The sequence below is a fragment of the Aequorivita capsosiphonis DSM 23843 genome, assembly GCF_000429125.1.
GTDB lineage: Bacteria > Bacteroidota > Bacteroidia > Flavobacteriales > Flavobacteriaceae > Aequorivita > Aequorivita capsosiphonis.
In genome coordinates, this window is sequence record NZ_AUBG01000002.1 from 1 (window position 1) to 115,343 (window position 115,343).

The window sequence follows — 115,343 nt, forward strand, 5'->3', positions numbered from 1 at the left end:
TTCGATACAATCCCGATGAAAAATCGGGATCACTCAGCCACCTTTGATTGGTCTGAGTACTTTAACAACCAAACAAAGGTTCCTGAGTAGCTCGACGAAGGAGAGCGTATCGAAGGGTCGGTTATTTCTCCTTATTTTTAAAGATTTTTTTGGCCAATTGAGGTATCAAATGGCTTTCCCCAGAAATTAATGCTTCTTTCTTTTTTCGCGACCATTTCTGTACTTGTTTTTCTCTATTAAAAGCAAAATCAATTCTGTCATATTCCTCGAAATATGCCAGTTTAACAGGTAATCGGTTTTTGGTATAGTTTGAACCTTCGCCTGCTTGGTGTTGATTAAATCTAAACTCCAAGTCTTTCGTACTTCCAGTATAATAGGAATTATCACAGCACAATAATATGTACATAAAGCCTTTAGCCATATTTTAAAGATAGTTAATAATAGTTTTATGGAAAAGGACCCTGACCAACTTCAATGCAAATTCTAAACCTTCTTCCCAGTTTAGAATTTACTCGGCCACCTTAGATCCATCTTAATATTAAAAGAAACAATCAAAGGTCCCTGAGTAGCCCGGGCTTCGATACAAATTTCAAACTGCTTCGCATTTTGAAATTCACTCAGCCACCTTAGATTGGTCTTAATATTTAAAAAATAGGAATACGCAAAGGCTCCTGAGTAGCCCGACAAAGGAGGGCGTATCGAAGGGCCAACTATAAAAACAAATCCCCATATCCCCAAATAATCGTCCCAACAAGACCTGTAATGGTGGAGGCCGCCGACATAAAATCGTGAATAGGATCTTTCTCACGTGCCACCTTAAATTTTTGTTTTAGTCCAATATTCGCATTAAATAAATTTTCAATCTCAGCTTTTTTCATATCAGATAAAATAAACTGAATCGCTACCGAAACAAAACTCAAGACAGCGCCAGACCTTCCAAACCAATCTTCAGTTGCATCAATTGAAAAGTAGCCGGAGATAATGCAAAATGCTATACCGAATATTAGTAGAAGGAAAGGGGTTCTATACTTTTTTCTGTTTATTACCATGGTGTTTTGGTTTTTAGCTAAAATTAAATAAAAAATTCGGCTTCGATACAAATTCCAAACCAGCTTCGCGGTTTGGAATTCACTCAGCCACCTTTGATTGGTCTTAAATATTAAACAAAAAATACTAAGCAAAGGTTCCTGAGTAGTCCGACGAAGGAGAGTGTATCGAAGGGGGAGGGCGTATCGAAGGGGAGCAGAGAGAACTAATTTATATATATTAGCTAAATGAAAAATCTATTTCTTAATATTTGTTTAATCTTGGCAGGAAGTGTATTTGCACAATCTGTTTCCGAAGAAGATGTTGTTGGAGTTTATAGAGAAAAAAGTAATGATCCTGTAGGAGGAAGTACATTAATATTTCTTCCAGATTGTACTTTTGTAATTGCTTATTTTGGAGGGGTTCAAAAAGGAACTTGGGAACGTAAAGGAGAAATGGTTCTTCTTAATGTAAGCACAGAACCCCAGTTCGCTTTATATGGCAGAAAGCTAAACAGCTTAGGAAATAAAACGAAGATTGATTTTTCAATGGATGCCGATAACGGCGCAATGGTGGGACTAGATTCAAATAAAAAAACAACATTAAATCCTGTTTTTAACCGGGATGCCAATTGCTTTAGTCACCCTTATGTATTTACTCAAGAAGAGAAATTGATTCAATTACACGCCGCGCAAGCTTCAAGAGAATGGGAAGGTTCGAATTCAGAAGAAAAACCCTATACTCAAGTTTATCACTTTAATATTTTCGGAGCTTACAATGATTTGATTTTAATAAACCTACCACCAGAATACACTACGAAATCCACCGGTCAGGCAATGTATTAAGACGGCAAATTATATATGGGACCTGAAGATGATGAAGGGATGGCAAAAAGACCTTTAGAAAGCTTAAGTGACGAAGACTCCACTTTTATAAAACAATTCTCAAACAAGAGCCTCCTTCCAGATCAAATTCAAAATGGAGATGAGTTTTTTCCATATACTGAAAATCCTACGGAAGAAGAATTGCAAGCCTATAATCGTATCGATGTTTTAGAAATTTCTCAGGAAGTTATTACGATTGAAGATGAACCCTTTTTTACAGCTACTTGTGCTGAGGATTGATGGTCTTAAATCTTAAATCTGCTAAAATTGAATGGACTTGGGATGTCTAACCCATACTAATTTTGCACAAGCCACAATTAACGTCACCTTAATATAAAACGAATATTGCGTTTGCTATATTTAGAAAAAACAAAAAGATGGCAAAAAAAGTAGCAGATTTATTAGTAGAAAATTTAGTAAACGCAGGTGTTAAAAGGTTATACGCCGTTACCGGAGATAGTTTAAACCCCATCAACGATGCGGTAAGACGAGATGGAAGGTTGGAGTGGATTCATGTAAGCCATGAAGAAGCTGGAGCCTATGCCGCCTCTATGGATGCCGAACTTGACGGTATAGGTTGCTGTATGGGCAGTAGTGGACCAGGCCACGTACACTTGGTTAATGGTCTATACGATGCCAACCGAGCAGGAAATCCCGTAATTGCCATTGCCACCACCATAAACACCGACAAAGCGGGGATGGATAATTTTCAGGAGACCAATGTCGTCAAACTTTTTGACGATTGCAGTAAATACTGTGTTATGGCCAACACTCCACAACAGGCTGCTACAGCATTTCAATCCGCAATTCAGCACGCCATCCAAGACAGGGGAGTGGCTGTAGTGGGCTTACCAGGTGATGTTTCAGAAGCAGATGTTGAGAATATTCCCACCGCTCATAAAAATTTCTACACCAACTCCAGACTTATTCCGGGAAAGAAAGAAATGGCACAATTGGCAGAAGTGATCAACTCCAATAAAAAAGTGATGCTATTCTGTGGGTATGGTTGTAAAGACGCTCAAGAAGAGGCTATGCAACTTTCAGAAAAACTAAATGCTCCTATGGGCTTTAGTTTCCGTGGTAAAATATTTTTTGATAAAACAAGTAATCCCTATGCTGTAGGCTTAAATGGTTTGTTAGGTAACAAATCAGGATTTAAATCTATGCACGAAGCTGATCTCCTTATCTTATTAGGAACGGATTTTCCTTACACCGACTTTTTACCTGAGGAAAACACCATTATCCAAATAGATCATAAACCCGAACGCATTGGTCGCCGTGCCAAAGTAGATTACGGATATGCAGGTGATATAAAAGACACCTTGGAGGCCTTGCTCCCGAAGCTAGATAAAAAGACTGATGATGCGTTTTTAAAAGACATGAGGAAATTACATGCCGAACAAGAAGATAAATATGCTTCTTATGTAGAAGCCAAATCCAAAGAAAATAATATTCATCCAGAGTTTGTGGCGTCTGTAATTGATGACCTCGCTGCAGATGATGCTATTTTTACTGTTGATACCGGTATGTCTGCTGTTTGGGCTGCTAGATACATTAAGGGGAAACGCAATCGTTACCTCACAGGTTCTTTTAACCACGGTTCCATGGCAAATGCTATGCCCATGGCCATTGGGGCAGGACTATCCAGGCCAGAGCGCCAAGTTATTGCTTTATGTGGTGACGGAGGAATTAGCATGCTCTTGGGTGACTTGATGACGATTAGCCAATACAATATTCCCGTAAAAATTATAATCTTCAACAACCGTACTTTGGGAATGGTTAAACTGGAAATGCAGGTGGCGGGATATCCTGAATGGCAGACCGACATGAAAAACCCGGATTTTGCCAAAGTTGCAGAAGCTATGGATATAAAAGCTTGGAATGTGGATGAATGCCAAGATGTTAAAAGTGTCTTGCAAGAGGCAATGGCACATGATGGCCCTGCTCTTGTAAATATTTTTACCGATCCTGACGCTTTGGCTATGCCTCCAAAAGTAGAATTTAGTCAAATGAAGGGATTCGCAACAAGTATGGGCAAATTAATGCTGAATGGACAAGCCGCCGATGTGATTGATACTGCAAAATCTAATATGAAATATTTGAAGGAATTATTTTAGGGTATGCAATCCTTTATATATAATTTGTAATTATCCAGATCCTCGATACAATTCCATCCCGATATGAGTCGGAACGGAATCACTCGGATACCTTTGATTCTTCATGAAATAATATATGGAGTTTTAGCTAAGGGATTGACGGAATGAAATTAAGAATAATAGTTTATTTCTCTTTAAACACAGGATCTTTGGAAAGTGATGGTTTTTCTTTTTGAATACTTTTAAATTTAAACCATTCGTCTCCGATAAAAAAATATAACTCGCCATTATCCTTCCTATCAATCAATACTTGCAGTTTTTCATTTTCAATTAAATAGTTTAGAAAGCGGCCAATTTGCTCTTCCTCAATATTCAAATTGTTGAGCATATATTCCGTAAAATGATCTTCTAAAAAAATCAGATTACGCTCCTTTTTTTCAAATTGAATATATTTTTTCAGTCTTTTCGTTCGTCCGCTGATTGCATTTATAATAGGATCTACCTGCAATGAACCACCTAAAAGAGACAAGAGATGAATAGGTTTAAAATTTCCTGCGGTATAGAGCTGCCTTTCATATTGAGTGAGCGGTTTTATTTCTTTTTGAATAATTCCGAGGGAAACAGCATCGAATTTAGATTTTGATTTAACAATTACTTCATCCAACTTATTTACTTGCTCAAATAATGAAGGTTTTAGGGTGTCTGAGAGCTGAGGTTTTATAGATTCTTGAAGATTTTCTTTTGAAAGAACTGTAGCTGCTTTTTGGATATCCAAAATTGTGTCATTTGCGGAAGAAGTAGTCTTCGTTTCCTTATTTTGAGAAAACGAATAAAGGGAGTATAAAATTAACAAGCTTGTAAATATTAACTTCATTCGCTTTTAAAGTTAGAGTAGAACTTCAAAAATAGAAATGTTTAGATATTCTTCTGTTAAAAATTATATAAGAGATTGACCAACTAAAACTACACCAATCACAATCAACCCCCAGTAAACAAATTTTAAAAAGCTATTATTATTTAATTGAAGGTTGAGGTATCTTCCGAGGAAAATTGCAGGTAATACCACAGGAAGCGAAATAAGGAAGTAATAAGTTACCGTCCAAGTCCACAAACCTTTGTACCAAAAGCCAAACATTCCGATAATGCCGGCAGGTAGAAAATAGGCCTGTAAAGTAGCCCGAAAGTGTTTTGCGCTCCATTTGCGAAGATTGCCATAGATAACCAACGGCGGACCATTCAATCCATAAGCCCCACCGAGAATACCCGACAAAAATCCGCAGATAAAAAGCAAAAGTTTATTATCAGTTTTCAGTTGGAATTCACTTTTTGAGAAAATAGAATATACCGAATACAAAATGATTAAAATTCCCAGAATGGTTTTTACTATATTTTCATTGCCGTAAATCAGCAGTAACAATCCAATGGGAATTCCTAAGACAGCAAAGAGAAGCAACCACTTTGCACTGTGAAAATGAATTTGTTTCCTGTCCTGAACAACTACAATCGTCGCGATAAAAATAGAAATAAGCACCGCAAGCGGAACAGCGGTTTCAATAGGAATAAAAAATATCAATAATGGTACTGCGACTAAAGATTCTCCAAAACCAAAAGTGGAGCGAACCAAAGTAGCTATAAAGACTATTATTAAAATGTAGAAGGTTATTGATTCCATTAAAAGACCAGGGCTTTAAGCTAAAATAATTTCAGAAATGTAAATTTTTTTGAATACCTATACCCATAGCCTAACTGAAAAAGAATTTAATTTTTCACCAAAACATAAGCATTCAAAGAAGTGGCGACCAATAACCAAAGAAAGTAGGCCGCCACTAATAGTGATTTTAACCCCATCTTCGGCCAATAATAAAAAAGAAAAAATCCAACTACTGCGGTAAGTGCAGCAATGACAAATAAGCCTCCTAGAACTTGTTGATAATTGAAGAAAATAGGATTCCACGCAATTGCCAATATATAAAGTAAGACCAATGCGCCTATAAAAAGGTTTCTGTTCTCTACTAGGGGCCATAAATACGCCAAATAGATACTAAAACAAATTAACGTTACGGTCCAAGAAAGGCCAACAATCAAGCCAGAAGGAGTCCAGGGTGCTGTGTGCATACTGGCATACCACTCAGATTTTGGACCTTCTCCGCCTAGAAAACGGCCAAGGCCTATAGAAGCAAAATTCAGTATTAAGAATATGATGAGTCTGTAAACCATTTTAATTTTATTTTAATTTCGGATAAAAAGAAAGATTTTCAAAACTTAAGAATCAATAATTGTACAAGGCAAAAATAGAGCAAAATCCCCTCAATTCTTAATGTTACAATGGAAGACTTATATTCTTGTTGCGTTTGAGCTATAATCGTCTAGAACTAAGTATTAAAAATTCTAGCTAATTAGTTCTAAGTCAAGTCTGTATTTCAATAATTTAAAAAAATAACGTACATTACATTTAAAACTAAGCAGATGCCCTTATTTATGGACTTCCACGACCTTCCTGAGGGTCTTACAGCAAAGCATGTTGCAGAGATGCATCAAGCCGACTTAGATATTGAGCACAAATATAATTGTCGTGGGTTGACCTACTGGTGTGATGAAAAAAGACAAACAGCTTTTTGTTTAATAGATGCGCCAGATAAACAAGCGGTTATAGACTTGCATAAAAATTCCCATGGTGCTATTCCACAGCGCATTATTGAAGTTAATGACACCATAGTAGAATCCTTTTTAGGCCGTATTGAAGATCCGGAAAAATCAAAAAATACAAAGCTGAACATAGTTAATGATCCTGCTTTTAGAACCCTTATGATTGTTAAGCTAAAGCATAAAATCTTAAGAACTCAAGAGATAAATACTTTAAAAGCCGCAATTAGAGGCTATAGCTCTTCAATAGAAACATTAACGTCTAATTATAATGGTCGTTTAGTACGACACGAAGCAAACACCTTTTTAATGTCTTTTAAATCTGTTACAGATGCTATTAATTGTGCGATAAAAATTCAAGAATCTTACAATTGTGTTATTACTCCAGATTTAGAGTTTAGAATAGGAATAAGCGCTGGAATTCCAGTTACTGACAAGGAAGGCATTTTTGAGGACACCATAAAAACCTCCGATTATTTATGCGATATAGCCAAGGCAGATATTGCTATAACAACTGCTGTTAAAGATCTCTATGAAGGGGAAAACCAAAATAAGCCAATAGCTGAAAGTAAAATCATTCGTGCTTTGAGTAGTACGGAGGAAGAATTTATAACTCAACTGATGGATTATACCGAAAAAATATGGTCGAATCCAGAAACAGGCGTCAATAATTTTGAAGCGAATTTAGGTTATAGCAAATCTAAATTATACCGCACCATGATGAATTTGGTCAGTAAATCTCCGAATACGTTTCTAAGAGATTATCGTTTAAACAAAGCATTAGAATTATTGGAAAAACAGAATTCTAATATTTCTGAAATTGCTTATCAAACAGGCTTTAGCAGCCCTGCCTACTTTTCAAAATGTTTCTATAAAAAATATGGAATTCTACCTTCAAATTTTTATAGCTAATAAATATATCTCTGTACTACAAATAGTTAGACACCTATTTCTTCTTGGTCTAAAATTACATTTATTTGGTCTAAACGTAGAATGATTGAAAATCAATCTGTTCTACTTTTGATTAGAATCAATTTTTAACCAAATAAATAAAAGATGAAAATGTCAGTCAAAAACATCGCTCCTAACATAATTCAAGCCTTTAAATCACAATTAAAGGGGAGCCTTATTGTACCGTCAGACGCAAACTATAACGAAACCCGTGAAGTATATAATGCAATGATTGACAAACGTCCAGGCATTATTGCCACTTGTGAAAATGTGGACGATGTTATAGCTGCTGTAAACTTTGGGAGAGACAACAATCTGTTGGTGGCCATACGAGGAGGCGGCCATAATGGTGCAGGTTTAGGTTTGTGTAATGATGGTTTGGTAATAGATTTATCAGGCATTAAGTATGTGGACGTAGATACCTCGAACAATACAGTAAAAGTTGGAGGGGGAAATATTTGGAACGAAGTAGATAAAGCCACACATGAATTTGGTTTAGCAATACCTTCAGGAATGATTTCAACAACAGGCGTTGCTGGATTAACACTTGGTGGTGGCGTTGGTTATTTAACACGGAAATACGGCCTTACCATAGATAATTTATTAGAAGCAGAAATGGTTCTGGCAGACGGTAGTTTTGTTACTGTAAACGCTATAAAAAACACCGACTTGTTTTGGGCCATTCGCGGTGGAGGTGGGAATTTTGGCGTGGTCATCTCTTTTAAATTTCAAGCACATCCTGTAAAAATGCTAATGGGCGGACCTACTTTATGGCCAATTGAAAGAGTGGAAGAAATAATGGCTTGGTATGATAAATTTATCAACGAGGCTCCAGAAGATTTAAACGGGTTTATAACGACCATGGTCATTCCCGAATCCCCATTTCCAGAGCATTTACATGACAAAAAGTTTTGTGGTATCGTTTGGTGCTATCTTGGAGATGCAGAAAAATTTGAAGCGATCTTTAAACCTGTATTAGACCTCAACCCTGTTTTTGCTCATGTTGGCGAGATGCCTTACACAGCCTTACAAACCATGTTTGATGGATTCTTCCCAAAAGGTTTGCAATGGTATTGGAGAGCTGACTTTTTTAACGAGTTAGGCCCAGAAGTAAGGGCTCAGCATTTAAAATTTGGTTCAGTAATACCTACAGCACTTTCCCAAATGCATTTATATCCTATTTCCGGAGCGGCGAGCAGAGTAGGGGCTGAAGAAACACCTTGGGCGTATAGAGATGCTAAATATGCAGGTGTGTATTTAGGCGTAGATCCAGATCCTGCAAATGCGACCAAAATCACCAATTGGTGTAAATCTTATTATGAGGCCTTGCATCCATATTCGGCAGGCGGTGCGTATTCAAATTTTATGATGGAAGAAGGTCAAGATCGAATTAAAGCGAGTTATAAGCATAACTATGATAGATTAGTCAAAATTAAAAAAGCGTACGATCCAGAAAATTTGTTTCGAGTGAATCAGAATATTAAAGCATAATACAAGGCTTTTTAAATTTAAGACTTTACTAACATTAAATCAAATATCATGAAAACAGAAAGGAAACTAAAGTTAGAAAATATTGTACGGATATTGGTTTTGATGATTTTAGCTGCTGTGTTAGTTATACCATTGCAAGCTCGAGTAAAAAATGTGGATATACCAACTAAAGAGAATATCAAAACGAATAAGTTCAATGATTATAATCCTGCACAAATCAGTTATAGACCTTTGGATCATTTTTGGAGTAGTTCGCGGACAGATAATTATTCCACTGCCAATTCAGAAGCTAAAATTGGTGCCTTAAGAACAAACTACCGCTTTGTAAGAACTGATGGATATATCCTAGATGAGCCTTCAAATGTTGAAGGGGAAGCTGTTCCCCTGTATTTGTACTATAGTGATACAAGGAAAGACAATTTTATAACTTCCACAGCTGAAGGGATTAGAGCGGCAGAAAATGATGGGTATAGAAAGGTTCGTATTGAAGGCTATGTTTTGAAAACTGTCAAACCTGAATATCAACATTTATACAAACCTCTCTGGTTGTTTTATCACGATACTAGAAAAGACAATTTTACCATTGCCACACCAGCGGGAATTAGAGTCGCGGAAGCAGGAGGATATCGAAAGGTACGAGTTGAAGGTTATGTATCGATCACTAGCAGAAATAATGCAATTATACACGATGTAGCTTTGGATAATTCTTGGAATGATTTTTTAATAACAAATCCACCTAATAGCACCCAAGAAGATTTAGATAAATGGATAAGGATTGTAACTAAAATGCAGGGAATTGAAGGCTTTGATCCTGTTCGGAACCTTATTGGCGTTAGACCTGCAGAAAAAAGAATAAAAGATTTACCAGGCACTGGTTATAAGAATAATTGGTTGCCTGTAGGTGCACAGAAACAAGTTTGCTGCGGAAAATTAGAAAATTTCACAACTTATGATGGAACGGGTGACGAGATGGACTGGAATTTTAAAGTATTGCCCAATGACGAATTTTCATTTTTAATTACAATGGTCCAACAATATAAAAATGAATCCTTTCTTATGAGTCCTGATGGTTGGCATAAAAATAAAAGAGGCCAATTTCTATTGGAAGCAGAAGTTACCCCAGATCAGAGTTTATATAACAATGTATTTTTTCCCAAACGGACTACTATCATTGTTGATACAATAATAGAACTTGGTGTTCAAAAGGTAAGGAGGAAAAAAAAGGATAGTAATGATCCCGACATAGCACTTGAAGGAAAAGAAATGTGTTTCTATGGTCCTTGGGTCAGAGAATGGTTTCATCATCATCGACCAGAGATACATCCTTCGGAAATGATATGGTGGAGAGAGAACAATGGATATTATATGATGTTGATACAAGACGACTCCAATAGATTTGATGACGAAGATGATTTTGATTTGGATGGTATTGGTAACAACAGTTGGAAACCTTGGGCGGAACCCCCATTAACAGCTCAATTCAAAATTGCTTTTGAAGTTAACCCTACAGAACCAATTCTTCCTCTTAAAATGGATATTAGAGAAGTCTATAAAAGATTTGTAGTTACAAAAGATGATGCAGACGCCTCAGCCGATTCCGACAATGGCGCCGCTCATACATTAGTAGTAGATAACAAAAAACTTTTAATTGTAAATGAAGAGCAAGAAAATGACAATGACCTTGGGGTAAAGTTTGTGGAGATTACTAAAAGAGTAGATGGAACTATACAAGGATACTTGCAGATAACCACGAAAATAGGCGGTCCGGATTTAGGAGGTGATGAAGGCTATCACATATTATATGTTACAAGTTCTAAGATGCCAATAGTAAAAACCATTCGAGATCATCGAACAGATTAGCAGCTATTTGTAAATATTATTATATGATTAAGATACTATCAAATAGCTAAAAAAACTACATGACAACTAAAAAACACAGTATTATGAAAACAATTATAAAGTATAAAATTAATGGAATACTATATGGATTTACCTTAGCGATTTTCGTTTTAACATTCGGAGCATCTGCAGAGGCGCAAGTAATACGTGATCACCGCACTAAAACTAAAACCATTACGCGAGACCATAGAACCAATACGCCTAATAGTTCCCAAAATGCATTAGATAAGAATAAAGAATTTTCTGAAAATGCAGCGAATCAACAATTTAATAAAGCTAAATTTTTAGGAGATGTACCAAGTTTTACCCGTATTAATTACACTTCTAAAATTCAAGGTATATCTAACAATAAAGATTATTGGTTTTTTACACAATTAACTAAAATCAAAAAGATTCCTGTAGGATATGATTTAACAAAAGACGCCAATAATAGTTCGGATTCTAGAATTAAAACTGCTTGGATGCCTCAATTTCTCTCTAATTTGGGTTATGATCATTTTGGTGATCCAGACAATTTTAACGGGTATTTATTTGTACCGGTTCAAACCCCTGAAGAATTTCGTGATGAAAACGATAACCCTCATTATGCTTCAAGTGCAACAGCTGATATCATTCTTCTAAATCGATATGGTAAAAAAAGGCGAAGATATCCTGTAATTGCTGTTTTTGATGAAAATACCTTAGTATTTATAGATTGTTTTAAATTAAATAATAGAGGTGAAGGTGGTTGGGTTACTATAAATCCAATAACCAACGAACTTTATACATCTGTATCTACTATAACAAAAGACAAACCAATAGTTAGATATTCTATAAACTGGGATAAATTACGACGTAATAGAAAGTTAGAATTAAAAAAAGAAGGTCCTTTTCATATAAATTATGATGATCTCCCAAATGAATGGCCAAAGCGAGGGTTTGACAGCTATATGCAAGGTGGCGATTTTTCGGATGATGGCGTGTTTCTATATCTTACTAATGGTATAACAAAGTTTCCGAATGGGGGCTGGACAAAAAGTAGAGGGCTACATATTATTAAAAATATAGATCATAAAAACGGTATATGGGAAAAATCCTCTACACAATCAGGCTCTAATGGCTTAAAATATAAATATAGTAGTACTAGGCAAGAACCCGAAGGACTAACCTATTTTGATTTAACAAATGACAATAGAATTACAGATAGTAAATTAAAAGGTCAAGTACATGCCATATTGTATACCCATTTGCCACCATCACAACATTTAATAAAACATTTCAAAGTTTTTATAACAAATATAAAATAATAGGTAATTAGTGATTGCAATTAATAAAAGAACGTCGGCTTTCAGGGTAGACTTAATATAAATGAAGTATCAATAAGCCAGAAAGAAGTATTTATTCTCAAGTCTAGGTCATAAATATGCTAAATAAAACATGAAAGAAATCAAATTTTCGGTCCAGATGTTCCAAATCACTAGGCTCGAAGGGTTCAAAGGAGCCATGTCAATTATAACTTACCATTTAGAATTTGAATCTTCGCCCTCTAGTAATCGTCCAAATCCTGATATATAATCATTATTATAAACTAGGAAATTAAGGCGCATGGATTTAAATATTCTTAGTTTTGAATCCGTTACATCCAAATAGAAAATTTCAATCACATAGGATCAATAAAAGGCTAGAAAAGCTACGCAAACAACTAATTAAACATAATTTAGATGCAGTTATTATCCCATCAACAGATCCGCATCAATCAGAATATGTTGCCAAGCATTGGAAAGTAAGGGAATACTTTTCAGGATTTACCGGTTCAGCTGGGGTTTTGGTTTTAAACCAAGATGAAGCAGCACTTTGGACAGATTCCCGTTATTTTTTACAATTTGAAGACGAATGTAAGGACTATAATATCAAATTGCACAAACAATCCATTCCGCATGCGCCGGAACACGTACAATGGTTGTGCGATACTTTAGGAGAAAACGCTGCTATAGGTCTGGATTTTTTACAGTTTTCCAAAGCTCAAATAGATTATATATGGGAGATTTCAGCATCTAAAAAAATTCAACTTAAAAACACGCCAAAGTTAGTAGACGAAATTTGGACTGACAGACCTGCTTTGCCATCCTTCCCAATAGAAATTCAACCCTTAGATTACAGCGGGGAAACAACAGCTTCTAAATTACTAAAGGTTCAAAATAAAACTGCAAACGCGAAAGCTGACTATTATTTATTTTCAAGTTTGGATGAAATTGCTTGGTTGTTTAATATCCGTTCCGAAGATGTCGATTTTACACCATTGGTCACGGCTTATGCGCTGGTAGGACTTGAAAAGACGCTATTATTCTGTGATCGAGATAGATTTTCATCTACGGCTATTGCTGCATTTTCAAAATTGAATATTGAAATTGTCAACTATGATTTAGCAATTGTTGAATTACAGAAAATAGATGCCAATAAAAAGATAATCACAGATGTTTCATCGCTAAACTATGCGGTTTTTAACGGGGTGAAGAGTATGTTTTTATTTCAAAACTCAATAGCAAAAGAATTAAAAGCTATTAAAAATGAAACTGAGATTAAGGGTGCCAAAAGCTGTATGGTAAAGGATGGGGTCGCACTTACCAAGTTTTTTATATGGTTGGAAAATGAACTCGCAAGAAGAGCCATTTCAGAATTTGAAATTGGCAAAAAAATGGAAAGCTTTAGAAAACAACAAGATTTGTATATGGGCGAGTCTTTTGCGGCAATTGTAGGTTATAAAGGCAATGGCGCTATCATTCACTATACAGCAGCAGCAGAAAATTCAGCTATGGTGAAAAATGAGGATGTTCTGTTAATTGATAGTGGCGCACAATATATAGATGGAACTACAGATATTACCCGTACCGTTTGGTTGGGAGGGATTCCTTCAAATGAATTGAAAATTGCATATACTTCAGTTTTAAAGGGATATATAGCACTTGAGCAATTACAATTCCCAAAAGGAACCGTTGGAATGCAAATAGATGCTTTTGCCAGATTTCATTTATGGCAGCAAGGCTTAAACTATCCGCACGGCACGGGGCATGGGATAGGAAGTTTTGGAATGGTACACGAACCAGCGCAAGGTTTTGCATCAAGTATGACAACCGGTTACGGGAGCACAGAACATTTATCCAATCAGTTGACAACAATTGAACCAGGTTGCTATAAAAAGGACTTTTTCGGGATTCGTATTGAAAACGTAGTACTTTCTTCAATTAAAGAAAAAACCGAATTTGGTGAATTTCTAGGTTTTACGCCAATCACGCTATTTCCTATAGATAGACAGCTTATTGATAAATCATTATTAACAGAATCAGAAACAGAGTGGTTTAATTATTACCATAAAGTGGTTTTTGAAAAACTATCTCCAGTATTGGATAACACCGAAAAAAAGTGGTTACAAAGGATGTGTGAAGAGTTATAAGAATTCATTTTCAACTTATTAATCAATAGACAACAAATAAGCATTCTAAAAGTCGAGCTGTTATCCTTGCTTTCTCTGAAGTCAATCCCGTAGGGGTTACATATTTATAGAAAATTATAATATCCAAAATTCGACCCGCAAGGGATCGCATCTTCTCTCTGGACGATATATCTATAAATATTTGAATCCTCCGGATTCGTTTCCAATATAAATAATTAAAACAAATTTAAGTTGAACCACACTATTTCCCATTGATAGACAGCTAATTGATAGATCGCTCTTGATGGATTCAGAAATGGAATGGTTTAATTCTTATCATAAATCGGCTTCACACCATCCCGAAGGGATTGAATATTTATAGAGAAAATATAATGTTCTCAATTCGACCCCATCGGGGTCGCATCTTCTCTGTGGATAATATATCTATAAATATATGAATCCTACGGATTCAGTTCCAATAAAAACAATTTTAATACCTCGGGGCAGAGCCCACGAGGTATTAATCCCGATAGCTAAAAAACAAACTCCAAACCCGCCTGCCCTCCTACGGCGGGTGAACCGGACGGGCAGGTTCCAAAAGAAAACAATGCGAGGCAGAGCCTCGGGGAATTAACTCGGAAAAGATTAAAGCAAATTTTAGGTGAATCATACTATTTTTAATTGATAATACAGCTTATAGACAAATCGCTGCTGATGGATTCAGAAAAAGAATATTAAAAAACCAAGCTGGATACGTTGCTTTCTTTGGAGTTAATCCCAAAGGGATTATATATTTATAGAAATATTGTTCCAACCAGAATTCGACCCCAGAGGGGTCGCACCTTCTTTCTGGCGATGTTGTATCTATAAATATTTGAACCCTACGGATTCGTCTCCAAGAAAAACAATTTTAATACCTCGGGACAGAGCCCACGAGGTATTAATCCCGATAGCTACCGGGGCCAAAAAACGAACTCCAAACCCGCCTGCCCTCCTACGGCGGGTGAACCGGACAGGCAGGTTCCAAAAGAAAACAATGCGAGGCAGAGCCTCTGGGAATTAACTCGGAAAAGATTAAAGCAAATTTTAGGTGAATCATATTATTTTTAATTGATAATACAGCTTATAGACAAATCGCTCCTGATGGATTCAGAAAAAGAATATTAAAAAACCAAGCTGGATACGTTGCTTTCTTTGGAGTTAATCCCAAAGGGATTATATATTTATAGAAATATTGTTCCAACCAGAATTCGACCCCAGAGGGGTCGCACCTTCTTTTAGCCGATCTTCTTGATTACAATATCCGGTGGCCCTAAGTAAAGCACTTAAATTTCTTAATTCTGTAATGTCTCCTTTTTTGCACCATTAGGAAGTTAAGGCGCATTAAGTTACACGTAAATTGTGACGAACTTAGACCTTATAGGCTATTACTGTTTATTCTATAATTTCGTAATCGATGGATAGCTTTCGCAATGCTCTTAATGCAGAACCACTGTCTTTATCGTCCACATCAATTTCTACAGCGTCACCTTCCAAAAGGATTTCTGTAAGTTCATTAGCCAAGGATTGATCTAGATTTGAAAGCCCAATAATACATTGCGCTATCGCTCTTCTATCTGGTCGTTGTGCATCACAAGACAATAAGTTTAATTTCATCTGTATAAAATATTTGAGAAATGGGAAGATGCCCGCCTGCCGGATGGGCAGGGAATGCCCCTCCCGATAGCTATCGGAACATCTTCGGTTGGTTTACAATTTGTTAATGGGCATTTCATAATAATTATTTATAAAAGGTTAAAAACCAATTGATAAAGGTATTATTCTACCGTCTACCGACCAAAGACTACCATCTCACTCAAACGTATGCCGTTGCTCTGCGGTTGAAGACGCGTTAAGCAGTTGGTGAAAGATTCTTATAGTATTAAAATCTCGCGTAATTTCTTCGGATACAGCAATTCCAGAAATACCTGTTTCCAAAATAGCTGTAACGTCCTTTGTTGTGATACCGCCGAAGCCAATAATAGGCGTGCCGGTTTTCAATACATCTGTAATGGCTGAATATCCCTTTAACCCTAAAACTGAAGTTATATTCTCTTTATTTTCGGTTTCTCTAAAAGGCCCTAAGCTAATATAATTCACTTGTTTATCAAGTAGTGTTTCGCAATCTTGGAAGGTGTTTGCTGTGCCGCCGATAATTTGCCAAGAGTATAAATGCTTTTTCGCAACACTAGGGCAGGGGCCGGTTTTTCCTATATGTAAACCATCAGCTTTAATAGCTTTTGCAACTTTATAATTATCGTGAATGAGCAGTCTGGTCTGAAAATGCGCGGTGATTTCTCTAGCTTCTTCAGCCAATTTCAAAAACTTTTTCTCAGACATACCATTTAATCCCAATTGCACCAATTCCACCCCTGAAGTACAAGCATTCTGAATATTTTCCAAATGCTCCTCCGGCGAGTTCCCCTGAGATATATAATGTAGTTTAGGTATCATCTGCACTAGTCGTTTTTCTCATTATTTTTAAATTCACTCATAACTCATAACTGTCACCTGTCTCAACTCTTCACCACCTTAGAATACTCCATAAAATGCGACTCAAACCGTTTTAACATGGGGTGCATTTTTTCAGAATACAACACATACTGGCATTTCGGAATACTTTGAGTAATAGACATAATGGCCGCATAGGAAGATTTTTGAGTTAGAAATTCTGAATCATCAATACTAAAGATCTTTAAATCGGCTACACTTACTCCATTTGTTAAAAACAACTTGTTCATTGATTTTGGTGTGGAGATAAGAATGTCAACTCCCATAGCGATTTCAGATTTTTGCACATCATTATGAAGCTCTTCATAACCTACATACACTCGCAAGGAATTGTTTTTGGTATATGCTAGAAAAGTATCGTATAACTCCATGGCTATTTCCTTATTTTCTACAAGAACTACCGCTCTTGGAGCGTTGCCAATGGCTCTGTATTTTAATTTCTGCAATGTGGTTAGGATAAGCGTAGTAGTTTTTCCGCTATCTTTTGGGCCGATGCAATACACATTGGCGCCACTTTTTATAACCGGAATACTCTTGGTTTGAAATGCAGTAGGGGTTGTTATTTCAAATTGGGCTAGTTTCTCTTGTATTTCGGGATGAAGTTTTTTAAAAGGCATAGGAACTATTAAAATTGGATTTTTGAGCTAAGGTAATAATTGAACAAATATACTATCTAAAGTCCATTTAAACGGATGGAGGTTCATTTTCTATTGATATGTGCTAAACACAAGCGAAAAGCTTTAAATCAAACATGCAATCGATTAGCCATTAATCATAATTCAAGTATATTTAAGTAATATAAGATCGTCGTATTTAATAATTTTTATATTGAAGCGAGTAAATTTTATAAGGCATATTAAAGAGTTAAATTTTTCTAGCTGAAATGTTAGATTAATAAGAATATTTCATAGGGATTACTAATCTAAAGAAACGATATTGTAGTCTTCCGCTATTATGGTTGAGTCGGATATGAACGCGATGCTACCGAAGTTTCGGGAGCGCACAAGCGGGGGAGGATAATCAACTTCGAAAATTATTGTAGTTATTAATGATGCCTAATTGGCAAATGGGGAGCGGTGATTTTTTAGTTTTTTCCAATTTAAATTACTTCGTGGTTGATTTTTTATTGCTCCGTTTGTATGGCTTTAAGGAGTTTTTTCATACTTGAATTAAATTCGTTGGGACCTACATCTATACAAAGACTGTTTTGCAGCCTTGCAATAATGCCGTCCATATTATTTTTCAGGTTTCGCGTACGTATTAGTTTACTATCCAAATCTCTTGTATTTATATCTTTTTGGTGAGATTGAAGTATTAAGAGTTCAAGTTCTTTAATTTTTATTTCAATTTTAGTTACCTTTTTTATAGTATAATCATTCTGAAAAAAATCATTATCTAGATAACACGCAATAAACTTTTTGTGATCTAGATAAGCCTGAAGGAATAAGGTGTCTACAGTTTCCATACCTACCCAAGCAGATTCCAAACTTGAATTAGATATCAAAGAGACCGTTACTGTAGCAACCTTTAGCGACGTCTGTATAAAGGTCTTTATGTCTGTACCAGCTTCCATATTCTCCGTGTCAATAATTACATCAATTTTGGCCGCTTCTATAGCTTCTTTTATTTTTAAGGCAACATCGACGTCATTATGATTATAGGATATAAAAACGCAGGGGGGAAGTGGAGGTAGATCGCCCTTTTTATACCAAATTAAATAAACTAAAAGAATTTCTAATGGAATTAAGAAATAGGTAGATGTCTTTATAACCTGAATATCTTCTAATCCTATCAATGCATCCAATATAATTACGCCTACGATAGCACTAACAAATAAAGCCGATAAAATTTTAAGTCCTCGTATGTTTGTTTCAAAACTTTTATTTTTTGTTAGAAATAATAATAAAATAGGTGGTAAATAAAGGATTAAAAACCATAGCCAAACATAAACCTTAAAATCGCCTAAGAATCCTGTAGCTGTTTGTATTACTAGAAAAAGAAATGAAATTGCAAATCCAATTAATATCAGGTTCAATAGGCTTTCTCTTGCTGTTTTAACTTTAGCCATTAGTCTTTAATTAGTTCTTGTCCTAATTTTGATTGTTCAATATGCTTAATACCTGTATTAGAACTTGGAAGCTCAAGTTCAGCGCTGATGGTGTTTTGCGATAATTTGTATTCATAAATAAATGCTCTTACCTGGTAATTACTCGCATCTTTAATCTTAATTTCCGGGGGTAGTGGGTTTGAAGGACCTGCAACCCAAGATAAGGCTTCCTGCCTACTTACTTTAGCTTCAAAATCTTGATCCAAGCCAATGTCTGTAACAGAGAAAACAAAGACCCTAAAATAACCTTCGTTTGGCATGAATACTGATTTTAAAATTCTTATAAAGAAATTTTCAGTATCCGCTTCAGTATCTTTCAAAAGTTCCTCTTTCCAGCGATAGGGATGTTTTTTTGATGTTGCATCTACATTAATTTGTTCTAGTTGGGTGGCAATTGCATACCCATGATTTAGTCCATCCTTACTAATACCATAATAGCGTATTTCTGAATAACCATGCTTTCGTAATGCAGAAACCAGCAGGTTATTTACATCTTGAAGGGTTTCACAATTCTCAAATGCAGTTGCAAAAACATCTTGATCCACCATTCGTGAAGGTGTAGGAGGTGGCCAAGGAAAGTTTAATCGCTTCACGATATTTAAATTTGGTTCAACTTTACCAACCCATGTAAGACCTTCTGTTAAATCACCAAAAACAGTAATATCTGCTTTTCCGCCTGATATTTCTTTCATCGCTATTTTTGTACCTAGGTAAGTATTTTTTACGGAAGAATAAGGTTGTAATCTTTCTGAAAAAGTATCGGCAAACAAGCTATTTTTTTCATCAGTACCTAATCCAATTAACCTTTTAGCCGACCGAAAGGAAATAAAAGTATGTTCCGGCATATCTGTTGGATTCATAAAACATGGTTCATCGTTTTCTTCTCTAGTTTTAAAAGGAAAATTATTAGCATAGCAACCATCAATAGAAATAAGGTTTTGTTTGGTTGTATCTACATTTTCTAAATAGAAATCTAAATTTAAAGTTTCTAGTGCTATTGCATTCTCATCCTCAAGTTTTGCATCAATAGGAACCAGGTAGTTTTTTCCATTGATTTGAACTGTATGACCTGCGTAATAAAAAAATGAAATTTTCGCTTCTTTACTAGTTAGAATAAAACGACGTATCGCTGATTGCATTTCTATTTTTGTAGCATTCTCAACTTTAGTTACATTAAAACCTAGATTAGATAAATTTTTGCCAATTAAATTTATATCCTTAATTGGTGTGTTTAATGCATTAAAACCTTGATAAGAAGCGTTCCCAATTAAAAGCACCATAAGTTTAGTGCTGTCTTGTTGTCCCTTTTTAGCAATAACTTTTTCAGTTTTATTAACATCTCCATTATTATATTTTTTAGTTTTAAATTTATTACGATCAATCTGAGAAAAACCCATACTGAAACTAAGGGCAATAAGAAGCACTATAGACGATCTTATGATTTTGATTAATGTTTTCATTTGATTCTGTCTTAGAGTTTATTGTAATAGATGTTTTTAAGTAGAGAACGATAACGTCCTTAAAGATAAGTACTTTGGATGAATAATTATATAAATTTTTTTAGATATAGTATATCTAAAATTCCTCAGTAATTTTTACAGCCCACTAAAATTCAAACAGAATATAGTAAGGTATAAGTTTTGTTCAGCAGTTTATTCAATAGTTATATTTTCGAAATGTTTCTTTAAAAAATTTTCTTTCCTAAAGCTTTTTTTAAAATATTATATTCTTTGGCTAAGCGACGATAGAAGTGAAGTGAAAATTCCAACCTAAGATATTCGCAACTTCCATATTTAAGAGTTGGAAGAATCAGTATATTTATAAGAAGAATTCAAAAACTCAATTCCTATGCTCCAAAACGTCCTATTAACTCGAGAAATATATGCATCAGAAGAACATATGATGATGCGTGAAATGATTCAGGATTTTATCAATAATGAAATTATTGATCATACCGATGAATGGGAGAAAAATGGGATGGTTAGCAGAGAAATATGGGAACGCGCCGGAGAATTAGGTTTGCTGTGCATTGATATGCCAGAACAATATGGCGGCAGTGGTTTGGATTTCAGCTTTAACGCGTTGTTTATTGAAGAAATGGGGAAAAGAGGTGTCAGTGGTCCAGGGTTTTCATTACACACAGATATAGTTGCACCCTATCTCTTAAAATATGGCACCGAAGCCCAAAAGCAGGAATATCTCCCTAAAATGGCTGCCGGGCAATTAATTACATCCATTGGGATGACCGAGCCAAACTGCGGTAGCGATCTTCAGGCCATTACTACAAATGCCGTAGACAAAGGGGATTATTATTTGGTAAATGGACAAAAAACCTTTATAACCAATGGGTATATGTGTGATATGTCCATTGTAGCGGTGAAAACCAATGTAGGCACGGAAAAAGAAGGCGTGTCTTTATTGATCATGGAAAGCGATTTCGAAGGTTTTGATAAGGGAGTTCCTTTTAAGAAAATAGGAATGAAAGCCCAAGATACCTGTGAATTGTTTTTTGCCGATGTAAAAGTGCCCAAAGAAAATTTATTGGGAGAAGAAGGAATGGGTTTTAAAATTATGATGACAGAATTGGCCAGAGAGCGTTTAACTGTAGGACTTAATGCTATAGGTGGTGCGGAAGGAGCCATAGAAAACACAGTTGAATATACATCAACAAGAACTGCTTTTAAACAACCCATTGCCGGATTTCAAAATACACAATTTAAACTAGCTGAATGTGCCACTCAATTACAACTTCATCAAGCTTTTTTAGATCGCTGTACCCTATTATTATCAGCTCATAAGCTAACTGCTGAAAGTGCTTCCATGGCGAAGTATTCAGCAACCGAAATGCACAGTAAAGTAGTTGATGAATGCTTACAGCTATTTGGAGGTTATGGTTATATCTGGGATTACCCAATTGCGCGTATGTATGCCGATAACAGAGTAGCCAGAATTTATGCCGGCACCAATGAGATAATGAAAGTATTGATCGCTCGCGGTTTGTTTAAAGAATTGTTTCAGGAAATGAAGGCACAAGAAAAAAAGAATAAAAAATCAAGATAATTGAAATATAGATTTTGGACAATGCGGTGTTAGAATATCAGTTTTTTTATGCAATTAAAAGCAGGATTCAATAAAGGTTTTTTCTAATTCAAATATCGCAAAAATGTGATTTTCCGTAAAATCCTTAATCCAATATATTCTATTTTTCAATTCTTCAGAAAAACATACCCATTCAAAGATGTAGCGATCAGCAACCAAATAAAGTAAGGAGCTACCAACAAGGATTTAAATTCCATTTCTTTCCAATAAAAGAAGAGAAAGAATCCAATAACCAGTGTAAGACCAGCTATTACAAACAAGCCCGCCAAAACCTGATGGTAATAGAAGAAAATCGGATTCCAGGCAAGATTTAAAATGTAGTGAAGAATCAACACGCCAATAAGCAGTGTTCTATTCTCAACCGAAGGCCATAAGTACGCCAGATAAATACTAAAACAAATCATTATAAGCGTCCACGAAACCCCAAATGCCCATCCCGGTGGAGTCCAAGGCGCCTTAGCAATCCCAGCGTACCACTCAGACCGAGGCCCTTTTCCAGCCAATAAACTTCCAAGGCCAATGGAAGCAAAATTCAGTATCAAGAATAATATCAATCTGTAAATCATATCCTATAAATTATAAAACCTCATTAAATCAGCGTTTAGATTTTTATCTTTCCACTTTCCACTTTCGTCTTTCATCTTTCCTCTTTATTCTTTCTTCCTCTTCCATTTTCTACTTTTGTCTTTGGAAAGTACTGCTTCTTATTCACCTAACCAAAACTATCCATAGAATCCATTTAAAATATATTATCAAAAACCACAAGCAAAAAACTGATTTATATCATATTATTTCCCAAATTACTATCGTATTTTTATTGTAACATAAGATTAATAAGTAAATATTAAGTTTTTTAGATGATTAATTGGGTAATCAATATACCGAACGTCGCAATTGTTTGATAGTAGCTCTACTTGCAGCAAAGAATAGGATTCTATCAATTACCAGTATGGAAAAGAATATTTACGAATGTCTAACCTTTTAAAAATTAATAATATGAAACGAGTTCTAATAGTAATTCTAGTAATTGTAATTATTGCCTTTATTGCAATTCAATTTATAAGACCTTTAAAAAATTCAGGTCAAGAGATTGCAGAACATCAAATTACAAATAAGTATCAGGTTCCAGAAGAAGTGGATAAATTGCTAAAAGTTTCCTGTTACGACTGCCATAGTAATACCTCTCATTATCCGTGGTATTCCAATGTTCAACCCATAGCGTGGATTCTTGAAGATCATATATTGGAAGGTAAGGATGAATTAAATTTTTCTACCTTTCTGAATTATCCGATATGGCGACAATATAAAAAATTTAAGGAAATAGGGAAAGAAGTAAAAGAAGACGAAATGCCTCTAACTTCTTACACATTTTTGCATCGCGACGCAGTATTGAGCGCCGATCAAAAATTATTGATACAAAATTGGGCAGCGAAAACAATGAAAGAAATGGAAACTGAATATCCTGCAGAACAATTGGTGAAACCTAAATAATTCTCAATTATGAGTTATGAGTTATGAGTTAGGAGTTTATGAGAAATTTACGTCTTTAATATTAAAGTCGAAAAAGTTAAATCATTATTTTATTCTATGACTGATCCAAAATTCTTAAATCCTTCGTTATTAGTGTCTATACGGTAAAAACGAACCGCTGAAGCAGGAGTGTTCCACAAGATGTACTCCCTTGTGTGTTATAGAGCGAATACTATTGTTTTCATCTTGCGTCTTTCCGCATTAAAATTTCATTTCTCGCATCTCCTCTTTGTTCTTTTCTCTTTATTCTGTTCGCTAACTTCCGCTTTTCAATTTCATTTTCATTTTCGATTTCACCCTGTGGTTTAAGATTCCGCATTAATAACTTTAGAAAGCACCTCCCAAACATTCTCAGCCACAATCTTATGCCCTGCAGCCGTAGGATGAATCCCGTCACTCTGATTTAATTCCTTAATCCCACCAACATCTTTTAAAATAAAAGGAATAAAGCCAATCTTGTTTTCTGAAGCCAAATCAGAGAAAACCTCCTTAAATTGGATGGTATAATCCTGCCCCATATTGGGAGGCAATTGCATTCCCGCTAACAAAATTTTTGTAGCGGGGCTTTTGGCTTTCACGGCGTTGATAATCGCTTGCAGATTAGCTTTGGTTTCAGAAATAGGCAAACCGCGCAGACCGTCGTTGGCACCAAGTTCTAAAATGAAAATATCAATATCTTGATTTAAAATCCAATCGATTCTACTTTTCCCGCCCGCGGAAGTTTCCCCGCTCAGCCCAGAATTTACAACTACATAGTTTAGACCGAGGGAATCAATTTTAGTCTGAATAATACCCGGAAAAGCGTCATTGGTATCATCCAACCCATACCCAGCTGTAATGCTATCGCCAAAAAATAGGATGGTTTTGTTTTTAGACTTTTCTGTAGTTTCTGTTTCGGTAGAGGCATTTTCATTGGTTTCTACGGTAGCCTTTGATTTTGTGTTATTCCCACAGGAAATCATCACAAAAAGGAGTAGGAAATAACAAAACTTTAAGAGGTTTCGATAGTTGGAAACTGTACTATTTAAAAGGCTTTGCGTAATTTTGGAGTTCGGCATATAGACTGTGGATTATTAAAGTAATTTGTAATTAATCAGATTGAATTAGAACGTTGTTTCACGCAGAGGGCGCAGAGATAAAAGCGCTGAGAGACGCAGAGGATTAGTTGTTTCGGTATTCAATAATTCACCCTCTGCGACTCTCTGCGCTTAACTCAGCGTTCTCTGCGTGAAAACTTGTATAACGCGTTAAAGCCACTAACAATACTTAAATGACAAAGATATTAAAGATTAACGGGCTAGAAAAGACTTATAAAAGTGGCTCCAAGCAATTAACAGTCCTTCACGATGTTTCCTTTGAAGTTGAAAAAGGTCAAACATTCTCAATAGTTGGTCCTTCGGGTAGTGGAAAAACAACCTTGCTGGGATTAGCAGCAGGCTTGGACACCCCGAATGCTGGCACAGTAGAATTATGTGGTCATATTTTAAACACCCTCAACGAAGACGAACGCGCGCAACTTCGAAATGAAGAAGTAGGGTTTATCTTTCAGGATTTTCAATTGCTGCCCACCTTAACCGCTCTTGAAAATGTAAGCGTGCCATTAGAGTTGCAGGGGGCGAAACACGCCGCCACCAGAGCGAAAGAGTTATTGCAAAAAGTGGGTTTGGAAGACCGCATTCACCATTATCCATCCCAATTATCGGGTGGGGAGCAGCAGCGCGTAGCAGTGGCAAGAGCTTTTTCAAATAGTCCCTCTATTTTATTCGCAGATGAACCTACGGGAAATCTAGACGAAGAAACCGGCGAAAAAGTAATTCAGTTACTTTTTAACCTGAATGAAGAAGCAGGAACTACACTAGTGATTATTACCCACGATTTGGATCTAGCCGCAAGAACCCAGCAAATTTTAAGACTGAAAGGCGGTAAGATTTTAACGAATGAAACAACAGCAGTAATTTGAACCAATCTCCGTTAAAATCGAATTTCAATCCCACTTGGCTTTTTAAAATGGCTTGGCGCGATGCCAAAGCGAGTAGGGCACGGCTGCTACTTTTTATGGCGTCTATTATCTTGGGCATTGCGGCGGTGGTTTCCATACAGTTGTTTAGCCAGAATCTTACTGATAATATCCAGCGCCAATCAAAATCCTTGATGGGGGCCGATTTTCGTATTGATATCAACGAGCTTCCATCGGAACGTGCTCAAGCAATTATTGATTCCTTAAAACCCGATGCCTCCGAAGTAAGTTTTGTTTCCATGGTTGCTTTTCCGAAAAACGACGGTACTAAATTGGTCCGTGTTCGTGGCTTGCAATGGGATTTTCCATTTTACGGCAAGCTTGAAACAGAACCTGTTACAGCTGCTACTTTCTATCAAACTTTAGGTGGCGCTTTGGTAGATGCCACTTTAATGTTGCAATACAATCTTCATCCTGGCGACTCAATAAAAATTGGCGAAATAAGCTTACCCATCGCCGGTGCATTAAACGCTATTCCTGGCAATACAGCGGTTGCAACTTCTGTAGCTCCCCTGGTCATTATCCCTTATAGGTTTATAGAATCCACAGAATTATTACAATTTGGAAGCCGAAAGCGATATGAGTATTTCTTTAATCAACCCAATACCAACCTGGTTTTACTGGAAGAACGTGTGCAACCAATGCTCGAAGTTGAAAATGCAGATTTAGACACTCATATTAGTACTAGCAGCAGATTAGGCCGCAGGTATGACAATGTAGGCTCCTTCCTAAACCTAACCGCATTTATTGCGCTCTTGTTAGGTTGTGTAGGGATTGCCAGCTCGGTAAACATCTACATCAAAGAAAAAATAAAGGCGATTGCCGTCTTAAAATGTCTGGGCGCCTCCAGAAAGCAAAGTTTTTTGATTTTCCTGATCCAAATTGCAGGAATCGGAATCTTAGGCGGAATTATTGGAACTGCAATAGGAGTAGGGCTGCAAGAACTTTTTCCTATAGTATTAAAAGAATTTCTGCCATTTGATTTAACCATTAGCATTAGCGCGCAACCCATAATAATGGGCGTTCTCTTAGGTCTAGTAATGTCGGTTTTATTCGCCTTACTTCCGCTATTGCGCACTTGGTACGTTTCGCCATTGGAAGTGCTTCGGGTCAATGGGGAAACCTCAAAACAGTCAAGAAAGGCAAGCTATGTAGCCATTTCCGTGATTGTCTTGTTTTTATACGCCTTTTCCTATTGGTTGCTTCGCGATTGGTTATTTGCCCTAGCCTTTATCGTGGGAATTATGGCAACCTTCGGAATTCTTTCAGGGATTGCAATCGGCACCATGAGATTAGTTAGAACCTACTTTCCCAAGGGCGCAGGTTTTACTACCAGACAGAGTTTGCTAAATTTATTTCGCCCCAACAATCAAACCGTAGTACTGTTGATCGCGATTGGTTTAGGTACATTTTTAATAAGTACGCTATACTTTACAAAGGATATTTTACTGGATAAAGCTGAAATTGGAGAAACCTCCGAAAATGCAAACCTGATAACCATAGACGTACAACCCGACCAAGTGGCTGAGGTGGAAAATACTTTTAAAGCGAATGACTTACCCGTATTGGATAATATTCCGCTGGTTACTATGCGGGTTCACAGCTTAAAAAATGAATCGTTAAACAAATTGCGAACGGATACTACTTCCCAAATAAAAGGTTGGGTTTTAAGTCACGAATTTAGAACTACCTACCGTAGCAATCTTATCGATTCCGAAGAAATTATAGCAGGGGAGTGGGTGCCAGTACAAAAGAAAGGCGACACCATCCAGATCTCCATTTCTGAAAATCTCGCAAAAGATGCCGATGTTAGCGTAGGCGATCCTATTGTTTTTAATGTGCAAGGCGTCCTCATGCCAACGCTCGTCAAAAGTATCCGAAAGGTAGATTGGGCAAACCTGCAACCTAATTTTACCATCCTTTTCCCCAGCGGAGTCTTGGAAAATGCGCCACAATTTAATGTGCTAACCACCAATGCTCCAACGGAAGCCAGCTCGGCTAAGTTGCAACGAGACTTGGTAACCAAATTCCCCAATGTGTCGGTTATAGATTTACGGCAGATGTTTACAGTGGTAGAAGACATCCTAAACAAGGTATCTTGGATTATCAATTTTATGGCTTTTTTCAGCATCCTCACAGGAATTATTGTTTTAATTGGCTCTGTCCGCACCAGTAAATACCAACGAATAAAAGAAAGTGTGCTCCTGCGAACCTTGGGCGCAAAAAACAAACAGATCCTAACCATCACCGCCCTTGAATATCTATTTCTAGGAATTTTGGGCAGCCTCTTGGGAATCCTTTTGGCACTTGTTAGCAGTCTCCTCTTGGCAGTATTTGTATTTAAAGAACCTTTTACACCTTCGCTAATTCCATTCTTGGTTTTTCTACCTGGAATCTCTCTTTTGGTTTTGGGGATTGGCCTAAGTAACATTCGGGAGGTTTTAAGGAGTTCGCCTCTAGGGATACTTCGAAAAAACACTTGATTTATTGATTATATTCTGTTAAAATAGACAGATTGGAAAATTTATAATCATTTTTTTTATGAATTAACGATTATATCTGCAATTATTCAGACCCAAGTTGCAACTCGACATTTGCGCTTTTTTTAAAGGCTTTGTTCGAGTCTTGTTCGAGTCTTGTTCGAGTGTTGTTCGGAAAAAGGGGGTGTTATCCGAACAACACTCGAACAAGTGTGGAATCAGTCCCAAGTATAGGCGTTTTAATGTCCCTTTTTTATATCACTGTGGAGTTCCTAAAATTAGAAGTTTGCTTTTAGCCGAGTCCCCGTTTCTGGGTATCTGGTGGAAGGTGTCAAAGGAAGGTTCTACGCTGTTTAGCAGTTTATTCTTGGTCGTGTTTTTCTTTGAAGAATCCTTTTGCACCTTCGCTAATTCCATTCTTGGTATTTCTCCCGGGAATCTCTCTTTTGGTTTTGGGAGTTCGTCTTTGGAGTTTCTTTGGAAGAGTTTGTAGGTTATTGTTTATAGATGGTAGTTGGTAGATACGTTTATCTTTTGCCGATAATTACCCAAATAACGGCCCTTCAGATCATCGCAATTATTGGCAATTCAATATTCCTGCAGTAATGATTATTGGCACAGAAGGACAAGGAAACCCTAATTATCATACAGCTACAGATATCATTGAAACCCTGGATTTCAATATTATGACCGATGCGATGAGTAGTATTGCTTATGCATTATTCAACATTTTTAAATAGAAATAGGGAGTGAAAAAAATAGTTTTGTGGGTTTATAGAGCTCAAGATTATGTTTATAGCAGTGCCTCAGATTATGCAGATGAAAAGGGATTATTGGACGATATTGTAGTATTCCACTATTATGGCTTAGTAGGAAAGGAACGCGATCCTCCCCAAATCTCGGGAGCGCAGCAGCGGGGCTTGATCATAAAAAAAACAGTTAAACAATATTCATTATTAATCTTAATTAACGGAATTAGGTATTTTTACAGCTGTAAATATCAATCCTAAAAAAGAAAAGATTATGAAAAAGACAATTACCTTATTTTTCGTACTTGCATTTATATACAATGCAAATTCTCAAATATTTAATTCAGGATTTGAGAATAATAATGGAACCTCATTATCCGAATATTCAACCATTAACAACGATGGTTTAACAGTACCCAGTTATGCGCCCGTTCAAGAATTTAATGATGAAGCTTGGATTCAATTTTACGACGGGTATGACAATAAAATTGCCTTTAGCACTTCTTGGTACGATCCTTCTGGTCAGTCTGATGATTGGTTAATAACTCCAGCAATTGTTATTCCTAATACTGGTGAACCTACCTTGTATTGGAAAGCAAAGTCCTACGACTTTGAAAATTTTGAAGATTATGATATCCGTGTTTCTACTACCGATAATGATATTTCCAGTTTTACCGTGACATTGCTTTCTGTAATAGAGGAGCAGCCTTTTGATTATAATTCAAGAAGTTTGGATTTATCAGATTATAGAGGTCAAACAATCTACTTGGCTTTTGTAAATGTTACGGACAATGGTTTATTCCTCGCATTGGATGATTTATATATAAGTGAGTCTGCAGATTGCCAGTTGCCCGATGTTTCTAATGTTTCCAGTAGCGATCTTACTGAAAATAGCTTTACCGTAAGTTGGTCTGCAACTTCAGAAATAGCTTTGTACGATACTGGCTTAGCCACGTTTGAAGGTTCGGTATCTTCTTCAGGAACCCAAGGGAATCTATTTAAAAGTTATGATAATTTACAGCCAGCAACCCGCTATCAATTTTTCTTAAAAAACGCAGATTGTGGTTCAGGATGGGCCACTCCAACTTCAATTTGGACTGCAGCTATTCCGCCGTACTCTTATGATTTTGAATTTACCGAAGAAAATTATGGCGAATACGATTCTGATGGATGGTCTTCAAATACTTGGATTAATGGAAGTGGGGCAGAGGCTCAAAACGGCGATGGATATGTTTTTAATAATACGAGCACCTCATTTGATAAAAATGATTGGATTCATTCCTACCCAATCAAAATGAATGCAGCAGAAACAGTAAATATTACCTATTACGCAAAACTGGGCTCAGAAATTGCTGACCCTGCAACATTAAAAATAGCTGCGGCAACCGAACCTAACAGGGATGCTAATTTTCTAGAATTAGATAGTCAAACCGTTGTAGGTGGTGAATATGCTGAATATACTGCCCAATTTACAGCCACTGAGACGGGAGTATATTATTTTGGTTTTGGAAATGTTACGCCAATAGTTTCCGAGAGCGCTGCTTTGCGTTTAGATAACATCCAATTTACATTAGAGCCTTTATCGGTAAACGATCCTAAAATATCAGGTCTAAGTATTTTCCCGAATCCAGTAAAGGATGTTTTAACGATAAAATCTGTAGAGGCTGTTGAAGGTGCTCAATTATATACTTTAAACGGAAAATTGATAGCTTCATATTCAAATACTTCAGAAATCGATTTTACATCATTTCCAAAAGGCTTGTACTTGCTTAAAATTACAACGGCTATTGGAACCGAAGTGAAAAAGATCATTAAATAGGAAAAGTTTAATCGAAAGAGATTGATTTATTTTAATTTGTAAATATGCAATTGTCGGTTTACTTCAGGTCAACTTCAGGTTTACTTCAAGTCTAAGTCAGGTGTAAGTCAGGTCTTGGCCAAGTGGTGGTATGTTAACATATAACAATACACTGCCAGCAGTTGGTTCCCAATCTGGTTCGGATCTCATTCGAGTTTAGTTAGAGATTGCTTGGACACCTTCGCATTTTCCTTATTTTACGAGGGATTCTCGATCATTTCTCGAAGCATCCTCGGAGAAATGTGCACAAAATCTAGAGCAACTCCGTTGTGCCCCCCAAATGTTACGCGCAAAAAAAAGCCTGTAAAAAAAATGTTTTACAGGCCATTTACTATTAAACAAAAAGTCTAACTTATTCCTTTATCAATAGTTCTGTTTTACGACCACCTTCACCGCTTATCAGTACCATATATGTGGCACTGGAAAGCTTGGATACATCAATGATAGTTCCCGTAGTAATTCCTCTAAGGTCCACTTTTTTGATCAACCTTCCGGTGAGTTCGTATATTTCCAACCTTTCTAATTCAATATTCTGAGGATTATAAATGTTCAGGATATCCCGACCAGGAATTGGATATAGGGTTATCGTACCATAGTTGAGAGAATTGTTGCTCCCAAGGTCAACATCTACTGTTAATTCAAAATCACAGTTTGATATATTGCCATATTCATCCTCTGCAATAATGGTAATTGTATGTACTCCGTCTGAGAGCTCTGACCCAGAAGCTGGAACCTGACTTGTAAACGTAATAGGATCGGTACAGTTATCCGTGGCGTTTGCTTCTCCCGTTGCAAAATAATCTGGCAGAATATAAAATTCGTCTCCAATTTCTGGATTCACTATTTGATTGGAGGGACACGAAATTTCTGGAGCAAGATTATCCACTATTGTTACAACTGCAGTGCAGGTACTCTCATTTCCGTTCAAATCTTTAATGGTCAAGGTGACGGTGTTGTCTCCAATATTGCTACAATTAAATGTGCTAGGGGTTACAGTTAGTGTGGTTGCACCATTACACCCAATATCTGACCCACCATCAACATCATTTCCCGTAATGGTAACACTCCCGGTTGTATCTAGACCGACAGTAATATTCTTACAGATAGCAAAAATGCTTAGACTTGGTCCTCCATCCGTAATGCTCCAACCAAATGTGGTTATTATATTATTCTTGGCAATTTCGCCACTACAGTATTTGCTATTCCCAACATTAAAAGTCACGTTGTTTTTTAGGGTCAAGTTGCTCCAACCATTTAACAAGACGTCATAATTAACTGTTGAAAGGCTAACATTTTGGAACATTCCTATCATATCGGTTACATTTACTACTTCCCAATCTCCAATATTCTGGTTGAATGCCGTGGCATCCCTAAACATCTCCCTCATATTGGACACATTGCTAACATCCCAATTACCAATATCCTGGTTGAACGCCGAGGCTTCAGCGAACGTATAAATCATATGTGTTACATTACTAACGTCCCAATTACCAATGTCTTGATTGAAGGAAGACGCATTATAAAACATACGATCCATGCTGGTCAGGTTTCCTAGGTTCCAATTCCCTATGTTCTGATTGAATGCGGATGCGTTATAAAACAAATACCCCATATTGGTCACGTTCTCAACATTCCAATTCCCAATATCTTGATTGAATAAGGAAGCATTCATAAACATCATTTGCATGTCCGTTACGTTGCTCACGTCCCAATTACCGATGGCTTGATTAAATGCGCTAGCTCCCTCGAACATAGAATGCATTTCGGTTACATTACTTACATTCCAATCATTAAGGTTCTGATTGAATGCAGTGGCATTATTGAACATTGCGGACATATTAATAACATTGGCTACCTCCCAATTTCCTATGTCTTGGTCAAAAGCAGAAGTACCCCCGAACATGGCTGCCATATTGGTTACGTTACTAACATTCCAATTCTCTATATTCTGATTAAATGCGCTGGCATTAGAAAACATTCCACTCATATTATTCACGTTGCTAACATCCCAATTTCCAATACTCTTGTTAAAGGATGTTGCACCACCGAACATACCACCCAAATATATTACATTACTCACATCCCAATTTCCAATATCCTGATTAAATGAAATTGCGTTATCAAACATTGCACCCATATGTATCACCTTGCTAACGTCCCAATTTCCAATATCACCATTAAAGGCAAAAGCTTTGTGAAACATACCGTTTGTAAATAAAACATTACCCACATTCCAAGCTCCTATTTCCTGATTAAATAAGGAAGCTTCATAAAACATATACGGCATATAGACAACATTGCTTACATCCCAATTGCTGATATCACGGTTAAAGATGGAAGCACCTCGAAACATGTAAGACATATCAGTAACGTCACTTACATCCCAGTTTTCAATTTCTCCATTAAAAGAAGAAGCTCCATTAAACATTCCCCACATATCAGTAACCTGTGAAAGATCAGGAAAGTCAGTGGAGTTATCGAAAATATTAGAACAGTTATAAAAGGTACTCCTCATCGAGCTCCACGGATTGTTTCCCCATTGCTCTATTGATAATATTTTTTTATTGTCCTTGGAGTCATTATAGTCGTAAAAAAAGAGATGTGGAAAATCACCCCGTATGGCAACAGTATAAGTGCCCTCCATACCGTAGTCGTGGCTAGCATCGCCTGTGAAACCAGTTTCCCAGACTCCATCGTTTTTCCAGCTTACGTCGTAGTTGTAAATATCTTCTGAAAAAGTTGGAATTGTTATGGAACTCGTGCTGGAAACGCCCGGATTATCTGTTTTCCACGTGGTAATGAAGTAATCCTCTTGCTGATATTGTTGGGCACTAGCCTGAATAATAATAAAAAATAAAGTAACGTAAAGTAAAGGTATTTTCATACTAATAAAAATTTCGGTTAATAATTGATTGGATTGAAATAGATAGAATTGGTTAAAATTTTTAGTTTGAATTTTAATCAATTCTGAAAATACTCTGGAGCGGGGAGGCTCTCGCGGAGGTGAACGATATCTTATTAAAAAGATAAAATATTATTTTATCTTAAATTTTGGCAAACATATAAATTATTAATAGGAAAAATAGTATTTCCTCAAATAATTTGTAGAATATATTCTAAGAATGCTGTAAAGCTTTAAAGCTGATATCGCAGTGTCTTGCCAATGGTTCTCAAGGACCAAAATCTTACCAAAAGAACTTTTAAGAGCACCTACGAAATGAGAATATTTATGGCATAGCGTCAAAATATTCTCGGTTTATAGTTACCAAAATTTTAATATAATAACCCTTTTTTAATTATCACTTTTCTTTTAATAAAGTACTATCTTTATGAGGATAACTAGTTATATGTGCTTGATATCTAGAAATATAAATCTTTAACAACCTCTATTTTATTTGCAGGTTTTAATGTAAAAACATAGGTCTTCGGTCAACAAAAAATATTAGAATCATATTAAAATTCCTACTATGAATCGGATAATAAGTACATTTTCATTTGTAATTTTACTGATAGGTTGCAACTCGAAATCTGAAAAAATTACCAATATGTCCGACAATAAAAATAACACAGAAAAGCCAGCACCTGAAGTGGAACCTATGCCAAAGGTAACCGGAGTAGGAGGGATCTTCTTTTATTCCGACAATCCGGAGGAAACCCAAAAATGGTACACTGAAAATTTAGGAATCGAGATCAATGATTGGGGCTCGTCGAGTTTTGACTCTCGCGATATAGATAATCCCGAGAAAATAAATTCCCTACAATGGAAAGCATTTAAAAAAGACGATGACTATTTCTCTCCATCAAAAAAGGGGTTTATGATTAATTATCAAGTCCAAAATATTGAGGAACTTGTAGAAAAACTAAGAAATAACGGAGTTAATGTACTTGACAGCATCGAAACCTATGATTATGGAAAATTTGTGCATATTCTGGATGCGGAAGGTAATAAAATTGAGTTGTGGCAGCCGATATAAAATGACCTAAAATAGAAAATGGTAAACTGCTTTCTACTTCATTTATTAATCGATGGAAGGCTTGTATAATTTATGTAATTCGTTCTTTATTCTCTGTATGGGAGAAAAACATATAATCCAAAGAGAATTTTCCGGGCCCCGTAAAAGTAAGAGCTAGAAAAGCAAAGAAATAGAGATAGCGCAGTTCCAGAATCTCAAAGGTATCGCCGAGAATATAAGCGTGGAAAATAAAAATCACTACAAAGTTTATGGTTAGGATCAAACTTGCGATTCTAGAGAAAAGACCAAGAATCAATAGGATGGCACAAATTCCTTCCGCAAAGGCGGCTAAATAAAAAGAGACCTCCATCCCAATGCCGATAGGATCCATAAATTGAATTTCCTGTCCACTGAGAATAACATTCATTTTTCCATACCCGTGTCCATAGAGCAACACAAAGGCAAAAACCAATCTCAAAATAAGCAAGCCGATATCGTGAGCAGTGGTATATTCCCGAATCAAAAAATTTGTAGCTTTTTTCATTGTCAATACATTTTATATTTAACTAATTTCCAGTCTTTTGTTTAATTAAAGATAGTGATTTTTTTATTTTTAAGAGAGGAGGGTGAAAGGTTTGCTAAGTTGAATCTTTCTTTTAAAGACATTGAATTTTGAATTTGTTTGGCCTTAATGCTTCCCCGCTAGCGCGAGCGTCTCCTTCGTGTTACTTAATTTTTATTATAACTTATAATCAAAATTTAGTTTACAAAAAAAAGGTCACCATTTAGGCAACCTCTCTCTTCTACTAAAATTAAAAAAATTATTTTAAATTCTCATACAGTTTTTCTGCCACCAACTTCGAGGAAGCAGGGTTCTGACCCGTTATTAAGTTTTCATCTTGGATAACATAAGGCGCCCAATCGTCTCCGCTAGAATAAACAGCTCCGTGTTCCTTAAGCATGTCTTCCAGTAGTAAAGGCACAACTTCTGTTAGGCCTACAGCTTCTTCTTCAGAATTTGAGAAACCTGTTACTTTTTTACCTTTTACCAAACTTTTACCTTCTTTGTTTTTAACGTCTCTTAATATCGCTGGGGCGTGACAGACAAAGGCAATGGGTTTTTCTTGGGTATTAAATTTTTCGATCAGCGCGATTGAATTGGCATCGTTTACCAAATCCCATAAAGGACCGTGTCCACCTGGATAAAAAACAGCGTCAAAATCGTCTGGATTCATATCTGCCAATACTTTGGTGTTTGCAATTATATGTTGTGCTTCGGTATCTTTATTAAAGCGTTCGGTGTCTTCAGTTGCTGCATCAGGACCGTCGCTACTTGGGTCTATGGGTGCTGCGCCACCTTTTGGAGTTGCAACGGTGATTTTAACGCCTTGATCTAATAGGCTGTAATATGGGCTTGCAAATTCCTCTATCCAAAAGCCTGTCTTTTTTCCTGTATCTCCTAGTTTATCGTGAGATGTCAATACAAATAATACGTTCATGTCTTTCTCTTTTTCTAATGTTGATTTTTCTTCTGAAGCTTTTTCAGAAGAGCCTTCCTTAGCACCCTGATTACAACCAAATGCTGTAATAAGGGTTAATACCAAGGCCAGTGATTTTACTGATTTCATTAATAAGCCATCTTTACAATCTTCTCAACCTTCTCTGGCGATAAGGATTTGTGTTCTCCAATTCCTAACCAACCACGATCGGTAAAGCGTTGTTTTATGGTTTCGGCTGTACCTTCGTAATCCTTGGTGTAATTGGATAACTTGGTATCGATGCCTAATTCGTGGAAAAAGGTCTCCGTTTTTTCAATAGCGACATAGGCTTTATCGTCTGTGCTACCTTCGGTTATATTCCAAACCCGTTCTGCGTATTGCGCCAATTTCTCTTTCTTGTCTTCGAAATTGTATTTATAATGGCTTGGGGTCATAATAGCTAAGGTACGTGCGTGATCAATGCCGAATAGAGCAGTAAGCTCATGACCCATCATATGGATCGCCCAATCTCCTGGAACTCCTTGTTGGATCAGGCCATTAAGAGCCATAGTACAACTCCACATAAAATTGGAAGCCGCTTCATAGTCCGTAGGATCTTTGATCACTTTTGGTGCTACTTCAATTAAGGTCTGTAAAATGCTTTCCGCGAATCGGTCTTGTAATAAACCGCCCACTGGATAGGTCATATATTGTTCTAAAACGTGTGTAAAAGCATCGGTCAACCCATTTGCTAACTGACGTTCTGGAATAGAGGCAATTACTTGCGGATCCAATATAGAAAACTGTGGAAATAATCCTGGGCCGCCCATTGCAAGTTTTTCTTTGGTTTCGGCGCGAGTAATTACCGCTCCCGAATTCATTTCCGAAGCCGTAGCAGGAAGGGTGAGCACTGTTCCAAAAGGCAGACCTTTTTCAGTTTTAATATTATCGGTTAAAATATTCCAAGGAGATACGCCTCCATACAATGCTGCAGCCGATAAAAATTTGGTACCATCAATCACCGATCCACCACCAACGGCTAGCAAAAAGGTAATGCTTTCCGTTTTAATAACTTCTAAAGCCTCCATCAACACCGAATATTCAGGATTGGCAGGAATACCACCAAACTCGATAACTTGGGCATTGCTCAAAGCCATTTTTACTTGGTCGTAAATTCCGTTCTTTTTGATACTCCCACCTCCATAGAGTAGGAGGATCTTAGCATTTTCAGGAATCTCGTTTGCTAGTTTTTCGATACTGTCCTTTCCAAAAATTATTTTGGTAGGATTTTTAAATTCAAAATTATTCATTTTTATATTTACTTAAATTAAGTTCTTTATTTCCCGCCTCGAAGGCTAGGTAGGTTTATTGTTTCAGGTTCCTCTAGGTTTCAAGTTCCAAGTTCCAAGTTTCAAGTTCCAGGTTGCAGATTCAATTGAATTTAGAAGGTTTCAAGTTTCACGCCTTTTAATTTTAACTTTCTACTTTTCAAATTTCACCACTCGTCGCTCGTCGCTCGTCGCTCGTCGCTCGTCGTTCGTCGTTCGTTCCTCACATTTTCACCACCATTTTCCCCTTGTTCTTCCCTTCAAACAAATCCATAAAAGCATTCGGGATATTGTCAAAACCTTGGACTATAGTTTCGGTGTAGGTCAATTTATCTTCAGCCAACCAAGTTGATAAGTGTTTCATTGCTTCAGGGAATATAACTTCATAATTGGAAACAATAAAGCCTTGCATTAAAGCACTGTTTTTTATAAGGAAGGGTTGTACGCTGATGCTTTTTGGTATTTCTGTATTGTTATAAACTGAAATAGAGCCACAGATAACGAGCCTCGCAAATTGGTTGATATTGAAAAATACGGCATCAGAAATTGGGCCGCCCACATTGTCATAATAGATATCCACGCCATTTGGTGCGGCTTCCGCTATGGCGGCTGTCATATTCTCGGTAGTGTTATAATTGATTCCCGCATCAAAACCGAATTTGGTTTTTAGTAGTTCCACCTTTTCATCGGACCCAGCAATCCCGATAACTCTAAGACCGAGAATCTTTCCTATCTGACCAACCACAGAGCCAACGGCTCCGGCTGCACCTGAAACAACTAGAGTTTCCCCGGCTTTAGGTTTTCCTATCTGTGTTAATCCGGTATAGGCTGTTAATCCAGTCATTCCCAGAATCCCTAAATAAGCGGATAATGGTGCTTTGGAAGCATCAACTTTTAGAAGCCCTTCGCCAGTGGAAATTTGTTTTGTTTTCCAATCCAACATACCCGAAACATAATCCCCGGCTTCAAACTTCTTATTTTTAGATTCCAAAACTTTGGCAATTACGCCGGAATGGATTGGTTTGTTAAGCTGAAATGGGGGAGTGTATGACTTTGCATCACTCATCCGTCCTCTTAAATAAGGATCTACAGAAACATAAGTAGTTTCTAAAAGTAACTCACCATCCTTAATGCTCAACTCAGCATCATCTTCCAAAAATTCAAAATCTGAAATAGAAGGTTTTCCTTCGGGTCTGCTTTTTAATACTATTGTCTTTATCATAATTATCTTTTTATTGTTCCTAAAAATTTGCCACTTGTTTCTGAAAGTTTTGCCACGAATATCACGAATACTCACGAATTCAATTGTTACCGAAATATGACGTAAACAATGACTATCTATTTCACGAATGGAACAGACTTTCAGTCTGTTTTAAAAACCTTTGGCTTTTGGTTCATACTAGTTTATTTTGGCACTTTTATTTATTTCAAATGTCTATTTATAAATTATTCCAATTTAGTCTTATGCCTGCCTGCTGGCAGGCAGGTCTTACGTCCTATAGTCCCGATAGTTATCGGGACGGTCTTAAGTCTTTTTTTTTCCAACCCTCTTTGTGGCCTTTGTGCTTTTTCTTAGCGTCCATTTTGGTTAAATCTGGCAAGCGCACTCATTACTTTATTATTCATTACTCATTAAACATTATTCATTCGAATCCCATCCCAAGCCGCCTGATAAGCAACCTCTAAATGCTTTTCATCCAATTGAAAGCCTTCGCTTTTATCCGCCATCATTAAAAACGACAACGGACTTATGGTGTAGGCATACAATACATAGTTTGACACGGGTTTTAGAATTTCTTCTTTTTTCCCGCGTTCCCACAGGTCGAGTAGGGGCTGTAAGTGTTTTATTCCTTCTTGTCTACTAGGTTCGTCAATCATTGGGGTATTATCACATTGCGCTAAAAACATGGCGTTTTCAGACTCTTTAAATTTAAAATCGGCAATCCGTTTCCAGATACATTCAAAACCTTTTTCAACCGATAATTCTTCATTATAAGTGGCGAAAGCATATTTAGTATATTCCGCCTTAACTTTAATATAGGCCTTGTTAACTAAGTCTTGCTTATTTTCGAAATACAGATAAATAGTGGCAGGGGAGACCTGAGCCATTTTGGCAATCTTACTCATTGGCGCCGCGTGGAAACCATTGTTGTTTACCAATTCAATAGTCGCCTTTATTAAGGCATTGCGCTTATCAATACTTTTCTGAAGTTTGGCCATATTCTTTCTAATTATGGCACAAAGGTATATGAAAATGAATGTTCATTCTCTTTTTTTAACAGGGATTTATGTCTTTGAAACGGAGGCACGACTGAACCAATCTGTTTCATTGCACTTCAAAATTTTAATCAAGATAGAGATAGTTTTAAGCGGTGCTTGTTCTGAGTGGTGTCGGCGGAAGTAGTAACGAAGCGGGAATCTGTCTGCAATTAATTTAATTGAACTATATTTCATATATTTACGTAATCACTTATCAATTAGTGGTTAACATCTCCGCTTTAAGAATTAGAATAGCATTTTATATATCATTCCTTGGTATATATCCATCTGTTTAGATTAACAAATAATAAAAAAGATATGTGGTATAATGATTTAAGACCAGACAGCGAGTTAACAAACGACAAGTATTCCTTAATCATGTTAGATAAGGAAAACAACTACAACCGGATGTTAACTGATGCCGATAAAAAGCGCACCTTAGCAAACCTCTTGAGATTACGAGAAGGAATTATTGAGAAAATACCTCGAAAAACAGTAGATACCAACCTTTTACTATGTTCTTGGAATATCAAGAATTTTGGTACTTTAAAAAATAGAACCGCCGAATCCTTATATTATATAGCCGAAATAATCAATTCCTTTGACATCGTTGCCTTACAAGAAATTAATAGGGATTTAAGCGATTTTAAAAAAGTGCTTAAATTATTGGGAAGTAATTGGAAACACACGTTTAGCGATGTCACCGAAGGTAATTCTGGAAATGATGAACGTTTTGGTTTTATTTATGACTGTCGGCGTATAACACAATCTGGATTATCTGGAGAAATTGTAATCTCTCCCGAATTAATAGAAGAAAACCCAATTATCAGTCAGCTAAAACGCACGCCTATATTTACAGGATTTGAAAGTGGCTGGCGAAAATTCTCCGTTGTAAGTGTCCATTTGCATCCTGGACAAGGATCCACCAACAAAGCTATTCGGAAAGAGGAAGTACGTTTGTTAATGGAGATACTTAAAAGAAAAATACATTCTGCGGCCTTCGAAGATAGAAATGTGGTTATTGTGGGAGATACCAATCTTTATAAAGAGGACAATGATATTGTAAAACTTATAACCGATACTGATTTTGAAGAAAGTAACGGCCTTCAAGGCAAATTCACCAATACCAGTTTAAATCAAATTTATGATCGGGTTTTTTTAAACGTAAACGATTACTTTAAACTGAGTCTGGACGCCAATGGAAAAGAGAAAGGCGGAGTTTTCAATTTATTTGATTACGTATATATTAACACCCCCGAAGAAATAGAAAACTATCACAACCTAATGCGTGAACAAAAAGAAAACCCAGATACACTGACCAGTGATTCAAAATTCAAGGACTATTTTAATAAATACTGGAAACGAAATCAGATGAGCGATCATTTACCTATTTGGATAGAAGTACAAACTGAAAGTAGTGATGAGTTTTTAGCCAATAAACTTTGGAAGTTTTGATTGGGTCCCGTTTAACGGCATACGTTAGCTAACCACTCAGGTATGATTTATAACTAGTGGGAGAAGTGATGGTGTAAATATGCTTGATAGGCCTAAACGCATTATATCTGGAACTATGTAAAATAGCGCAGAAAAAGTACTATCCGCATATTTTAATTGTTCTATAATTTATATTATGTAAAATAGAAATAATCAAAGCGTCCACCACCATTAATATATTAGCAATATCCTTACTTCCTATTGATCTGCATAACGCACCGTAATCCAAACAGAGTTATCTGCATAATTAGTGACTCCCGTTACCAAAACTTTCTGGCCACTAATTATAGTTTCACCGTGAAGTATTTGACGGTCCAGAACACTAAATATATTTTGGGAACTTATAGCTGAAAGCAAATCACCGGCTCTCGGCATTTCCAGATTGTCTTCACCAAAGGTAAGTTTACCTTCTAAATCAAGATATAATGTTTTTGTAAAATACCGTTTACCACTAGCATCCCAAAATAAAACCATTCCTTCATTTGGCATTAGTAAATCCAAGGAATCCAAAACTTGTGCGTAATTTTCATCCCTTCCATAATTTCGCATATACTTGATATATCCTTCAATCGAATTGGCATCTAGTGCATCTTCCCAGTCGGGATTCAGGCTTGCTTCGTCTGTTTGAGAGATATCATTAGTCTCGTTAGCGTCCACAGCTGGAGCTTCGTCATCTACGCATTGTATCAATATAAAAATAAACAATACCAATGAAACGATACCTCCAATGATATAAGGAGTTATCTTCTTAGATTTTTTTTGTGGAATTGAATTTACATTGGTAGTCGCCACCGGGGGCTTAAAAGTTCCTTTTGGAACCGATTTATTTTCTTCTGCTAATTTTAAAGTTAGTTTCAAATCATTTACTAAGCGTTCAAAACCAGCCTCGTGGCCCATTGTGGTAAAATCTACAAATTGCTTACGCGCCAGCCGCATCGGCACCTCACATTCCTCTATTTTTATAGGGTTTACGTGCTTGTCTAGACCAATGGCGTATGAAATTTCATCTTTTACATTCTCTGAAGCCACGGAAGTTTGCGAAAGGATCAATACCACCGCATCCGCCTTTTTGAGTTCTGATTCTATGGTGTCATCCCAATCTGTTCCGGTGCGAATGTTTTTATCGAACCACACTTCAAACCCCTGTTTTCTTAAGGCATCTACCAAGGATGATACATATTCTGTATCGCGTCTGGAATAACTGATGAAAATTCTTTTTCCGGCCATGACTTTAGTTATTTAGTAAGATTTATTCTGAATGTTTTATTCCTGCAAATCGTAAGTTCTTTTAAAAATAGCGTCATCACAAATGTACTTTTCGCCATCAATACCAATCATAAGCCAGTCGCCAGCCTTACCTGTTACAGTACCTTCAAGGGATTCCACCTGAAAAGCTTCTTGGATCTGGATACATTTAACCGGGATAGGTTTCTTGGTTGCGGTATTGAAATCGAAGTCAGGAGTTTCGTTGAAGCGGAATTTGAGCATAGTATAAGAATTTGATTGAAATTACGACAAAAAATTGATTTTTAGAAATTTGATAAATGGATCTTCTGGATTGTCAGTTTGCATTAGACTAACGTAAGCATTATAAGCATTGGAATGAATTGAAATCTTTTCACGTAATCCGGCCATTGCTGCGGCTTTACTATAGTTTTCCTTCGCTCCTTCAAAATCGCCTTTATATAGCAAAGCTTCTGCAATAGTTGCGAATTTCCAAAGACTGGGAAATGGATCTTGTTCCGTAGCTTGGTATGCTTGATCTGCAAACGCAGTCATATCGCCCTTCTCTCCTTTCATCAAACTGAGAAAAGCCAAGTTGATGGCCTGGTAATAAATTTGGGAATAATCTTTTTTCGCTTCAGAAATTTGTAGTGCCTTGCTGTAATGTTTAAAAGCCATCTGTAAGTCTTCCGCCAAAAATGTTTTTAAATATTGCCGTTTATATCTTCCGCCCATGATTCCCAACAAATTCGAATTATCTTTTGCCGTGGGATTCTCTATTAAAATGTTCATTGCCTCCTCTTCCCTACCAGCTGCTTCCAAAGCATAGATCAATCGTTCTAAGCCTTTGTTGTCAAGGTCTTTTAGCTTGGGAAGAAGTGTGTTTATCACTTCATTATACGCACCCATGGCAATGTTAATTTCCTCTTTGTTTGAAAATTTATTTAAAAAGCTCTGATTGGTCAAGGTTTTTAAAATGATGCGATAACCATCAGTATCCTCATCTTTAATTTGAACAATGGAAAAGTGATCTCCATCTATTATTTCCTGGTATTTCTTCGGAAAAGGTTTCAGACTTGAAGAAATTGGCACAAACTCATCTCTTGTAGCTGCGATGCTTTTAAAGATAAAGGGATATTCGTTCTGAAACTTCTCGTTCCAAGCATCTCTAAGCTTTCGCATATACGGACTTCCCTCCTTTAGCTCCTTTTCATCATTGCCATAAGTGAAGAATTTTTCTAACTGAATTTCCGGTAATCCATTGCTCGGTGTTCCGAAGAATAAAACATGACTGATTCTGTCTAAATCATTTTTATCCAGTTCCAATAAAGCTTGCTGTGTTATAATTCCACCTAAGTCGTGGGCTAGAATTGCGATCCGTTTATACTTGGAGAATTTGTTTCTAATAGAAGTAAGCAGATAATCTGAGTTTCTTTTGATATCACTGGCACAGGCCCAAATATTTTTACCCATTTCGGGGACTATATTCCCACTGTAACCTAAGGGGAATATATCCCAACCTTTCATCGCTTCATTGGCCATTAGTAAATTTGGCGCTTCGGAAAAGGTATGTTCGGCATCGCCAGAAAATCCGTGGACAAATAGAATAGCGCTATTGCTATTTTCTGTTTCTCTAAATGTGTTAACTGGTTCTTTTTTAGTTGTATTAGATGCTTCTGCTAAAGTGATTATTTCGTCTTCATCAGCATTTTCTTTTATCAAATTTGAGACAAAACTCACCACAAAATCTTCATAGATCTGAAGATTTGCAAACGGATTTTGGTCTGGATATATTTCGGGAACTCTCTTAAATAAGTATTGAACCACTTCAAAAATACGAACAAAGGGATCATTCTTTTCGTGCTTACTATCTCCTCTTAAAACTTCAATCATACATTGTGTAAAAAGGCTATTTTCTTGACCTTCTAAAACAACGCTCAATTGATCTGCGCGACAGGCGGAAACGATGGTCATTCCCCGACCGTCGTCTAAGTTCTGGGCTAGACCATCTGCATTGGTATGTTTGGGTTGCAGTGCTGAAACGCCCGCCGTCATTCCTGCGGCGTGACAACAGTCTAAAAAGAAGATCAATCTCCGTGATTTTAACTGTGATATTTTATATTTAATTTCTTCAGCCTTTACCCACGTGGTTTTATAATTTACTGGGTCATAATCATACGGGCAGAGATGAAAATACTTTTGGTTTTCGTACTCGGGCTTCTTTTTTGCCGGATCTTTTATAAAAGTATTGTCGCTGTACATCCCGCCGTGACCGGAATAATAGAGTAATACTGAAGACTTTTCGTCGGTCCGTTCCAATAAATCATCAAAGGCTTTGAGGATGCCATTCCGGGTTGCCTTTTTTTTAGTAATTATCTTTATATTTTTCCTGTAGTAGCTCCCGTGCTCTTTATCGGCTAAGATTTTATATAAAGCTTTGGCATCGTTAACAGTTTCGGGTAAATCATCACTGCCAACCCCAATTATAAGTGCGTGCGCATTTTTTAACTTGCTCATTTTTATATAGATAAAAGTTATCTTCGAGAAAGCTGAAAGCGCAGTTAAAGAGCTGAAATCACTTCCAAAAGTTCATAACTTCCTCGAACTCCTTAGTTTTATTATACTTTAAAAATTGGGGGTCATTTTTAAAATATTTCCAGTGGTATTTATGTCCATTGGCTACTGCCTTCAGTAAATGTTTATACATTTTAATGGTATTATCTGTGGCGGCATAATATTGGGCCAAGGCATAATCCACATCTCCGAACTGATAATCGGCTCTTAAATTCTCTAAAGAATTGATGTTTTTTTCGGCATTGGAGTTCTTCCCAAGTTTAAAATTACTTATCGCTAATTTCGCCAAAACCTCAATATCTCTAGGGTTTTTAGTATGGATTTCTTTTAAGATTTTCTCGGCCTTTGCATATTCTTCCTTATAAAAGAAGGCATAGGACAGCATTTTAGTATCTAAATTTCCTTTTTCGGTATTGATGATTATATTGAAGAATTCATCTGCTTTGCTTCTATTATTTTTCAGCAAAAACTCCTTCCCTACCTGTAAATACAATTCTTGAGTTTCGGCTGGGGTTGCCGTTATTTCTATCTTTCTTAAAAATTGGTTGAGATCTTCTATTTTATTTCCCCGAACATAAGCTATGGCCAATGGCCTGTTCAAGGATTTAGCTTCGTCTTCCTGCTGCGCCTTTTCAATGTTTTGAATGGCAGTTGTGTATTTGCCCAATTCTATATCTGCATAGGCTTTCACATAGATCCGTTCAATGCAATGAGAGCAATTTTGCAGGCTCATGCTGTCCATATTAACGGTTTTGTAAATTGCTTCTACGTCTTTGGGTCGGTTAACGTATTGCAAGGCAATAACCATTGCGGTTTTATTGGTTATTAGATCGAAAGGTGCAATATCATACTCTTTTAAAATTGATTTATACACGGTGCGGTTATCCCCTCTTAAAAGCGCTTGATACATATTTAGTAGGTTCAATTGCCGATTGTTTGAATAGGAATCTGGTTTTATTAAATTTAATAGGGAATCGGCTTTTTTATATTCACCTTGGTTGTAATAATGGGCAACACGCAAAACTTTGGGTTCAAAATAGTCGGAATCTGCGGCAATAGATTTATTGAGTAATTCTATATACTCTTTGTTGTTATTGTCGTTGCTGTATTTGGCTTCAAGGAGATATTTATAAGCATCATATTTTGGAGGGGTTTCTTGGAGCATCAATTTTTTTTTGTCTTCCGTAACAAAATACCCCGTTATGGATTCATTGAGATCTTCAATGCATTGCAACGGATTTTCCTTGGAACATTCCGAAGATTTAAAGGAAATAAGGGTTTTATTGGAGTTCCCATCTGTAATGGTTCCTTGAAAAAGCATTTCGTCGTTTTTAAGATAGAAATTTCCCGAAATGATTTTGCTGGGGTTTAGATATTGCTTGACAACTGCCCTTTCGTCATCTTCGGTGGCTGTTCCTTTAAGGTTGATTTTGTATTCGTCAATTAAATCTTGGGTAATCACTTGCGCTACTTGGTTTTCCGTAATTCCGTGAATAATCCAGTCGGAAGCCATCTTGCTTACAATGTTATATTTTGGATCGCCGGTATTGTTGCCAAAACGTAAAACTGCAATTTTATCATTGCTTTCTATTTTTGCAATAGCCTCATTATTTTCTTGGGAAAAATTTTTATCGACAATAAAAAATACGGTGAGAACACAAATGGAAGTGATTATTCCCCAAAAAGTAAAATATATTTTCTTAAATGCCGCTTTTTTCTTTATGTCCTTTTCATCAACTTCTGCTTCGGCTTTTTGTAATGGAGCAAGTCGAAACCTCCATAGAAAAAAAATATAGAGTGGAAAACAAAGTAGCAAAACAATAATTAAAAAAGTAACAGATTTATGAGGAAGCCCCAAAGGTTGCCATGTTACCGAAAGCACCTGCAATATCACCCACGCAGATACCACATATATGGACAACATTTTGAAGACTTCCTTTTCATTGCATTGCCTAAAAAAGGAATTAAGCTTCATCATATTTGGTTAGAGTAGCTAAGTTACTTAAATTCATTCAGCTTCCCTTAATAATTATGAATTTATACAAGTACTTGCCTATTAATTCATTACCTTTATCTAATGTCTAATTTAAATCTTTTCAATCATGGCTCAAACACCAGATAAAAAACCAGCCACAAATAAGGCTGCACAATCAAAACCCGCTAAAGCTACGGCAAAACCAAAGGTTAAACCAAAACCAGGAGCAGATATAAGACCAGATTAGTTACTTAGGTTTCGCTAAAAAATTGATAAAATCCCTTTGTTTTTATAAATTATGGAGGGGTTTTTTTATGGAAATATGGTAAGGCAAGCGCTGAGAAAGTTTTGCTTGAAGCTTCTATTCCATTACGATAAGATAAGTGTGAAATTAAAGAAAGTTCTTTTCGATAATGAATTTCGAAAAAAACTTTCTTCTTACTTATTGAGTTGTTTGAATAAAGGGATTTTTGCTTCAGTATAAACCAAGTTTTAAATCCTTCTTGAATAGACTTTATTTATTCATCATAGCTTCCAAACCTTTCCTGTTGGTTGACTTCCCGTAGATTTTTTGTTCAGGATCCATAATATGGGTGTCCTTCAAGTTACCGATATAAACAGATTCAAAACCAATATCTTCTATTAGTTGTTGGGTAATCTGTTTGCTCTCCTCATCTTGAGCCGCGAATGGTACAGCCATCTTGTCTGAGGTTCGGAATGCATTATCTCTTAAATGTTCGGCATAAATGGTGTTGAATGCCTTTGATGTTTTGGCTGTTCCGAATTTCATTGCAGTATATTCTGAAGCATTAAGATTGCCGTCACGAACTTCCTGAGCCATTGCACCATCTCTTTTTGGGTACGGATTGGTAGCGTCAATGATTACTTTACCTTTATATTCTCCTGCGTAATGTTCAGACAGTTCATCAATGGCCTTAAAAGGAACTGCTAGCAGATAGACATCTGCATTGGCTTCCCAAGCTTCATCAAGACTAACGGCCTTGGCCTTCCCTCCTGCTTCTTGCACCAATTGATTTAATTGATCGGGATGTCTGCTGGTAAACAAAACTTCATGTCCTGCTTTCGCCCAGTGTTTTCCTAAGTTACCTCCAATATTTCCACTTCCTATTACTCCTATTTTCATAATTTTTATTTTTAGTTTATTCTTCTTCGGAATTGACTTTTTTTAAAGTATCGGAAATTTTCTTCTTTTCCGATTTCGATTTCATTTCTTCGTCTTTTTCCATCTTTAGTTCTCCATCGCCCTTTATTTTTAAATCTTCCTTTTTATCGGTTTTACCGAAATTGGAGGACTTTCTATATTCATTCTGAAAATCTGCGTGTTCTTTTTTCTTCTCCATAGTTCTTTATTTTACTGTTTTAGTTTTTAAAGTTACCGTTGAAAGCAAACTCTTCCTGTGATTTTCTTTCACGCATTTCATTGAGTTCCTGCCTTTTTAGATCTTCCGGTAATACATCTGGATCACCACCAAAATAACCAAAAGCCACGGCAGTTGTTACGTGATAGTCATCTGTGAAATGAAATTCCTTGTGTGCTTTTTTAAATTGTACGCCGGCCATTTGATGTACGGCAATGTCCATGCTATTGGCCTGATGAATTACATTTCCCATAAATAATCCTAAATCGTGATGGGCGTGAAAGTTCTCCTTATCATTTGTTTTCATCGTTTTTTTAAACGCATTGATCCATAACATTTGTGAATTCCCCGCCCAGCTTTGATTAAATTCATCTAAGCAGTTAAAAATACGATCGTATGTGGCAGATCCTTTTATCCCCCATATAATTCGCCAAGGCTGAATATTTGAGGCACTTGGCGCCCATCTACCCGCTTCCAATATTTTTTTTGCGTCTGGTTCACAAATAGGTGTATTGGCAAATACTCTCGGACTCCATCTATTTTTGATGCTTTCCAAAACAGGATGATCTAAAGGAGTATTTTTAGAAACGGTTTGCTTGTCTTTCATATTTTTCTTTTAAATGTAAGGGGTTTAGCTTCGGTTTAAAAACTTTTAAAAAAGAATTAACGCTCTCCACGAGTATTAACATTTCACTGTATTAAATAAACTGTAATTGCGCTTATTTTTGTTCAAAATAATACCGAATGATGGTCTGGGCAATATTTATCGCTTTTATTATTTTATGTTTAGCATTGGATCTGGGAGTTTTCAATCGTAAGCCTCACGTCATTAAGACTAAAGAAGCCGCTATTTGGACTACAATTTGGGTGGTGATTGCCATTGGGTTTTCCGGTATAATCTATTGGCTCTTTAATGACAACTTAGTTGAAAATCCTACTAATCTAACGCCGCAACTTGCCGTTCTTAAATACATTACCGGCTATTTGATAGAACTTTCTTTAAGCATTGACAACGTCTTTGTAATAGCTGTAATTTTCTCTTCGTTCGCCATTCCACAGAAGTACCAACACGAAGTTTTGTTTTGGGGCATTTTAGGTGCTATCGTCTTTAGAGCCCTGATGATATTTTTTGGAGTGGCACTTATCAATAAGTTTGATTGGATAATCTATGTTTTTGGAGCATTTCTTTTAGTCACTGCCTTTAGGATGTTATTCCATAAAGAGGAAGAATTTGATCCTAAAAAATCCAAAATGTTCCGTTTTCTAAAAAAGCTTTTTCCAATAAGCTATAAAATGGATGATGATAAGTTTTTCATCAAGCGGATGGGGGTTCGTGCCGCTACACCCCTATTTGTTGCCTTGATAATAATAGAACTTACGGACATACTTTTTGCGCTAGATAGCATACCGGCTATTCTGGCAATAACTGCAGATCCATTTATTGTTTTCAGTTCGAATATTTTAGCCATTTTAGGACTGCGATCTATGTACTTTTTAATATCCAGAATGTTGACGAAATTTAGATATATAAATTATAGTTTAGTTGTAATTCTAGCCTTTGTAGGAGTAAAAATGATACTCTCCCATACTATTGAAATTCCAGAATGGCTATCCTTGGCAGTCATTGGCTTTTCACTTGCAGCGGGGATAGTGGCATCTGTAGTTATTCCAAATCCAAATCCCGCTGAAGAACAATAATTTCACAAAATCCTACTAAAAGTTTGGCATGACTTTTTTGCTATCGTACCTTTAGAATTGATAATAAAAACCAAAAGATTATGAAAATAAATTTTGAGTACCACGAAGTGGCAGGTAGCCAAAGGTTAGAGGCCTTTGTTACAGAAAGATTAAATAAACTTGAAACAAAATATGATTCCATAATTGGTGGAGACGTTTATTTTAAAAAGCAAAATTCTACCAATCCTGAACTAGGAAAAATTTGTAGTGTTCGGTTAAGTATTCCTGGTTCTACCATATTTGCGGAATCGTCTAGCGCATCTTTTGAAGCATCGGTAGCTAAAGTTATTACAGAGCTTCGCACCCAATTGCAAAAACGTAAGGAAAAATTAAAAGCACATTAATAGATAGTATGAAAGATATGGGACAAATAGCGCGCAATGATAAACAATTAACGCTTATATACAGTAGCAATACACGCGTTGGAACGCATACACTGAGTTATCTTACAGGAATGGAGGGCCGGTATTTAGCAATAGACTTGGCGAAAACCAAGGTAGCTGATACGCAATGGGCAGAAATTGCCGAAGCTCTTGGAGTAAAAATTGGTGATTTGGTTGACAAAAGAGAGCTAGATATAGATGCAGAAACTACTGAAAATTTTGATTCAACTGATTGGCTTAAAATTATTCAGAAAAATGACTCGGCTATTTCTAGACCTATTGCTATAATGGGTAAGAGAACGAAACAGATTGATAATCCCCCGGAGATTATGGAGTTCTTTGAAGTGGATTCTGCAGGCTTGGAACAAAGTCCATTAGATGGTGGGGAACCCGATATTGAAAGAACCACGGAAAATGAAAATTTCATTGAAAAACATAAAGAATAATTACTCTTGTTGAATTTTTTCCAATGGTTGTATTTCTGGCTTAACTTGTTTGTAAATTTTTAGCTGGGGTCGCGTTAAGATATCTTGCATATCTGCAGTCTCCTCTTGCTGAAGTTGATAAAGCAAGTTAAGCTTTTCTTTTCCGCTGAACTCAGCTTCAATCTTATAACGGCGAATTAAAAATTCTTCTACTTTCTGCTGAAACAACAATTGTTGTTCCCCAGTCATTCCGAGTTCTGGAATATATCTATTTGTAATTTCTATGGCTTGCTTTTTAGCAGTGGCATTGGATTCCTGTAGAAATGGATCTTGTGAAAAGGCCGAAAAACTCATAAATAAAAGTAATAGGCCGAATATATTTTTCATGGCTTTGAATTTATTTATCATTGAAATTAATGAATTTATAAACTCCTTCCAATTACTTTAACTCACTTTAACGCGCTGGAATATGAGCTTTAGTCTGAAATTTTACCGGTCTCTGGTAGAATTAAAATGATGTGCTCTAGTATATCTCACTTTTCCTAAATTCCCTCGTTTCATAAAAATATGGCAGTAAACAATTTATAAGCATTAGACTTTTAAATGTCGTATTATTTTAATAGCCTCTTCCTTCGGCAGGTTGGTATGACTTTCAATAGCTAGAAGTTTAGTTTCAGACTATTTTGAAACTTTTTGCTGAATTAATGCTATGGCATCGTTCACATTGCGCATCTTCTCCATATCTTCATTTTTAAATTCAATATCGAAAACATCCTCTATATCTAAGATAATATCAACAAGATGCGACGAATTAATATTCAATTCGCGGGTGAGATCGCTCGATTTATTAATTTCATTTGCGGAAATATCGTCTGGCAAATAGATCTTTATTATGGGTTTAAGTTTTTCGTATATTTCTTCCGAAGTCATCTGATTTTAAATTTTTTTAAAGATAGCACAAGCGTTTACATCCCCAAAACCAAAGCTTGCTTTTGCGATAGTTTGTAAGGATTTTTTATGCAGTTTTTTTGGAATTTTTTCTGAAGCAATTAAGGAGGTTATTTTTGGATGCAAATGCTCACAATTTACGTTGGGAAAAATAAAACCTTCGTGCACTTGGAGGATTGCTGAAACAATTTCAACACTTCCGCTTGCCGCCAAACAATGCCCCACCATTCCCTTAAGGGAATTTATATATGGAAACTTTCCTCCTTTTCTGTTTAAGGCAATAGCCCAGTTTTCAATCTCATCTGGATCCTTGATAGTGGCAGTTAAATGTCCATTGATATAATCAATATCACTTCCAGAAACCTTTGCTTCTAGCAAAGCATCTTTGATACATTTTTGAACGGCTGCGCTATTGGGTGCAGACATACTGCCTCCATTTCTTTGTCCGCCGTTGTTAACAGCGCCTCCAAGTATTTCGGCATATATAGTTGCTCCTCTTTCTTTGGCACTTTCCAAAGATTCAAGAAGGTATGCTCCTGCCCCACTTCCCGGAACAAAGCCGCTGGCATCGGAACTCATGGGACCTGCAACTTTATTTGGTGAATCGTTATATTTATAGGTTGTTACTTTCATCGCATCAAAACCGCCCCAAATGTAAGGTCCGTGATCGCTGGCGCTGCCGCAGAGCATGTATTGGGCCTTTCCGTTGGCAATGTGTTCATAACCCATTAAAAGCGCTTCTGTTCCCGTTGCGCAGGCAGAGGAGTTGGCGGTTACCATATTCCCAGCGCCAATAAGACCACCCAAATAGGCACTCACGCCACTCGTCATGGTTTGTGCCACAGAAGTGCTTCCCAAACGCCGTACATTTTTGGCATCAATTCGATAAATAGCTTCGCGAAATTTTTCAACGCCACTGGTTCCAGTTCCAAAGATTATTCCCAAGTCCCATAAAGGTTCGTCTTCTTGTTTGGCCGGCTCTAGTTTTGCGTCTTTTAAAGCATCCATTCCCGCAATTACGCCATATAAAATACCACTGCTATTGAAATTGCGAAGCTGAAGATCAGATAAGTATTCGCGTTTCTTTTCTTCGGAAATACTTGGCTGTGCCCCTAATTGGCAAGAAAAGTTTAGATCGCGTAATTCAGGAAAGAACGCAATTCCCGAAACACCGTTTTTTATGGCTTCGGAAAAATCAGGAATACCTACTCCATTTGGCGCAACCACTCCCAGACCAGTTATTACTACGCGTTTCTTCATGGTTGAACAGTCTCCTTTAAAATCATACCGCTGATGGTTCCTTGTGCAACTATTTCATCTTTAATGTTCAGCATTTTCACTTTGCATTTTAATTTATTAAACCTAAAATATATTTTTTCCGATATTACTTTTACTTTTTCATCTGGAAATATCGGTCGATAAAAATCGATTTCGGTGCTGCTCATCACGAATTTTGTGTTTTCCGAAACTTGTTCTTCATTTAAAAGAAAGATGCCAAAACAAACCAGGCCAATTTGCGCCATACACTCGGTTAATATGACTCCTGGAGTAACTGGGTCATTTTTAAAATGCCCCTCATAAAAATAAGCATCCCTTCTAAAAGTATACGTTCCGGTTATCTTTTCAGTGGAAACTGAAAGTATCTCATTGACAAATAAGAATGGTTCAGAATAAGGCAGTTTCTCTATTAAGTCTTGAGTTTTCAATATTTTTTTGATTTATTTTCCTCCAGTTAGCTACGGAATCCGTTTCATCCTCATCTATAACTTTAACTTCATCTAAGACTTTCCCCGCCATCAACTTTTACAATGCTTCCGTTTATCCAATCGGCTTCATTTTTACAAAGTAAATAAACTGCGTTCGCCACATCTTCGGGAGTTGTGAGTCTATTAAAAGGATTTCTAACTTTTGCCATTTCAGCTAATTTTTCACTTTCGGGGATAACTAGAAACGATGGTGTTTCAGTAGTTCCGGCTTGAATGCAGTTGGTTGTTATACCAAACGGAGCTAGTTCTACGGCCATATTGCGCATTAATGCTTCTAGCACTGATTTTGCAGCTGAAACCGCGGCATAACCTGGCCAAACCCTTGAATTGCCCTCACTTGTAAAAGCGATATTCCGAGCTCTATCCACAAATATCTCCTTCGTAATTAGACTTTGGGTCCATTCATACCAGCTGGTGGCCATAGCGTGAATGGTTATATCGAGATCTTGTTTAGATAATTTTTCGCTTTGGGAGTTGTCCATTGTTTTTAGGCTTCCTTTTGCGATACTGTGCAATAATAACTTTACACTTTGCTTTGGTAATTCTTTAACAACTTCATTTATAACACTCTCTTTTAACGCATCTTTGTTAAATGTTTTTACCAAAACACCTTGCAATTTCATTTCAATAACCTCTTTTTCAAACTTTATCAAATTTCTTTTTCTATCGCGGTGAACAATACAAATATTCATTCCTTCGGAAGCTAATTTTTTAGCACTTGCCAACCCCAAACCACTGCTTCCTCCTAATATTATTGCCCAATGTTTTTTGAATTCACTCATAATTAAAATTTCAAGAGTACGCGTTGCGCAGAAAATCCGGGACCAAAACTAAGCATCAAGCCTAAGTCTCCCTTGGCGGGTTTTTTCTCCATAAATCGCTCTAAAACATATAAAACCGTAGCGCTGCTCATATTGCCATATAACCGAAGCACTTCCTTGGTATCATCGATATTCTTGCCCAAACTTCCGAATAAATCCTCAACGGTTTCAACAATTTTCCGCCCGCCGGGATGAAAAATAAGATGGTCGATATCTTCAATTTTCAAATTATTTTTCTCCAAAAACGGATGAATAATCGCAGGAAAATGTGCTGCTATTTGTTCAGGAACAGATTTATCGAGAATCATTTGTAAACCAGTGTTCACCAGCTTAAATCCCATCATATTTGTGGCGTCATAAAAATGATACATTTCTTCAGCAAGAATTTCGGGTCCTTTATCTTCTTCTTTTGACGACATCAAAACACAAGCTGCGCCATCACCAAATATTGCGGCACTCACTATATTCACCATGGAGAAATCTTCGAGTTGAAAAGTAGCTGTGGGTGCTTCCAAAGCAATTACGGCGGCGCGCTTTCCAGGATTAGCTTTTAAAAAGTTTTTTGCATAAATAATTCCTGATATTCCCGCTGCGCAGCCCATTTCCGTTACGGGCAAGCGAACAATATCCTGCTTCATTTTCAGCTCATTAATCAAATACGCATCTACTGATGGAATCATAATGCCTGTGCAGCTTACGGTGATTATAAAATCGATATCGGTCGGTTTCCAATCTGCTTTTTCCAGTGCATTTTCAAGACATTGTTTCCCTAGTTTTTTGATTTCCCGAATATATATATCGTTTCGCTCCTCAAAACTTGTATTTGTAAAAACCTCCAAGGGATCCATAATCGAGTAACGTTTATCAACTCCAGCACCTTCAAAAATTTTAATTACTTTTCTTTGAAAACGGCTTTCTTGGTTTTGCATCCATTGCTCCACAAACGGAATAATCTCATCTGTTTCTCGGCTGTATTTGGGTACTTGTTTTGCAACTGCGGTTATTTTTACGCTCATAATTCTTTTTTGAGTATCCATTGGTAGCGATAGGCCCAGCGCCAATGAATTTCACTCTGCTGATTTGGTATTTTTTTTGACATTCTTTCTAATTCCTCTTTTTTAAAGCCTCTAGCCACTGAAACCAATCCATCGTGCCTTGCGGTTTCGGTTTTTAAAAAAAGTTGACTTCCAATTTTAAAAAGATTGAAAGCTTGTCTGCTTCTTTTTAAATCATTTATTATTATGCCTATACTAGTTTTGTTCAAGAGAACCTGTAAGAGGTTTTGGATTTTATCTTTACTGAAATGATGTAAAAACAAGGTGCATAATGCAATATCGCAATTTGGAATTAACTTTTCTTCGGAAAAGACATCAACTTTTAAAAATTTAATATTTGAATATTCCTTACTTTGACTTTCTGCAAACTGCAATATGTTTTTGTTGAAATCTAATCCTATCAATTCAAAATTGAAATTATTTTGAATTCCAAATTCGGCGCATTTACGAAGTAATTCTCCATCGCCACAACCCAGGTCTAAAATAGTGATTTTATCGGTTTTGTTTTTATGCTTTAATAGTTTTTGAAGGCCATCAATGGTAATATAATTTCCCCCAAGCCATTTGTTTACTATTCTTAAATCATCTAGGAGGTCTCGCATTTCTGATCCTTGGAAATCAAGATCGTCCATAACCTCCTGTTGTTCGGACCTATATTTATTACTAAAAGTGATCATGACTTTGAGTTTCCGTGTGTTTTCTTTATAATCATTGGGACCAATGATGGTATGTTTTTGGCTAGCGCGAAGCCTACTTTTGAAGCTCTTGGATTCATTAAAACACGCTGGATGAATCTTCCTGTTTTCAATCTGCTTTCAAATTCATCTTCCCATTTTTTTCTGTAATCCAATTCTAAGGAGTCGCGATTAAAATTGCCTTTCTGAAATGATTCCAAAAACAATTCAGAAAAAATCTGTGCACTTTTTATAGCCATCGCCATTCCGTTGCCACAAAGTGGATGAATAAGTCCAGCACTATCCCCAATCATAAATATATGGTTTTCTACTGGTTTCTTCTTATGAAATGATACTTGGCTAATGGTCAATGATTTTTTAAAAAGTGGTCTTGCATTCGTAAAAAAATCATTTAAAAAAGGGTTTTTAGAAAGTTCTTCATTCTGAAAAACATCAATTTTACCGCAGTTCTTAAAGGATTTAAAAGTAGTTAAATAACAAGCATTCACAACGTCCGTTTCGGTTTTGCTCAGGCCGCAATAACCTCCTTGGAAATTGTGTAAAGCTACAGTGTTATCAGGAAAATCGTATTCATAATGGGCCTTAACAGCAAGCCAAGATGAATTTTGCTTCATAAACTTTCGGTTTAGAAAAGCATCGAGATTAGATCTTTTTCCGAAGGCACCAACTACAAAATTTGCTTTTAATACTTCTTTATTTTGAGTTGTGACACTAAATTGGTTTTTTTCAAAACCTATTTTTTCAACAGTATCAAAAAGCACATGAGCTTTCTTTTTAACCGATTCATAAATTAGTTGATCAAAAGCATAACGACTAATTCCGAAACCGCCCAAGGGCAAATTCGCTGTTATAGGCTTGCCTTTAATATCGGTAATTTTAAATTTGGAAATTTTCTTTGCGCCAATATGCAATGGGTCAATCCCCAATGATCTTAAATATGGTAAAACTTCATTACTTACATATTCACCACAAACTTTATGATTTGGATATTGATTCTTTTCAATCAAACAAACGGAACAATAATTATTGGCAAGGTGCAAGGCTGTTGTCAGCCCGGCAAGTCCGCCGCCAACTATTATAATATCCCAAGTTTTCGTTTTTTCCATACTAGATACTAGTGTTTAAAACTAAAAAAAAATCCCGTCCATAAATGGTACGGGATTGTTAAATAGTTTAGAAATGTATTATTCGCCTGCTTGTTGCTTGGCGTCATTCTTCATTTTATCGTTTGGAACGATTGCTAAGTTTACACGTCTGTTTTTTGCACGGCCAGCAGCAGTGGAGTTATCAGCTATAGGAGCTTCTTCTCCGTACCAGTTGGTAGTGAACCTACCTGAACTTAAACCTTTGTTTTGCACAAAATAGTTGGTTACGGACATTGCTCTATTTTTAGATAACGTCATGTTCATTGCATCTGCACCAACACTATCGGTATGACCTACAACAAGTACGTTGGTGTCTGGATATTCTTTTAACACATTTGCAAGTTTGTCTAAAATGGCCTGTGAAGCAGTGTTCACATTGTATTTAGCAGTATCAAAATAAACCCCACTATTCTCATCAAAAGTAACAACGATACCGTCATCTACTCTTTCCACTTGAGCCCCGGGAATTTCTTCTTCTATTTTCTTGGCTTGATTATCCATTTTGTTTCCAATAAGAACACCAGCACCACCACCAACGACACCGCCAATTACTGCTCCGAGTGCACCGTTTCCACCTTTACCAATATTGTTACCTAATATGGCTCCAAGAACGGCTCCACCTGTAGCGCCAATTACGGCACCTTTTTGTTTATTATTGGCATTTCGGGTAGCTTCACAGCTTCCTAGGCTTATAACAAATGTTAGGGCCAAAGCAACTAAAGCGGTTTGTTTAAAAAAGTTTTTCATAATAATTAATCTTGAATTTTAGAAAAGTTCATGTTTATTTTAAAAGGCTTGCCATCCAGGTTTACCGTTTGTTCCCAACGCATTGAGGACTCGTTTAACTGAGCCAAGCGAAGACGAAACCCAACATTTGTTTCTGATTTTCCCTTTGCATTTGTCGGTTTTAAAAGGAAGTCATAAAGTCCTGTTGCTGGGTCTATTTCCTGAATAGTAAAGATGAAATCTCTTTGACCTGTAGGGCAGTTTGAGTTTTCAATAGTATAGTTACCAGTATTATTATTAGGGATAAACCTCCAATTACTACCTTCAAGACATTCCGTAGAAGTATCATTGAAAAGTGTAACATTAAAGGTTCCTGTGGCATCATAAGTTATATTGTCTAATGCCCAATATCCTTTAATTACCTTACGAGACTCCTGAACTGTTTTAGGAGTACCGCAAGCAAAAGCCGTGACCGCAATTACGGCCAAAATGAGGATTTTTTTCATAAAAGTTTAATTGATTTAGTAAATTGAATAAGATGTACTTTTTATCTTCTGAATAAGCTTGATAGCAATGAAATTACCAAAAGCACTATAAAGATATAAAAGATTATTTTTGCGATTCCGGCAGCACCTTCTGCGATACCTCCAAATCCAAAAATGGCTGCAATAATTGCAATTACAAGAAAAATAACGATCCAACGTAACATAGTTTATAGTTTTAATGATTAGTATGGTACTAAAGTAAACAAGAATTTTAACGTTTGGAATCCCTTTATCTAAAGTTTAACAACGAATGTTAAATTATTAGTAAGACAATAAAGATAATAGATTTTCTTTAAATTTTTTATTAGGAAGATAACCAGATTCTAAATTAGAGGCAAAAGGAATAGGTGTTTGCAAACTTCCAACTCGCTTAACCGGAGCATCTAAGTATTCAAAACAATCTTCCATAATCATTGCAGAAATATCGGAAGCAATCCCACCAAACATAGAGTCTTCCTGAAGAATAATAACTTTCCCAGTTTTCTTTACGGAATTATAGATTGCATCAATGTCCAAAGGCACTAAGCTTCGAAGATCTATTAAATCTGCATGTATTTGAGTTTCTTCCTCCAAAGTTTCTAAAGCCCAATGCACACCGGCACCGTATGTAATTATAGTTACATCCTTACCTTCTTTTAATAGTGAAGCTTTACCCAATGGTAAGGTGTAATAATCTGAAGGTACATCTTGGCGGATACTTCTATAGAGTGCCTTGTGCTCAAAAAACAATACTGGGTTTGGATCTTCTATACTGGTAGCCAATAAACCTTTGGCATCATATGGAAATGCCGGGTAAACAACTTTTAATCCCGGCGTATGTGTAAACCATGCTTCATTTGTCTGACTGTGAAAAGGTCCTGCTCCCACACCCCCACCACAAGGCATTCTTACTACAACATCCGCTTTTTCGTTCCAGCGGTAATGACTTTTTGCAAGATAGTTTACAATCGGATTGAAGCCAGAGCTCACAAAATCTGCAAACTGCATTTCAACTACAGCTTTATAACCATTAATTGAAAGTCCCATCGCTGCTGAGATAATCGCAGACTCACATATAGGTGTGTTGCGAACGCGATCTTTACCGAATTGCTCCACAAATCCTTCTGTTATTTTAAAGACACCACCGTACTCTGCCACATCCTGCCCCATAATTACAAGATTATCATGACGTTCCATAGATTGTTTTAGGCCTTGTGAAATAGCATCAATTAGACGAATGTTTTCTATTTCTGAAGTTGGCTTAACCTCTTGGTAGTTGTAAGGTTTGTAAACATCACTTAATTCATTAGCCTCAGTGGATTCTATTTCAGATTCGGCGTTGGCAATCTCTAAGCTTTCGTCAATTTCGTGTTTAAATTCGTCTTTAAATGCATAGATTTTTTCTTCAGTGAGTATGCCTTCCTCAAGTAAATAAGCTTCATAATTACTTAACGGATCCCGAAGTCCCCACTCATCAATTAAATCGGTTGGAACATATTTGGTGCCACTCGCCTCTTCATGACCACGCATTCTAAAGGTTTTAAACTCTAAAAGAACAGGACGCGGGTTGATGCGCATATCTTCAACAAGCGCTTTAAGCTTTGTATAAACTTCCAAAATATTATTACCCTCAATAATATGAGACTCCATTCCGTAGCCTTTGCCGCGATCTGCAATGTGTTCGCAATTATACTGTTCATTAGTAGGGGTTGAAAGGCCGTAACCATTATTTTCAACACAAAAAAGAACAGGCAGCTGCCATACGGAAGCCACGTTTAGCGCTTCGTGTATATCGCCTTCACTGGTTCCACCTTCCCCGGTAAACACGGCGCAGACTTTATTGTTTTTCTTTAATTTATTTGCAAGCGCAATGCCATCGGCAACACCAAACTGTGGCCCCAAGTGTGAAATCATACCTATAATATGATATTCCTGAGTTCCAAAGTGAAAACTTCTGTCGCGTCCTTTAGTGAAACCATTCGCTTTTCCTTGCCATTGTGAAAACAATCTAGGCAATGGAATTTCACGGGTGGTGAAAACACCAAGGTTTCTATGCATGGGCAAAATATATTCGTCTTTGTCCAAAACGGAAGCAACTCCAACCGATATGGCTTCCTGCCCTATTCCGCTAAACCATTTTGAGACTTTTCCTTGGCGTAAAAGAATCAGCATCTTTTCTTCAATAACCCTCGGCTTTAACATTCCTCGGTAAAGTTTTAGTAAGGTAGCGTCGTCAAGATTTTTTCGGTCGTAATTAAATAAAATATGTGGGGTAGTCTCTGGTTTCATTTTTCTAAACTATTTTTTTAAACTGGTCCCATTCAACATGTGGAATAAGACACTTTTATGTGGTTCACAAAATAATCATGGGTTTAACCATAATGAAATTGTAAGTTCAAAAGTAGAAAAAACCTCTTGTTAAAGGAAATATTAAGACAAGTATTATCTTCTGAAAAACTTTCTCATTTTTGGTATCTTTGTAAGCTAAATTAATAATGCGCTTAGTTGTTTAACAATTTATAAAATTGGCTAGCTAAAAGATTTTTGGCGAAGAAAAAAATAGGTTTAAACTTAAAGGCAAGTTAATAGCTGTTGATTTTTGGTCTATGTCTTTTGTCTTACGTCCTAATTCTATAAATTCGATACTTTTAAGTATAAATGATAAATATATGAATAATATACCCAGCGTAGATTTGGCCGACTTCCTTTCTGAAGATCCTAAAAGGAAGCAAAAATTTGTAAATGAAATTGGCTCGGCTTATGAAGAGATTGGTTTTGTTTCCCTTAAGAATCATTTCCTCAGCGATCAATTGGTCGAAGAGCTTTATAAGGAGATAAAAAGCTTCTTCGCTCTTCCTGTTGAAACTAAAGAAAAATATGAAATCCCAGGCCTTGGTGGACAACGGGGCTATGTTAGCTTCGGAAAAGAACACGCCAAAGGTAAGAAGGAAAGGCGATTTAAAAGAGTTTTGGCATTTTGGACAAGAGGCAACAGAAGATGCAAACCTATCTGAAGAATATCCAGAAAATGTTCAAGTTAGCGAACTTCCTGATTTCAACCACACAGGTATGGAAGCCTACAGAATGCTTGAGAAAACGGGAGTTTACGTACTTCGCGCCTTGGCTCTTTATATAGGCTTGGATGAATTTTACTTTGATCATTGGGCAGCTAATGGCAACAGCATTTTACGACCAATCCATTATCCGCCAATCACCGAAGAGCCCAAAGGAGCTGTTAGAGCAGGTGCTCACGGAGATATCAACTTGATAACTTTGTTGATGGGAGCTTCCGCCGGCGGTTTACAAGTCTTGCGAAAAGATGGCGAATGGATGGATGCAATCCCGAATGAAGATGAGCTGGTTATAAACGTAGGCGATATGCTTGAAAGACTAACCAATAATAAACTTCGCTCCACCATTCACCGTGTTGCAAATCCGCCACGCGAACAATGGGGAAGCCCACGCTACTCTATTCCTTTCTTTATGCACCCGCGAAGCGATATGAAGTTGAACTGTTTGGAAGAATGTATAGACGCCGATCACCCAAAAGCCTATGACGATATTACCGCTGGCGAATTTCTGCACCAACGTTTGGTGGAAATTGGACTCATAAAAAAGTAAGCAGTTGCCAGTGGCAGTATGCAGTTGAACCTGAAACCTGAAACATTGAATTCTCTAGAAGACCAATTAAAAAACTTATTTCCCGAACACGAGCCTAAAGATGTTCCCGAAACGGAAGACGAACCTACAGTTTGGATGCAGGACGATCCTTTGATTTGTAAATATGAAAAGCGAAAAGGCAAGCCTACAACTATTATTGAAGGATATACCGGTGCTGATAGCGATTTTAAAATCCTCGCCAAGGAAATAAAGCAGTTATTGAGCGTTGGCGGTAGTTTTAAGAATGAACAAATTATTATCCAAGGTGACTATCGCGATAAGATTATGAAGTTTTTAAAAGATAAAGGCTTTAAAGTGAAACGCGTTGGAGGGTAAAAGAAGTGGCAGTAGTCAGTAGTCAGTAGTCAGTAGTCAAACTTAAAAAATAGCTTGACGTCTTGGTGTCTTTGCGCGATAAAAAGATAGCATTTGATAATTATAGAAAACAATGTTTATTTTTCTAAACTTCTAAACACATAAACTTAACGAGAAACTTGAAACAAGAAACCATAAAACCCAGTGAACTCATATTAACCCCTGAAGGTAAAATCTATCATTTAGACCTTGCTCCTTCCCAATTGGCAACAACTATTATAACGGTTGGTGATCCTGGACGCGTGGAAAAGGTTTCAAAATATTTTGATTCAATTGAAGCTAAAGCAGAACACAGGGAATTTAAAACCCACACGGGAACTTATAAAGGAAAGCGAATAAGCGTTATTTCTACTGGGATCGGACCGGATAATATAGATATTGTTTTTAACGAACTCGATGCTTTGGTTAACATCGATTTTGAAAAACGGCAAGTAAAGAAAAAGCTGACGTCACTTGAAATTATTAGAATCGGTACTGCCGGCGGACTAACTCCTGAAGTTGAAGTTGATAGCTTTTTAATAAGCACCATGGGAATTGGCTTGGATAACGTAATGAACTATTACGACAATACCGATAAAATCCTTATGAGTGATTTTGCGCAATCGTTTATTGAACATACCCAATGGAATCCGGACAATTCTGTTCCCTATGCAGTGGAAGCAGATAAAACTTTGTTGAAAAAATTATCTTCAGAAAAAACACTTGAAGGGATAACCATCACGAATGTCGGTTTTTACGGTCCTCAAGGAAGGGTGCTTCGGGCGAAACTGAAGGATGCCAAGCTAAATGAGAAGCTTACTTCCTTTCGTTATAAAAATAAAGAAATCACAAACCTAGAAATGGAAACCGCCACAATGTACGCTATGGCGAAGCTTCTTGGACATCGAGCGCTTTCCATGAATGCCATTATTGCCAACCGCGCGAGGGGAACATTCAGCAAGAATGCATCAAAAACTATCGATGCCCTTATTCAATATACATTAGGAAAAATTACGGAATGAAAAACTTTTTAATTGGTGGTGTGCCAGAACACTTCAATCTACCTTGGTATATCGCACTTCGCGATAAAAAATTTCAAGAAAAAGGAATCAACTTACGTTGGAAAGATTATCCCGGCGGAACGGGACAAATGGCTACAGCATTACGCGATAAGGAAATTGATATGGCCGTAATCCTTACCGAAGGAATGGTTCGCGACATTATTAATGGAAACGACAGCAAAATTGTACAAGTCTTTGTGAAATCGCCTTTACTTTGGGGAATTCACGTTGCTACTACTTCAGAATATGAAGAAGTTGGCGACTTAAAAGGAACCGATGCTGCAATTAGTCGTTATGGCTCTGGCTCGCATTTAATGGCTTTTGTAAATGCCGAAAGTCACGAATGGGATTTAAAAAACGATCTAAAATTTAAAGTAATCCAAGATTTAGATGGTGCTTTGGACGGGCTTCCAAAAGGAAAAGGCGATTATTTTATGTGGGAAAAGTTTATGACCAAACCGCACGTAGATAATGGCACCTTCCGTTTAATCGGCGAGTCCCCTACTCCTTGGCCTAGTTTTGTGATTGCCGTTCGCAATGATATATTAGAGAATGAAGAGGATAGTGTTAAGTCAATTTTAGAAGTTATAAATTCTGTAACCGAGAACTTTAAAACACTTCCTAATGTTGATGAAATCATTTCCAAACGTTATGGACAAAAAATAGAGGATGTTCGTGAATGGCTTTCACTAACAGAGTGGGCAGATAGACAACTTACTTCAAATGAGTTGGAAAATATTCAGCAAAAATTGCTGGAGCTAGAATTAATTGAAAATAAAGTACAGAGAACCAATATCTTATATAGTTTCTAAAAAATATCTTAAAATTTACGCAACCCGAAAGTAGAACTTGCATCTTGTTTATATAAAAACAACTATTATGACTACTTTTTTAATCGTTTTGGGAGCGTTGTTGGTAACAAACTTCTTGTTATTGCAGTTTAGCTGTAATGATGCTACGGAGTCTGAAGTGCCAGAAGAAGAATAGAAAACCCCCATTTCTATTCCATTAATCCGCTGAGAAGAGTCGAAATAAAATCTTTGAGATAAGATTTTGAGCTCATCTAAAGATTACCATTCAATTGGCTTCTTCCCTATTTTTTTTAAATATTCATTTGTTTTACTGAAGTGTTTGTTTCCAAACCAATAGCCTCTATTTGCTGCTAATGGCGATGGATGACCGCTGTTGAGAACTAAATGTTTAGAAGTGTCAATTTTGGCTCCTTTCTTTTTCGCAGGACCACCCCATAGCAAGAAAACGATCCCTTCCCTTTCATCTGATAATTTTTCAATTACAGCATCGGTAAATTTTTCCCACCCCTTTTTTTGATGACTTCCAGCTTCATGTGCTCTCACGGTTAAAGTTGCATTTAATAATAAAACCCCTTGACGTGCCCAACGTTCTAGATATCCATTATTGGGAACTGAAGTACCAATATCAGTTCTTATTTCCTCAAAAATATTTTTAAGTGACGGCGGAATCTTAACATTTTCACCAACCGAGAAGCATAAACCGTGCGATTGCCCAAGTCCATGATAAGGATCCTGTCCTATTATTACAACTTTCACTTCATCAAACGGCGTCTTATTGAATGCTGAAAAAATCTGTTCAGCTGGAGGAAAACATGTATTAGAGTCGTATTCAGATTTTACAAATTCAACCAAATCTTTAAAATATGGTTTTTCGAATTCTTCCTTTAAAATCGCCTTCCATCCAGACTCAATTGTTAGTTCCATTATTCTTACTTTTGTATGATTGCTGAAAAAGTAAAATTAATGGAAATAAAGCGGAAAGCGCGTATAGACAATAAAACTTTAGAAGACCTAGAATTCCCTTCGGTGCTGCGGCAAGTTTCGGAATTTTGTGTTACTGAACCCGGCCAACAAAATGTATTGGCTATAACCCCATTTCAGGATTTTGCCGAAATTGAGCCCGAATTACAGCGGGTTAAAGAGTTTACGGCTTCCTTTGATGGAGACAACAGAATTCCAAATCATGGATTCGATCCTATTTTTAGAGAACTTCGTTTATTAGATATTGAAAACAGTACACTAGAAATTTCAGGCTTTAGAAGGATTCTCTCCATTTCTGAAACCACTCGGATTCTACTTAAATTTTTTAAGAAATTCGAGGAATTCTATATTCACTTAAATTCATTTTCCGAAGAGGTTAATTACACTTCCATCATTTCCGACGAAATAAATAAACGCGTCGATAAATATGGTGATATAAAGGATGAGGCATCCAATGAACTCGGCACCATCCGCAGAAGATTGAATGTTGTAAAAGGAAAGATAAATTCCTCGTTTACAAAAGCGCTTTCACAATACGTGCAAAGTGATTATTTAGATGAAATCCGAGAATCTGTTGTTGACAATAGAAGAGTGCTTGCCGTAAAATCAATGCACCGGAAAAAAGTGAAAGGTGCCGTTATGGGTAGTTCAAAAACGGGAAGCATCGTTTATATTGAGCCGCAAGCAACTTTGGAATATGCCAACGAGCTCAGTAATCTAATTTATGAGGAAGATGAAGAGATAAAGCGAATTTTAAAAGCCATGACTGAGTTTGTCCGACCACATGCGTTGCTTTTGGAAAGTTATCAAGATTATTTGATTAAAATAGACATGCTTTACGCCAAAACGAAATACGCTTTAAAAATAAGTGCCGTCCTCCCGATCCTAGCTTCGGAAAAACGGATTTCACTCCACAATGCCTATCATCCGCTCTTGCTTGTTGCAAACAATAAAAGAAAGGAAAAAACATTTCCGCAGAGCATTGAACTAGTTCCCGACAAACGAATTATCGTAATTTCCGGGCCAAATGCCGGTGGAAAAAGTATTACTCTAAAAACTGTTGGTTTACTCCAGGTTATGCTACAAAGCGGCATGCTTATTCCTGTGGATCCGCAAAGCGAAATGTATTTCTTTAAACGAATTTTAACTGATATTGGCGATAATCAGTCTATTGAAAACCATTTAAGCACGTATAGCTATCGTTTAAAAAAGATGAATCAATTCCTTAAAAAGTGTAATAAAAATACACTTTTCTTGATTGATGAATTTGGAACAGGAAGCGATCCCGAACTTGGAGGCGCTTTGGCCGAAACTTTTCTGGAGGTCTTTTATGAACGCGATGCCTTTGGAATTATCACCACCCATTACACCAATTTAAAACTATTGGCAGACGAGCTTCCAGATGCAATCAATGCGAATATGCTTTTTGACAATAAGTCTTTGGAGCCACTTTATCAGCTACATTTAGGGGAAGCCGGAAGCAGTTATACCTTTGAAGTCGCCCAAAAAAACGGTATTCCTTACAGCTTAATCAATAGAGCAAAGAAAAAAATAGAACGCGGAAAGGTGCGTTTTGATAAAACTATTGCCAATCTTCAAAAAGAACGTTCCAATCTTCGGAAAACATCAGAGTCCTTAAAAACTGAGGAGCAGAAAGCACGTGTTGAAAACAAACAGTTGGAAGAAGTGAATGCGCGCGTTCAGGAGAAATTGGAGAGTTATCAGGAATTGTTTGATGCCAATCAGAAACTCATCAGTTTGGGAAAAAAGCTGGATACACTTTCTGAAAAATATTTCAACAACAAGCAGAAGAAACATCTGATTGATGAATTGATGAAGCTTGTTATGGTTGAAAACAGCAAACGAAAGAAACTGGCACCCAAGGTTAAAAAGGCTGTAAAAGTTAAGGAGAAAGAAGTTATTAAAGAAGTTGAGAAAAAGGTAGAAGTAATTAGAGAGCGCAAAAAAGAAGAAAAAGAAAAAGCGAAGAAACTTCCACCACCAAAGCCGAAAGTAACTCTAAAAGTTGGGGATCGAGTTAGAATGATAGACGGCCGAGCAATTGGCACGATTGACACGATTGAAAAAACCAAGGCATTTGTGAACTATGGAATGTTTAAAACCAATGTGAGTTTGACGGAATTGGAAAAAGTATAGGAACAAAAATTCCAATAAACAAATCCCAAATTCCAAATAATACTCAAATCACAAAAATCAAAAAGCTAAAGTTGATAAATTTTGAAATTGGTTAATTGTTCTTTCTTTGTAATTTGGTGCTTGAAATTTGGAATTTATTTTTTAGTGCTTTTTATTTTTAAGTATGTCTAAAAATTACAAGATAATCCTGTTTGATGGCGTTTGCAATCTCTGCAATGGCGCTATCAATTTTGTTATTAAAAAAGATAATAAGAACATTTTCAAATTTGCCGCGCTTCAAAGTGAAATTGGGCAAGAGTTAACTTCGAAATATAATATTGATAGAACAAAAGTAGATTCCATTATTTTGATTGATGGCGATAAACATTATGAAAAATCTTCGGCGGCACTTCATATTGCTAAACATATGGGCAGTGCCTATCCCCTACTTTTTGGGTTTATGATAGTGCCGAAATTCATTCGGAATGCAGTTTACGATTATATTGCCCGCAACCGCTATAAATGGTTTGGGAAAAAGGAGAGCTGTATGATTCCTACGGAGGAATTGAAGGGGAAGTTTCTTTGATTTACTTCTATTGTCTAGATAGTGAGACCGTTATTAGACCCTATAATCCAAGTACTTCTACATCATCAATAATCCATATTTCGTCATTGAGATCATTTTTCAAATGTATTTTGAATGAAAAATTTGCACTCGTTGGTATATTTTTCAGTTCAACTTTACCTATGCCTGAATCAAAATTACCCGTAGATTGCACAATAGTAGGATTTCCACTACCACTAGAATTAGCAATAGCAAGATTGTTATTATTAAATCCCCAGCGACTATTATTATATCCCAATATTTTTATTTCTTCTATATAGTTTACACCATTATTGCTGACACTTAATATTACACTATCATTTGAATCCGCTCCTTGGTTACTGGATTTTGAGAATGAAGCCAAGTGAAATCGAATTATAAGAAAAGAGAATAAGGAAGCATCTAGAGGGCCAAAAGTGAGTTCAGTAGTACCACTATTAATTCCATAACCTCTAACCTCACTGTTATAATTTGGAAGGCCTTCTGGAAATGGACCGCTATCGATAAAATAATTCGATGTATTTATGCCAGTCACAGGTAATTCCGGTATGACTGGGACTATTTCAAAATTCTGAGTTCCCAATAAGGTTGGAGGGGTTGAAATATCAGTGGCGCATTTTATATTTTCCCAAATTAGTCCTGTCCAAAACTGTAGACAACCAGAACTGCTCAAATAAATCAACAATCCTGCATCTGAAAAGCTTGGATTTATCAAGTTCCGCGCTGCAACATCAGGCACCCGCGGTGGCATAAAACCACGATAGGTTAAGCCACCATCTGAAGTACTGCTAACTTCTAACATAGCAGCAGGTGAAGGTGTGGTTGTGCCAATCCCAACTTGGCAATAAGACATCGTTACAAACAATGCCATCCCGAAGAACAAGAATAACTTTCCCATAACAATTTGATTTACAATGCGAAGAAGGCATTGGTTCAAAATCAGATATTGCTCTATTTTTCAGGGAGTTATATGCTAAAATAATCAATAAAATTTCTTCTACCAAATAAATTGTAAGATTTAAGGCAGATTTAATTTTATAAAAAGCTATGAGTCAGTAGTTTTAAGAATCCATGTCAAAAGTTTCGGAAGGATTTTCTTTAGGATCGTAATCCATCATTCCTTCCCCATCTGCAATTATTGAACAAACTGTAGCATCACCGGTAACGTTTACAACCGTACGGAACATATCCAGAATTCTATCTACTGGAAAAATTATGGCAATCCAAGCTGGATTTAACCCCACAGATTCCAAAACAATGATTAGCATAACCAAACCAGCACTTGGAACTGCAGCAGAGCCAATAGAGGCTAAGGTAGCAGTTAGCACGATGGTCAATTGTTGCCCAAAGGTAAGATCTATCATATGCAGTTGTGCGAGGAAAACCACGGCAACGGCTTGGTACAAGCAGGTTCCATCCATGTTTACAGTGGCGCCAATAGGCAAAACAAAACTGGTTATCTTTTTATCTACACCAAGATTTTCTTCTACACATTCCATGGTTACTGGTAAGGTAGCAGCACTACTTGAGGTTGAAAATGCCAATGTTTGGGCGGGAGCCATGGCTTTAAAGAAACCTTTGTACGGTATTTTTCTAACAAATAGCTTTAGAATTAATGGGTAGATTACAAAAATCATTAACATCAACCCCGAGAATACAGTTAAGGAATACCAACTTAAACCTTTAAAAATCTCATATACTTTACCAATATCGTCTCCTGCCATTTTGCTGACTACCCCAGCTAATAATGCAAAGACAAAGAAAGGAGCGGCTTGCATTACCAGATCGACCATTTTAAGAAAAACCTCCATGACGCCGTCCATAAAGTTTGTAACAGGCTTTGATTTTTCGTTTGGTATCAGTAAAAGACAAACTCCAAAGAATATTCCAAAGAAAATAATCTGAAGCATTAAACCATTGTCACTCAGTGAAAAGAAGAAATTTTCTGGTACTATGTCTATCAATGGTTGGAGCGGAGTGGTTTCTTTCGTCTTCTGAGCAGTTTCCATCTTTTCGGCAACTACTGTATTTTTTAATTCGGCTCTTGAAAGATCTGTAATCTTTTGAGCGCGCTCCATGAATTCTGGATCCTGTAAATAGTGTATTCCATCTTTTATTTCGTGGCCTTCCGAAGCAGCCCAAACCTCATAACTTATTCTATTGTCAATTCTGCTTTGTTCATCAATTAGCTTCCCTGGTTGTATCGTATTCACTAGCAAAAGCCCCATGCTCACGGCAAAGAGTGTAGTAATTAAGTAAGCCAACAAGGTCTTCCCTCCCATTCGCCCCAAGCTGGACGGATCACCAATATTAGCCACACCACTTATAATTGACACCAATACCAAAGGAACTGCAATCAATTTTAAAAGATTGATAAAAATCGTTCCAAAAGGAGCAATCCAATCTATGGTAAACTCACTCCACCCTAACTTGCTGGAAAGTAAGGCCCAGATTATTCCTAAAAGCAATCCAATGATGATTTTCCAGTGTAGTGCGAGTTTTTTCATTTTTAGATTTTAGAGTTTGGATGCTAGGTTTTTAATTATGGTATTATTACTTGTTGTTGGTCGTCAGTTTTTTTCTGTCATCCGTGATCTAGCTTCCTTCAATTTTTGAAACTTTACTTAACAACCAAAAATCGGCCAAGACCAAGGCGGCCATAGCCTCAACAATTGGAACAGCCCGCGGAACCACACAAGGGTCGTGGCGGCCTTTGCCTTCTGCTATTGCCTTATTTCCTTCGCTATCTATGGATACTTGTTTTTGCATTATGGTGGCAACGGGTTTGAAGGCTACCTTAAAATAGATATCTTCTCCGTTACTGATTCCACCTTGAATTCCACCGCTATAATTCGTTTTTGTACTTCCATCCGTATTAAAAGAATCGTTGTGTTCACTGCCTTTCATAGCCGTTCCAGTAAATCCACTTCCGTATTCAAAACCTTTTACGGCATTTATGGAGAGCATTGCTTTGCCAAGTTCGGCGTGAAGCTTGTCAAAAACAGGTTCACCGAGGCCAATAGGCACATTTTGAATAACACAAGTTATGATGCCCCCAACGGTATCGCCTTCTTTTCGAATTGATTTTATATAGTCTTCCATTTTCGCCGCCATTTCGGGATCGGCGCATCGTACGGGGTTTTTTTCAATTTCTGAGAAATCGACTTCGGAATAGTGCTTTTTGAGCTCCATTTCGCCTACGGAAGAAACATAAGCGGTGATTTTGATACCTGCCCGTCCGGCAGGCGGGTTTTTAAGAAGTTGTTTTGCTACAGCGCCAGCAACTACCCTACAAGCAGTTTCGCGGGCTGAGGAGCGTCCGCCACCTCTGTAATCTCGGATTCCATATTTTTTATCATACGTATAATCGGCGTGTGAAGGACGGTAGATATTTTTAATGTGACTGTAGTCCTTGCTTTTTTGATCGGTGTTTTCAATGGTGAAACCGATTGGCGTTCCGGTAGTTTTTCCTTCGAATATTCCCGAAAGAAACTTTACTTCATCTTCTTCTTTTCGTTGGGTGACTATACTGGACTGACCGGGTTTGCGACGTTGCATTTCGGTATTAATGGCTTCGAAATCCAACGAAAGCCCTGCTGGACAACCTTCTATAATTCCGCCAATCGCAGGTCCATGAGATTCGCCAAAGGTGGTAAGTTTAAAGATTTTTCCGAAGGAATTGCCCGCCATAGGTTGCTTTTCAACAAATGTAAACTTTCGGACTTAATTATTCAAGGTTTCAAATTCAAAATTCAAGGTTTCAGGTTCAAAAATTTATGAAATTTTTTTTAAAATGAACTAAGACTGTCCACCAAGACGGAAATCACGATTAAAATGAATCAAAAATTAAATGGACCATGACTTAAGGGAATTATGAAATAAAATAAAATTATATAGAGCCTTTATAAAGCTTTACCTCTTCTGGCTAAGCTTTCAACCTTTTAAAATTACTGCTCGATAACCCTTACAGCGTTTTGAACGCTAGAAGGGTTAAATTTGTAAATTAATAAACTTGCATCTCTTTTTGGAGAGGTCTAGAAGTATATTCTAAAGGTTTATTCGTAAACCCATTGAGATTACTATCTAATTTTAATCCTTCCTTCTCCAGCTTATCCATTATTTTTTCGGTCTTTTCAATCCATTTTATCACTTGGGCACCTCCAAATAAATGACTGGTTGGTAGCGGTTCTCCCCGCTCTTTTAGTATCATGCCAACAGGACAATTTACCTTATCTTGAAGTTTAACAAAACTTGCTAATAAATTTGCGTAAGGCGTAATCAGAGATCCTACGCCACCTCTTGGTTGCATCCATCCAACTAAATAGAGTCCTTTATAGGTATCGTACATACTAAAACCGTAAACTTTTACATGTGCCTTTTCCACGCGGCAAAGTTCTTTGGGAAGAAAGGGGAAATCAGTCTTAAAGCCTGTAGCATAAACTATTGTATCTACATCCTCAATACTCCCATCTTCAAATTCTACTTGCGTGCCTAAAAATCTTTTAACCGCACCTTTGATTATGGTTCTGCCATGTTTTACGTGCATGAGGGTTTCCGTATTTACTGTTGGATGCCGATCAAAAACTTTAGATTCAGGTTTAGGTAAGCCGTATTCTTTATGGCTCCCAATGGTAAGCTTAAGCATTATTTTTATTAATCCCTCCCGCAACCAATCAGGTATTGGCGGTACTTGTAAAGATGCTAATGGTTTTCCCATAAAAGTTTTTGGAAAAATCCAGATTCCGCGTCTAACGCTTAAAAAGTTTTTGGAACTTACCCGTGCTGACTCAGATGCAATGTCGAAAGCAGAGTTCCCAGCTCCAATGACCAAAACCCTTTTATCTTTTAATTGATCAGTAGATTTATATTCCTTGGAATGAAAAGAATCTCCAGTGAATTCACCTTCATAATCAGGATAGTTTTTGCTCCAATGATGTCCATTACAAACAATTACCCCTTTGTAAACTCGGGTTGTATTATTTGCAAAAGTTACTTCCCATAGATCTTCGTTTATAGGATTAACATGGATTACCTTCGTGTTGAATTGAATGGATTCAGTTAGATTAAAATGTGATGCATAGCTTTGGTAATAAGCTAACATCTGTCCACTACTCGGGAAGTCTGGATAATCTTCGGGCATTTTAAAATCAGGGTATTCCATTACTTTTCTCGCGGATAGAATATGTGCAGATTTGTAGGTGCCGTGATACCAATTTCCTCCAACATCATCATCGGCATCTACTTGGTGATAAGGAATTCGGGCTTCTTTAAAAGATTTTGCAACTGCTAGCCCAACAGGACCTGCTCCAATTATTAAATGATGTTTCTCTAGGTTATCACTTTTCATAATTTGTAGTCTCAGTTATGGGTTTGTTTAAATATAATCAACTCTTGGTCTATGATTTCTAGGATTTTCTTGTTTCTCGAAAAATTTTGTAAGCTACAAATATTATAGTGTTTATTCTACCTTATCAGCAACTTCTACACCCACTTTTAGCAATTGGATCCAAAGTAGTTTCAAGGATAAACCTTTTATATAAAAAAGAGGATAATCGAAACCGATTATCCTCTCAAATAATAAAATTTTATTTTTTAAAGTGCTGATGCTCCAGCTTCAGCAACTGCGTGGTCATTTTCAACGGAACTTCCGCTTACGCCAATGGCACCGATGATTTCGTCGTTTTCGTTTTTAATTGGAATACCTCCTGGGAAAGTGATTAAACCTCCGTTTGAATGTTCAATGTTGTATAATGATCCTCCTGGCTGAGATAATTCCCCTACTATTCCTGTGTTCATATCAAAGAAACGTGCTGTTTTAGCTTTCTTGATAGAAATGTCAAGCGAACCTAACCAAGCCCCGTCCATTCGTCCAAAGGCTACTAAATTTGCGCCTGCATCTACAATTGCAATATTCATTTTAGTATCTATTGCAGTTGCTTTTTCTTTTGCTGCTGCGATTGCTTTTTCTGCTTGTGCTAATGTAATATTCATGATTTTCTGTTTTAGTATTGTTTCTAATTATAATGCAAATGTACAATGCAGGCTAAGGTCTATATTTACTAAAACAGTTCAATAAGCTATGAAAAAAGGTCAATTTGATGTTTTTTAGATATCAAAGGTTTATATAAAAAAATAAGTGTTTGTGAGGCAATGATTTATGTATTTTATTTTGGAATATTAATTGACTTGTACTCAAAAATGATTTCATTTATAAAAATCGATGAGAAATTGAAGGAAAATATAGTAAGCTATTAAGTGTGTTAATTAAAAAAATAGTCCATCCATAAAAAGCCTCTTCCCTACTTTGGCTGTATATTAGCGCACTTAAAAAGAATCATATATAAGACGTTATCGTCTTTTGTCAATTAGCATATAATATGAAGCGTTTATTTTCAAACTTATTATTTAAAGTTTTTCTTGCCATAGTTTTAGGTATTATTTTCGGACAGTATCTACCTGAATCCGTAAACAGAATATTTACCACCTTTAATGCTTTTTTTGGTCAGTTTTTAAATTTCGCTATTCCGTTAATTATAATGGGTTTAATAATGCCCGCCATTGCTGATTTAGGTAAAGGTGCAGGTAAGTTGTTATTGCTCACTGCTGCTATTGCTTATGGCTCCACCTTATTTTCGGGCTTTATGACGTATTTTACAGCCTCCAATATATTTCCACAGCTTTTAGAATCGCACGTTGATGAAGCAGCACAAATTGCGGATGCTGGTCGTGAATTAACACCGTATTTCAGCATCAATATACCTCCTGTATTAGATGTGATGACCGCGTTGGTGCTTGCATTTGTTATTGGTTTAGGGCTTTCTTATCAGGAGAAATCCAGCTTAAAATTGGTAGTCAATGACTTTCAGAGAATTATAATGCAATTAATAGAGAACGTAATTGTGCCGCTCCTACCACTTTTCATCTTAGGTATTTTCACTAGTATGTCTTTTAGCGGACAAGTATTTTCAATTCTATCTGTCTTTATAAGTATTATAGGAGTTATTTTCGCCTTGCATATTTTACTTTTATTGCTACAATACACTATTGCTGGAATTCTTACGAAGAAAAACCCTCTCAAGTTATTGGCTACAATGATGCCCGCATACTTTACAGCATTGGGAACACAATCTTCGGCAGCAACCATTCCAGTAACTTTAGAACAGACCTTAAAGAATGGGGTTTCAGAAAAAATTGCAGGCTTTGTTATTCCCTTATGTGCCACCATTCATTTATCGGGTAGTATTATGAAAATTACCGCTTGCGCTATGGCATTAATGATTTTACATGGAATGCCATTTACCTTTACGCTCTTTGCGGGATTTATTTTTGTTCTAGGAATCGCCATGATTGCTGCACCGGGAGTACCTGGAGGGGCAATTATGGCAGCTGTAGGTATCTTGCAATCTATGCTTGGTTTTAACGAGGAGATGATGGGCTTAATGATCGCCCTATATATTGCTATGGATAGTTTTGGTACCGCTTGTAATGTAACCGGCGATGGAGCGATTTCTTTAGTAGTGAATAAAATAATGAAAGAAAAACTGGTTACTTAAAAATATCTAATAATCTTGATATTTTCAATTTAAGATATCGGTAGGGCTAATTCCGAACTTGTTTTTAAAAGCTACACTGAAGTTGGAAAGATTGTTATGGCCAATCTCCAAATAAATATCAGATGCTTTAAATCGCTTGTTTGCAACAATTATTTTGCCTTTTGGAGCCTTTTTTAATGAAACCATTTCCCATGAAAAGCTTTATATTCTTTGATGAAATTGCGCTGAAAAGTAGATACACTCATATTGCATAAAAAAGCGATTTCCTCTAATTTTAAATTGGATTGTATTTTACTCTCAACCGTTTTCTTAAAAGCTGAGTTCTCACTAATTATTAAGGAATACAAATACAATTCAAATCTTCTGACTTATTTCTGAAGAAGGTAAAGCATTAATTATTAGAACCATATGGAATGAAGGTTCATCAAAAAAACCGAGGGAGCGATACTAATGGTCGATAATGAAATTAAGTATGAAGTAATGTACGCATTATTTCTTATTATAAAATAAGGATCTTCATCCTCTACTTCATCTTTATTATTGGTATGTTTTTCTAAAAATTCAACAAGTCTTAGTTGTGAAAAAAAGAAGAGCTTGCAGTAATAACTGGGTTCTGCTTCCAATAACTCCGTCCATAGCCAATTGCCTTTTTTGAGAAGCAATGATTGATCTTTGTTTACCGCCACTGACGTTCCAGCAAAGTGAACTTGCTTTTTACCAACTTGCAGAAAGCTAAACATATTCATTCCCAAATTCACCTTGCTTTTAACCACATCGCTGGTCATTTTAAAGTCATAGACAAATAAATCTGGGGTTTCCTTTTTATCGTCAAGATAAATTTGAGGGATGTTTTCTATGGGCATCTTTCTTCCTTTTCAGGCTGCAACTTACCTATAAATATACAAAATCAGTTTCATTATAAGCTTAATCTGTCATGGGGCGTGGATCAAACCATCACTTTTTCAACAGCGCATTTTTTAGAATCGTAACAGGATGGAGCGCTTCTCTTCCTGTTCCATCTTTTATTTGATGACGGCAACTCGTTCCGTTGGCTGATATAACAGTATCTTCGGAAGCTTTTCTAACAGCGGGAAATAGCTTCAACTCCCCTATTTTCATACTGACATCATAATGTTCTTTTTCATAACCAAAACTTCCTGCCATTCCACAACACCCAGACGTAATGATAGTTGGTTTATAGTTTTTAGGAAGGTTTAAAATATCAAAGGTCACCTTTTGATTACTCAAAGACTTTTGATGGCAATGCGAATGTATTTTAATCTGTTTTTCTTCGGAAGTGAATTGTGCTGCGGAAATATTTCCACGTTGAATTTCATTTGATAAAAACTCCTCTATCAAATACGTGTGTTTTGAAATTGTTTCTGCCGATGGTTTTTCGTCTGCCAATCGTATATATTCGTCACGAAAGGAAAGAATTGCGGAAGGTTCAATTCCAATCAAGGGAGTTGATTCTGAAACTTTTTCTTTTAAAAATGCAACGTTTATATTGACCTCCTTTTTCGCTTCTTCCAAAAAACCTTTTGATATCAAAGCGCGACCACTGTCTAAGCTGTCAATAATTGTTACTTTATAACCTAATCCTATTAAAAGTAGATACGCGTCCATTGCTATTTCAGCATCTAGATAATTGCTGAATTCATCTATAAACAACAAGATGTTTTTTAGATTTTTGCTACTAACTGTTTTAATCGCATCATATTGATTTACAGTATTTTTAACTAATGTATTAAAACTTTTTGTTGAAACAGGTGGCAAGGAGCGATTACAATGAACGCCAGCGATATTCTTAATGATTTTTGAGGTGAAATAATTCGTGAAAAACCAATTGGAAAGCTTGGGAACTCTCGAAGCCATTTTGTTCAATTTTGTACTTTTTCCGAAGACTTTATTGGAAAAAGAAACGCCATTCGCTTTATTGTATTGATATAAAAACTCCGCTTTTGCAGTGCTTATATCTACGTTGCTGGGGCATTCGCTTGCACAAGCTTTGCAACTTATACAGAGATCAAAAACCTCTTTTAATTCTTCTGAATTGAATTTATTGACAGCTTGATTATTGGTCAAAACCTCACGTAATGCATTTGCACGAGCACGAGTGGTATCTTTTTCATTTTTAGTAGCGTGATAACTGGGACACATCGCACCCGCAGCATCTGCTGTTTTCCGACAATCCCCGCTGCCATTACAGTTTTCAGCCAGTCGAAGTATGCCTTGATAATCACTGAAATCCATAAGTGTTTTCACTTCTGGCTCTTTTCGCCCAATTTCATATCGCAAGGATTCATCCATTTTAAAGGCATCAACGATTTTCCCGGGGTTTAAAATGTTTTGTGGATCGAATACATTTTTGATTCGTTTTAAAAGCTCGTAATTCTTTTCCCCGATCATTAAGGAAATAAACTCTGCTCGAACAATGCCATCACCATGTTCTCCAGAAAATGATCCTTTGTATTTTTTACAAAGCATGGCTACATCCGTTGTGATTTTTCTAAAATAATCAACATCCTCTTCTTTCTTTAAGTTTAAGATGGGGCGCAAATGCAACTCTCCCGCTCCTGCGTGTGCATAATAAACTGCCTCTTGATTATACTTCTTCATCAAAGTGGAAAACTCCTTAATATAGGCCGATAAATCCTCCAGCGCTACTGCGGTATCTTCAATACAAGCGACTGCTTTTCTATCGCCGACCATATTTCCCAATAAACCAAGACCAGCTTTCCGAAGTTCTAGTGCCATTTCAATTTCGTCTCCTCTTAAAACAGGATTGTGATAGCTATAATTTGAAAGTTTTAGCGATTCCAATAAATCATTGACCTGATTCTCCAAATCTTCTTCAGAAGGGCTTTTTAATTCGAGCAATAAAATCGCTTTCGGATTGCCTTTTACAAAAAAACGATAAGCTTCGTAGGTTTTGCTTTTTTTGGTACAATCGAGGATTATATTATCCATCATTTCGCAAGTATGCAAATTGTGTTGCATAGCTATTACAACATCGTTTAGACAGGCTTCCAATGAGTTATAATGTGTTGCGATCATTGCCCTAAACTTTGGTGGTAATGGATCCAATTGAAGGGTTATTTCCGTAGTAAACGCCAGCGTGCCCTCACTTCCGCAGAGCAATTTACACAAGTTGACTTCTTCTTCAAATTCCCCAAAAACAGTTGTATCCAGCAAACTGTCAATTGCATATCCCGTATTTCTTCGGTGAATTTCTGGTTTGGGAAATTGATTTCGGATTTCTTCCTGTACTTCTTCGGGGATCAATTCGTTGTAAAGCGTTTTATAAATATTTCCTTCCAAAGAATTCGAGTGCGTTTTCTCAATAAACTCTTCTTTTGAAATTACTTCAAAAACAATTTCTTCACCATTAGAGAGCAGCGTTTTCAGTTTTAGCACCTTATCACGAGTCACTCCATATTGAATAGATGTCGTGCCGCTACTATTGTTACCTACCATTCCGCCAATCATACAGCGATTACTGGTAGAAGTGTTAGGGCCAAAGAAAAGTCCGTAGGGTTTTAAATAAGCATTAAGCTCATCTCGAATTACTCCAGGTTGAACAGTTATCGTTCTTTTCTCTGTATCCAGGGAAAGGATCTTGGTAAAATGTTTTGAAACATCTACGATAATTCCATCACCCACACATTGCCCAGCAAGAGAAGTACCAGCAGTTCTAGGAATAAGAGAGGTGTAGTTTGTTTCGGCAAATGAAAGCAGTTGTTTTATTCCTCTTTCATTTTTTGGATATGCAACCGCGAGCGGGATTTTTCTATATACTGAAGCATCTGTGGCATACAATGAAGTATGAAGCGAATCTGTAAAAAATTCGCCATTAAATAGCCTTTTAAAATCGTCGAGTTGCTTTTTCATTTCAATTATGTAAATGTAAAAAACTTCGTTAACAAAACTTTGTAAAATTTAGTATTGAGATTAGCTTCGTGTTAACGATTAGCGCCCATTATTACAAGTATTTTTACATCCTATTATTAGAAAATAAATTTAAGTAACATATTATTAACTAACAGAGGGTTTACTTTTTAAAATATGTAATTTAAAAGGAGATAGCCTTGAATTAAAACAAAATTTAAATGAAAAAATCAATTTTAATTGTGCTGCTTATCGCAGGTTTTGGATGGCAAGCGTCTTCGCAGGAGATTTCAAAGAATGCTATCGGTCTTCGTCTTAGCGAAAGCGATGGTTTTGGACCAGAAGTAAATTATCAACGTGCTTTGGGCGATAATAATCGTTTAGAACTTGGCTTAGCTTGGCACAGCAAACGTTATTGGGATGCAGTGAAACTAACAGGGATCTATCAATGGATTTGGAATATTGATGGCGGCTTTAATTGGTATGCAGGCCCAGGAGCTGGTGTTGGTTTGGTTAGTTATGATTATAATGATTATCCTCCATATAGAAGAGATGATAAATCAGAAGCTTTTGCTTTTATAACTGGAGATGTTGGTATTGAATACAGCTTTGATTTTCCGCTGCTTGTTTCTTTTGATTTTAGGCCTCAAGCGAATTTTGGATATCGCGAAAATGTCAGTTTTGATGTTGGTCTTTCCGCGAGATATCAGTTCTAAACACTTTTTCTAAATATATTTTTGTGAAATGCCCCTTTAAAAAAGGGGCATTTTCCTTTTGATAAAACAGGAAAAATCCTGTTTTATGCTTTTGAGATTTATTGCAACTTTATAGATTGATAAATACCCCCGTGTAAAAATGAACTATGTTGATATACATTGCCACCCATCCTTAAAGCCTTATAGCAAGAGTTTTAAATATAAACCTATCAAAAAGAACGCTTTAGATCCAAATAGAAAAAACTCCATTTGGCACTATAGTCCGCCCAATTTTTTGGAAAAGTTCTTAAACAGATTGGTTACGCTTACTAAGTTTACCCAAACTGATCTTACCGCACTTGCCAAATCTAAAACCAAAGTTGTTGTTGTAGCGCTTTATCCTTTTGAAAAGCATTTCTTCGGAAAAGAGATAATTGGTATTAAGGGTGTTACCGATGTTTTGGTGAATCTTGCGGCAAGTATTAGCCAATCGCGAATGGATTATATTAGAAGCAACAAAGATTATTTTGTCGATTTGATGGATGAATATAATTATTATCAGCAGCTTCACAATCAAGTTGAAAATATTGACGGAGTTATTTACACGTATAGACTGATAAGAAGTTTTAATGAAATTGAAACTAATTTTTCACAAGAAACAGATTCAAAGAAAATAATAAATATCCTGATTACCATCGAAGGTGGCCATAGTTTTAACACTGGTATTGAGATGAATAAAGACATGGCCAGTCGTACAGAGGTTTTAGGTAATATTAAAACAATCAAAAACTGGGAACACCGCCCCCTTTTCCTAACCTTGGCACATCATTTTTACAATGAAATGTGTGGTCACTCCAGAAGCATATCTATTGGGATGCTGAAAAAAAATCAAAATCGAGGATTAGATAGTGGTATTACCGAGTTAGGTTATGAAGCTATTGATCTTTTGCTTGACAATACGGAGGGCAAAAGAATTCCAATAGACGTAAAACATATGAGCACTTCCTCTCGGAAATCGTATTATAAGTTGCTCGATACAAAATATGTCTCCCAGAAAATACCGATTATTGCCAGCCACGCGTGTTGTAATGGAAAACGGTCCTTTGTACAAAAGGATCAAGCAGATTTTCCAGAACACGCGGAGTGGTTTTGCAATATTGATATAAATTTTTATGATGACGAATTGATACGGATTGCCCGGAGCAGTGGGATACTCGGGATACAGTTGGATGTACGGCGCATAGGAAGCACCAAAGCCATAAATGATAGCAAGGTTTTTTTTCCGAATAAACGAAGGCAACTTAGAAAGAAGGCTTTATTGGTTTGGCGGCAAGTAGTGCATATTGCAGAAGTGCTTGACAAGGAAGGTCTATTTTGTTGGGGAATTCAGAGCATTGGTAGTGATTTTGACGGAATTGTAAACCCCATCAACGGGCTTTGGACTGCCGAAAACATGAAGGACTTAAGCGAAGAACTGTTAAATCACGCAAAATCATATATTTCAAAAAACAACACCCTGCTGAACAAGTTCAATAGAATTGAAGCGGAAGTAATTATTGAGTCTGTTATGCATCAAAATGCAATGCAGTTTATTGAAAGGAATTATTAAATGGAAATCAATCTATTTTTCTTAAAAGATAAAAACATAATTGTTTCAATGTTATTAAATGGAAATCATTTGGACAAATAGCGCAGTTATTGATAATCTCGATAATATTGAATATCTACTTGATGAGTGGAATATAAATGTGGTTTTGGCTTACGAAGAAAAGGTGTTGGAAATTGAAAAGCTTATTCTTACAAATCCAGAAATAGGTATCTACGATAAAGATTTGAATCTTTATAAAAGATTAGTAGTGCCTCAAATATATATGATGTATGAGATTAGAAATGAAAAAATATTTATTTTAAGAATGTGGAACAATTATAAAAAACCTTATTGGTAAGATTCTATTTTCAGTCTCATCGCGGTTCTGACATCTTCGGAAGTCATAGTGTTTCCATTCTTAATGTCAGCTCTTCCTTGTTCAATCTCAGCTAATAATTCATGTTTAAAAGCTTCGTTCGGTTTTATTATCTTCACTATACTTAGTACTTCATCAGGCGTAAAAGATAGGTTTTTCAGCTTTCTGTAAAATGTAGGTGAGGAAAAACCCACTTCTTTGATGATAAAACCTTTTTTATAGGGAGAATTATCAATTAGTTCTTCCAGAGCAGCTAATATGTTTTTATATTCAATAATCTCTTGTATCATTTTTGAAGTAAATTTACTACGTTTACATGCTAATATAGTAAATATTGAGAACTTACAATGGATAGAACTAAAAATTATGAAGGATTTTTCTGAAGAATAGCCTCTTTATATAATTCTTCATATAGAGGCACTATTTTTTTGGTGTCAAAAACCATTGCAGATTCTACTGCCTGCTTTTTAAATTTATTCAGAACCTCATCAGAAGCCAATATTTTTAATGCATTTTCTGCCATTTCATCCACATTGCCAACATCGCTTAAAAAGCCACTTACCCCATCAATATTCACTTCTGGCAATCCACCGGTATTACTAGAAATTACTGGAACGCCACAAGCCATTGCCTCTAGTGCGGCAAGACCAAAGCTTTCTTTTTCTGAAGGAAGAATAAAAAGATCTGTAAAGCATAAAATTTTATCAACTTCATTACTATTTCCCAAGAACAGCACCTTATCTTCAATTCCCTTTTCTGCAGCTAGTTTTTCACAGGATTCCCGTTCAGGGCCCTCTCCAACAATTATTAACTTGGATGGAATTTTTTGCTGAATACGGTCAAAAATTTCAATGACATCTTTTACACGTTTTACGGACCGAAGGTTACTCACATGGGTAATGATTCGCTCGTGTGGTTCCGCCATCAGATCGCGTTGACATTCTGTAAAAGGATTTATTTTTTTCGGAATATCAATAAAGTTAGGTACAACGTGTATTTCCTTTTTAATATTGAAGAGGTGAATTGTATCTTCTTTTAAACTCTTTGAAACCGAAGTAACCACATCACTATTATTGATGCTAAAAGTGACTGCAGGTTTGTAAAATGGATGGTTTCCCACCAAGGTAATATCTGTACCGTGAAGGGTGGTTACCATTGGTATGTAAATATTTTCTTCCTCGAGCATTTTCTTCGCCATGTATCCAGCATAAGCGTGTGGGATGGCGTAGTGTACGTGAAGAAGTTCAATCTTATGGAGTTTTACCATATCAACCAATTTACTGGATAAAGCCAGTTCATAAGGCTGAAAGTGAAAAAGAGGATATTCGGGTACGGAAACTTCGTGAAAGTGAATGTTTTTCGAGAGTAACTCAAGCCGTACTGGCTGTTTATAAGTTATAAAATGAATTTCATGACCTTTTTCTGCTAGCGCCAATCCGAGTTCGGTGGCCACTACTCCACTCCCACCAAAGGTAGGGTAACATACTATTGCTATTTTCATTTAACTGGTTTCAAGTTCAAAGTTCAAGGTTTCAGCTATTTTAAAAGTAAAATAGCTTATAACTAGAGTTAGGTAATTTCTAAATATTTTCCAATTCAGTAAAATCGTATATTCTTATTTTTGCTTCCTGTCTTACTTCTTTTGAAGGCAGTAAAGGATATTCAATTTGCATTGATCTTAACGCGCCATCTTTTTGTGAAGCAACAGGAATTACTTCTCCAATAGTAAATTCAAATAACCTAATATTTACTATCGGTTAAATTTTATATTTTACTGATAAATTGTTTGTATCCACGAGGTTACGAGACAGTTTGTTCATTAATATATCTAGTCCATTTTAACCTAAATTCGTCGTGGGTCTTATAGCGAAGCGGTCGTGGCTCCCTTTAGTCCCTTTTATTTAATAATCAATTGCCTCATAAATGGCTGCTTGAATATTGCTGCGTAAATCACTTTTAATCAACTTTCGGTTTGTGGCATCTGGAAATGTTCTATTTGATAAAAATACATAAACAAGCTCCTGTTCTGGGTCTGCCCATGCAAAGGTGCCAGTAAAACCGCTATGTCCAAAACTGGTCATAGAAACACAGCCACAAGTTGGTCCTACGGTTCCCAATTGTGGTTTATCAAAACCAACACCTCTCCGTACATTTTTATCGCAATAATAACAGGTGTTAAACTTGTCTAGTACATCTGGATTAAAATAACGTTTCCCTCCATAAAAGCCTTTCCAAAGATACATCTGCATTATTTTGGCAACATCGTTGGAATTGCTAAACAAACCCGCATGTCCGCTGGCACCGCCCAGCATCGCCGCACCTTGGTCGTTAACATAACCCTGAACTTTCTGATTTCTAAAAAGATTATCTTGTTCTGAAGGCGGAATATTGTCTTTGGAAAATTTACTTAACGGGTGATAAAGAGTATAGTTAGCTCCAAGTGATTCGTATATATTTTCTTGAACAATCGTGCCAAGTGGTTTGTCGAATTTCCTTTCAAAGTATTTCTTTAAAATATAATATGGCAAATCACTGTATTTGTATTCCAATTTCGAGTTCAAATCGCTTTCGCGTATTTCCTTATAAATAGTATCAATATAATCCCTTCGCATATATAGGTTTTCCGCTACTTCAACGTTAAAATTCTTTCCGGGAATGTCTGAGTAATACTTCGAAGATACTCCAGTTTTGTCATCGTTAAAAGTATGACGGTAAAAAGGAATCCACGCCTTAAACCTTGCATAGTGTGAAAGCATTTGTTTTAAAGTGACATTTGCTTTGTTGGAATGCTTGTACTCTGGAAGCATTTCAGAAAGCTTTGTGTTTAAGCTTAACTCTTTCTTATCTACCAATTCCATTACTAATGGTAGTGAAGCCAAAATTTTTGTCAAGGAGGCGAGGTCATAAATATCTGTATCCTTTACCTCTATTTTCTTGTCGTATTCGTGGTAACCAAAATTTTTTTGATAAATCACTTTTCCCTTGCGCGCGACCAGAATTTGTGCTCCGGGAAACATTCCTTCTCGAATCCCTAGATTCGCAAGGGAATCTATTTTTTTCAACTTATAGCTGTTAACCCCGACACTTTCAGGAGTTCCATATTGAAGTCTTCGTAAGGATTTTGTTTTAAAAGATGTATTTAAAGGAAAGTCTTCGCCTAAAGAAACAGGTAAAACACCCTTAGCTTCCCGAGCGCCAAAAATAAGCTGCGCGGAAAGTTCTTGTGAGATCTTGCTGTTTTGATAGGACATTATTATGCCTTCAAAATTTGCTGTAGTTTTTAAATCTAACATAGCATAAGGTCTGGCAAAAACATCTAAAATAACCGTATTTGTTCTTGCTATTTCATATAACCAAACCACTTGGTTTTGACTGAATTTATAACCCTTCCAAGGGTTATCATTAGATTTATGAAAGCCGATAATTACATAATTGTACTCTTTTAATTTCTGAATATAATCATTTAAACTATTTGCCTTAACCCATTCTACATTGCCGTATTTTTTCAATTCCTTCAAAAAATCTTCTCCTGAATCATCACCAAAATTCACATAAGCGATCTTCTTCTTTTGTAAATCTTTTATAGGAAGAATTGCGCGATCATTTTTGATTACTGTCAGCGCATTATCTATCGCTTCTTCATAAAGCGCATCGTCATTTACCGAATTTAAATCGTCAATTAAATAATTGGTGTTTACCGGCTTGTAATGATTGAGCCCTACTTTGTATTTAGCATATAGAATTTTTTTCACTGAATAGGCCAAACGTTTTTCAGTAATTGTTTCATCGTTGTAGGAGTTGACAAGAAACACCATCGCCTTTGGAACATCTTCGGGAATTAATAACACATCATTTCCGGCTAAAAAAGCTGCTAATTCAATTTCACCAGGTTTTTTAAAGTTGGAAGCGCCCTTCATATTTAAGGCATCTGTAAAAATAAGGCCATTAAAACCGAGCTCTTTTTTTAGAAGGTCTGTTACAATATTATAAGAAAGTGACGACGGATAATTGATACGTGGTTCAAGGGCAGGTACGTTTAAATGGGCCACCATCACGCTGTTTAGCCCTTCATTTATAAGCTTTTTATAAGGGTATAACTCTAAAGAGTCCAGACGTTCTCTGGAAAAGTCAATAGTGGGCAGTGTTTTGTGACTATCCGAATCTGTATCACCGTGGCCGGGAAAATGTTTTGCGCTTCCCATAACGCCAGCACTTTGCATACCTTTCATAAAAGCTAAACCTTTTTCGGTCACATTGTCCCGATCTTCTCCAAAAGAACGGTTTCCAATGATTGGATTTTTTGGATTGGTGTTTATATCTACAACAGGTGCGAAGTTAATGTGAACACCAAGTCTCTTTGAGTGTTCCCCGATTCGGCGACCCACTTTTTCAACTATTTTATTGTCAGTGATGGCGCCTAAGGTCATATTCCACGGAAAGGCATAAGTGGAATCAAGTCGCATGGCCAAACCCCATTCTGCATCCATTCCAATCATTAAAGGAACTTTAGCGAGGGATTGAAACTCGTTATTCAGCTTAGCTTGACGCACAGGACCACCTTTGGAAAATATGATTCCTCCAAGATGATAATTCGTGATTAAATCTTTTATTTTATCGGTTTTGGCCTTTGGATCACTCGAAAAAATATCGACCATAAAGAGTTGGCCTATTTTTTCTTCTAGTGACATATTATCGTAAATGCTATCTACCCATTTCTTTTGATTTTGAAAATCAGTTTTTACAATTAAGGGATTGTTTTCCTGAGCAAAGAGCGGGAAAAACAAAAAAACGAGAATACTAGCCAGCAAAAATCTCTTCATATCTAAAAAAAAGGAATTATGGTAAAAATCTATTGTGCCAGCTTTCATGAGCTGGAATCTCCCAATTTTCTAAATATTCGGCTTTTGTATTTACGAGATTATTAAAGACTATGGTGTTTCTGGAAACGGACTTGTCTTTTGCCATTTTCTTGAAATCAGCCAACGGCTTGTACGCTATATATTCACCTGAGTAGAAGGTAACATTCATTTTATCAAGCAAATCAACATTGTATTTTTCCTGTAGAGTCTGAATAAAATGTACCGAAGCATCAATGCTACAACCCGAAGCCGAAGCATTTGCTTGATTGAGCCCAAACACAATAAAACGATTGTATTTTAACTCTAAACCTGCTTCCAAAGCAGCACCGTGGGCAGTCCATTTAATTAAAAAATCTTCAGTTACTTCTTTAATTTCAGCAACTTCTTGGTCGCTTAATTTTCTATCGGCCTGATAGACCCATATTCTGGAATCGTCAGGTAAGTTTTTAAATTCTGTAAGCATTTTGGAATTTTATTTCATTTTTCTACAAGGAGTCGGCCGCGATGGGAACACCTTACAGGAGTGTTTATAAATCGTCTGCACTTGCAATCATTTCTGCAATATCCATGACTTGAAGGTTTTCTTCGGCATTCTTAGCCTTTACACCATCGGTCATCATGACCATACAGAATGGACAGCCAGTAGCAATAATTTCTGCGGAAGTCTCTTGGGCTTGCTCTGTTCTCGCTACGTTTATCTCTTTATCTCCGGGCTCGGCATCTTTAAACATTTGCGCTCCTCCTGCGCCACAGCACATCCCATTACTTTTATTTCGCTTCATTTCCACGAGCTCCACTTCCAACTTCTCAAGTAAATTTCTAGGCGCTTCATATTCGCCATTCGCTCTTCCTAAGTAACAAGGATCGTGAAAAGTGATTTTCTTTCCTTTGAATTTACCGCCTTCCACTTTAAGTCTTCCTTCTTTCAATAAGGATTTTAAAAATTGGGTATGGTGCATTACTTCATATTTTCCGCCAAGTTCAGGATACTCATTTCCTATGGTATTGAAACAGTGCGGACAAGTTGTTACTATCTTTTTAATTCCATAACCGTTAAGGACTTCAATGTTAGTCATCGCTTGCATTTGGAACAAAAATTCGTTTCCTGCTCTTTTTGCGGGGTCACCGTTGCAGCTTTCTTCGGTTCCCAAAACCGCGAAATCTATATTTGCTTTATTAAGTAATTTTACGAAGGCCTTGGTTATTTTTTTTGCACGATCGTCAAAGCTTCCTGCACAACCCACGAAAAAAAGCACTTCGGGTAGCTTGCCTTGCGCCGCGTATTCGGCCATTGTTGGGACTTTTATATTTTCACTCATTATATTAGGTTTCAGGTTCCTTGTTGCAAGCAAGTTTCAGGTTGCAAGTTTCAAGTTCCAGGTTCGGAATTTGGAATTTTATTTTCTAGTCTTCAAACACTTCAATCGTTACTTCTTTTTCCACTAAATCGGTAAATTTTCCTCTATATCTAGTGGCTTTTACTAAGTGGTTATCCACCCAATGATAGTTGCCACCACGTGGTTTCCCCATCAACATGCTGTGATATTTAAAACCGTGCTCTGCCAGCCATTTTTCAGTTACTTCTCTGTGGGATTCGGTACGGGAGGTGAAAAAACATATTATATTGCCTTCGTCATACCATTTATTCAAGGTTTTTAAGGCATCGGGAAATGGTTTACAAGTTCCCATTCGTTCGGGTTCTTCATTGGGAATATCCTCGGTAATGGTCCCGTCAATATCTATTAAGTAGTTTTTCACTCCTTCAGGCAGGATTGGGCTTACGTGTTCACCCTTTTCTACTTTATCGTGCAACATTTTTTCTACTTCTTGTTTTTTCATTTCTTAATTCTATTTTAAAATGATCCTCGATTTTTTTGAGTTTGTATAGCATTTTAATTTTCGTCCATCCAATTCAAACGGTCCTGTTGGTTGTAAGGCCATGGCGCTCCGTTATTTTCTATATTGGTCATAGCCGTATTTAGTTCTTGTGGGGCTGCGGACTGTTCCATCACCAGATATTGTCGCATATCCATAATGATGCTCATGGGCTCAATACTTACAGGACAGGCTTCTACACAAGCATTACAGGTTGTACAAGCCCATAGTTCCTCAGGGAGGATATAATCATTAAGCAGTTGCTTATCATCTGGTTTGAACTCCCCATTTTTGTCAATATTACGGCCCACTTCTTCCAAGCGATCCCGCGTATCCATCATAATCTTTCTAGGAGAGAGCAATTTACCAGTCATATTAGCTGGGCAAACACTGGTGCATCGGCCACATTCTGTACATGTGTAAGCACCTAGCAATTGTGTTGTACTTAAATCCATCACGTCACTGGCACCGAATTTTGCTGGTGCCTCTGTAGCGTCTTCATCAGGAGCGGCAAAGGGATCGGCATCTGGATCCATCATCATTTTTACTTCAGCAGTAACGGATGCTAAATTTTTAAACTTTCCTTGCGGCACTACCCTTCCAAAGTAAACATTTGGGAAGGCCAATAATATGTGGAGGTGTTTCGAAAAATACAAATAGTTCAGGAATGCCAAGATTCCTAAAATATGAAGCCACCAAGCACTACGTTCTATAACCATCAATGTTCCTTCAGAAAGGCCATCGAAAAAAGGAACAATAAATTGACTGATAGGAAATGAACCAGCTTCAACATAATGCGCTACACCCAAAGATTGTAGTGATTGGTCTGCAGCGTTCATTGTGAGGAAGAGTATCATTAAAACCATTTCAAAATACAAAATGATATTTCCATCATTTTTTGGCCAGCCTTTCATCTCTCTAGCCCAAAAACGTTTTAGCTTTTGAATGTTTCTTCTCGTCCAAAAAAGAATAACGCCAACTAAAACCAAAAAAGCCAAGATTTCAAAAGAGGCAATTAAGAAATTGTATAATCCAGTAGGGAGAACAGTTGAAAGTACTCTGTGTGTTCCAAAAATACCATCTATAATAATTTCTAGAACTTCAATGTTAATAATAACAAAACCTACATAAACGAATATATGAAGCAAACCTGGAATTGGACGAACGACCATTTTAGATTGGCCGAGTGCGATTCTAAATACATTACTCCAACGTTGGCTCTTATGGTCTGAAGCATCTACTTTCTGGCCCAATTTAATGTTGCGAATTATTTTACGAATATTGAAAGTAAAGTAACCGATACCGGCCGCAAGCGCGATGATGAAGAGTATGTTTGGGATGTATTGCATGGTTTATTCGTCTGGGTTGTCTGGAGTTTCGTATTCTTTGTTCTTTTTGCCGAAAACAGAAATATGCACGTATCGTTTCGGATTTAGTTTTACATCTTGTAGCAGTTGTTCCAATTGTCTTGAAGCTCCTTCTAAATTTTCATATAACTTATCGTCCTTGAGAAGTTTACCTATGGAACCTTCCCCATTATCTACACCTGATACAATACCATTCATCTTGTCAACTACATTTTGTAAATCGGATACCAGTTTTCCTGTTTCCAGTTGCGACAAAGAATCTGTTAGCTTGGAAAGATTTCCCGCAGTTTTGTCCAGATTGGTAAAGGTGTTATCCAGCTTTCCGGTGTTGTTTGCAAGAATATGATTTAAATTTTCCGAAACTCCCGCAAATGAATTCAAGGTTGTGTTAAGATTGGCGATTGCTTGCTGTAAATTGTTCCGCGTGTCTTCATCTACAATTGCGTTTACGTTCAGCAATAAGGTGTCAACAGTGGCCAAGGTATTGTTAACCTTTTTCTCTAGTGGACCTAAAGCTTTGGTAACCGCTGTTAACATTCCATCTTCAATATCGCCGCGCAATGTGTCGCCACTTTTGGCAATATTGTTTATATCGTATTCAGGGAAAACCCCTAAGTTTTTTCCGCCGATTAATCCAGCGCTATAAATTCTAACGATACTATTTTTTGAAAAATCAAAATCTTTTTCAATAGTGAATTTTACAAGAAGACCCCCTTTATCATTTAAGAATGTGATATCCTGAACCTTTCCAACGGTCAATCCATTGATGGTAACAGGTGCCGCTTGGGCTAAGCCTTCCACATTATCATATTTTACAAAAAATTCGCGATTTTTATCTAGCAGATTTGTGCCTTTTAAAAAACTGTAGCCAAATATAAGTAACAGGATGGCGCCAATGGCGAGAATTCCGGTTTTAACTTCTTTCGATAGTCTCAAATGTATATTTTTAGATTGTGAACAAATTTAAGTGATAAATATAAAGAAAGCACATTAATTGGCTTTCGATTTTAACACTTCGGGTAGATTAACCTTTTTTCCCTTCTTAAAGGCAACTATATAGGCCGTGGGATATCCTTTCTGCTGGACGTAGGTTTTCATTACCTGAATTTTGTTGTAATCTGAAGTTTCACCATAATAATACTTGAATAATCCATCTTCCTTATGGCGATTTACTTCATTAAGACCCTTGAAGTTATATGGTTTAGGATCCATTTTTTTATTACTTGCGGCCAATTGTACTTTAAAAGTTACGTCCTTATAAATATCCTCTTTTGTGGTTTCAATTACCTTTGTCACTTCTTTTTCAGTGATCACTGGAACTTTAGTGGTTTCAGGTGCCAATGCAATTAGGTTTTTATAAGAAAGTATTCCATTAGCAATTTCTCTGGCTAATTCGCTTCTTCCTTTTTTTGAATTTACATAGGGACCTTCTGAGTTATTCGTTAAGAATCCTAATTCAACCAAAACGCTTGGCATATATGAACTATGTAAAACCCAAAAAGGGGCAGATCTAACACTTCGGTCTTTTCGTTTTAGATTATTCACTATATCATTTTGAATAAGTCCAGCCAACATAATACTTTGGTCTAAGTATTCTTCCTGCATGAGGGAAAAACCTATAAAAGACTCCGGAGAGTTCGGATCAAACCCAGCATACTTTTCTTGATAATTGTCCTCCAGAAAAATTACTTCATTCTCTTTTTTGGCAGTTTCAAAGTTTTTATTGGATTTATCAATACCCATCACAAAAGTTCCAACGCCATGAGCTTGCGAATTATGGGAATCGCAATGTATTGAAACAAAAATATCTGCATCTACTTCGTTTGCAATGGGCCCTCTTCTGTATAAATCTATAAAAACATCGGTTTTACGCGTGTAAACTACTTTAATATCCTTATGGGCTTCCAAAATTTTCCCTACTTGCAGCGTAACATCCAGAACAATGTCTTTTTCATAAAAACCATTTCCTCTATTCCCTGGATCCTTGCCGCCGTGACCAGCATCCAAAACTATAACAAATGGTTTTGTAGGCTTTTCTGCCGCTTGAACACTTAAAGTATAGAAAGAAATACTTATTAGTACGAAAGTAAAAAATGTTTTCGTTGTCATATAGCTGTTAACGATTGATTTTAGTGATTATTATTAAAAAATGATGCTTTGAAATACCAAAGCTTCACTGCACGAATGTTGACGGTTTCAGCTTTAAAAATAAAAAAGTATCCCATTATAACCAAAACGTTCTATTTCTATAGAGTAGCTAAGGAAAAATATAGAAAAAGTTGCCTGTAATGATTCCTTTTTAGTTTTGATTCAAAATAGACTTATTTTTCTTTAGTTTTGGTTCGTGGATCTTTTTCAGTGCTGCGTTGTGATTCCTTTTTTAGTCGAATTTTCTTTTTTCCAAATTTTTCATTTAAAAAAACGTACCCGAAAAAATATGTTTATTTTTGACCGTTTCAAATACTGAGCCAAATCTACAAAATAATAGCATCAGAGCATTGCAGACTAATAGGCATTACTTAACAATTTTCTTAACATCGCTGCTTTTTTGCTGCACAGTTTTGCATGCTCAGGATATTCCTCCCAAGAATGAGGCCAATATTCCAATTACCGCCAAAGAAGATACGCTTTCAGTAAACCTAAATAGAATTGCTGAAGCGATCAATGAAAAAGCTCAAGATACTGTTAAGACCGATACAGTAAAGCCTCCCAAGGAAACTTTGACCGATATTGTTGATTATTACGGTGAAGATTATGTGTTGCTCAACAGGAAGGAAAACAAGATTTACATGTATAACAACGCCTATATTATTTATGGGGATATGCGTATAGATGCAGGCTTAATAATTCTAGACTATAACAAAAATGAAGTATATGCCAAGGGAATAGACAGTGCAGGAGTTTACAGCCAACGCCCTATCTTTGTTCAGCAGACAAATAGAGTTGAACCGGATTCAATTAGATATAATTTTGACTCTGAAAAGGCCCTTGTCTATAATAGTAGAACCGAACAGAATGGTTTTAACGTGATTGCCGAAGTAACCAAAAAAGTAAACGATTCCGTTGTGTATCTTCGAGATGTGAAGTTTACAACTTCAAAGAATATTGACGACCCTGAGTATTATTTCTACACCCGAAAAGCAAAATTTGTTCCTAAAAAGAAAATTGTCACAGGCCTGACCAATATGTATATTGCCGATGTGCCAACCCCAATTGGACTTCCTTTTGCATACTTTCCACTAACAGAAGATCGTACTTCCGGGTTTATAATTCCTTCCTTTGGAGAAAATAACAATCGAGGATTTTTTATGCAAAACGGTGGCTATTATTTCGCCATTAATGATTATTTAGATCTAAGTTTATTGGGAGATTATTACACCAATGGAAGTTATGCCTTACGTGGTGAATCTGCCTATGTTTTAAAATATAAGTATCGCGGAAATGTTAGTGCCCGCTATGAAAGCTTAGTAAACAGTGAGCGTGGTTTTCCTGATTATAGCGAAAGCAGTATCTATAATATTCGTTGGACGCACTCCCAAGACGCCAAGAGTAATCCGAGTTCCCGTTTTTCAGCGTCGGTGAATATTGGGAGTAGTAAATATTTTACACAATCCATAAATCAGACCAATAATGCCAATGCCTTGGTAAATACGCTGAGCTCCTCCATTTCATACGCCAAGACTTTTGAAGGTGATCCGCAGGTCAATGTTACGGTTGCAGCTACGCATTCACAAAACACAAAAACGCAGAAAATATCCATGTCGCTTCCTAATTTGAATGCGAGCATTTCGAGGATCTATCCATTTGCACCTAAAGACGGAATCAAAAAAGGTATCATCCAGAATATAAATTTCCAATATGACTTAACAGCGGAAAATAGAATCGAGACGGATGATTCACTTTTTTTTAAACCCGAAATGTTTAATAATGCACAAATTGGTGCGCAACATAGTATTCCTATAACTACTAACTTTAAAATCTTAAAATATTTAAGCGCCTCCGCAGGAACCAACTTTAGAGAAACTTGGGTTTTGAAAACTAACCGGCAACGCTTTGACGAAAACATTAACGATGGTAAAGGAGGCATAGTCAAGGACACGGTTTCAGGTTTTGAAAGCTATCGAACCTACAATTTCTCAACGAGCTTGGGTACCACTTTATACGGACTTTTCAACTTCGGAAAAGATAAAAAAATACAAGCTATTCGCCATGTGGCTCGCCCTTCTATTAGTTATAACATAAACCCTGCGTTTGACAGGTATTATGATGAATTTAGAATTCCAGACACGGCGAACGAGGCAGGAGGAGAAATATATGAATATTCCCGTTTTGAAAACACACTGTACGGGGCTCCAGGTAAGGTGTATTCAAGCAATATTGGGCTGTCTTTAAGTAATACTTTTGAAGCAAAAGTTCGCGCCTCAGATACTATGGTAACTGAACCAAAAAAGGTTATTCTACTTAATAACTTAAACTTTTCTACCGCCTACAATCTCGCTGGGGATTCGTTGAAATGGAGTCCGTTACGGTTTACAGGAAGTATTCCCATTGTGCCGAAATTAGATTTTAACTTCAGCGGAACTTTAGATCCTTATGCCTTGGACAACAACAACCGAAAAATAGATGTGTTTAATATCAACAATGGTGGTAGCTTGTTCCGTCTTACCAATGCCAACGTGAGTATCAATTATTCTTTCTCAAGTAAAGATTTTGAAACCAAGACGAAGGATTTAAGCCGAATAGATAATGAAACCTTCCGAAATGGTGGTCGTCCAGATGATCTTTTTGGAGAAGCACCCGATATTTATGACGGACAAATTTACAAGGACGATGATGAAGATGATACGGAAAAAGCCAATGTGGAGTGGTATAATTATAAAATCCCTTGGGACGTGCGTTTTGCTTACACGATAACCTATGGCAACAATCAGAGACAGAATGAAATCTCAAGTCAGTCTTTTATGATGAGCACCAACCTGCAGCTTGCTCCAAAATGGACGATGGGTGTTTCTTCTGGTTATGATTTTAAGAATAAAGGTGTCACTTTAACGCAATTCCGTTTCCAGCGCGACTTGGAAAGCTGGCAAATGAGTTTTAACTGGACGCCAATCGGTAGTATTAATACGGCCTGGTATTTCTTTATAGGAATAAAATCCTCGGTGCTGAGCGATATTAAGTATGATAAACGTAGGGAGAGTGATAAGAGGTTATAATCCCCCTAGCCCCATTCCTCCGGCAGGCAAGCCCGAAGGGGGGACAAATAACAAATGATAAAAACCAAATAACAAATTCCAAATAACAAATAAATTCCAAATTTTCTTAACTTTTAAACCCATCAACTCTTAAACTCATATATATGAAAAAGATAATCACCACTAGCAACGCCCCTGCCCCTATTGGTCCATACAATCAAGCAGTTCTCCAAGGCAGTATGCTTTATACTTCTGGACAAATAGCATTAGATCCAAAAACTGGAAATTTAGTTACAGATGATATAAAAACAGAAACCAAATTGGTGATGGAAAACCTAAAAGCTATTCTTACGGAAGCAGGAATGACCTTTGAAAATGTAATAAAATCGAGCATATTTATTAGCGATATGAACAACTTTGGTTCTATCAATGAAGTGTATGCAACCTATTTTAACGAAGCCACCGCCCCTGCTCGGGAAACTGTTGAAGTAGCGAATCTGCCGAAATTTGTAAATGTGGAGATTTCTGTGATTGCTTCGCTTTAAGATTTTTTAAAAAAATATAAAATTTAAAACCCTGCGAATACGTGGGGTTTTTATTGTTGAAAAGTAGAAATTCTAAGCACCGTACAACTTGTTAGTTACCTTCTTCCTCCGTCTTTGTTTCCTGCGGCTTAAAATTTACGGGAAACCGGCTGTCATCAGGAACTACGAGAAGTTCAGATTCTTTAACCATCTTTTTATTAAACAGCTTTTGGTAGAGTTCTCTAAACGTATTAAAATCTACCGAATATGAAATACCAGTACCTTGTTCAAAAATTTGATCTTCTCCAATAAATTGAAGATCCGCTTGACGGTTAAAAAATTTCATTCTAAGACTTCCATCTTCATTTATTAGCCATTGTACCTCAATATCTCCTGCTACGGCAGTTTCATTGGCGCCGCCCACAGGAACCCCCACTTTACCATTGATTAGAATACGTTCGTTAATCTGGGTTGAAAGCGTTATTCCGAAGCGGTCCGCCGTTTCTTGACTTGGCGTCCTATTCCCCACGGAATAATCTAAGCCTACTCTGAATTTACCATCTTGATCTGTAAAAAGATCGTTTACCAAGCCGGATACTCGATCAGCCAAAGTTCCGGCAAAGGCGTTAGACCCTGCATAATTGTCGTTCACAAATGAATTAGAGGCCAACAAGAAAAGTGCTTGATTCTGCATCTGCTCCTGATTTTGAAGCTTATACTGCAACTCGCTTTTTAATGTTGAGCTTACGCGAGGAAAATCAATATTAAAGGAAAGTGCTGGCTGCGCAAGTTCTCCATCCAGCTTTACAAATACTTCAACAGGAATTTTGGTGTTGATAGATGGATTGTCCAATAATACGGAAGGATTTGCCTGTGTTTTATATACAGCGCTTAGATTGAGATTAGCTCTTTCGGGAGCACCGTCCCAAGTAATATTTCCACCAGGAACCACTTCAATGTTTCGCTGAATAATACCACCATATCTAAAATCGTATTGCCCTTCATAAACCTGAAAATCACCGTACATCTGGAACTTTCCATTGGTGTTAATTTCAATTAGCAGAATTCCGGCTCCACGTCCTTTCAGGGTAGAATTGTTAACCTTGTCTACCACTACTTCCACTTCGGCATTTTTATTAATATCAAGCTCAAACTTTAAGGTTAAACCTTTTACTTCCTCTGAAACTGTGGTTTCTCCATTTATACGGGCTGCTTTTTCACTGGGTGAAAGAAAATGTACAAAAGAATCATCACTGATAGACTCTGTGTCGCTAATGGGGATTTTAAAAGTCGTTCCTTCCTCAGTAGTAGCATCCACGTCTATTACCAATTCATCAATTGGACCAGCTATCTTTGCGCGGCCACTTATAAAAGCAGTTCCATAATAGAGCGCGTCTTCTTCTGGCGGCGTGTCAAGAACCAATAATTTATTTGGGGCTTCTACATTTAGGTTTAATTCCCAATTCCGAAAATTATTATGTGTAGCGTATCCATGGAAAATTCCATCGGTTTTATATTTAGTGTCTTTAATATTGGTTCGCTCAATTTCTAACCGATTCTTTGTTACAATAACTTGTGCATTATCTTCTATGTCAAAGTCTGTATTTAAATAAGGAACTTTTAAACCACTGTTTTCCAAATTAATTCGACCAAAAATATCAGGCGATTTATAATTGCCAGAAACACGCACGTTCCCTGTAGCTAATCCGCGAATATCGGAGATCACTGAACCGCCAAAAGGACTAAATGCCTGCAAGTTGAATTGATTGAGATCAACATCAAGCTGGATTCGCGGATTGTTGACGGAAACATCAATCTCTCCTACAGCATTGATGGATTTTACATCTTCATTTATAAGTGTAGTATTAATTTTGTATCTAGTGAGGTCTTCGTTACCAGCAATTTTAAAATTCAAATCGCCGAACGGAATTTCGTTGATAATTACATTGTCAATGGTAACAGCACCATTTGGGAAGTAAGCGCCATTTTTTTGAAGAAAATCGATTTTCCCATTTGTATTTCCTTGCAAACGCAAACTGTCTATTTCTGGGGTTATGTTCCCAATATTTACATCCCTTAAACGAATTTTTAAATCTTTATATGTTGAATCGCGCAACACTCCAGCCATCTGGATTAATTCCTGGTTGTGACTTAAAACAAGGGAATCAATTCGAACCTCTTTAAAATTATCATCAAAAACAACTTTGTTTAAGCGATTGTTGTTTTCGTTTAAGTACCAAACATTTCCTTTATAGGTGATATCAGATTTTTTTACACCAATCACAGATTTCCCTGCTGGGTTGATTGTGTGATATAAAGAAAGGTTGAAAAGGTCTTCTTTTTTAGGACCTCCGGTAAATTCGGAACGAACATACATTGTGTCGTTTAAAGTTTTATTGATGATGTTCAAATCCTTTAAATTGTAAAATCCTGTATATACAGAATCGGCTGATATATAGGTGTTATACAATGGATTGTCGTTATCCATCTGAACATTTAGTTTGCCTATATAATTGTTGAAAAGAATAATTTCTGGCGATCTAAAATCCAATTCAAATTTCGATTCATCAGAAGAAACGGAACCGTTTAAACGTGTGTTATCACCAAGTTTTAATTGTGGTATAAATACGTCCACAATTTTATTATAGACCACGAATTCGTAGTTTATATATTGATTTGTGGTCACTTCCCTGGGAATATAATTCGCATAAATACTCGCTACTCCATTCTGAAAAAGATTGGGTATATCCTCAATTAAAAACTCGCCGGAAATTTTTCCATTTATAATATCCGGGGAATTAATTTCAATGGTTCGCACTGAATCCTGAAAAGACGATGTCACCGTAAAATCATCAAAATAGAAGTTATCGCGTTCGTTTTGGTAAAATGTCTGATTAAAATTGATCGTTCCTACTACATCATCTATTGTTTTACCTTCCATGTCAACCACCACTTTTCCCGTAAAAACGGATATGCTGTCGCGAGTCATTAGTTTTAACTGGTTGAGCTCGGCGTACTCCACATCGGCCTCAAAATCTAAATTATTGGTTTCTCGGGAAGCATCTATCAAACCTTTAAAGTCTAATTTTAGGTTCGGATCGTCTATACTTAACTCGCCATTGAAAAGTGGGTTTTTTAAGTTTCCAGAGACTATAATGTTTTTATAGTTATATCCTTCAAAATTGAAAGAAGATATTTTCCCCGAAATTTCAGTATTTACATTGTCTTTATTAAAACCACGTCCGTCAAAATCTAGATTTCCCGTCATTTTTCCGAAGGAAGTTGTTTTCGTTATTTTCCCTAGATTGAAATCTTTAAACATTACATTTCCCCGGTAATAAGCGTTGTCAATATTGCTTATATTGCCTATTTTCAAATCTAGATCAGCATTTCCTATTCCACCACGCAAGTTGCTATTTGTATTTAGCTCATCTCCTACTATGGAAGTATTCCCGGTTAAATTAAAGCTGCCCAATTCCTTCAATTCCACAGGGATCACATCACCCAAAACCTTGGGCATAAATCTTCTCAATTCAAAATAATTGGTTGAAATATTATGATGGTTCGCTCTTATGGAATATCCTTTTTCAAGTGCTAGAATATTTTGAAATTCATAATTTCCTTGAATATAAGTATCGCCGGTTCTAAGTTTAAGATCATCCGCAGTAAAATTATTTAAGGTTCCCGCAATTTCTGCGTCAAGCAGTATCAACTGATCCGGACCAAATTCGTTATAAAACCCGTTTAAGTCGTTTGTTGATATTTCTGAATCTTTCAAACTGGCAGTAATCACTACGTCATTGATAAAATCTGACATTCCATTTTTAGAATAATCCAAATCCACATCACCTTTTATTTTAGACTCGGTGGTTTCCAAGTTCATATCTTTAAGGGTAATGTTTGTGGCGGTATATGAAAAATCGGCTTGCAAATCTTTAATTTCGAATCCTCTATTTGAAACAAGAGACAAGGCTTTGACATTTACAGTAACATCTGGCCCGTGTATTTTAAGGTGATTGGCAACAATATTTACTTGATTAAGAATAAATACCTCTGGATTTTCAAGGTTTTCATTAATAATCTTCACCTTGCTATTGGTTAGCGTCACATCGTTTCCTAGAAGCGAAAAAGGCTTCGTACTGGGCTTCCCTGTATTAAACTTTTGGGCGAAAATAGAGAGGTTGTCCGTTTCTTCATCTTTATAAGTCTTAACGTAAAGTTTGGCGTGGTCCAGCGCAATATTTCCAAAACCGAGATTTCCCTGAATGAGTTGCCGAAAGCCTATAATATTAGTTTGCAGTTCTTGGCTATATATTAAAGTGTCATTATGATGATCGGCAATAAATACTTCCCGAATATCCACTTCTCCTTTCCAGTTAAGGCCTAAGCGTTTTATATTAATATCGGTACCGTAAGTATTATTGAGTTCGGTAGTGACCTTTTTTGCGGCCCAAGTTTGCACGGAAGGAATGGAAAAAATAATAATTATAAGCACAAGCAGTAATACAATGATTACAAAGGTGCGAACTATTATTTTCCGAAGTTTTTTGATACGCTTTTAAAGTTTTATTTTTACACCCAATAAATATACCCCCTTTTACTTTGACACAAAAAAACTGCTATATCCTTGGAATAGAATCTTCCTGTGATGACACTGCTGCAGCCGTTATCAACAACGGCGAAATACTAAGCAATGTTGTTGCTACCCAAGCAATTCACGAACAATATGGCGGTGTGGTTCCTGAGCTTGCCTCAAGGGCCCACCAACAAAATATTGTGCCGGTGGTTCATCAAGCATTGCAAAGGGCAAATATCGACAAAAAACAGTTATCCGCCATTGCTTTTACACGTGGTCCTGGACTTATGGGTTCACTTTTGGTAGGAACCTCATTTTCAAAATCTTTGGCCATGGGATTGGGCATTCCATTGATAGACGTAAACCATATGCAAGCGCATATTCTAGCGCATTTTATTAAAGCTGAAGGGCAGATAGCGCCTAAATTTCCGTTTTTGGCGATGACCATTAGTGGTGGCCACACACAAATTGTAAAAGTTACCGATTATTTTGAAATGGAAGTTATTGGTCAAACCATAGATGATGCCGTTGGCGAAGCCTTTGATAAAAGTGCTAAAATACTAGGACTCCCCTATCCTGGCGGACCTTTAGTTGATCAATATGCCCAAAAAGGAAACCCAAAGGCTTTTAAATTTCCAAAACCAAAAGTGAGTCCAATGGATTTTAGTTTTAGCGGATTAAAAACTTCGGTGCTTTACTTTGTTGAAAAGCAGGTTAACCAAAACCCAGATTTCATTTCAGAAAACATGGAAGATATTTGTGCAAGCCTTCAATTTACTATTGTTGATTATCTAATGGATAAATTGAAGAATGCAGTTAAGGAAACAGGTATAAAGGAAATTGCAATTGGTGGTGGAGTTTCGGCCAACAGTGGAATTCGGAATGCTTTAAAAGAAGCTGAAAGTAAATACGGGTGGAAAACCCATATCCCGAAATTTGAATTTTGCACTGATAATGCAGCAATGATCGCGATTGTAGGTGAGCTGAAGTTTAAAAAAGGAAACTTTGCTGAGAGTGATGTTGTTGCTTCGGCACGAATGAAGTTTTGATGATGCTGGATGACGGAGATTTCAGGAAAGCACAATAAATTTAACTGACAAAAAATGAAAAACTACAAAGTTGATATAAATAAAAAATGGGATTACGAAAATGGGTTCTACTTAACTAGTGAAACTGGCCGAATAGGTAAGTTCTTGAATCATTTAGAAATTTACAAAAAGATAATTGACCTTCCAGGAGACGTATTAGAATTTGGTGTTTATAAAGGTACATCTCTTATTAGATTTATTTCCTTCAGAGATTTATTAGAACATAGTAGCTCGAGAAAAGTGATAGGTTTTGATGCTTTTGGAAAATTCCCACAAGATTTATCTCTTGAAAGCGATAAAGATTTTGTTGAAAATTTTGAGAATGCAGGTGGATTTGGTATTAGCAAACAAGAATTAGAGTTCCATCTTGAAAATAAAAAAACCGATAATTATAGGCTCATAGAGGGAGATATTAGAGATTCTTTACCAAAATACCTAAAAGAAAACCCATCATTAAAAATTGCCTTACTTCATATTGATGTTGATGTGTATGATCCAACTAAAATAATACTGCAAAATCTGTGGGATAAAATTGTTCCAGGTGGAGTTTTAGTTTTAGACGATTATGGCACTGTAGAAGGTGAAACCAAGGCTGTAGATGAATTTTTCCAAAATAAAAACGTGATAATAAACAAACCGAAATATTACCATATTCCTTCGTACATTATAAAAGAATAAAAAAAATTACCAACACATTGATAATTATGTGTTGACAATAATCGAAGAAAATATTTGTCTTATGAAGTGGAGTGGAATTGTTTATTTGGCATTAGAGATGTTTTTATAGAGGATATCTCATAAAAATTAGGGTTAAACTTATATATCACGAGTTGGCAAAAAGCTGAATTAACATCCTGATGTTCGACTTAAATAATGATTAGAGAAAAAATAACAATTTAAATGCAACTCTTTTTCAATCCAAATATATCAGATTCCGATAGCTATCGGAACGCAACAGAGGTAACTTTCGATAAGGAAGAAAGTAGACACATCATCAAAGTTTTGCGGATGAAGGAAGGTGATTCCTTTAAAATCACCAATGGGAATGGTGCTTTTTTCGATGCCGAAATACTAAGCGCCAATCCAAAAGCATGTGTGGTGAAAATTATTTCTGAGCAAAAACAGGAACCCCTGCCCTATCAATTACATTTAGTTGTTGCACCCACAAAATTAAACGACCGTTACGAATGGTTTTTAGAGAAAGCCACCGAAATTGGTGTTTCTGAAATCACCCCGATAATCTGCGATCATAGTGAACGTAAAGTAATAAAGCCAGAGCGTTATGAAAAAATCATTCAAAGTGCGATGAAGCAATCTTTAAAAGCTTTTTTGCCGATTTTGAATGAGGCGATTTCCTTTAAGGATTTTATAAATTCTGAAAATCAATTTGAAGATTTAAAGTTTATTGCGCATTGTGAAGCAACCGATAGAAAATCATTAAAATCGGTTTTACTTCCTCATAAAAAAGTAACTATTCTCATTGGGCCAGAAGGCGATTTTTCTACGGATGAAATAGAACTGGCAAAAAAGGCAGGATTTGTTCCCGTTACTTTGGGTGAAAGTCGTTTAAGAACTGAAACTGCGGCCATTGTAGCCTGCCACAGCGTTGCTTTTGTAAATGAATAAAAAAACCTAACAGGTTTTCAAAACCTATTAGGATTATCTTTCCTATTTTGTACTTTTGAAACTATGCGAATAACCTTTCTTTCTGTTTTATTTTTGTTTTGCTTCGGAAACATTTCGGCACAAGAAATTGCTCTTTTACAATATGGCGGCGGCGGAGATTGGTATGCAAATCCCACGTCACTCCCCAATCTTGTCAAATTCTGTAACGAGCACATTGACACTACTATTAAAGAAAAACCGGAAACAGTTACGCCCGGAAACGTCGATATTTTCGATTATCCATTTTTACATATGACGGGCCACGGAAACGTATTCTTTTCTGCCGAAGAGGCACAAAACCTTAGAACTTACTTGATAAGCGGCGGTTTTCTTCACATTGACGATAATTATGGTATGGATCAATATATTAGAAAAGAAATAGTGAAACTTTTCCCGAACGAAGAACTGAAGGAACTTCCAAAGACTCACCCAATTTTTAATTGCTTTTTTAAATTTCCACAGGGTTTACCAAAAATTCACGAACACGATGGGGAACGCCCGCAGGCTTTTGGTATTTATTTTGAAGATAGGTTAGTTCTGCTTTATACCTATGAAACGGATCTTGGTGATGGTTGGGAAAATCCAGAGGTTCATAATGATCCGCCGGAGGTTAGACTAAAAGCTTTACAAATGGGCGCCAATATTATTAAGTATGTTTTTGAGAATTAAATTTCAAATAGCAAATTCCAAACTCGAAACTCCAAATAATAAAGTTATAAGAACCAAACGAGTTGCGAACTGGGGTCCACCCTTCAGCGCGCGGCATCGAAAATCCCTTAACACAATTTTGAATTTTTCTATCTTGGAATATAGTATATTTACGCTGTGAAAATCACTGCAAAAGCAATAACCTTAGGAATTTTAAAAGCCCTGGCCGTAGTGGTTGGGGTCTTAATTTTGCTTTGGTTCTTATATCAAATACAGGCATTAATACTTTATATTGGTCTAGCGCTTGTACTTTCCTTAATAGGCCAGCCCGTTGTTTCGTTTTTAAAAAAAAGACTTAAATTTGGAAATACCTTAGCCTCTGTTACTACATTACTACTCATTATTGGAACGTTCAGCTTACTGCTCAGTATTTTTATTCCCGTGATTATTGAGCAAGGAAAGCATATTTCCCAAATAGATTTTGTGCAAGTAAAGCGAGATTTAAACGAACTGAATATCCAAGCTAGTGACTATCTAGGGGTGGACCATTTTCAGTTGGTGGAGGCAATAAAACGCACCACCTATGTTCAAAACTTTAGTAGTGAATTCATTCCAAGTTTTATAGATATTTTCTTTGGAAATATTGCCGGAACTATAATCGGTATTTTTTCGGTTTTATTTATTTCATTTTTTCTTTTAAAAGATGAATATTTGGTAGCTCGGTCTGTACTTGTTTTTTCCAAAAAAGGAGACGAAGATAGGTTTAAGCGCATTATGATAAAGATCAACGAGCTGCTTTCGCGTTATTTTATTGGTTTGCTTTTACAAATTTCGATTTTGGTCCTTTTTTACGCAGTATTATTACTTTATTTAAATATTAATGATGCTATAGCCGTTGCTTTAATCTGCGCGTTTTTGAATATTGTACCTTATTTAGGGCCTGTTATTGGCTGGGCCTTGATGCTACTCGTTATAGTTTCTAATAATCTTGGCGCCGATTTTTCCACTGGTTTATTGCCTTTACTCACCATTGCTTCCGGCGGCTATGCTATAGCACAGGTTTTTGATAATTTTATATCGCAACCCGTTATTTTCGGTCATAGCGTTCGCTCTCATCCATTAGAAATTTTTATGGCAATACTTATTGGAGGCTTCCTTTTCGGTATCCCAGGAATGGTCCTTGCAGTTCCTACATATACTGCACTAAAAGTAATTGCGAAGGAGTTCCTCTCCGAATATAAAATTGTTCAGCGTCTTACCAAAAACTTGTAGTTCTTGATTAATAAAGCTCTTTTAAATACAGAAGTTCACGATTTTATTAAAAATTTTGAAGGTGATGTCTCTAAACTTGCATTTGCTGGAAGTCCTTTTGAAAATGTTTCAGTCCAAGAAGTGATGCAGCAAATTGAAAGCAGAAAGAGAATCGAGAAAAAACTACCCACTTGGTTTGGGGCAGAGAACATGCTATATCCACCCAAACTAAATTTAGAACAAACTTCTTCTGAAATAACTGCGAAATACAAAGCTTCTTTAATCAGTGGTGAAACCCTGGCAGATATAACCGGCGGCTTTGGAGTAGACAGTTTTTTCTTTTCTGAAAAATTTGAAACAGTAGATCACTTTGAACTTGACGCTACACTTTCTGAAATAGCCCAAAACAATTTTAAAAGCCTACACAAGCACAATGTGTGCTGTTACCCCGAAGATGGATTAAAAAAGGTTCTAAGCAAGAAATACGACGTTATTTATTCAGATCCCTCACGACGTCACGATAGCAAAGGCAAGGTTTTCTTTCTAAACGATTGCCAACCCAATATTCCTGAAAACATTTCAGCGATATTAAAAAATTGTGAAACATTTCTTTTGAAGACGTCTCCCATGTTAGACATTTCCGTAGGATTAAAGGAATTGTGTCAGGTTTCAGAGATTCATATTGTAGCAGTTAGGAATGAAGTAAAGGAGTTAGTCTGGTTGCTCAGAAAGAATAACGATAAACCTCTAAAGATAAAGACTGTCAATTTCACGAAATCAGGAAAAGAAGACTTCAATTTTGATTGGAATGAAACTGCGGAAGCAAACTATAGTTTGCCACAGAGATATCTGTATGAGCCCAATGCAGCGATATTAAAAAGTGGGAGTTTCGATTTAGTTTCAGCTAAATTAAAACTGAACAAGCTCAATAAAAACACCCACCTCTATACAAGTGAAAGTTTAATAGATTTCCCAGGAAGAAGATTTGTTGTAGAAAATGTGGTTCCCTATACCAAAGCCGAAATGCGTTCTGCTCTCCATTTTAAAAACGCGAACATTACTACGCGAAATTTTCCGGAGTCCGTGGCAACACTTCGCAAAAAATGGAAAATTGCAGATGGCGGGAATGTTTACGTGTTTTTTGTAACGAATATGGAGGATAGAAAGGAAATGATAGTTTGTTCTAAGGTTTAAGGTATAAAAACAAAAAATCCCCTAATAAGTAGGAGATTGAATGTGATCGTAGAAGGATTCGAACCTGGGACCGTCCCGATAGAAAATCGGGATGCTCTATCCAGCTGAGTTGATGAGAGCAAGAATGAATTTTACGGATTTTTGTTTTTTTATGTAAAGCTCACGAGCATACGCCTTCTTCTTGCAGTCAAAAGTTTCGGTATATTTTAATATCCAATCTTTTGCTTTGGATGTGTATCCGGAATGAGCCGAAAGATGTTTTCTTAAACGTTCATTTATTGACTCTCTAGTATGACCAATATAGAATCGATTCAACTCTTCGGAATATAATATATAAACTAAATATCTCATACAAAAAACCCCCTAGTTTGTAGGGGATTGAATGTGATCGCACCAGGATTCGAACCTGGGACCGTCCCGATTGGAAATCGGGATGCTCTATCCGGCTGAGCTAATTTGGTTTTGAATATATTTTCTAGATTTCTTCTTTTTAATTTCTCGCTCTCTGGCATACGCTTCTGCTTTGGTAGAATATTCTTCATTGTACCTCAATGACCAATCTTTTGCTTTGGCTGTGTATCCCGAATGGTTAGATAAATGTTTTCTTAGGCGTTCGTCCATTGGTTCTCCTGTATGGCCAATATAATATTTGTCAATTGCAGCAGAATATAATATATAAACTAAATATTTCATACAAAAAATCCCCTAGTTTGTAGGGGATTGAATGTGATCGCACCAGGATTCGAACCTGGGACCGCCTGCTTAGAAGTTAGATATTAACCCTATTTGTTTGTTTTGTGATATTAATGGTTATCTTTGTAAATGCAAATATAGCAATACTTTACAAGCTTTTATACTACTTTTTTACTTTGTGTTATTACGTAGTTTTATGCTAACATTTTGCTAACAATTTGCTAACAGCATTTAGCGGGATAATTTTAAGCATAAAAGACAATGGCAAAAGACAACGAAGATGTAAGTATTTCATTTTTCTTTAATACTTCAAGAGCAGACAAAAACGGAAATTTCAAAGTAGCATTACAAGTCTATTTTAAACCTTCACAAAAGCGCAAATACTACGCTACAAAATTTGCATTTACTGAAAAGGATTATACAAGCACTTGGGAAACGGTTAAACCTCGAAAGGAATTTAAACCAGTCCGAAAGGAAATGATGGCATTATTAACCAAAGCGGACAAAGTAGCGGGAAGTTTAAACGCCTTCAATTTTGAAGATTTTGAACGTCTTATGTTCAATAAAACCACCACCGACAAAAATGTAAATTACTACTTTTCAAAAAAGATAGAAGCCTGTTTAAAACGTGATGGCATAAGTACTGCCAAGAACTACGAAACCGCTTTAAAATGCTTGCTGAGGTTTCATAAGAAGCCGAATTTAAACTTTGTAGATGTTACCGTTTCTTGGCTTGATCAGTTTGAAAAGTTTTGTATTGAAGATGAAGAGAAAAGCCTTACCACCGTTGGCATTTATTCAAGAACTCTAAGGACTGTTTTTAACGATGCAATTGAAGATAAAACCGTTTCAAAAGAACTGTACCCATTCGGAAAACGCAAATATCAAATCCCTACGCCTAAAAAGGTAAAAAAAGCCCTTACACCTCAGCAATTAAAAACCCTATTTACCGGAACGCCAAAAACACCTGAACAGATACAAGCCAAAGCCTTTTGGTTTTTCTCTTACTTGTGCAATGGAATGAATTTTAAAGACCTACTGCATTTAAAATGTAAAGATTTTGATGGCGAAAAGATTGAGTTTATAAGAGCAAAAACTGCTAAGAGCGTTAAAGACCTCAGCCCGATAACAGTTTACCCTGACCCTTACGCTATTGATATTTTATATCAGTACGGTAACCCCAACGGAAGTCCAAACGATTATATTTTCAATATTCTGAGCCGTACCGAAACAGCTGAACAGCAATACAGAAAAGTAAAGAACTTTATAAGATTGAACAATCAACACTTTTTAAAATACGCCAAAGACAACGGAATAATAGAAAAGGTATCAAGCTATTGGGCACGGCATTCGTTTACAACTATGGCAATACGAAAAGGAGCAAGTATGGAGCAGGTAGGCGAAGCTGTAGGACATACAAACACCAAAACAACTCAGGGCTATTTTGCAGGCTTTGAAGATGAAACAAAAAAGCAAATTGGAAGTAATTTATTAGATTTTTAAAAGCGTATTAGATAATGGAAAAAGATGTAATTGCTAAAATATCCAATATCAATATTCCAATGGCAGAGGTTATTCAATATTTATTAAAAAAATATCCTGATAATTTCACCTTAAATTTATTTTATAGACAGTTGCAATCCGAAATTGAAAAGCAGTATTCTGAAACTCTTTTAAGATTAACAGATAAGGAAATATTATTTTTCATCAAATTTTATATTGAAAGAAATTGGGATTTACCTAAACTGAAAATAAATGAAGAAGAATATAGGATAGTAAAATATTTTATAAGAAACGTTAATCAATATAAAGTAATATCTAACGCATATAATATAGGAAGTGATGATGCAGATTATATGGAAGTAATAAATTTAAATGAGATTGTTCTTAAACATCACGAATCTATTAATTTTTTACATCCTTTCTCACTTGAGAAGGAAATGGAACAAATTGGTCTTCTTCAAAAAATAAAGATTTATTTGGAAGAGTATTTAAACATTAATAAAAACCAGCAAACTAAAACCAAACCCGAACTAACTTTAAAGCAAGTTGCACTACTTTATATTTACAATGGTGACCACATAACAAGAGAAAATGGCAATAGTATTGCTGAGAAATTCGGGCATACCTCAGGCGAAAAACTTTACCAGAACTATAATAAATATGCCTTATCAACTGATCGCAATTCAAGTGACAGTAAAACCAAAGACAGAAATTTACTCAAAGATATTGAAAAGGTTATTTCTTACCTGCCTAAAGCAAAACAAGAGAATCCAAAAGGGGAAGCCGAACGATTAAGAAACACTATACAAAACAATGATTATCTAAACTTGTAACCGGTTATAACCAGTTACAGCCCTGAACCTCAAACGACCTTTACAAAGTATTAACAACTAAAATACTTTGTAATGAATGTAGATTTAACTTTTGATCAGTTACCAGAAGCGGTTTCAGTCCTAACAGAAAAAGTTAGGGAATTAACCCTATTAATAACTGAGAAACACCAACCAACCGAAAACCCTGAACGCCTTCTTACTGTTCAGGAAACAGCCGAATTTTTCAGCTTATCAATTCCCACTATTTACAGTAAAGTAAGCAGGGGCGAACTTCCTTATATGAAAAGAGGGAAACGCCTGTACTTTTCAAGGAAAGAGCTTTTGGAGTATTTGAAAGACGGACGACAAAAAACAAACGCTGAAATTGAAGCAGAAGCGCACACGTATTTAAGAACCAATAAAAAAGGGCTGAACAATGGAAAATAACCAAATGAACAGCCCGCATAAAAGACAGGCTAAAGATACGAAATGTAGCACACAAAAGGAAGTAGCATTAAAAGCTATATCCAACAATCCAAAGACGATGCTAATGGTTTTTGTTGATACCGGAATAAAACGTACAAATATTTGTAAGGTTTTTTCAATATTAACCAGAGAAGGTAAAATTAGGTTTATAGGTAAAGCCCCTTGTAAAGTTTCAACAAAAAAGGCAGGTTTTTACGTTTCAACTTCAAACGATAGTTAGGATATGGAAGCGAAGAAATTAAACCCACAATTTGAAGACTTGAACAGTCCTGAAACTTTTATAAAACATATTCACGGACTAAGTGAGGCACTAAAAAAAGAACCCGATACAAGCGATTTAAACGAGGTTTTGAAGAGATTGGAAGTAAGGGCGACCGATGAACTGAAACCGCCTAAAATCGCTTGGGTGCAGGAAAACGATAACGATACAGCCATACTTGGAACACTTGGAAACTTTTCTTTAATAATTGGAAAAGCAAAAAGCCGAAAATCCTATTTTATCAATATTGCCGTTTCCGCAGTACTCAATAAAGATTTACTACTTAATCAATTTGCAGGGCGTTTACCGTTCGATAAAAGAAAGGTACTATACTTTGATACTGAACAAGGAAAGTACCACGTACAGTTAGCTTTAAAACGTATTTGCAGACAGATTAATATTGATATTCCCGAAGATTTAAAGGTTTACCATTTAAGAAGCAAAAACCCAAGTGAACGTCTTAAAATAATTGAACACGCTATTTATAATACCGATAATGTGGGCTTTGTGGTTATTGATGGAATTAAGGATTTAGTAACCTCCATAAATGACGAAGCAGAAGCCACGATGATCGCCAGTAAGTTATTGAAATGGACTGAGGAAAAGGAAATGCACATTGTAACGGTATTGCACCAAAACAAAGGTGACAATAACGCAAGAGGGCATATTGGTACGGAATTACAAAACAAAGCTGAAACCGTTTTATCCATTACCAAAAACGCACAGGATAAAGATATTTCAATTGTGGAAGCTGAGTATTGCCGAAACAAAGAGCCTGAGCCGTTCGCATTTGAAATAAGCGAAGATGATATACCAATATTAGTTGAAGACTTTGAAATAAGAACCGAAACCAAAAAGAACAAATTTGATATTTCAGATTTAGAAGATTATAAAAAGTTTCAATTATTAACTGAAGTATTCAGCAAGGGCGAAAGTTTCACATATTCAGATTTAAGGATTCAAATACAAATAGCCTACAAAAAGCAATTTCAAAAACCATTAGGCGACAATAGAGCGAAGGAGTTAATAACGATTTGCAAAAATAATGATTGGTTAAAACAGGAAAAAGCTAAAGCCCCTTACTTCTTAGGAGAGTATCAAGGTTTAGAAGATCAAAACAATTTCTTTTAAGTACGGTTTAGTTTAAAGCGTTATATACGCTTTTAAACTGTTAAACCGATAATAGGCAAAGTTTAGTAAACCAGTTTAAACCGTAAACCGATGAATAAAGAGTACAGATACATATTAGATAAAAGCAGTAAAAAACATCTTTGTCCTGAATGTGGAAAGAAACGATTTGTAAAATTTCTTGATACTGAAATAGGGGAATATTTACCCGATGTTTACGGACGTTGTGATAAAGGGGATGGACATTATTTTTTAGACCCCTATACAGACGGCTACGCAAAAAATATACAGGAGCAGAAAAACGGAATACAAACTGACTGGAAACCTCAGCGACCAACCATAAAACGAAGGCCAAAACTTATAACCGTATTTATACCAGTCGAGGTGCTGAAACAAACCTTATCGGGTTATGACAAAAACACATTTATTCAAAACCTACTTTTAAACGTTCCCTTTCCTTTTCAGGTGCAGGATATTGAGAGTGTTATTTCATTATACCGATTGGGAACAATTAAGAACAGTTACCGATCAGGAGCGGTTACATTTCCCTTTATTGATATTGAAAATAATATTAGAACTATTCAAGTAAAGCAATTTGATAAAACAAACCACACCACAGGCACGGACTTTTTACATTCAATAATTGAAAAGCACCACATTAGAAAATCAAAGCCTTTGCCCCAATGGTTAACCGCTTATAATAACAATGAAATAAAGGTTTCTTGCTTGTTTGGGGAACACTTTTTAAAACAATACCAAAGCGCAAAAGTTTTCTTATTTGAAGCACCCAAGACCGCTATTTATGGAACATTATATTTCGGATTTCCTGAAACTTCAAATATTGTTTGTTTAGCAGTTTATAATCTGAGCAGTTTAAACCTTGAAAAATGCAAAGCTCTAAAAGGCAGAAACGTCTATTTATTTCCTGACTTATCACAAGACGGAAAAGCTTTTAATCTATGGAGCAACAAAGCCCAAGAGATACAAGAGCAGTTAGAGGGCGCACGCTTTACCGTTTCTGATCTTTTGGAACAGTTAGCCCCTGAGGAGGACAAAGACCAGGGAAAGGATATTGCGGACTATCTTATAAAATTGGACTGGCAACAATTCAGAAAATTAAAAGAATATCCAAAACCTGAACCAGTTGAAAAATTTGAAGCACCTCAGCCCGATAAGCAGGAAGAACAGGAACTTATTAAAACCCAAGAAGATGACAGAATTAAAAAACTTAGAAACAGAGTTGCAGATCTTAGAAAAAAAATTGCGGGAGTTGAAATGGAGTGTAAAAGTTTGGAAAGTACATTTATACAGGCTTCAGAGAGGTGCAAGGTTAAATGGTATTGTCCTGAATATATTAAAGAACCACCAACAGCCAACAAACTAAGAGAATTAATATACTGGACTTCTTGAAAACGTTTTGATTAATCAAAGCTTTTCAAATCAGTATAACCCACTAAAATCGAATAAACAATACTTAATTTATTAAAAATGGATACAAAAGCAGGAAGACCAAAAGGGAGCCAAAACAAAGCCACAGCAGAAGTACGGGATAAATTCAGGGAATTGGTAGAAAATAATATTTCAAAATTTCAAGACGATTTGGATTCTTTGGAGCCGATAGACCGCTTAAAGATAGTATTGCAGTTATCTAAATTTATTTTACCTACTCTTAAAGCAACGGAACTAAAAACCGATGTTACAAAGCGAGAGCCTGTAAGAATTGTATTTAAGACAATCGAACATTAACAAAAATGCAAGTAGAGATAAACTCAATAAACGAATTAATATATTTTATAAAATCCAAACCTTTAAAGATGGATCAGTTAAAACGGATACTTGCAGAGGGTTATAATATCTTTATTGATGAGGAAACCAAAGAAGAGATTATTTACTTTTTAGAAAAATATAAAGATTCTGAAAATATACCTTTATTTATAACTGATCCTTTGGAATAGATTGAAAGTATTTATTATGTAGACCGCTTCTAAACTTTAATAGTTTGAAGGCGGTTTTATATTGACTAAAAAATAAGAAGTATTTTAAACGTCCGAATTAACTACATTTGTTAAAATCTAACCGTTAAATATTTCAAAATGAAAGTTTTTTTTACATTTCTAATTTTATCAATTACAGTATTTAGCTGTAAAGCACCTCAGCCAGTTGTAAATATTGGAACTATTTCCGAAACAATGACAATTGAGGAAAATAAAGATGATTTATATATAAAATCCAATAACTGGATGGTCGAAACCTTCGTTTCAGCAAAAAGCGTGGTTCAATTTTCTGACAAAGAAACTGGAATTGTTACTGGAAGATATCTTTTAAAAGAAACCTTTAAAGAACAAAACGGCATAAAAGTCCCGATTAATAGTATATATGCAATAATTAAGATTCAAGTAAAAGATAATGCTTGCAAGATTAGCATTACACCAGAAGAATTTTATGAGTCTAGAAGTTTTACTAAAAACAACCCAATGAATATTGATGAAAGCATGATAAGATTCGAAATAGGACGTTTAATTTCATCTTATAAGAACTATATAGAAACTGATAATACTTTAGACTTCTATCAAGATTAATCAATCTACGCATCACGGAAAATAACTATACCCATCTTGTTGATAAATTACTTTATATTTAGTTTTAACCCCCTCTTTTGCTAACATTTTGCTAACACACAAAAAAACGGTTAACTCAATTAAGCGTTAACCGTTTGATTTATAAGTGATCGCAGAAGGATTCGAACCTTCGACCGCCTGCTTAGAAGGCAGGTGCTCTATCCAGCTGAGCTATGCGACCATTATTTTTTTAATCAGACTCTGTTGGGATCGTCCCGATTAGAAATCGGGATGCTCTATACAGCTGAGCGATGTAACAATTACCATTAAAAATAAAAAAGCCGAACAATGTTTAATTGTCCGGCTTTTTGTCGGGGTGGCAGGATTCGAACCTGCGACCTCCTGCTCCCAAAGCAGGCGCGATAACCGGGCTACGCTACACCCCGAAAAAGTTCTTTCGAACTTTAACACTTAAAACATTAAAAACTTATTCTAAATCCGGCAACTTAGAAATTCTATTTGTTTTTATGTCAATGCGGAGAGACAGGGACTCGAACCCTGGCGACGGTTACCCGTCGACAGATTAGCAATCTGCTCCGTTACCACTCCGGCACCTCTCCAATTTTTTTATGAACGTGCATCCTCAAATGCGAGTGCAAATATAGATTTATTAATGATACAACCCAAACAAAAAATCACGTTTTTTTTATAAAATTTAATTGACCTAATTATGAGCATATTGCAAACTCAAAAAATGACTTTAAAATAATCTATTCCGGATATTCCACCCTCAAATGGTAAATATTGTTCAATTTCTTTTTCAGCACCTTCTTGATCATTTCTATTTCCTTGAGGGTAATATTGGCATTTAAAAACTGACCTTGCGCCATTTGATTGTTGATTATCTTTTCAACAAACTCATCAATAATTGAGGAAGAAGGTTCTTTTAAACTTTTACTGGCCGCTTCTACACTGTCGGCCATCATCAGGATTGCGGTTTCTTTTGAAAATGGTATTGGGCCTGGATAAATAAAATCTTCCTTGTTAGCCTCTCCCAGTTGCTCTCTTTCCTTTCTGTAAAAATAATAAACGAGACTCGTTCCGTGATGGGTTCGTATAAAATCAATCACGCGATCTGGTAGGTTGTGCTTTCTGGCTATTTCTATTCCTTTAATTACATGGTCTATAATTATTTTGGCACTTTCTTTTGGATCCAGTTCATTATGAGAATTAACTGAGTTTGCCTGATTTTCAGTAAACATGGTGGGGTTCAACATTT

106 protein-coding genes, 3 tRNA genes and 1 pseudogene (1 of these 110 running past the window's edge) are annotated in these 115,343 nt (G+C 36.4%); 48 read left to right on the forward strand and 62 right to left on the reverse strand.

The annotated features are described in order from the left end of the window. Positions 1-121: 121 nt before the first annotated feature. Entirely contained in the window at positions 122-421 is a 300-nt protein-coding gene (locus G440_RS0102340; RefSeq protein ID WP_026449829.1) for a GIY-YIG nuclease family protein, read from the reverse strand. A gap of 289 nt (positions 422-710) precedes the next feature. Next, a complete protein-coding gene (locus tag G440_RS19300) occupies positions 711-1,049 on the reverse strand; it encodes a hypothetical protein (RefSeq protein ID WP_034258872.1) in 339 nt (112 codons plus the stop codon). A 225-nt stretch (positions 1,050-1,274) separates the two neighbouring features. On the opposite strand from G440_RS19300, the gene G440_RS0102350 reads away from it, so the two are divergent. The 3 genes from G440_RS0102350 to G440_RS0102360 all read left to right on the forward strand — a co-directional run bounded on the left by G440_RS0102350 (position 1,275) and on the right by G440_RS0102360 (position 4,027). Continuing rightward, positions 1,275-1,871 (forward strand): hypothetical protein, encoded by a 597-nt coding sequence (locus G440_RS0102350; protein WP_026449831.1) that lies wholly within the window; start codon positions 1,275-1,277, stop codon positions 1,869-1,871. A 15-nt stretch (positions 1,872-1,886) separates the two neighbouring features. Continuing rightward, positions 1,887-2,150, forward strand: coding sequence for a hypothetical protein (locus G440_RS0102355; RefSeq protein WP_026449832.1), 264 nt, complete (start codon positions 1,887-1,889; stop codon positions 2,148-2,150). 137 nt (positions 2,151-2,287) lie between these two features. Beyond that, positions 2,288-4,027, forward strand: a complete 1,740-nt coding sequence (locus G440_RS0102360; protein ID WP_026449833.1) for a thiamine pyrophosphate-dependent enzyme — start codon at positions 2,288-2,290, stop codon at positions 4,025-4,027. Between the two features lie 163 nt (positions 4,028-4,190). Here G440_RS0102360 and G440_RS0102365 read toward each other — a convergent pair whose 3' ends face one another. The 3 genes from G440_RS0102365 to G440_RS0102375 form a co-directional block, all read right to left on the reverse strand. After that, a complete protein-coding gene (locus G440_RS0102365; RefSeq protein WP_026449834.1) occupies positions 4,191-4,880 on the reverse strand; it encodes a hypothetical protein in 690 nt (229 codons plus the stop codon). 63 nt (positions 4,881-4,943) lie between these two features. Continuing rightward, entirely contained in the window at positions 4,944-5,678 is a 735-nt protein-coding gene (locus G440_RS0102370) for a sulfite exporter TauE/SafE family protein (protein WP_026449835.1), read from the reverse strand. Between the two features lie 86 nt (positions 5,679-5,764). After that, the gene (locus G440_RS0102375) at positions 5,765-6,223 is read right to left on the reverse strand and encodes a TspO/MBR family protein (RefSeq protein ID WP_034258874.1); all 459 of its coding nucleotides are present in this window, start codon (positions 6,221-6,223) and stop codon (positions 5,765-5,767) included. A gap of 249 nt (positions 6,224-6,472) precedes the next feature. Here G440_RS0102375 and G440_RS0102380 point away from each other — a divergent pair, with 249 nt between their 5' ends. The 6 genes from G440_RS0102380 (at position 6,473) to G440_RS21675 (ending at position 14,781) form a co-directional block, all read left to right on the forward strand. Further along, the gene (locus G440_RS0102380; protein ID WP_026449837.1) at positions 6,473-7,561 is read left to right on the forward strand and encodes a nickel-binding protein; all 1,089 of its coding nucleotides are present in this window, start codon (positions 6,473-6,475) and stop codon (positions 7,559-7,561) included. 144 nt (positions 7,562-7,705) lie between these two features. Beyond that, entirely contained in the window at positions 7,706-9,091 is a 1,386-nt protein-coding gene (locus tag G440_RS0102385; protein ID WP_051285094.1) for an FAD-binding oxidoreductase, read from the forward strand. A gap of 48 nt (positions 9,092-9,139) precedes the next feature. After that, positions 9,140-10,951, forward strand: coding sequence for a hypothetical protein (locus G440_RS0102390; RefSeq protein ID WP_026449839.1), 1,812 nt, complete (start codon positions 9,140-9,142; stop codon positions 10,949-10,951). A gap of 83 nt (positions 10,952-11,034) precedes the next feature. Next, positions 11,035-12,276 (forward strand): hypothetical protein, encoded by a 1,242-nt coding sequence (locus G440_RS0102395; protein WP_157417824.1) that lies wholly within the window; start codon positions 11,035-11,037, stop codon positions 12,274-12,276. 320 nt (positions 12,277-12,596) lie between these two features. Next, positions 12,597-14,420, forward strand: coding sequence for an aminopeptidase P family protein (locus G440_RS0102400; RefSeq protein ID WP_051285096.1), 1,824 nt, complete (start codon positions 12,597-12,599; stop codon positions 14,418-14,420). A 250-nt stretch (positions 14,421-14,670) separates the two neighbouring features. Next, positions 14,671-14,781, forward strand: coding sequence for a M24 family metallopeptidase C-terminal domain-containing protein (locus G440_RS21675; protein ID WP_084426547.1), 111 nt, complete (start codon positions 14,671-14,673; stop codon positions 14,779-14,781). Positions 14,782-15,833: 1,052 nt separating this feature from the next. On the opposite strand, the gene G440_RS0102405 is transcribed toward G440_RS21675, so the two are convergent. The 5 genes from G440_RS0102405 to G440_RS0102425 form a co-directional block, all read right to left on the reverse strand. Beyond that, positions 15,834-16,055, reverse strand: coding sequence for a hypothetical protein (locus G440_RS0102405; protein WP_026449842.1), 222 nt, complete (start codon positions 16,053-16,055; stop codon positions 15,834-15,836). Between the two features lie 195 nt (positions 16,056-16,250). Further along, positions 16,251-16,892, reverse strand: coding sequence for a thiamine phosphate synthase (locus G440_RS0102410; protein WP_026449843.1), 642 nt, complete (start codon positions 16,890-16,892; stop codon positions 16,251-16,253). A 62-nt stretch (positions 16,893-16,954) separates the two neighbouring features. Continuing rightward, positions 16,955-17,566 carry a DEAD/DEAH box helicase gene (locus G440_RS0102415; RefSeq protein ID WP_026449844.1) on the reverse strand — a complete coding sequence of 204 codons (612 nt, stop codon included), beginning with the start codon at positions 17,564-17,566 and terminating at the stop codon, positions 16,955-16,957. A gap of 506 nt (positions 17,567-18,072) precedes the next feature. Next, positions 18,073-19,017 carry a toll/interleukin-1 receptor domain-containing protein gene (locus G440_RS0102420; protein WP_026449845.1) on the reverse strand — a complete coding sequence of 315 codons (945 nt, stop codon included), beginning with the start codon at positions 19,015-19,017 and terminating at the stop codon, positions 18,073-18,075. Beyond that, a complete protein-coding gene (locus tag G440_RS0102425; RefSeq protein ID WP_084426550.1) occupies positions 19,017-20,516 on the reverse strand; it encodes a caspase family protein in 1,500 nt (499 codons plus the stop codon). Before G440_RS0102425 ends, G440_RS0102420 begins: the two co-directional genes overlap by 1 nt. A gap of 388 nt (positions 20,517-20,904) precedes the next feature. On the opposite strand from G440_RS0102425, the gene G440_RS19305 reads away from it, so the two are divergent. Beyond that, entirely contained in the window at positions 20,905-22,116 is a 1,212-nt protein-coding gene (locus tag G440_RS19305) for an acyl-CoA dehydrogenase family protein (protein WP_034258877.1), read from the forward strand. Positions 22,117-22,262: 146 nt separating this feature from the next. Here the strand turns inward: G440_RS19305 and G440_RS0102435 are convergent, their stop codons facing one another. Next, a complete protein-coding gene (locus G440_RS0102435; RefSeq protein WP_026449847.1) occupies positions 22,263-22,721 on the reverse strand; it encodes a TspO/MBR family protein in 459 nt (152 codons plus the stop codon). 430 nt (positions 22,722-23,151) lie between these two features. Here G440_RS0102435 and G440_RS0102440 point away from each other — a divergent pair, with 430 nt between their 5' ends. Continuing rightward, positions 23,152-23,646, forward strand: coding sequence for a heme-binding domain-containing protein (locus G440_RS0102440; RefSeq protein ID WP_026449848.1), 495 nt, complete (start codon positions 23,152-23,154; stop codon positions 23,644-23,646). Positions 23,647-23,990: 344 nt separating this feature from the next. Here G440_RS0102440 and G440_RS0102450 read toward each other — a convergent pair whose 3' ends face one another. Further along, on the reverse strand, positions 23,991-24,743 hold the full coding sequence (locus G440_RS0102450) for an arylesterase (RefSeq protein WP_026449849.1): 753 nt from the start codon (positions 24,741-24,743) through the stop codon (positions 23,991-23,993). A gap of 212 nt (positions 24,744-24,955) precedes the next feature. Here G440_RS0102450 and G440_RS0102455 point away from each other — a divergent pair, with 212 nt between their 5' ends. From G440_RS0102455 to G440_RS0102475, 5 genes are all read left to right on the forward strand, one after another. Beyond that, positions 24,956-25,645 (forward strand): ABC transporter ATP-binding protein, encoded by a 690-nt coding sequence (locus G440_RS0102455; protein WP_026449850.1) that lies wholly within the window; start codon positions 24,956-24,958, stop codon positions 25,643-25,645. 47 nt (positions 25,646-25,692) lie between these two features. After that, complete coding sequence (locus G440_RS0102460; RefSeq protein WP_026449851.1) at positions 25,693-28,185, forward strand: ABC transporter permease; 2,493 nt, start codon at positions 25,693-25,695, stop codon at positions 28,183-28,185. Between the two features lie 602 nt (positions 28,186-28,787). Further along, positions 28,788-28,922, forward strand: a complete 135-nt coding sequence (locus G440_RS21575; RefSeq protein ID WP_157417827.1) for an aminopeptidase — start codon at positions 28,788-28,790, stop codon at positions 28,920-28,922. 9 nt (positions 28,923-28,931) lie between these two features. Beyond that, the gene (locus G440_RS0102470; protein WP_026449852.1) at positions 28,932-29,192 is read left to right on the forward strand and encodes a hypothetical protein; all 261 of its coding nucleotides are present in this window, start codon (positions 28,932-28,934) and stop codon (positions 29,190-29,192) included. A gap of 13 nt (positions 29,193-29,205) precedes the next feature. After that, positions 29,206-30,750 carry a T9SS-dependent choice-of-anchor J family protein gene (locus tag G440_RS0102475; protein ID WP_026449853.1) on the forward strand — a complete coding sequence of 515 codons (1,545 nt, stop codon included), beginning with the start codon at positions 29,206-29,208 and terminating at the stop codon, positions 30,748-30,750. 391 nt (positions 30,751-31,141) lie between these two features. Here G440_RS0102475 and G440_RS20530 read toward each other — a convergent pair whose 3' ends face one another. Then, positions 31,142-33,673, reverse strand: coding sequence for a BspA family leucine-rich repeat surface protein (locus tag G440_RS20530; RefSeq protein WP_157417828.1), 2,532 nt, complete (start codon positions 33,671-33,673; stop codon positions 31,142-31,144). Positions 33,674-34,334: 661 nt separating this feature from the next. Here G440_RS20530 and G440_RS0102485 point away from each other — a divergent pair. Beyond that, on the forward strand, positions 34,335-34,763 hold the full coding sequence (locus G440_RS0102485) for a VOC family protein (protein ID WP_026449854.1): 429 nt from the start codon (positions 34,335-34,337) through the stop codon (positions 34,761-34,763). Positions 34,764-34,833: 70 nt separating this feature from the next. On the opposite strand, the gene G440_RS0102490 is transcribed toward G440_RS0102485, so the two are convergent. The 5 genes from G440_RS0102490 to G440_RS0102510 all read right to left on the reverse strand — a co-directional run bounded on the left by G440_RS0102490 (position 34,834) and on the right by G440_RS0102510 (position 39,768). Beyond that, positions 34,834-35,286 (reverse strand): DoxX family protein, encoded by a 453-nt coding sequence (locus G440_RS0102490; RefSeq protein WP_051285100.1) that lies wholly within the window; start codon positions 35,284-35,286, stop codon positions 34,834-34,836. Between the two features lie 277 nt (positions 35,287-35,563). After that, positions 35,564-36,370: a type 1 glutamine amidotransferase domain-containing protein gene (locus G440_RS0102495; RefSeq protein WP_026449856.1), complete on the reverse strand. Its 807-nt coding sequence runs from the start codon at positions 36,368-36,370 to the stop codon at positions 35,564-35,566. Further along, entirely contained in the window at positions 36,370-37,530 is a 1,161-nt protein-coding gene (locus G440_RS0102500; RefSeq protein WP_026449857.1) for an iron-containing alcohol dehydrogenase, read from the reverse strand. The genes G440_RS0102495 and G440_RS0102500 overlap by 1 nt, the downstream gene beginning before the upstream one ends. A gap of 241 nt (positions 37,531-37,771) precedes the next feature. Beyond that, positions 37,772-38,770 (reverse strand): NADP-dependent oxidoreductase, encoded by a 999-nt coding sequence (locus G440_RS0102505; protein ID WP_026449858.1) that lies wholly within the window; start codon positions 38,768-38,770, stop codon positions 37,772-37,774. A gap of 410 nt (positions 38,771-39,180) precedes the next feature. Next, positions 39,181-39,768: a TetR/AcrR family transcriptional regulator gene (locus tag G440_RS0102510; protein ID WP_026449859.1), complete on the reverse strand. Its 588-nt coding sequence runs from the start codon at positions 39,766-39,768 to the stop codon at positions 39,181-39,183. 357 nt (positions 39,769-40,125) lie between these two features. Here G440_RS0102510 and G440_RS0102515 point away from each other — a divergent pair, with 357 nt between their 5' ends. Continuing rightward, positions 40,126-41,262, forward strand: a complete 1,137-nt coding sequence (locus G440_RS0102515; RefSeq protein ID WP_026449860.1) for an endonuclease/exonuclease/phosphatase family protein — start codon at positions 40,126-40,128, stop codon at positions 41,260-41,262. A 237-nt stretch (positions 41,263-41,499) separates the two neighbouring features. On the opposite strand, the gene G440_RS0102520 is transcribed toward G440_RS0102515, so the two are convergent. The 7 genes from G440_RS0102520 to G440_RS0102560 all read right to left on the reverse strand — a co-directional run bounded on the left by G440_RS0102520 (position 41,500) and on the right by G440_RS0102560 (position 49,060). After that, positions 41,500-42,528 carry a toll/interleukin-1 receptor domain-containing protein gene (locus tag G440_RS0102520; RefSeq protein ID WP_026449861.1) on the reverse strand — a complete coding sequence of 343 codons (1,029 nt, stop codon included), beginning with the start codon at positions 42,526-42,528 and terminating at the stop codon, positions 41,500-41,502. 36 nt (positions 42,529-42,564) lie between these two features. Further along, the gene (locus G440_RS19315) at positions 42,565-42,789 is read right to left on the reverse strand and encodes a PGDYG domain-containing protein (protein WP_034258880.1); all 225 of its coding nucleotides are present in this window, start codon (positions 42,787-42,789) and stop codon (positions 42,565-42,567) included. A gap of 21 nt (positions 42,790-42,810) precedes the next feature. After that, positions 42,811-45,042 (reverse strand): caspase family protein, encoded by a 2,232-nt coding sequence (locus tag G440_RS0102530; RefSeq protein ID WP_026449862.1) that lies wholly within the window; start codon positions 45,040-45,042, stop codon positions 42,811-42,813. 58 nt (positions 45,043-45,100) lie between these two features. Continuing rightward, the gene (locus G440_RS0102535; protein WP_157417830.1) at positions 45,101-47,077 is read right to left on the reverse strand and encodes a tetratricopeptide repeat protein; all 1,977 of its coding nucleotides are present in this window, start codon (positions 47,075-47,077) and stop codon (positions 45,101-45,103) included. Positions 47,078-47,588: 511 nt separating this feature from the next. Continuing rightward, positions 47,589-48,218 carry an NADPH-dependent F420 reductase gene (locus G440_RS0102550; protein WP_026449865.1) on the reverse strand — a complete coding sequence of 210 codons (630 nt, stop codon included), beginning with the start codon at positions 48,216-48,218 and terminating at the stop codon, positions 47,589-47,591. A gap of 16 nt (positions 48,219-48,234) precedes the next feature. Further along, on the reverse strand, positions 48,235-48,435 hold the full coding sequence (locus tag G440_RS0102555; protein WP_026449866.1) for a hypothetical protein: 201 nt from the start codon (positions 48,433-48,435) through the stop codon (positions 48,235-48,237). A gap of 19 nt (positions 48,436-48,454) precedes the next feature. Continuing rightward, positions 48,455-49,060, reverse strand: coding sequence for a nitroreductase family protein (locus tag G440_RS0102560; RefSeq protein ID WP_026449867.1), 606 nt, complete (start codon positions 49,058-49,060; stop codon positions 48,455-48,457). Positions 49,061-49,197: 137 nt separating this feature from the next. Between G440_RS0102560 and G440_RS0102565 the strand changes: the two genes are divergently transcribed. The 3 genes from G440_RS0102565 (at position 49,198) to G440_RS0102575 (ending at position 51,019) form a co-directional block, all read left to right on the forward strand. Then, complete coding sequence (locus G440_RS0102565) at positions 49,198-50,151, forward strand: TerC family protein (RefSeq protein WP_026449868.1); 954 nt, start codon at positions 49,198-49,200, stop codon at positions 50,149-50,151. An 80-nt stretch (positions 50,152-50,231) separates the two neighbouring features. Next, a complete protein-coding gene (gene hpf / locus G440_RS0102570; protein ID WP_026449869.1) occupies positions 50,232-50,534 on the forward strand; it encodes a ribosome hibernation-promoting factor, HPF/YfiA family in 303 nt (100 codons plus the stop codon). Positions 50,535-50,551: 17 nt separating this feature from the next. Beyond that, on the forward strand, positions 50,552-51,019 hold the full coding sequence (locus tag G440_RS0102575; protein WP_157417832.1) for an arsenate reductase family protein: 468 nt from the start codon (positions 50,552-50,554) through the stop codon (positions 51,017-51,019). Here G440_RS0102575 and G440_RS0102580 read toward each other — a convergent pair whose 3' ends face one another. From G440_RS0102580 to G440_RS0102635, 12 genes are all read right to left on the reverse strand, one after another. Further along, complete coding sequence (locus G440_RS0102580) at positions 51,020-51,385, reverse strand: hypothetical protein (protein ID WP_157417834.1); 366 nt, start codon at positions 51,383-51,385, stop codon at positions 51,020-51,022. Positions 51,386-51,676: 291 nt separating this feature from the next. Then, the gene (locus G440_RS0102585) at positions 51,677-51,928 is read right to left on the reverse strand and encodes an acyl carrier protein (protein WP_026449872.1); all 252 of its coding nucleotides are present in this window, start codon (positions 51,926-51,928) and stop codon (positions 51,677-51,679) included. A gap of 6 nt (positions 51,929-51,934) precedes the next feature. Further along, positions 51,935-53,206, reverse strand: a complete 1,272-nt coding sequence (locus G440_RS0102590; protein ID WP_026449873.1) for a beta-ketoacyl-[acyl-carrier-protein] synthase family protein — start codon at positions 53,204-53,206, stop codon at positions 51,935-51,937. Next, a complete protein-coding gene (locus tag G440_RS0102595; protein ID WP_026449874.1) occupies positions 53,203-53,652 on the reverse strand; it encodes a 3-hydroxyacyl-ACP dehydratase FabZ family protein in 450 nt (149 codons plus the stop codon). The genes G440_RS0102590 and G440_RS0102595 overlap by 4 nt, the downstream gene beginning before the upstream one ends. 68 nt (positions 53,653-53,720) lie before the next feature. After that, a complete protein-coding gene (locus G440_RS0102600; protein WP_034258884.1) occupies positions 53,721-54,494 on the reverse strand; it encodes an SDR family NAD(P)-dependent oxidoreductase in 774 nt (257 codons plus the stop codon). Positions 54,495-54,496: 2 nt separating this feature from the next. Then, on the reverse strand, positions 54,497-55,549 hold the full coding sequence (locus G440_RS0102605; protein ID WP_026449876.1) for a type III polyketide synthase: 1,053 nt from the start codon (positions 55,547-55,549) through the stop codon (positions 54,497-54,499). After that, positions 55,546-56,265 (reverse strand): methyltransferase domain-containing protein, encoded by a 720-nt coding sequence (locus G440_RS0102610; protein ID WP_026449877.1) that lies wholly within the window; start codon positions 56,263-56,265, stop codon positions 55,546-55,548. Before G440_RS0102610 ends, G440_RS0102605 begins: the two co-directional genes overlap by 4 nt. Continuing rightward, positions 56,262-57,389 carry an NAD(P)/FAD-dependent oxidoreductase gene (locus tag G440_RS0102615; RefSeq protein WP_026449878.1) on the reverse strand — a complete coding sequence of 376 codons (1,128 nt, stop codon included), beginning with the start codon at positions 57,387-57,389 and terminating at the stop codon, positions 56,262-56,264. The genes G440_RS0102610 and G440_RS0102615 overlap by 4 nt, the downstream gene beginning before the upstream one ends. Positions 57,390-57,467: 78 nt before the next feature. Further along, on the reverse strand, positions 57,468-58,175 hold the full coding sequence (locus G440_RS0102620; protein WP_026449879.1) for a YiaD family glycine zipper/OmpA-like lipoprotein: 708 nt from the start codon (positions 58,173-58,175) through the stop codon (positions 57,468-57,470). Positions 58,176-58,180: 5 nt separating this feature from the next. Continuing rightward, the gene (locus G440_RS0102625) at positions 58,181-58,660 is read right to left on the reverse strand and encodes a lipocalin family protein (RefSeq protein WP_026449880.1); all 480 of its coding nucleotides are present in this window, start codon (positions 58,658-58,660) and stop codon (positions 58,181-58,183) included. A gap of 41 nt (positions 58,661-58,701) precedes the next feature. Then, positions 58,702-58,863, reverse strand: a complete 162-nt coding sequence (locus G440_RS20900; RefSeq protein WP_026449881.1) for a DUF1328 domain-containing protein — start codon at positions 58,861-58,863, stop codon at positions 58,702-58,704. A gap of 97 nt (positions 58,864-58,960) precedes the next feature. Further along, complete coding sequence (locus tag G440_RS0102635) at positions 58,961-60,967, reverse strand: alpha-ketoacid dehydrogenase subunit alpha/beta (RefSeq protein WP_034258886.1); 2,007 nt, start codon at positions 60,965-60,967, stop codon at positions 58,961-58,963. A gap of 380 nt (positions 60,968-61,347) precedes the next feature. Between G440_RS0102635 and G440_RS19320 the strand changes: the two are divergent. The 4 genes and pseudogenes from G440_RS19320 (at position 61,348) to G440_RS0102655 (ending at position 64,565) form a co-directional block, all read left to right on the forward strand. After that, positions 61,348-62,299 (forward strand): annotated as a pseudogene (locus G440_RS19320) (isopenicillin N synthase family dioxygenase). A gap of 18 nt (positions 62,300-62,317) precedes the next feature. Continuing rightward, positions 62,318-62,674, forward strand: a complete 357-nt coding sequence (locus tag G440_RS0102645) for a translation initiation factor (RefSeq protein WP_051285104.1) — start codon at positions 62,318-62,320, stop codon at positions 62,672-62,674. A 158-nt stretch (positions 62,675-62,832) separates the two neighbouring features. After that, complete coding sequence (locus tag G440_RS0102650; protein WP_026449884.1) at positions 62,833-63,714, forward strand: nucleoside phosphorylase; 882 nt, start codon at positions 62,833-62,835, stop codon at positions 63,712-63,714. Further along, positions 63,711-64,565, forward strand: coding sequence for a substrate-binding domain-containing protein (locus G440_RS0102655; RefSeq protein ID WP_026449885.1), 855 nt, complete (start codon positions 63,711-63,713; stop codon positions 64,563-64,565). Before G440_RS0102650 ends, G440_RS0102655 begins: the two co-directional genes overlap by 4 nt. A gap of 258 nt (positions 64,566-64,823) precedes the next feature. On the opposite strand, the gene ung is transcribed toward G440_RS0102655, so the two are convergent. Continuing rightward, positions 64,824-65,489: a uracil-DNA glycosylase gene (gene ung, locus G440_RS0102660; protein WP_026449886.1), complete on the reverse strand. Its 666-nt coding sequence runs from the start codon at positions 65,487-65,489 to the stop codon at positions 64,824-64,826. 39 nt (positions 65,490-65,528) lie between these two features. On the opposite strand from ung, the gene G440_RS0102665 reads away from it, so the two are divergent. Both G440_RS0102665 and G440_RS0102670 read left to right on the forward strand, forming a co-directional pair. Further along, positions 65,529-67,703: an endonuclease MutS2 gene (locus tag G440_RS0102665; protein WP_026449887.1), complete on the forward strand. Its 2,175-nt coding sequence runs from the start codon at positions 65,529-65,531 to the stop codon at positions 67,701-67,703. A 163-nt stretch (positions 67,704-67,866) separates the two neighbouring features. After that, the gene (locus G440_RS0102670) at positions 67,867-68,268 is read left to right on the forward strand and encodes a thiol-disulfide oxidoreductase DCC family protein (protein ID WP_026449888.1); all 402 of its coding nucleotides are present in this window, start codon (positions 67,867-67,869) and stop codon (positions 68,266-68,268) included. A gap of 40 nt (positions 68,269-68,308) precedes the next feature. Here the strand turns inward: G440_RS0102670 and G440_RS0102675 are convergent, their stop codons facing one another. The 5 genes from G440_RS0102675 to G440_RS0102695 form a co-directional block, all read right to left on the reverse strand. Then, positions 68,309-69,184 carry a hypothetical protein gene (locus tag G440_RS0102675; protein ID WP_157417836.1) on the reverse strand — a complete coding sequence of 292 codons (876 nt, stop codon included), beginning with the start codon at positions 69,182-69,184 and terminating at the stop codon, positions 68,309-68,311. Positions 69,185-69,347: 163 nt separating this feature from the next. Further along, entirely contained in the window at positions 69,348-70,793 is a 1,446-nt protein-coding gene (locus G440_RS0102680) for a dicarboxylate/amino acid:cation symporter (RefSeq protein ID WP_026449890.1), read from the reverse strand. 88 nt (positions 70,794-70,881) lie between these two features. Further along, a complete protein-coding gene (gene aroC / locus G440_RS0102685; RefSeq protein WP_026449891.1) occupies positions 70,882-71,976 on the reverse strand; it encodes a chorismate synthase in 1,095 nt (364 codons plus the stop codon). A gap of 313 nt (positions 71,977-72,289) precedes the next feature. Further along, on the reverse strand, positions 72,290-73,633 hold the full coding sequence (locus G440_RS0102690) for a flavin-containing monooxygenase (protein WP_026449892.1): 1,344 nt from the start codon (positions 73,631-73,633) through the stop codon (positions 72,290-72,292). A gap of 245 nt (positions 73,634-73,878) precedes the next feature. Beyond that, positions 73,879-74,277 (reverse strand): GlcG/HbpS family heme-binding protein, encoded by a 399-nt coding sequence (locus G440_RS0102695; protein WP_026449893.1) that lies wholly within the window; start codon positions 74,275-74,277, stop codon positions 73,879-73,881. 386 nt (positions 74,278-74,663) lie between these two features. Here G440_RS0102695 and G440_RS0102700 point away from each other — a divergent pair, with 386 nt between their 5' ends. Beyond that, positions 74,664-75,839: a dicarboxylate/amino acid:cation symporter gene (locus G440_RS0102700; protein WP_026449894.1), complete on the forward strand. Its 1,176-nt coding sequence runs from the start codon at positions 74,664-74,666 to the stop codon at positions 75,837-75,839. Between the two features lie 24 nt (positions 75,840-75,863). On the opposite strand, the gene G440_RS21635 is transcribed toward G440_RS0102700, so the two are convergent. The 3 genes from G440_RS21635 to G440_RS0102710 form a co-directional block, all read right to left on the reverse strand. After that, the gene (locus G440_RS21635) at positions 75,864-76,025 is read right to left on the reverse strand and encodes a hypothetical protein (RefSeq protein WP_342663949.1); all 162 of its coding nucleotides are present in this window, start codon (positions 76,023-76,025) and stop codon (positions 75,864-75,866) included. Positions 76,026-76,237: 212 nt separating this feature from the next. Continuing rightward, positions 76,238-76,702 (reverse strand): hypothetical protein, encoded by a 465-nt coding sequence (locus G440_RS21640; protein WP_342663950.1) that lies wholly within the window; start codon positions 76,700-76,702, stop codon positions 76,238-76,240. A 91-nt stretch (positions 76,703-76,793) separates the two neighbouring features. Then, positions 76,794-79,730 (reverse strand): FAD-binding and (Fe-S)-binding domain-containing protein, encoded by a 2,937-nt coding sequence (locus G440_RS0102710; protein ID WP_026449895.1) that lies wholly within the window; start codon positions 79,728-79,730, stop codon positions 76,794-76,796. Between the two features lie 218 nt (positions 79,731-79,948). Between G440_RS0102710 and G440_RS0102715 the strand changes: the two genes are divergently transcribed. The 3 genes from G440_RS0102715 (at position 79,949) to G440_RS0102725 (ending at position 82,368) form a co-directional block, all read left to right on the forward strand. Then, a complete protein-coding gene (locus tag G440_RS0102715) occupies positions 79,949-80,443 on the forward strand; it encodes a hypothetical protein (RefSeq protein WP_026449896.1) in 495 nt (164 codons plus the stop codon). A 139-nt stretch (positions 80,444-80,582) separates the two neighbouring features. Next, positions 80,583-82,031, forward strand: a complete 1,449-nt coding sequence (locus G440_RS19330; protein ID WP_051285108.1) for an amidohydrolase family protein — start codon at positions 80,583-80,585, stop codon at positions 82,029-82,031. Positions 82,032-82,089: 58 nt separating this feature from the next. Continuing rightward, complete coding sequence (locus G440_RS0102725) at positions 82,090-82,368, forward strand: type II toxin-antitoxin system RelE/ParE family toxin (RefSeq protein WP_026449897.1); 279 nt, start codon at positions 82,090-82,092, stop codon at positions 82,366-82,368. On the opposite strand, the gene G440_RS0102730 is transcribed toward G440_RS0102725, so the two are convergent. The 9 genes from G440_RS0102730 to G440_RS0102775 form a co-directional block, all read right to left on the reverse strand. Beyond that, positions 82,359-82,676, reverse strand: a complete 318-nt coding sequence (locus tag G440_RS0102730; RefSeq protein WP_026449898.1) for a hypothetical protein — start codon at positions 82,674-82,676, stop codon at positions 82,359-82,361. The genes G440_RS0102725 and G440_RS0102730 overlap by 10 nt on opposite strands. Positions 82,677-82,750: 74 nt before the next feature. Further along, positions 82,751-83,887: an N-acetyl-alpha-D-glucosaminyl L-malate synthase BshA gene (bshA, locus tag G440_RS0102735; RefSeq protein ID WP_026449899.1), complete on the reverse strand. Its 1,137-nt coding sequence runs from the start codon at positions 83,885-83,887 to the stop codon at positions 82,751-82,753. Positions 83,888-84,287: 400 nt separating this feature from the next. Further along, entirely contained in the window at positions 84,288-87,206 is a 2,919-nt protein-coding gene (locus G440_RS0102745; RefSeq protein ID WP_026449900.1) for a serine hydrolase domain-containing protein, read from the reverse strand. Positions 87,207-87,222: 16 nt separating this feature from the next. After that, positions 87,223-87,708, reverse strand: coding sequence for a hypothetical protein (locus G440_RS0102750; protein ID WP_026449901.1), 486 nt, complete (start codon positions 87,706-87,708; stop codon positions 87,223-87,225). A 64-nt stretch (positions 87,709-87,772) separates the two neighbouring features. Next, positions 87,773-88,564 (reverse strand): (Fe-S)-binding protein, encoded by a 792-nt coding sequence (locus tag G440_RS0102755; RefSeq protein WP_026449902.1) that lies wholly within the window; start codon positions 88,562-88,564, stop codon positions 87,773-87,775. An 85-nt stretch (positions 88,565-88,649) separates the two neighbouring features. Next, on the reverse strand, positions 88,650-89,084 hold the full coding sequence (locus tag G440_RS0102760; protein ID WP_026449903.1) for an LNS2 domain-containing protein: 435 nt from the start codon (positions 89,082-89,084) through the stop codon (positions 88,650-88,652). Positions 89,085-89,137: 53 nt separating this feature from the next. Next, entirely contained in the window at positions 89,138-90,469 is a 1,332-nt protein-coding gene (locus G440_RS0102765; protein WP_026449904.1) for a 4Fe-4S dicluster domain-containing protein, read from the reverse strand. A 3-nt stretch (positions 90,470-90,472) separates the two neighbouring features. After that, positions 90,473-91,423, reverse strand: a complete 951-nt coding sequence (locus G440_RS0102770; protein WP_026449905.1) for an MlaD family protein — start codon at positions 91,421-91,423, stop codon at positions 90,473-90,475. Positions 91,424-91,477: 54 nt separating this feature from the next. Then, positions 91,478-92,596 (reverse strand): N-acetylmuramoyl-L-alanine amidase family protein, encoded by a 1,119-nt coding sequence (locus tag G440_RS0102775; RefSeq protein ID WP_026449906.1) that lies wholly within the window; start codon positions 92,594-92,596, stop codon positions 91,478-91,480. A gap of 338 nt (positions 92,597-92,934) precedes the next feature. Between G440_RS0102775 and G440_RS0102780 the strand changes: the two genes are divergently transcribed. Both G440_RS0102780 and G440_RS0102790 read left to right on the forward strand, forming a co-directional pair. Continuing rightward, positions 92,935-95,700, forward strand: coding sequence for a putative LPS assembly protein LptD (locus G440_RS0102780; protein WP_026449907.1), 2,766 nt, complete (start codon positions 92,935-92,937; stop codon positions 95,698-95,700). Between the two features lie 143 nt (positions 95,701-95,843). Then, a complete protein-coding gene (locus tag G440_RS0102790) occupies positions 95,844-96,224 on the forward strand; it encodes a Rid family detoxifying hydrolase (RefSeq protein WP_026449908.1) in 381 nt (126 codons plus the stop codon). 91 nt (positions 96,225-96,315) lie between these two features. Here the strand turns inward: G440_RS0102790 and G440_RS0102795 are convergent, their stop codons facing one another. Next, the gene (locus tag G440_RS0102795; RefSeq protein ID WP_245574817.1) at positions 96,316-100,698 is read right to left on the reverse strand and encodes a translocation/assembly module TamB domain-containing protein; all 4,383 of its coding nucleotides are present in this window, start codon (positions 100,696-100,698) and stop codon (positions 96,316-96,318) included. Between the two features lie 107 nt (positions 100,699-100,805). Here G440_RS0102795 and tsaD point away from each other — a divergent pair, with 107 nt between their 5' ends. The 6 genes from tsaD to G440_RS0102830 all read left to right on the forward strand — a co-directional run bounded on the left by tsaD (position 100,806) and on the right by G440_RS0102830 (position 106,625). Next, entirely contained in the window at positions 100,806-101,828 is a 1,023-nt protein-coding gene (tsaD, locus tag G440_RS0102800) for a tRNA (adenosine(37)-N6)-threonylcarbamoyltransferase complex transferase subunit TsaD (RefSeq protein WP_034258889.1), read from the forward strand. A gap of 54 nt (positions 101,829-101,882) precedes the next feature. Continuing rightward, complete coding sequence (locus G440_RS0102805; RefSeq protein WP_026449911.1) at positions 101,883-102,545, forward strand: TylF/MycF/NovP-related O-methyltransferase; 663 nt, start codon at positions 101,883-101,885, stop codon at positions 102,543-102,545. 222 nt (positions 102,546-102,767) lie between these two features. Then, a complete protein-coding gene (locus G440_RS0102810; RefSeq protein ID WP_026449912.1) occupies positions 102,768-103,493 on the forward strand; it encodes a 16S rRNA (uracil(1498)-N(3))-methyltransferase in 726 nt (241 codons plus the stop codon). 63 nt (positions 103,494-103,556) lie between these two features. After that, the gene (locus tag G440_RS0102815) at positions 103,557-104,201 is read left to right on the forward strand and encodes a DUF4159 domain-containing protein (protein ID WP_026449913.1); all 645 of its coding nucleotides are present in this window, start codon (positions 103,557-103,559) and stop codon (positions 104,199-104,201) included. Between the two features lie 156 nt (positions 104,202-104,357). Further along, positions 104,358-105,452, forward strand: a complete 1,095-nt coding sequence (locus G440_RS0102825) for an AI-2E family transporter (RefSeq protein ID WP_342663951.1) — start codon at positions 104,358-104,360, stop codon at positions 105,450-105,452. Between the two features lie 3 nt (positions 105,453-105,455). Further along, positions 105,456-106,625: a THUMP-like domain-containing protein gene (locus G440_RS0102830; protein ID WP_084426554.1), complete on the forward strand. Its 1,170-nt coding sequence runs from the start codon at positions 105,456-105,458 to the stop codon at positions 106,623-106,625. 96 nt (positions 106,626-106,721) lie between these two features. On the opposite strand, the gene G440_RS0102835 is transcribed toward G440_RS0102830, so the two are convergent. Then, entirely contained in the window at positions 106,722-106,976 is a 255-nt protein-coding gene (locus G440_RS0102835) for a GIY-YIG nuclease family protein (RefSeq protein WP_026449916.1), read from the reverse strand. 87 nt (positions 106,977-107,063) lie between these two features. Then, entirely contained in the window at positions 107,064-107,318 is a 255-nt protein-coding gene (locus G440_RS20905; protein WP_026449917.1) for a GIY-YIG nuclease family protein, read from the reverse strand. A 261-nt stretch (positions 107,319-107,579) separates the two neighbouring features. Between G440_RS20905 and G440_RS0102850 the strand changes: the two genes are divergently transcribed. The 9 genes from G440_RS0102850 to G440_RS0102890 all read left to right on the forward strand — a co-directional run bounded on the left by G440_RS0102850 (position 107,580) and on the right by G440_RS0102890 (position 114,085). Beyond that, entirely contained in the window at positions 107,580-108,821 is a 1,242-nt protein-coding gene (locus G440_RS0102850; RefSeq protein ID WP_026449918.1) for a tyrosine-type recombinase/integrase, read from the forward strand. Between the two features lie 14 nt (positions 108,822-108,835). Then, positions 108,836-109,654 carry a hypothetical protein gene (locus G440_RS0102855; protein ID WP_026449919.1) on the forward strand — a complete coding sequence of 273 codons (819 nt, stop codon included), beginning with the start codon at positions 108,836-108,838 and terminating at the stop codon, positions 109,652-109,654. 72 nt (positions 109,655-109,726) lie between these two features. Next, positions 109,727-110,080: a helix-turn-helix domain-containing protein gene (locus tag G440_RS19335; RefSeq protein ID WP_034258891.1), complete on the forward strand. Its 354-nt coding sequence runs from the start codon at positions 109,727-109,729 to the stop codon at positions 110,078-110,080. After that, positions 110,070-110,339 carry a hypothetical protein gene (locus G440_RS0102865; RefSeq protein WP_026449920.1) on the forward strand — a complete coding sequence of 90 codons (270 nt, stop codon included), beginning with the start codon at positions 110,070-110,072 and terminating at the stop codon, positions 110,337-110,339. Before G440_RS19335 ends, G440_RS0102865 begins: the two co-directional genes overlap by 11 nt. 3 nt (positions 110,340-110,342) lie before the next feature. Then, entirely contained in the window at positions 110,343-111,509 is a 1,167-nt protein-coding gene (locus G440_RS19340; protein WP_051285112.1) for an AAA family ATPase, read from the forward strand. Positions 111,510-111,599: 90 nt separating this feature from the next. Continuing rightward, a complete protein-coding gene (locus G440_RS19345) occupies positions 111,600-112,916 on the forward strand; it encodes a DUF6371 domain-containing protein (protein WP_211228187.1) in 1,317 nt (438 codons plus the stop codon). A gap of 78 nt (positions 112,917-112,994) precedes the next feature. Further along, positions 112,995-113,252, forward strand: coding sequence for a hypothetical protein (locus tag G440_RS19350; protein ID WP_034258892.1), 258 nt, complete (start codon positions 112,995-112,997; stop codon positions 113,250-113,252). A gap of 5 nt (positions 113,253-113,257) precedes the next feature. Then, entirely contained in the window at positions 113,258-113,461 is a 204-nt protein-coding gene (locus G440_RS0102885) for a hypothetical protein (RefSeq protein WP_026449921.1), read from the forward strand. A gap of 138 nt (positions 113,462-113,599) precedes the next feature. Next, entirely contained in the window at positions 113,600-114,085 is a 486-nt protein-coding gene (locus G440_RS0102890; RefSeq protein ID WP_026449922.1) for a DUF4468 domain-containing protein, read from the forward strand. A gap of 146 nt (positions 114,086-114,231) precedes the next feature. Here G440_RS0102890 and G440_RS0102895 read toward each other — a convergent pair. The 4 genes from G440_RS0102895 to G440_RS0102910 all read right to left on the reverse strand — a co-directional run. Beyond that, positions 114,232-114,305: transfer RNA gene (locus G440_RS0102895), tRNA-Arg, on the reverse strand. Between the two features lie 130 nt (positions 114,306-114,435). After that, positions 114,436-114,510, reverse strand: a tRNA-Pro gene (locus G440_RS0102900). A gap of 90 nt (positions 114,511-114,600) precedes the next feature. Beyond that, positions 114,601-114,684, reverse strand: a tRNA-Ser gene (locus tag G440_RS0102905). Between the two features lie 150 nt (positions 114,685-114,834). Continuing rightward, positions 114,835-115,343, reverse strand: the final stretch of a protein-coding gene (locus G440_RS0102910; RefSeq protein WP_026449923.1) for an HD family phosphohydrolase. 1,537 nt of this gene lie beyond the right edge of the window; the window shows 509 of its 2,046 coding nt (coding positions 1,538-2,046); its start codon lies beyond the right edge, outside the window — the gene reads right to left on this strand; its stop codon occupies positions 114,835-114,837.

Bases quoted from the DNA above. Each gene is read 5' to 3' on its own strand.
- G440_RS0102440 (WP_026449848.1), top strand. From the start codon at position 23,152: ATGAAACGAGTTCTAATAGTAATTCTAGTAATTGTAATTATTGCCTTT.
- G440_RS0102615 (WP_026449878.1), bottom strand. From the start codon at position 57,389: ATGGAAAAAACGAAAACTTGGGATATTATAATAGTTGGCGGCGGACTT.
- G440_RS0102415 (WP_026449844.1), bottom strand. From the start codon at position 17,566: ATGCCTTTTAAAAAACTTCATCCCGAAATACAAGAGAAACTAGCCCAA.
- G440_RS0102760 (WP_026449903.1), bottom strand. From the start codon at position 89,084: ATGAAAAAACAAGAAGTAGAAAAAATGTTGCACGATAAAGTAGAAAAG.
- G440_RS0102350 (WP_026449831.1), top strand. From the start codon at position 1,275: ATGAAAAATCTATTTCTTAATATTTGTTTAATCTTGGCAGGAAGTGTA.
- G440_RS0102620 (WP_026449879.1), bottom strand. From the start codon at position 58,175: ATGAAAAACTTTTTTAAACAAACCGCTTTAGTTGCTTTGGCCCTAACA.
- G440_RS0102360 (WP_026449833.1), top strand. From the start codon at position 2,288: ATGGCAAAAAAAGTAGCAGATTTATTAGTAGAAAATTTAGTAAACGCA.
- G440_RS0102675 (WP_157417836.1), bottom strand. From the start codon at position 69,184: ATGGGAAAGTTATTCTTGTTCTTCGGGATGGCATTGTTTGTAACGATG.
- G440_RS0102410 (WP_026449843.1), bottom strand. From the start codon at position 16,892: ATGATACCTAAACTACATTATATATCTCAGGGGAACTCGCCGGAGGAG.
- G440_RS0102610 (WP_026449877.1), bottom strand. From the start codon at position 56,265: ATGATCACTTTTAGTAATAAATATAGGTCCGAACAACAGGAGGTTATG.
- G440_RS20905 (WP_026449917.1), bottom strand. From the start codon at position 107,318: ATGAAATATTTAGTTTATATATTATATTCTGCTGCAATTGACAAATAT.
- G440_RS0102530 (WP_026449862.1), bottom strand. From the start codon at position 45,042: ATGAGCAAGTTAAAAAATGCGCACGCACTTATAATTGGGGTTGGCAGT.
- G440_RS0102655 (WP_026449885.1), top strand. From the start codon at position 63,711: ATGAAAAACTTTTTAATTGGTGGTGTGCCAGAACACTTCAATCTACCT.
- G440_RS0102835 (WP_026449916.1), bottom strand. From the start codon at position 106,976: ATGAGATATTTAGTTTATATATTATATTCCGAAGAGTTGAATCGATTC.
- G440_RS0102645 (WP_051285104.1), top strand. From the start codon at position 62,318: ATGCAGTTGAACCTGAAACCTGAAACATTGAATTCTCTAGAAGACCAA.
- G440_RS0102700 (WP_026449894.1), top strand. From the start codon at position 74,664: ATGAAGCGTTTATTTTCAAACTTATTATTTAAAGTTTTTCTTGCCATA.
- G440_RS20530 (WP_157417828.1), bottom strand. From the start codon at position 33,673: ATGAAAATACCTTTACTTTACGTTACTTTATTTTTTATTATTATTCAG.
- G440_RS0102855 (WP_026449919.1), top strand. From the start codon at position 108,836: ATGGAAAAAGATGTAATTGCTAAAATATCCAATATCAATATTCCAATG.
- G440_RS0102565 (WP_026449868.1), top strand. From the start codon at position 49,198: ATGATGGTCTGGGCAATATTTATCGCTTTTATTATTTTATGTTTAGCA.
- G440_RS0102450 (WP_026449849.1), bottom strand. From the start codon at position 24,743: ATGCCGAACTCCAAAATTACGCAAAGCCTTTTAAATAGTACAGTTTCC.
- G440_RS0102815 (WP_026449913.1), top strand. From the start codon at position 103,557: ATGCGAATAACCTTTCTTTCTGTTTTATTTTTGTTTTGCTTCGGAAAC.
- G440_RS0102355 (WP_026449832.1), top strand. From the start codon at position 1,887: ATGGGACCTGAAGATGATGAAGGGATGGCAAAAAGACCTTTAGAAAGC.
- G440_RS0102490 (WP_051285100.1), bottom strand. From the start codon at position 35,286: ATGAAAAAAGCTACAAATTTTTTGATTCGGGAATATACCACTGCTCAC.
- G440_RS0102750 (WP_026449901.1), bottom strand. From the start codon at position 87,708: ATGCTTACAGAATTTAAAAACTTACCTGACGATTCCAGAATATGGGTC.
- G440_RS0102865 (WP_026449920.1), top strand. From the start codon at position 110,070: ATGGAAAATAACCAAATGAACAGCCCGCATAAAAGACAGGCTAAAGAT.
- G440_RS0102790 (WP_026449908.1), top strand. From the start codon at position 95,844: ATGAAAAAGATAATCACCACTAGCAACGCCCCTGCCCCTATTGGTCCA.
- G440_RS19340 (WP_051285112.1), top strand. From the start codon at position 110,343: ATGGAAGCGAAGAAATTAAACCCACAATTTGAAGACTTGAACAGTCCT.
- G440_RS0102755 (WP_026449902.1), bottom strand. From the start codon at position 88,564: ATGAGTGAAAATATAAAAGTCCCAACAATGGCCGAATACGCGGCGCAA.
- G440_RS0102435 (WP_026449847.1), bottom strand. From the start codon at position 22,721: ATGATTTACAGATTGATATTATTCTTGATACTGAATTTTGCTTCCATT.
- G440_RS0102850 (WP_026449918.1), top strand. From the start codon at position 107,580: ATGGCAAAAGACAACGAAGATGTAAGTATTTCATTTTTCTTTAATACT.
- G440_RS19335 (WP_034258891.1), top strand. From the start codon at position 109,727: ATGAATGTAGATTTAACTTTTGATCAGTTACCAGAAGCGGTTTCAGTC.
- G440_RS0102375 (WP_034258874.1), bottom strand. From the start codon at position 6,223: ATGGTTTACAGACTCATCATATTCTTAATACTGAATTTTGCTTCTATA.
- G440_RS0102420 (WP_026449845.1), bottom strand. From the start codon at position 19,017: ATGGCTAAAGTTAAAACAGCAAGAGAAAGCCTATTGAACCTGATATTA.
- G440_RS0102745 (WP_026449900.1), bottom strand. From the start codon at position 87,206: ATGAAGAGATTTTTGCTGGCTAGTATTCTCGTTTTTTTGTTTTTCCCG.
- G440_RS0102635 (WP_034258886.1), bottom strand. From the start codon at position 60,967: ATGAAACCAGAGACTACCCCACATATTTTATTTAATTACGACCGAAAA.
- G440_RS0102690 (WP_026449892.1), bottom strand. From the start codon at position 73,633: ATGAAAAGTGATAACCTAGAGAAACATCATTTAATAATTGGAGCAGGT.
- G440_RS0102890 (WP_026449922.1), top strand. From the start codon at position 113,600: ATGAAAGTTTTTTTTACATTTCTAATTTTATCAATTACAGTATTTAGC.
- G440_RS0102535 (WP_157417830.1), bottom strand. From the start codon at position 47,077: ATGATGAAGCTTAATTCCTTTTTTAGGCAATGCAATGAAAAGGAAGTC.
- G440_RS0102390 (WP_026449839.1), top strand. From the start codon at position 9,140: ATGAAAACAGAAAGGAAACTAAAGTTAGAAAATATTGTACGGATATTG.
- G440_RS19345 (WP_211228187.1), top strand. From the start codon at position 111,600: ATGAATAAAGAGTACAGATACATATTAGATAAAAGCAGTAAAAAACAT.
- G440_RS0102495 (WP_026449856.1), bottom strand. From the start codon at position 36,370: ATGAAATCAGTAAAATCACTGGCCTTGGTATTAACCCTTATTACAGCA.
- G440_RS0102560 (WP_026449867.1), bottom strand. From the start codon at position 49,060: ATGAAAGACAAGCAAACCGTTTCTAAAAATACTCCTTTAGATCATCCT.
- G440_RS0102585 (WP_026449872.1), bottom strand. From the start codon at position 51,928: ATGACTTCGGAAGAAATATACGAAAAACTTAAACCCATAATAAAGATC.
- G440_RS0102775 (WP_026449906.1), bottom strand. From the start codon at position 92,596: ATGACAACGAAAACATTTTTTACTTTCGTACTAATAAGTATTTCTTTC.
- G440_RS0102475 (WP_026449853.1), top strand. From the start codon at position 29,206: ATGAAAAAGACAATTACCTTATTTTTCGTACTTGCATTTATATACAAT.
- G440_RS0102715 (WP_026449896.1), top strand. From the start codon at position 79,949: ATGAAAAAATCAATTTTAATTGTGCTGCTTATCGCAGGTTTTGGATGG.
- G440_RS19315 (WP_034258880.1), bottom strand. From the start codon at position 42,789: ATGCTCAAATTCCGCTTCAACGAAACTCCTGACTTCGATTTCAATACC.
- G440_RS0102370 (WP_026449835.1), bottom strand. From the start codon at position 5,678: ATGGAATCAATAACCTTCTACATTTTAATAATAGTCTTTATAGCTACT.
- G440_RS0102425 (WP_084426550.1), bottom strand. From the start codon at position 20,516: ATGAAAACATTAATCAAAATCATAAGATCGTCTATAGTGCTTCTTATT.
- G440_RS0102600 (WP_034258884.1), bottom strand. From the start codon at position 54,494: ATGAGTGAATTCAAAAAACATTGGGCAATAATATTAGGAGGAAGCAGT.
- G440_RS0102695 (WP_026449893.1), bottom strand. From the start codon at position 74,277: ATGAATATTACATTAGCACAAGCAGAAAAAGCAATCGCAGCAGCAAAA.
- G440_RS0102670 (WP_026449888.1), top strand. From the start codon at position 67,867: ATGTCTAAAAATTACAAGATAATCCTGTTTGATGGCGTTTGCAATCTC.
- G440_RS21575 (WP_157417827.1), top strand. From the start codon at position 28,788: ATGATTATTGGCACAGAAGGACAAGGAAACCCTAATTATCATACAGCT.
- G440_RS0102590 (WP_026449873.1), bottom strand. From the start codon at position 53,206: ATGAAGAAACGCGTAGTAATAACTGGTCTGGGAGTGGTTGCGCCAAAT.
- G440_RS19350 (WP_034258892.1), top strand. From the start codon at position 112,995: ATGGATACAAAAGCAGGAAGACCAAAAGGGAGCCAAAACAAAGCCACA.
- G440_RS0102550 (WP_026449865.1), bottom strand. From the start codon at position 48,218: ATGAAAATAGGAGTAATAGGAAGTGGAAATATTGGAGGTAACTTAGGA.
- G440_RS0102730 (WP_026449898.1), bottom strand. From the start codon at position 82,676: ATGATACAAGAGATTATTGAATATAAAAACATATTAGCTGCTCTGGAA.
- G440_RS0102575 (WP_157417832.1), top strand. From the start codon at position 50,552: ATGGGACAAATAGCGCGCAATGATAAACAATTAACGCTTATATACAGT.
- G440_RS0102520 (WP_026449861.1), bottom strand. From the start codon at position 42,528: ATGGCCGGAAAAAGAATTTTCATCAGTTATTCCAGACGCGATACAGAA.
- G440_RS0102385 (WP_051285094.1), top strand. From the start codon at position 7,706: ATGAAAATGTCAGTCAAAAACATCGCTCCTAACATAATTCAAGCCTTT.
- G440_RS19300 (WP_034258872.1), bottom strand. From the start codon at position 1,049: ATGGTAATAAACAGAAAAAAGTATAGAACCCCTTTCCTTCTACTAATA.
- G440_RS0102500 (WP_026449857.1), bottom strand. From the start codon at position 37,530: ATGAATAATTTTGAATTTAAAAATCCTACCAAAATAATTTTTGGAAAG.
- G440_RS0102515 (WP_026449860.1), top strand. From the start codon at position 40,126: ATGTGGTATAATGATTTAAGACCAGACAGCGAGTTAACAAACGACAAG.
- G440_RS0102810 (WP_026449912.1), top strand. From the start codon at position 102,768: ATGCAACTCTTTTTCAATCCAAATATATCAGATTCCGATAGCTATCGG.
- G440_RS0102405 (WP_026449842.1), bottom strand. From the start codon at position 16,055: ATGAAATTAAACTTATTGTCTTGTGATGCACAACGACCAGATAGAAGA.
- G440_RS0102665 (WP_026449887.1), top strand. From the start codon at position 65,529: ATGGAAATAAAGCGGAAAGCGCGTATAGACAATAAAACTTTAGAAGAC.
- G440_RS0102555 (WP_026449866.1), bottom strand. From the start codon at position 48,435: ATGGAGAAGAAAAAAGAACACGCAGATTTTCAGAATGAATATAGAAAG.
- ung (WP_026449886.1), bottom strand. From the start codon at position 65,489: ATGGAACTAACAATTGAGTCTGGATGGAAGGCGATTTTAAAGGAAGAA.
- G440_RS0102380 (WP_026449837.1), top strand. From the start codon at position 6,473: ATGCCCTTATTTATGGACTTCCACGACCTTCCTGAGGGTCTTACAGCA.
- bshA (WP_026449899.1), bottom strand. From the start codon at position 83,887: ATGAAAATAGCAATAGTATGTTACCCTACCTTTGGTGGGAGTGGAGTA.
- G440_RS0102680 (WP_026449890.1), bottom strand. From the start codon at position 70,793: ATGAAAAAACTCGCACTACACTGGAAAATCATCATTGGATTGCTTTTA.
- G440_RS0102505 (WP_026449858.1), bottom strand. From the start codon at position 38,770: ATGATAAAGACAATAGTATTAAAAAGCAGACCCGAAGGAAAACCTTCT.
- G440_RS0102805 (WP_026449911.1), top strand. From the start codon at position 101,883: ATGAAAAACTACAAAGTTGATATAAATAAAAAATGGGATTACGAAAAT.
- G440_RS21640 (WP_342663950.1), bottom strand. From the start codon at position 76,702: ATGCCCATAGAAAACATCCCTCAAATTTATCTTGACGATAAAAAGGAA.
- G440_RS0102625 (WP_026449880.1), bottom strand. From the start codon at position 58,660: ATGAAAAAAATCCTCATTTTGGCCGTAATTGCGGTCACGGCTTTTGCT.
- G440_RS0102395 (WP_157417824.1), top strand. From the start codon at position 11,035: ATGAAAACAATTATAAAGTATAAAATTAATGGAATACTATATGGATTT.
- G440_RS0102455 (WP_026449850.1), top strand. From the start codon at position 24,956: ATGACAAAGATATTAAAGATTAACGGGCTAGAAAAGACTTATAAAAGT.
- G440_RS0102485 (WP_026449854.1), top strand. From the start codon at position 34,335: ATGTCCGACAATAAAAATAACACAGAAAAGCCAGCACCTGAAGTGGAA.
- G440_RS19305 (WP_034258877.1), top strand. From the start codon at position 20,905: ATGCTCCAAAACGTCCTATTAACTCGAGAAATATATGCATCAGAAGAA.
- G440_RS21635 (WP_342663949.1), bottom strand. From the start codon at position 76,025: ATGGTTTCATTAAAAAAGGCTCCAAAAGGCAAAATAATTGTTGCAAAC.
- G440_RS19330 (WP_051285108.1), top strand. From the start codon at position 80,583: ATGAACTATGTTGATATACATTGCCACCCATCCTTAAAGCCTTATAGC.
- G440_RS0102885 (WP_026449921.1), top strand. From the start codon at position 113,258: ATGCAAGTAGAGATAAACTCAATAAACGAATTAATATATTTTATAAAA.
- G440_RS0102710 (WP_026449895.1), bottom strand. From the start codon at position 79,730: ATGAAAAAGCAACTCGACGATTTTAAAAGGCTATTTAATGGCGAATTT.
- G440_RS0102725 (WP_026449897.1), top strand. From the start codon at position 82,090: ATGGAAATCATTTGGACAAATAGCGCAGTTATTGATAATCTCGATAAT.
- G440_RS0102580 (WP_157417834.1), bottom strand. From the start codon at position 51,385: ATGAAAAATATATTCGGCCTATTACTTTTATTTATGAGTTTTTCGGCC.
- hpf (WP_026449869.1), top strand. From the start codon at position 50,232: ATGAAAATAAATTTTGAGTACCACGAAGTGGCAGGTAGCCAAAGGTTA.
- aroC (WP_026449891.1), bottom strand. From the start codon at position 71,976: ATGGCGGGCAATTCCTTCGGAAAAATCTTTAAACTTACCACCTTTGGC.
- G440_RS0102765 (WP_026449904.1), bottom strand. From the start codon at position 90,469: ATGCAATACATCCCAAACATACTCTTCATCATCGCGCTTGCGGCCGGT.
- G440_RS0102460 (WP_026449851.1), top strand. From the start codon at position 25,693: ATGGCTTGGCGCGATGCCAAAGCGAGTAGGGCACGGCTGCTACTTTTT.
- G440_RS0102510 (WP_026449859.1), bottom strand. From the start codon at position 39,768: ATGGCCAAACTTCAGAAAAGTATTGATAAGCGCAATGCCTTAATAAAG.
- G440_RS0102605 (WP_026449876.1), bottom strand. From the start codon at position 55,549: ATGAGCGTAAAAATAACCGCAGTTGCAAAACAAGTACCCAAATACAGC.
- G440_RS0102340 (WP_026449829.1), bottom strand. From the start codon at position 421: ATGGCTAAAGGCTTTATGTACATATTATTGTGCTGTGATAATTCCTAT.
- G440_RS20900 (WP_026449881.1), bottom strand. From the start codon at position 58,863: ATGTTACGTTGGATCGTTATTTTTCTTGTAATTGCAATTATTGCAGCC.
- G440_RS0102365 (WP_026449834.1), bottom strand. From the start codon at position 4,880: ATGAAGTTAATATTTACAAGCTTGTTAATTTTATACTCCCTTTATTCG.